The organism is Providencia sp. PROV080 (assembly GCF_033688105.1).
Classification (GTDB): Bacteria; Pseudomonadota; Gammaproteobacteria; order Enterobacterales; family Enterobacteriaceae; genus Providencia; species Providencia zhejiangensis.
Window position 1 is genome coordinate 865,072 of record NZ_CP096346.1, and the last position, 115,343, is coordinate 980,414.

A 115,343-nucleotide genomic window follows, 5' to 3' on the forward strand; every position below is an offset into this window, starting at 1 on the left:
TGATCAAATTTGGTTTGATCCCTGAGTTTATCGGTCGTTTGCCAGTGGTGGCAACTTTAACGGAATTGAGTGAAGAGGCGCTTATTCAGATCCTTCAAGAACCCAAAAATGCGCTAACTAAACAGTACCAAGCGCTATTTAGCCTTGAAGGGACAGAATTAGAGTTCCGTGAAGAAGCGTTAAAAGCGATTGCTAAAAAAGCAATGGCTCGTAAAACGGGGGCTCGTGGTTTACGTTCTATTGTTGAAGCGGCATTGCTAAATACAATGTATGACCTGCCTTCTATGGATAATGTAGAAAAAGTCGTTGTTGATGAAAATGTCATTAATGAACAATCAGAACCATTACTGATCTACAGCAAACCTGATGCTCAAGCCTCCGGTGATAATTAACGCCTAGGATTTAGCAACGACAAGTTATGAGTGAAATGAGGGTTCCTCCCTCATTTCATTTTTATCTTCAAGTACCCATTGAATGCTAAAATCTTATCCCCATATAGTTTATATTCTGAGTGTGGTTTCTTTGCTTTTTAAATACACTTTTTTAAGCAATAGTTGGAAACCCTTAAACTAGCGCAAGCTAAACGAAGAGAGAGCTTTATGAATCCTGAGCGTTCCGAACGCATTGAAATACCTGTATTGCCTCTGCGTGATGTAGTGGTGTACCCACATATGGTGATCCCACTGTTTGTTGGACGTGAAAAATCCATTCACAGTCTGGAAGCAGCGATGGATCATGACAAGCAAGTAATGCTGGTAGCCCAAAAAGAGGCCTCAACTGATGAGCCTGGGGTTAATGATTTATTTTCTGTTGGTACCGTAGCTTCAGTTATTCAAATGCTGAAATTGCCCGATGGGACAGTTAAAGTATTAGTTGAAGGCTTAAGAAGAGCGCGTATAAGCAGCTTAACTGACAATGGCGAGTATTTCTTAGCACAAGCAGAATATTTGCAGCCTGAAGCTGTGAAACAAGCTGAAGATGCAGATGATTTTTACAATGAAGATAGCGCTCAAGCTAAAGTCGCAGAACTTCTTGATGAAAAAGAGCAAGAGGTTCTTTATCGCACTATTGTCAATCAGTTCGAAAGCTATATTAAACTGAATAAAAAAATTCCACCTGAAGTTTTGACATCGCTGCATTCGATTGAACAAGATCAACTCGATAAATTAGCGGATACCATAGCGTCTCATATGCCACTTAAATTGGCCGATAAACAACGTGTGTTAGAGATGGCGAATGTTGCTGAGCGTGTTGAATTCCTGATGGCCATGATGGAATCTGAAACTGAGCTGTTGCAAGTTGAGAAACGCATCCGTAACCGTGTCAAAAAGCAGATGGAAAAAAGCCAACGCGAATATTATTTGAATGAGCAAATGAAAGCGATTCAAAAAGAGCTTGGTGAAATGGATGATGCGCCCGATGAATACGAAGCGCTGAAACGCAAAATTGAAGAAGCAAAAATGCCAAAAGAGGCTCATGAAAAAGCTGAAGCAGAATTGCAAAAGCTAAAAATGATGTCTCCAATGTCAGCAGAAGCCACAGTAGTGCGTAGCTACATTGATTGGATGGTTCAGGTACCATGGCATGCTCGTAGCAAAGTGAAAAAAGACCTTGTTAAGGCGCAAGAAGTACTAGATACAGACCATTATGGCCTAGAGCGTGTTAAGGAACGTATCCTAGAGTATCTGGCGGTACAAAGCCGTGTCAGTAAGATTAAAGGCCCAATCCTATGTTTGGTTGGACCACCAGGGGTAGGTAAAACCTCACTTGGTCAATCTATCGCAAAAGCAACAGGCCGTCAGTACACTCGCATGGCATTAGGTGGCGTACGTGATGAAGCGGAAATTCGTGGTCACCGCCGTACCTATATCGGTTCTATGCCGGGTAAACTGATCCAGAAAATGGCAAAAGTTGGAGTGAAAAACCCGCTGTTCCTGTTAGATGAGATTGATAAAATGTCTTCTGACATGCGAGGTGATCCTGCTTCTGCATTACTCGAGGTGTTAGATCCTGAGCAAAACGTCGCATTTAACGATCATTATTTGGAAGTTGATTACGATCTTTCTGATGTGATGTTTGTGGCTACGTCTAACTCGATGAATATTCCTGCGCCGTTGCTCGATCGTATGGAAGTTATTCGTCTGTCTGGCTATACAGAAGATGAGAAACTAAATATCGCTAAGCAGCATTTGCTGCCGAAGCAAATCCAACGCAACGCATTGAAAAAGAATGAGCTAACGATTGATGATAGTGCACTCATTGGCATTATCCGTTACTACACTCGTGAAGCAGGTGTCCGTGGTTTAGAGCGTGAAATTTCGAAACTGTGTCGTAAAGCGGTTAAGTCCTTATTAATGGATAAGAAGCTGAAACATATCGAAATTAATGCTGATAACCTGAAGGATTTCTTAGGTGTTCGTAAGTTTGATTATGGTCAAGCCGATACGGAAAACCGTGTAGGTCAAGTCACCGGATTGGCGTGGACCGAGGTCGGCGGTGACTTGTTAACGATTGAGACAGCTTGTGTACCTGGTAAAGGTAAGCTCACTTATACTGGTTCATTAGGTGAAGTGATGCAAGAATCTATTCAAGCTGCGTTGACTGTTGTTCGAGCTCGAGCAGAAAAACTGGGCATCAATAGCGATTTCTATGAGAAACGCGATATTCATGTTCACGTACCTGAAGGTGCGACACCGAAAGATGGCCCAAGTGCAGGTATTGCTATGTCAACGGCCTTAGTTTCCTGCTTAACAGGTAATCCTGTTAAAGCGGATGTCGCAATGACAGGTGAAATTACGCTAAGAGGTCTTGTATTACCAATTGGTGGACTGAAAGAAAAATTACTTGCAGCACATCGTGGTGGTATTAAAACGGTATTAATTCCATTTGAGAACAAACGTGATTTGGAAGAAATTCCAGAAAATGTGATTGCTGATTTGGAAATTCACCCTGTTAAAACTATTGAGGAAGTCCTCTCTTTGGCATTAGCGAACCCGCCATTTGGTGTGGAAATCGTAAAAAATAAGTCAAAAAGAGTGAGCTGAATCAAGAAGTTTGCATAAAAGTATGGCTGATAACCTATTTAGGGGTTGTCAGCCTTTTTTTTCGTCGCTAATTTAACGATGATTCTGATAATTATTTGGATGTAATCTGTTCTCTTGCCATTGGCATTCAGGATTGATATAACGGCTGCATCATTAATTAGCTTAATAGCCTAATTAAGATCATAGTCAAAACTAATATGGGGATGATAAGAGTGAATAAGTCTCAACTGATTGATCAAATCGCTTCTGAAGCGAATATTTCTAAAGCTGCAGCTGGCCGTGTTGTTGATGCGTTTGTTGCATCAGTCACTAGTTCACTGAGCAAAGGTGATGATGTTGCTTTAGTTGGCTTTGGTACATTCACCGTTCGTGAACGTGCCGCTCGCACAGGACGTAACCCACAAACAGGTAAAGAGATTAAGATCGCTGCGGCGAAAGTACCTGCTTTCCGTCCGGGTAAAGGTTTAAAAGACGCAGTTAATAGCTAATTCAGTTTTATTTTGGGATTGTTTTATTTTTTTTCAAAACACTCACTGACTGAAAATTATTAATCAGCTAATATAGAGGCGCATCATGGAAATGGTGCGCTTTTTTTTCAATCTGAGTTAAGATTAGCGTATTATTAGGAAATTGAATTTAACAAAGCGGAGTTAAGCCTTTTTATGATGGACAATCTACGCACGAAGGTGAACAGTCCTTTTATCAAACTGATACTGGCTATCATTATCCTGTCATTCGTGCTGACAGGGGTTGCTGGTTACATGATTGGCGGTACAAGTAATGATGCTGCTGAAGTAAATGGGCAGCCAATTAGCAGGGAGCAACTACAACAGGCTTTCGCACAAGAGCGTCAATCTTTACAAGAATATTTGGGAGATAAGTTTTCTGAAGTTGCGGGTAATGAAGAAAGCATGAAATTATTACGCCGACAAGCTTTGGATAACTTGATTAATAACGAATTAATCAATCAGTACGCTAATGAGTTAAATCTGTCAGCGAGTGATGCTCAGATAGAAAGAGCCATTTTTGCTATGTCGATTTTCCAAACGAATGGGAAATTTGATAGTGAAAAATACCGTAATATTTTAAGCCAGTACAATGTCAATGCGGATAATTTCGCGGCGCAAATTCGTACTGATTTAGTGCGTGCTCAATTGGCTAAGGCATTTACTGGTAGTGACTTTGCTTTACCTTCAGAAGTGAAAAATTACGCTGAATTATTTTTGCAAGAACGTGAAATTCGTACAGCGACCCTGTCATTAGCTGATATTGAAGCTAAACAGACTGCGCCTGAAGATGAATTAAAAGATTACTACAATGCGAATCAGAACAGTTTTATCTCTCCTGAAAAAGTTCAGGTCAGCTATGTTGAGATTGATGCCGCTTCTCTACCTGAACTGACCGTTTCTGATGCAGAAATAAAAACTTATTATGATCAAAATCTGAAAAATTATACTCAGGCTCAGCAAAACCACTACAGTATGATTCAGGTTGCTTCAGAGAAAGAAGCGAATGAAATCCTTGATCAGCTAAAAGCGGGGGCGCAATTCGACGTGTTAGCCTCTGAGAAATCAACGGATAAGTTTAGTGCCGGCAATAAAGGTGTGATCGGGTGGATGGAAGAAGCCTCAACACCCGCTGAGATTGCGAATGCGAAATTAACTGAGAAAGGGCAACTTTCTGCGCCGATCAAGTCTGGCTCAAACTTTGTTATCTTCCGTTTAGATGATATTAAGCCTGAAAGCACGAAACCTTTCGATGAAGTCAAAGATTCGATTAAGACGACGTTAACGCAAGATAAAAATGTTAAACAGTTTTATGACTTGCAACAAAAAGTCAGTGAAGCAGCGACGAATGACAATGAGTCTTTAGCGTCAGTAGAAGAGGTATCAGGCTTAAAAGTGGTAACCACCGACTGGTTTGATAAAAATAATCCACCGGCCGCTTTAAACTTCCCTAAAGTCATTAACGAAATATTTAGTGAGCGTTTAGTGGATAAAAATGGTTCAACGGGGATTAACTCGGATGTGATTAATGTTGAAGGTGACCGTGCGTTTGTCGTCCGTGTTACCCAATATAAGCCGGAACAAACTGAATCATTCGAAACCGTTAAATCTCAAATCGAAGCATTAGTTAAACGTAAAAAAGCAGATGCTGAGCTAAAAGCAGAAGGCGATAAATTAGTCGCTGCACTGAAAGAAGGTAAAGGCGAGGCTGCATTGAGCGCTGCTAATGTTAAGTTTACTGCTCCTGAAACCGTTTCTCGTATGATGCCTCAAACACCAATTATTGGTGCAGCAATGGCGATGGCGAAACCAAGCGAAGGTAAGGTGACTTATACGACGGCTCGAGATGCACAAGATAACTTAGTCATTATTCAGCTTGATAAAGTGATCCCAGGTAAAGCGTCTGATGAAGAGCTAGCCCAACTGACCAAAGAGTACCAAGGTATGATGGGCAGTGCGGTAAATGAAGCGTTGATGCTTAACTTGCGTGAGAAAGCCAAAGTTGAAGTATTGAACCTCGAGTAATTTGAGACGCTGTTCGCAATTACAATTGTAATTGAATTTATCTTAAGGCCACCTTTGGGTGGCCTTTCTTATTTCTGTTAAGCGAAAACAGCGTTTGTCTTTTGATTTTGGCATTGTGCTATCTCAATTTAAAACAGGAGAAAGCCAATGACATGGATGAAATCTATAAAGCAGTTACTAGGGAGTATCGTCGTCATTTCCTCGATGTTGATGTGTTCACACGCCGTATTAGCTAAAAAAATCGAGCCTGATAAGACGATGACAAACAAACATTTTCAAGAAGAAAAAACATTACCAGCGGGTGTCGATAACATCGCCCAAGTTAATATTAATCAGGCTAGTGCAGAAGAATTAGCAAAAAAGCTTCATGGTATTGGTATACAAAAGGCAAAGGCAATTGTTGAGTATAGAAATACATATGGGGCATTTAATACTATTGAAAATATTTTAGAGGTGCGTGGAATAGGGCCTGCATTTTTAGAAAAAAACCGAAGTAAATTGACCTTATAACAAGTGGGGTGCTCACATTAATATGTGAGCACTTCATACCGTGAAATGGGTGATATGAATCATGTTTATGAACAGGTTCTTTTTGTATTACTCATATTTTGTTAAATAAATAATTTGATGCGTATCACATAAAATAGATTATTTCAGCAAGAGTCATAATTATTTGTTATGTTTTTGTAAACAGAGACAACTGGTCGGAGTAGTTATGGCAACGCAAATTAAAGTTAGAGGTTACCACATTGATGTTTTCCAGCATGTTAATAATGCACGCTATCTTGAGTTCTATGAGTCAGATCGTTGGGCTTGGATGGAGCAACATGATTTCATTGGATGGGCCCTGAAGAAAAAGCTGACAATGGCTGCGGTTAATATCAATGTGAACTATTTTCATGGTGCAGTCATTGGTGATGAATTAGTCGTGACTACACGTATTGAGAAAATTGGTGCTAGAAGTGCGGTATGTTATCAGCAAATAATTCGTGAACGGCAAGGAAAGAAAGAGGTTGTTTCTGATGCAATGGTGACTTTTGTATTTATTGATTTATCGTTAAATAAAGCCATTAGTATTGATGGTGAGTTACTCGAAAAACTTGAATTGTTGTCACAAGCTAACGCTGAAGCGTTTGTTGACGCTTAACGCATTCAAGGGGGCCGGAAAGAGTTCTCTTTTCTAGCCCCCTTATATTCAGGTAACTAGATGAGTTTAGTCATTTTTTTGAGTGAAGATAACACAGTTTCTTTATCGCTCAAGTAGTCGTTTAAGCCCTTACTGCGAAGATGGCATGCAGCGCACTCTCCACAGCCGTCTCCTTGTATGCCGTTATAGCAAGTCAGAGTTTCTTGTCGTATTGTGTCTAAATGACCATAAAAATCAGCTAAAGCCCAAGTTTGCGCTTTATTTAGCCACATCAACGGTGTTTCAAAACGAATATCTTTCGCCAGTCCTAGATTGACGGCATGATTAAGTGCGGTGACAAATTCATCTCGACAGTCAGGGTAGCCCGAGAAGTCCGTTTCACAAACCCCGGTGATAACGGCTTCCGCTTGCACTTGGTAGGCATAGATGGCAGCTAGCGTTAAAAAAAGAATGTTTCGCCCCGGAACAAATGTACTGGGTAACCCGCTAGACTCACTTTCTTGATAGTCAGGCACTGGAATATTATCACGAGTTAGACTGCTCACTGCGAGTTCATTGAGGAGAGTGACATCAAGCACCTTGTGTGCAGTTGCTTCAAGTGAATGGCTGAGCTTTTGGGCCACTTCAATCTCAAAGCGATGACGTTGCCCATAATCAAAAGTGACACAATGGACTTCATCATAAGTTTTTAACGCTTGGATGAGGCAAGTCGTCGAGTCTTGACCACCACTGAAGACAACAACAGCGCGTTTCATAAATATTCCTCTTACTCCAACAAAAATGAATATACAGGTTGCTATAGCGCCATGTTAATGGTGCTAGCCTTTGATGGATAGCGGTATTTTTGTCTTTTAACACAGATTGATAAATTATTTATGCTGTTGTCAGTCTATTTAGGTAAAATAATTCTATTATATAGCCGTAACCGTGACATTTTTTTATAAATATTAAGAGAGCAAATATGTTAGATAAGATAGATAAAAAGTTACTTCGCTTGCTGCAAAATGACAGCAGTCTATCTTTGAATGCACTTGCAGAAGCGGTGAATTTAACATCAACACCTTGTTGGAAAAGGCTAAAACGCTTAGAAGATGAGGGATATATTCGGAGTAAAGTCACGTTACTCGACGGCGAAAAGTTAGGCTTGGGCCTAACCGTTATCGTGATGATTAAAACTCAGCATCACAACAGCGAGTGGTATGAGCAATTTGTTTCTTTTGTTAGTCAGCTTCCAGAGGTACTTATGTTTTATCGCATGGCTGGGGAGTATGACTATCTTATGCAAGTTGAAGTCAAAGATATGAAATCCTATGACTTATTTTATAAAAAGTTAGTTAATGGTGTTCATGGGCTTATTGATGTAACCTCTAGTTTTGCAATGGAAAAAATCAAGTATACTACGGTGTTACCTATCCCTGATTAATGGTATTACGCCTATTTTTCTTAAGCATTTGCACCATTAGGATGCCACACCATGGCAAATATTAAATCTTATTCAAGGCAGTAATTCAGTGCGATTATTTTCACAACTTGGCTGGTATTTTTTGAGTGAATGGCGACGCTATGTTGGTGCGGTTTGCTTTTTAATCATTATAGCTATCTTACAGCTTGTTCCACCGCGACTTGTGGGGATCGTTGTGGATGGGATTAGCAATCAAACCATGGCTACAACTCAGTTAGTGTCGTATGTGGCATTGATGTTATTCATTGCTGTTGTTGTATACGGTCTTCGTTATGTCTGGCGTATTTGGTTATTTGGTGCGTCTTATAAGCTAGCGGTGCAATTACGACAAAAATTTTACCGTCAATTAAGTCTACAAAATCAATCTTTCTATCAAAGATACCGAACAGGAGATTTGATTGCTCGAACCACTAATGATGTTGACCGAGTGGTATTTGCTGCGGGTGAAGGAGTGCTCACATTTGTTGACTCATTAGTTATGGGCTGTGCTGTATTGGTCATGATGAGCGTGGAAATTAGTTGGCAACTAACATTATTAGCATTGATTCCAATGCCTATTATGGCGTTAGTGATTAAACGTTATGGTGATCAATTACATCATCGATTTAAACATGCTCAAGGTGCATTCTCTTCATTAAATAATCATGCACAAGAGAGCTTAACCAGCATTCGCATGATAAAGGCTTTTGGCCTTGAGGATCATCAATCAAATCAGTTCGAACAAGTCGCGACTGAGGCGGGTCGACGCAATATGCATGTCGCTAGAGTTGATGCCCGTTTTGACCCGACGATTTTTATTGCTATCGGTATGGCAAACCTCTTGGCTATCGCTGGGGGGAGTTGGATGGTGCTGCATGACACGCTGACTCTCGGTGAACTCACTAGCTTTGTCATGTATTTGGGATTAATGATTTGGCCTATGCTAGCGTTGGCATGGATGTTTAACATCGTTGAACGTGGTAGCGCAGCCTATAGCCGTATCCGTGCTTTACTGGATGAACCTATAGACATTGAAGATGGTCAGCAATCTCTTCTAGGCGAAAGAGGAGAATTACAGGCGCATATTAAGGCGTTTTGTTATCCAGAAGCGGAACGGGTCGCGCTTCATGATATTCATTTCACACTCCCACCCGGTCAGTTTTTGGGAATTTGCGGACCAACAGGTTCAGGCAAATCAACACTACTTGCATTAATTCAGCGTCAATTCGATGTGACTGAAGGGGAAATCCACTACCAAGGTAAGCCGCTGCCTGAGATTCGCTTAAATGAATGGCGAAGTCGATTAGCTGTTGTGAATCAATCTCCTTTTTTATTTTCTGATACTGTGGCAGGGAATATCGCATTAGGTAGCCCACAAGCAACAATAGAGCAAATTGAGGAAGCGGCACGTATTGCTTGCGTGCATGATGATATCCTGAGGTTACCGGAAGGTTACCAAACACAGGTTGGTGAGCGAGGCGTTATGTTGTCTGGGGGACAAAAACAGCGGCTCTCGATTGCACGAGCTATTTTGCAAAATGCAGAAATTTTAATTTTAGATGATGCTCTCTCGGCTGTTGATGGGCAGACGGAACATGCTATTTTACAAAACTTGAGCCGTTGGCGTGAAGGCAAGACATTGATTATTACTGCACATCGCCTATCTGCATTAGTTGAGGCTGATAATATTTTAGTCTTGTCCCAAGGAAGTATTGTGTCTGAAGGTATTCACTCAACACTCACTGTTCAACCGGGTTGGTATAAAGATATGTATCATTATCAACAAATTGAAGCGGCTTTGGATGGTGATTTATGAGTCAGAAAAAACCACTATGGCCAGCCTTAAAACGTCTACTAAGCTATGGAAAAGCGCATCGTAGTACGATGACATTGGCTATTATCATGCTATGGGTTGCTGCGGCCGCCGAAGTGAGTGGACCTTTGTTGATTAGTTATTTCATTGACAACATGGTTGCCAAGAAACAAATCATTATGCCACTCACAATATATCTAGCAGTTGGCTTTGTGCTATTGCAGGTTATTGCAGCACTTCTTCATTATTATCAAACTATCTTATTCAATAAGTCAGCGGTAGGTGTTGTACAGACTTTACGTACCGATGTTATGAATTCGGCGTTAAGACAACCGTTGAGTGCTTTTGATAAACAGCCTGTAGGGCAAATTATTTCTCGCGTGACTAATGACACAGAGGTCATTAAAGATCTATTTGTGACCGTCGTACCCACTGTGTTTCGTAGCTTAGCGCTAATTTGTGCCATGTTAGTTGCTATGTTTACTCTGGAATGGCGTATGGCTTTGGTCGCCATTATGATCTTTCCTGCGGTAGTGGTCGTGATGCTTATCTATCAAAAATTGAGTACACCCATTGTCCGTCGAGTGCGTTCTTATCTTGCCGATATTAATAATGGATTTAATGAAGTGATTAATGGCATGACGGTTATTCAGCAATTTCGCCAACAAGCTCGATTTGGTGAGAAAATGCTTGAAGCAAGCCAAGATCACTATCTCGCGAGAATGAAAGCATTAAAACTCGATGGGGTGTTATTGCGTCCCCTATTAAGTTTAATTTCCGCGTCAGTGCTTTGCGGATTGCTACTTTTATTCGGTTTTGATGGTACAGCGACCATTGGGGTGGGGGTGCTCTATGCCTTTATCAACTACCTTGGCCGCTTAAATGAGCCATTAATTGAGCTGACTTCCCAGCAATCGATGTTGCAGCAAGCTGTGGTCTCAGGGGAACGCGTATTTGAGTTAATGGATAGCCCGAAACAAGGTTATGGCGAGAATGTACAGCCATTACAGGGAGGGGCTATCGATATTCAAGATTTATCATTTGCTTACCGCGAAGATAAAAAAGTCTTAACAGATATTAATCTTCATGTGCCTGAGAATAGCTTTGTTGCGCTTGTTGGGCATACAGGAAGCGGTAAAAGTACCATCGCAAACCTAATTATGGGGTATTACCCTTGGCAACAAGGTGAAATCCTACTCGATGGTAGACCGTTACACTCTCTATCTCACCAAGTTTTACGTAATGACATCGCAATGGTGCAACAAGATCCGGTCGTACTCGCGGCTTCCTTCTTTGATAATGTTGCGTTAGGGCGTGATGTAACACAAGAAAAAGTTTGGCAAGTATTAGAAACTGTACAGCTAGCTGAGCACGTTCGTTTACTTCCTGATGGCTTGGATTCATTATTGGGTGAACAAGGAAATACACTGTCAGTTGGGCAAAGACAGCTGTTAGCCATGGCGCGAGTATTAGTGGTAACACCGAAAATACTGATCCTTGATGAGGCAACAGCGAATATTGATTCAGGAACGGAGCAGTCGATCCAAAAAGCACTGCGTATTATTCGCCAGACAACTACGCTAGTTGTTATTGCCCATCGATTATCCACGATAGTCGATGCCGATCAAATTGTTGTGCTTCATCGTGGTGCAATTGTTGAAAAAGGAAAGCACACTCAATTACTGCAACAAAAAGGGCGCTATTACCAAATGTATCAACTTCAGCAGGTTGGTGAATCGCTCAATTTACATGATGATGTTGAGGCTGAAACAATATTGAACTGATTATTTTGCACACTTTTAATGCATAAAAAAAAAGCCACTCGAGAGAGTGGCTTTTTTTTTGCCATTACTGTTTGAATTATAAGCCTAATTAATTTTGGCATGTTATTTGCCTTAAGGTTTTTGCAATCAGTGATGTTGCTATCGCGCACCTTTAGCTGAATCGGCAGGGGATCATATTATCCGGAGGGAAAATGAAATATATCATCGCAATCATTAAGCCTTTTAAGTTGGATGAAGTAAGAGAAGCGCTTTCAGATATAGGTATACAAGGTCTGACTATTACTGAAGTCCGTGGTTTTGGTCGTCAAAAGGGGCATTCTGAGCTGTATCGTGGCGCAGAATATACGGTGGATTTCTTACCTAAGGTGCGACTCGAAGTCGCTGTTTCAGATGAATTTTCAGAACAGGTCATTGAATCGATAGAAAAAGCGGCGAATACAGGCCAGGTTGGCGATGGGAAGATATTTGTATTCGACCTTGAGCAAGCCATACGTATCCGCACGAGTGAGAAACAAGACGATGCACTATAGGAGAACAGCGATGAGTAAATTGTTTCAGGTTTTATGTTGGTTATTTATAGCGAGTTTTCCTGTGAATGTGTTTGCTGCTGAGGACGGTGTAGATAAAGCCGACAATGCATTTATGATGGTTTGTACTGCATTGGTCTTATTTATGATCATTCCTGGTATCGCTTTATTTTATGGCGGATTACTGAGAAGCAAAAACGTATTGTCACTTATGGCTCAAACGATGGTTATTTTTGCTCTCGTTTCGGTCATTTGGGTGATATATGGTTATAGCTTGTCCTTTAGTGAAGGAAATGATTTTTTCGGTGGATTAAGCCAATTTATGCTTAAAGGAATTAGCGTCGAAAGCTTAGCAGCAACGATCCCACAATTTGTTCATGTGGCATTCCAAGGGGCTTTTGCCAGTTTAACGGTTGCGCTGGTGGTTGGTGCTTTAGGCGAAAGGATTAAATTTTCAGCCATACTGATATTTGCTTTTATTTGGACAACTTTTGCTTATTTACCTATGGCTCATATGGTATGGGGCGGGGGATTACTTGCCCAAGATGGCGCACTGGATTTTGCGGGGGGAACGGTTGTTCATATTAATGCAGCAGTCGCTGGGCTTGTTGGTGCTTACTTACTTGGAAAAAGAACGGGTTTCGGAAAAGAAGCCATAAAACCCCATAATTTGCCGATGGTATTTATGGGAACCGCGATCTTATTTATTGGTTGGTTCGGTTTCAATGCTGGGTCTGCTGGAAGTGCGAATTCTATTGCAGCTTTGGCCTTTATTAATACCGTTGTAGCGGCATCCGGCGCAATTTTATCTTGGGTACTTGCGGAGTGGGTGTTTAGAGATAAACCGTCATTATTGGGGGCTTGTTCTGGCTGTTTAGCTGGATTAGTCGGCATCACACCGGCAGCCGGTACGGTTGGAATTGCTGGCGCATTGGTAATAGGCCTAATATCTGGGGTTGCTGGATTATGGGGGGTGGTCGTTTTAAAACGTTGGTTAAAAGTCGACGATGTATGTGATGTTTTTGGCGTACACGGTGTTTGTGGCGTAGTTGGTTGCTTATTAACAGGCGTATTTACCTCTGCAACATTAGGAGGGTTAGGTTATGCCGAGGGAGTGACAATGCTTAAACAAGTTGGTGTTCAGGCATTTAGCATACTAATCTGTGTGATTTGGACTGCAATTGTCGCTTATTTGGCATTTTTGATAGCGGATAAACTAACAGGTTTACGTGTTGAGGTTGAACAAGAAAGAGAGGGACTCGATATTACCTATCATGGTGAGAGTGCTTATAATTAACTTGTATTTATATGATGTTAGTTAGTACTCACATTATATATACCCAATAAGAATGGCAGATCAATAGATTCTGCCATTCAAACATGGAAAATACTCTTCTCACAATAATAATGAAGGGCTGTGACGCATGAATGAACAGGGTTTTAATATAAAAGGATAAGATAAGAGGTGAGCCTTCTATCTTACCCTATTTAGTTAGTGAGTACTTGCGTTGGTTTACCTGTCAATTAACGCGGCTTTCTTTTACGGATCACCCCTTCTTGGACCGCTGTTGCTACTAGCTCCCCACTTTGGTTATAAATTTGTCCTTTAACAAACCCACGGCCTCCAGAGGCTGAAGGACTCTCTATAGCATAGAGTAGCCAGTCATCAATTTTAAAGGGGCGGTGGTACCACATAGAATGGTCAATTGTGGCAACCTGTAAGTCTTTCTCCATAAAGCCACGGCCATGTGGTTGGAGCGTTGCAGGGAGAAAATTATAGTCAGACGCATAGCCCAATAAATAATTATGTAATGATGGAATATCAGGCAATTGCCCTTTCGCTTTAAACCAAATATAGCGAAACGGTTCCTGTGGGGGAGTGTCGAAAGGACTATAAAACTCGATTGGACGAAACTCAAAAGGGTTTGGGCGCAAAGCATACTTTTTAACAGATTCGGGTAACTGAGCAGCCAAACGCTGGATGATGTCATCTTGAGAGATTAATGTTTCTGGTGATGGGACTTCAGGCATTAAATTTTGATGGTTAAATCCATCCTCTTGGGATTGGAAAGATGCCGTCATAAAAAAGATAGGCTTACCATGTTGTATTGCACTGACTCGTCGTGTGCTAAAACTGCCGCCATCTCTTAATATCTCTACATCATAAACAATTGGGCGCTGGCTATCACCTGGGCGTAAGAAGTAGCTATGGAATGAATTAATTAAGCGATCTTCAGGAATGGTTTGTTCTGCCGCATACATGGCTTGGCCAACGACTTGCCCACCGAAAACTTGAGGTAGTCCGAGATCTTCACTTTGACCACGAAAAATACCTTCTTCAATCTTTTCCAATTCTAATAGGCTGATTAAATTTTGTAATTCTGGACTCATAGCAACCTTGAATATTGATTAATAAATATCAGATGATTGTATTTTCCCATTAATACATAAAAATAGGTAGACTGTTTTTGTGTTATCGATTTTACGTCGCAAAGTGATGAGGATAGCGGCTTGCGACTTGAAACACCTTATTGCCTAGGCTGAATATGACTTTTTTATGAAATTTATATCTTGATATGCGCAGTTACATTTTGAGATAGTATTTTATTGATGGTTATTTTTGGCTATAATCTGATCTTTGGTAGTTAAAAATTACAACTAAAATGAAATAATGTAAATATCCTCTGATAACAAATTGTTTTTTAGGCAATTATTATGAAATTAAACCTATTTATCATTAGCTTTATCGCGTTGGCTTTTTTAGGGGGGTGTGAAGGTAATAATAATAAAGCGAATGAGACAAAGTTAGGTCATCACAGCCATCCAACGAAAAAGAGTGTGGATGCGAAGGTTATCAAGGGGCAAATGGTTATCCCGCAACAAGCGGTATTGCCTGAAAATGCATTAATTACGGTGACCTTAGCTGATATTTCTATCGCTGAGTTACCTGATTTGATTTTGGCGCAAAAATATTATCAAGTAAAAGAGAAGCAATTTGTCTTTCCTTTTGAACTGAGCTACCAAAAGGATGAAGTACGTCAGAATGCACATCTTGCGCTAAGAGCTACGGTGTCTGTTGATGGTGATTTATGGTTTGTTTCAAAGGCTGAAAGTATAGTGATGAATGATGGCGTCACAAATAATATTCAATTAGTACTTGAGCCTACGAAATAATTGAGTCTATTTTTATCAAGCTTAATAGTGATTTGCTATTGTGTAATAAACCAGCACTTAACAGCGCTTTCCTTGCTATTTTAGTCATCATCAAGCATAATGCCACCTGCTTTTTAGGAAGCAATCAATGGGGGCTCTGTTGGTTCTCCCGCAACGCTAACTTGTTAACTAGGTCAGGTCCGGAAGGAAGCAGCCATGGCAGGGGATGTGTGTGCCGGGATGTCGCTGGCAGGGCTCCCACCCAATCATAAGCCGTTCACTCATCTTTCTTCCATTTATCCCTTATTATTTTTTAGTCTTATATACAACTAAAAATGATATTCATAATACAAGCGTAAGTTATGGATTATTCATTTTGGCGACGAATGGGATAGCTCGACCATTATTTATAGGGCGCTACAAATTTTTATGAATAAACATTGCACTATTGTTTAAGCATTAAAAGCTAAATCTATCTAGTGGGCAACGATTATGTTTAGATAAGTAAAGTCTATGTAGAATGGTGATATTTTTTTGTAATAATTAATAAATTAAAGTCAATACACACATTAAGCCGATAAAATAAATTACCGGCTATAACCAGTTATTATCTGAGCATATTAATAAGTAGTTATCTAACAAATTTCCAAACAGAGGCTGGAATTTTGTCATAAAGTTTATTCATAGTGAGTTCTGCAAGACGGTGATCTGCGGCTGAGTAAAATAGTTCCAGCTCGTCTTCAGAAAGCTCATACTTATTTTTTTCAATAACACGCTCAAGTGTATCGATGGTTGTGCATTTTCTTAAACGCATCAGATAATCAGTTTTGGTCATAATACCCTTTCTTTTATTGATAATTAAAAATCTTTATAACATGCTATGTTATAGTTTATTTAGTGGTGAATAATATCTTTAGGTCTTGCTTGCAGGGCATTTTAAATCATCATCAAGTACAGCGACAAGATTTTGATTCATACTCTGCCAGTCAATAATTTCACTTAACGTTATTACCGGACTACCGAATAAATCGTAAGTCTCGTCAAGATACTCTTCTACTAATGATATAACGAGATTATCTTTTGGATGTTTGATCTTATATTGCCATACAAAGGCGGCTATATGTTCAATAAGCTCATTGAGCCGTACACTTTGTGGTGAGCTTAAATCATTTATCCAATGTGTATTTGTTTTCTGTAAGCTTGAAATTGCTTCTCTATTCAAACTGTTACACAAGTATTTTAACTCTGATATATCATAATTTTTGGGTGAATATTCATCCATAATCACCTCCGCAGGCGAGACTAACCTTTGCTATGTGTATTTCTATATCAAAATAATCGAGTACAAACTAAATAACACACCTTGATAATTAACTTAAGTATTTATTAATCAATATCTTAGGTTATATAAAGTTGTAAAAAATAGGTGTAGTTTTTTAGAATTATCAATAATTATATCTGTAATATTCAAATACGGGCTAGCAGCGCTAACAGTTTTCGCTGTGCTAATAATATAGCACTTTTATTACATAAGTCACCACCTGACTGGTGTTTTTTTTCAAAAATAAAAGTATCCCTAGGCCTTTTTGTGCTATTTATATCGATTAAACACAATTCTGGGGGAGTTTTATATCAGATTAGCAGTACTTTTCGTTTGTTTACAAAAAATCACGATCAATTTAACTTAAAAAGCGATCTGCAAAATAATCTTAAAATATTTTTTTAACAATATAGGTTTGGTATTAACGGCTATTGAATATGATATCAATATTGATAAGTATAATTAATTTTTGGTACTAAATAAGTAATACCTACCGATTAATCGGTAGGTACATAAAGAAAAATTATTTTATAGGTAAAGATTCAATGTAACGCCTGGTTTTAGATCTGCCATTTTGACCCCAGAATTCCAACTCATTAAATCATTGAGCTTAATTCCATGTCTTTTGGCTATACTATAATAAGAATCGCCTTTCTTTACTTTATACGTTTTGGATTTACGCTTATTTGATGCAGGTGCACTGCCTTTTATCTTAAGGGTTTGTCCTGGATAGATATTCGCCGTTTTCATCCCATTAAGTTGTTTAATACTCTTACTAGTGGTATTGAACTTTTTAGCAATACTTGCGATCGATTCTCCTTTAACAACTTTATGAGTAAAGCCATTAGTTTGTGGTGCTGATCGTTTAAGTTGGTTTTGAGCAACAGCAGTACGAATATTATTTAAAACGGCTTGGTCAGAAAGCGATAATTTAAGCTGCTCTGCTTTTGCCGTAGGCAACATAATATAATGAGGGCCATTTGGTGATGTTACACCACGCTTATAACCTGAGTTATATGTTTTTAGTGATTCCTCTGAGATACCTGTTAATTCTGCTGCTTGGGTTAAGGTAATTTGTTGCCCTACATCAACCTGAGTTAATGCGCGACTTCTATTACTGCGTGGTAATTTGACTTGATATCTTTCAGGGTTTCTTAATACTTGGCTGAGCGCTAATATTTTAGGGACATACTGTTTAGTTTCTTTTGGTAAGGACAACGACCAAAAATCCGTCGGTAATCCAGCGGCTTGGTTCTTTTTGATCGCATTCAACACACATCCTTCACCACAGTTATAAGCAGCCAGTGTGAGTTCCCAATCATGGCCAAACATAATATTTAAATTTTCGAGCAAATCAAAAGCAGCCTTAGTCGATGTCACGAGATCACGACGCTCATCGACCCACTGGTCTTGTTTTAATCCGTAAGAGCGGGCAGTGATAGGAACAATTTGCCAAAGACCTGCTGCTTGTGCCGGAGAGGTTGCTTTTGGATTGAAGGAACTTTCTATAATAGGAATTAAGGCCAATTCCATTGGTAAGTTACGTGCATTGACTTCGTCTACGATCCAATACATATAAGGTTCTGCCCTTAATGTGACATCGTAGAGAAAACTTTGTTTTGTATAATAATTGCTGGCTTGTTCCCTGATGATTGAATTATCAGGTATATCCATCTTCAGCTCATCACTGATATAACCCCAAAGATCGCTATCTATTGTTGAGGTTTGTCTACTTGCTGCCTGATTATGTGGAGCAACGCTTTCTATAGTGTGGTTTGCTGAAGACTTGTTCTGCTTGGTTTTTTGTGGTGAAGCTTGGCATCCGGCCAGCAGAACAATGGCGATAATCGTCGCTATTGTCTTCATTGTGTCAATATTCTTTGTTTTATGTGTAAAAGTCGAACAATAATACTTATCCGACACAAAGAAGACAATAATTAAACGTTAATAATGATCTTTTAATTGACGTAAAACGGTAAAAACGGCCCTAAGTGGTGGGTTTGCTTGATTTATATTTAACTTGTTTTGCAGCTCGGCATTATCGCACTGTAGAAAAATATTTATTTTTCGTTCAGTTTTGAGTGTGGTTGGCACAGTAGCTTGCTGTTTACTGCGTTTAGCGGCGACTTCTTCTTGGTATTGGCTAATTTGTTGGTTTTCAGGCCAAATATGATGCGCAAACTTAAGGTTAGATTGGGTATATTCATGTGCACAACAGATGAGTGTTTCATCGGGCAGGGCGGCTATTTTTTGGATTGATTGATACATTTGCTCTGGTGTACCTTCAAATATTCTGCCACAGCCACCTGAGAACAAGGTATCCCCACAAAAGAGATAAGGAGCGTGATAAAAAGCAATATGACCAAGTGTATGTCCCGGTAGACCGATAATTTTAAAATCAAAATTATCGATTTTGACACTATCACCATCACTGACTAATTCTGTCGCTCCTTTTACTTGCGTTTCTTGGGGACCAAAAACAGGAAGGTCACGAAACACTTTCAGAATACCTTTTACACCGCCAGTATGGTCATTATGATGATGGGTGAGTAAGATAGCGATAGGAGTCAACTTTTTTGCTGACAATATTTCGAGGACGGGTTCTGACTCTGAGGGGTCAACAATGATACACTGTTGATTAGCATCCGTAAGAATCCAAATGTAGTTATCGTTTAAAGCAGGAACTCGTATTAACTCCATAATGACCTCTACTCTATATTGTGATTAAGGGGAATTTCGATGAAGCCAGCGCGTATTGAAAAAAAACGCCAGATGCCTGTAAGTTGGTCTGATATCCCATTCGGGAGGCAATACCGCCAAGCCCTACAATATCAGCTTCGTCCTTGGTGGCCAAAAATGTTTGGCTTTCATTTGCTTAAGTTAGGACATCTAAGCACTGAGATCGATACTGAAGAGTGCATGATATCGCATCAGTTTAGTGTAGGGAATGATGACCCTCGTTTCCATGTTCTTGCAGAATCCCAAGCTCTTCCTTTTATTAATAAATCTATTGATGCATGCTTAATGTCACATGTATTGGCCTATAGCCATGACCCTCACTGGATGCTACGTGAAGTGGATCGCCTATTAGTTGATGATGGTTGGTTAATTATTTCAGGCTTTAATCCATTTAGCTTATTAGGCCTTGGGAAAATGGTGCCATTTCTTCGTAAACAACAGCCTTATTGTAGTCGTCTATTTCCAACGTTAAGGGTATTCGATTGGCTTAGTCTATTAAATTATGAAGTGCTTTATCATTGTAATTGTCAGGTATTTCCGTGGCACAGCCCTAACAATTGGTTGAATCAACGTATTGGGGGGATTGGGACATTGAATGTGATTGTGGCACGAAAGCGTACTTATCCATTAACGCCAACATTACTAAAATTTAAACAGCCCAAAGTGAAAATAAGTACCGCATTAGGTGCCACAAAACGTATGTCGGATCGCTCAAAGAACTCATAGCATGCAAAAGAATATAATGTATGCGCTGAGCTGTATTTCGTCCAAATAATATAGGCGAGTTAACATTTAACTTTGAGCTGGTTGGTAACCTGTATCTTCTTGAGTTGGTGACTCTGCTGCTTGTCGAGCGAGCTCATCACATTTTTCATTTTCAGGATGGCCTGCATGGCCTTTTACCCAACGCCAGTCGATCTTATGGCGAGTGATAGCCGCATCCAGGCGTTTCCAAAGGTCTACATTGACGACAGGAGATTTATCTGCTTTACGCCATTGACGCCGTTTCCAATTATGTATCCACTGAGTAATCCCTTGGCGAACATATTGGCTATCGGTGGTTAAAATGATATCGCATGGGCGTTTTAAAGATTCGAGGGCGACAATAGCAGCCAGTAGCTCCATACGGTTATTCGTCGTTAAAAAAAAGCCTTCACTGAGCGTTTTTTCATGTTGTTGGTAACGAAGAAGAACACCATACCCCCCTGGGCCTGGATTACCCAGACAAGAACCATCCGTGAAAATTTCTACCTGCTTTGTCATTTCTGTTAAACTCTACCTTATTCATCAATCTCTAGTTTGACACAAAAACCCATTATGAGCACGGCGATAACAAGACAAATTGTCCTCGATACCGAAACCACCGGTATGAATAAGTTAGGCGTTCATTATGAAGGCCATAATATTATTGAAATTGGTGCGGTTGAGGTCATCAATCGTAGGCTGACTGGCCGTAATTTTCACGTCTACATTAAACCAAATCGGTTAGTGGATCCCGAAGCATTTGAAGTGCATGGTATCAGTGATGAATTTTTGCAGGATAAACCGACTTTTGCTGATATTGCTGATGAATTTCTTGAGTTTATTCGCGGTGCTGAACTCATTATCCATAACGCTCCCTTTGATATTGGTTTTATGGATTATGAATTTGCTAAATTAAATAGAGGCATACCACCTACCGCTGATTTTTGCCAGATAACCGATAGTTTAGTGCTTGCTCGACAAATATTTCCAGGTAAAAGAAATAATTTGGATGCTTTGTGTGATCGTTATTTGATTGATAATACTAAGCGTACACTGCATGGCGCTTTATTGGATGCTGAGATCCTTTCCGACGTGTATTTAGCGATGACGGGGGGACAGACATCTTTAGCTTTTTCTATGGAAGCAGACACATCGAATGAAAGCTATGTTGAAGAGGTACAACGCATCGAGCGTCCAACGAGTGGCTTAAAAGTGCTTTATGCGACCGATGAAGAGCTTATTGAGCATGAAAAACGACTTGATATCGTAGATAAGAAAGGGGGAAAACCTTGTCTTTGGCGACAATCTCCAGATGAGGAAGAGACTATTCATTAGTCTTTATTCGCTTTTGAGGCTAAAAACTGTTCAACTGTACGATTTTTCAAGAAAAAGTATTGACTGGCATGGTAAGTATTCGTAATATGCATCTCGTTCCCTAGAGGGACATTCGGAGCGGTAGTTCAGTTGGTTAGAATACCTGCCTGTCACGCAGGGGGTCGCGGGTTCGAGTCCCGTCCGTTCCGCCAGATATCGAAGCCCTGACTCTTAGAGTCAGGGCTTTTTGTTTTTATGCTTTTTAACCTTTTAAAAAAACACGTCAAAGAAAAATCCGTCATAAAAGTAGTGATAGGAGTGCTCTTGATATCTCAATCTGTGTTCATGACGATTTCTCAGCTAGTCAGTAATAAAGTTTATGAAACAGAGAACGAAGCCTTGAGATAAGACTGTTATTACGCGTAATCAATTTATAAATCTAAATAAACAGATGAAAGCTAATATGACATTAATAATAGCTGTTGAGGTATGACTATAACCAAATTGATTAGATAATTTTAATTCCCGTCCTTTTGTGTGGATCATTTGGCTTTACAATCTATGAGTACTTCCCATCCTGAATAGCTTAAATCGATTTAATTCTCTTTTTGTTGGCGATATAAACTATCTCGTTAAATAATCTATAAATCACTTACTCATCTCCTTATGACTTTAAGATTACTTTTTTGTTATTGATAATAATAATAGTTTGCAATTTAAATTATTTTTAAAATTCAAATTTTACTTTTCGTTTAATTTTGTCTATTTTTGATACTCGCTATGAGTATGTTTAATTTTCAAATAATAAATAAACACAATCAGGTATATTCACTTTTTTTGCATATTTATATTATTTAAATTAATAGTGATTTTTCAATATTTAGAAATTAACTAAAAATTAACACGTTTATTTTTAATTATGGTGATTGTTATTTTAAAAACGACGATGAAATCGTGGTGAGTATTATTAGTATAATCAAAAGATAAAGTTAACTATTGAAGGTGACTTATCTGATATTTGAAGATTTGTTATTATTTTTAAAAACAGATCTTGTTTTGTATCTATATGAAAAATATGTTGTTTTTGCTTTCCAGTTACTTTATTAGAGATATTTAATTAATTAATTAATTAATTTATATTTTTACTAAAAATTATGACTATTTGTTAAATTTAAAACTTTCATCTTTATTTGCATCTTAATTGGTGTTTTTGTGGTTAAAAAAACCATTTTATATGGATGCTCATAAAAAGGAATGCGGTTAAAGCCAGCTATATAGCTAGCTTTTATGATATTTAATTTACTCTCCAGCGGTGTATCTGGTGGTTGTTTGTACTGCTAGCTGGGATGGATTAGGTTTGATTTTGCGTGAATGCTCAAGTAAATTAATGGGCATTGATTCAGTGGTAACACATAATACAATATTATTTATTCATATATCCTTAAAGTTGCATAAAATGTGTAGAGAATAGGTTTTTTATTCGATTTTTAGTCGGTTTTTAAATGAATTGGTTTTCTAAGGGTATCAGTTTTTATTAGTTATCTTCGTTCGTTATATTTATTTTAATACTGTTTGAGTAGTAAGGTTAATTAATTTAATGCATGGAGAAAAATAGTGAGAGTAGGTGCGGTGCAAATGCCGAAAAATAAACTCAATGATTCAAAAACTGTTTTTACCAAAGCGATTGGAGAAGAAATACATAAATTACGTAAAGAACGTTTGATGACCGGAAAGGAGCTAGCTAAGGTAGTTAATGTCTCCCAACAACAAATATCACGCTATGAATGTGGGGTTTGTAATATAACAATAGATACATTGATTGTTATTTTAAACGCATTAAATGTTTCATTAACTGATTTCTTTAATCAGGTCTTTTTACGGGTATTCGAAAAGGAAAAGAAAATCAGTGTACAGTACCACAATGTATTTAGTTCTTCTGAGCAGTCTGAAGAATTAAAAAAACAGCTAGAAACTTTTTCTCGGTATGATCAAACTAACTTATGGGGTTAGTTATTTTCTATTAATTATTTTATATCACCATTCTTTTTTATTTAAAGTTTTTTAAATTATTTATCTTTAAATAATTAGGAATAAACACGTCTGAAGGATTGTGAATACATTCCTATTTTTTAAGTACGATATATTTATATTGCAGAGGCAATCATGAAAAAAATTATTTTAGCAACCTTAATTTCTGGCGCAATGAGTGCATCCGCTTTTGCTGTGGATGCAGGAAAAGGGACAGTAACTTTCACGGGGTCTATCATTGAAGCACCATGCTCAATCGCTCCAGGAGATGAAAGTCAAACTATTGATTTAGGACAGGTTTCTAATGTTACCCTACAGAAAGGTGGTATGTCCGCAGCTCAGCCTTTTGAGATCCATCTCGAAGGTTGCACGTTGAACGCAGAATATAAAGATAAAGATGGCGTTACCCAAAAATATAACAATATGGTTGAAGTGAAATTTGAAGGTACAGAGTGGGTAAACAATGGTAGCAATACTGGATTAATTCAAATTACAGGTGATGCGTCTGGTGCAGGTATTGTATTGATGAATAAATCAGGTGCAAAAATCAATATCAATGATTCAACCGTTGAGCGTGCTTATACCTCAGGTAATAACATTTTGAGTTTTCAAGCTGCGCTACAAGGTATGTCAGATGCGACTGTTGTTCCGGGTAGTTTCCAAGCTGTGACCAATTTTACATTGGCCTATAACTAATCGTTATTGTCAATGAAGTATTCCCCTAAGTCACTTCGTGATTAGGGGAAATATAAAAGAGGGGGGAACTCGGTTATGAAAGCTATTTTAGTCATGTTACTTGTTAGTCAATTTGCCACTTTACCGAGTGTACAAGCACAAGCTTCCACACTATGGGGAAGTGTCAACATGAATGGCAGTATTGTCGATTCTGCATGTGCTATTGATACCGGTTCTTATGAACAGGTTGTCGACATGGGAATATTACCCGTTGGAACAATACGCCAACAAGGACAAGGTCCTGTTCACCCTTTCTCTATTACGCTAATTGGTTGCACTTTAGTGCCATATACCGGTTCTCCTTGGCAAGCTTTTACGGTGACTTTTGACGGTCCTGCTTCTGGTAATTGGTTTACGGTGTCGGGAGATGCGCGTGGCGTTGCTCTGTTATTACAAGATGCAGATGGGAAGCCTATTTATCCAGGGAAGTCCACAGAGAAACAAACTATCGCACCGGGAAATACTGTACTGAATTATGGGTTAAGGCTAGTTGCCGATAAAGAGCCTTTACGTCCGGGGCAATATCAAAGCGCACTGCGTTTTAAGCTGGATTATTACTAATAATAAAAAGTCATTTTTTCTTTTTAGCTTACGTTTTTCCTGAACCTGATTTTTAGGGATGTTATTTATGTCTTCTTCACGACCTGTATTTTTTCGCCTTAGTCGCTTAGGCCTAGCCATTGTTTTTTCATTCTATGGTCTATCAACGCCATTGTGGGCAACTGAGACAATTGAATTCAATACGGATGTGCTAGATCTAGAAGATAAAAATAACATTGATCTAGAGCAGTTCTCTCGTGCGGGTTACATCATGCCGGGGACCTATTCTTTAACATTAAAGGTAAATGGCGAGCAGTTTTCAGAAGTGTCAGTGCCTTTTTATCCCCCTGAAGATGATCCACAAGGTAGTACAGCTTGTATATCGCCAGAGGTAGCGGATCAATTTGGATTGACTTCATCGGCAAAAAAAGAGTTGGCATGGTGGCATGACGGACAGTGTCTGACAGCAAGTAGTTTACCAGGGATGCAAATCCATGGTGATTTAGCTACCTCGTCATTATACGTGAGTATCCCACAAGCTTATCTCGAATTCACTGCGCCTAACTGGGATCCACCATCGCGTTGGGATGAGGGAATTGCTGCGTTGATGCTGGACTATAACATTAATGGTAATGCCAATAATTCATATAACGGTGGTCACGATAGTTATGCGTTAAATGGAAATGGTATTGTAGGGGTGAACTTAGGGGCTTGGCGCTTTCGCGCTGATTGGCAAGGTCGTTTAAATCATGCGACTGGTTCTGGTGATTCGGTTAATAAAGACTTTGACTGGAATCGGTTTTATGCCTATCGCGCATTGCCGTCACTCGCTGCTAAATTGGTATTAGGGGAGGATTACCTCGTTTCTAATATCTTTGATTCATTTCGTTTTATTGGCGCCAGTGTGCGTTCTGAATTGAATATGCTCCCGCCAAATTTGCGTGGTTATGCACCAGAAGTGACAGGTATCGCAAAAACAAATGCGACGGTAATAGTTAGCCAGCAAGGGCGAGTGTTGTACGAAACACAAGTCGCTCCTGGGCCGTTTCGTATTCAGGATTTGAGTGATGCTGTTAGTGGCAAACTCGATATCACAGTTAAAGAACAAGATGGTACAACTCAAGACTTTCAAATAGATACAGCTAGCTTGCCTTATTTAACGCGTCCGGGGCAAATACAATACAAATTAGCATTAGGCCAGCCAACTAATTATCAGCGTCACAGTGAAGGGGATTCTTTTGTCACGGGTGAATTTTCGTGGGGAGTCAACAATGGCTGGTCACTATTTGGCGGTAGCCTGAATAGTAAAAATTACAATGCCGTATCGCTGGGTATTGGGCGTGATTTATTGGCATTTGGAGCTTTATCTTTCGATGTTACTCAATCTTTTGCTCGATTACCAAATATGGGGAATTTAAGCGGAGGTTCTTACCGTATTAATTACTCTAAACGTTTTGAGGCGATTGATAGCACTATTCAATTTGCAGGTTATCGCTTTTCCGAGCGTGACTTTATGTCGATGTCTGATTTCTTAAATGCACTGAAAACCGGTGAGCGTTATGGAGGGAGTAAAGAGTTATATACGATATCGCTGAATAAAAATTTCGGCGAGTTAGGAATGTCGTTATACCTCAACTATAACCACCAAACTTATTGGGATCAGCCGGATAATGATTATTACAGCATTATGCTGTCGAAATATATGGATATTGGTTCACTTAAAAATATCAGTGTTAACTTATCGGCAAACCGCAGTGTTTATAACGGTGTCAAGGATGACAGTATATATCTATCGACCTCATTCCCCTTAAGTAACGGCGCCAACGTAGGGTATTCGCTGAATAGTAGTCGCTACGATACGACAAATCGGGCGACCTATTACGACCGAATCAATGATCGAACGACATACCAGTTGAGTGCCGGGAGTAGCAAAAAAGGAGGAACGGGGAGTGCATTTATCACCCATCAAGCTGATATCGCACGTTTAACGGCTAATGTGAGTTATATGCATAACCAATATAGTGCATTTGGTCTATCAATGAGCGGTGGAATGACTTTTACCCCAGAGGGAAGCGGACTTCATCGTGTTAATACATTAGGAGGAACGCGAATGTTAGTCGATACCGATGGTGTTTCGGATGTACCGATCAAAGGGATAGGTGCACCGATCACCTCGAATATGTTTGGTAAAGCCATTGTTGGTGATGTGAGTAGTTACTACCGTAGTAAGGCTCAAATTGATTTAAATGCATTACCAGACAATGTAGAAGCACAGCAGTCGGTAGTACAAGCTACGCTCACAGAAGGCGCTGTAGGTTATCGTCATTTTGCTGTGGTATCAGGACAAAAAGCGATGACTGTACTGCGATTGCCTGATGGTAGCCACCCGCCATTCGGCGCTCAAATACAAAACAGTAAAGCGCAAAACACAGGAATTGTGGGTGATTCTGGAAGTGCTTATATCAGTGGTATTAACCCTCAGAGTGTGATGACTGTGACATGGGGAGAAGATAAGGCTTGCCAGATCACTTTTCCTATTCAGTTAGGTTCTTTACAGGAAGCATTACTACTGCCGTGTATTCCGACAACGTTACCAGCATCAACAGTGATAGCGAAAAGATAGTTTTATTCAGCACAAGAATAGCCTAATTCACGAAAAGCATGGCTCAAGAGAGAACACAGAAATAAAAGGTAAATAACTATGCAATTAACGATTTCTTATCGTACAACCATGGGGTTAATTGGTTTGGCATTATTTAGCAGCACAGCTTATTCCGCGGTATCGATGGATAGGACTCGGGTTATTTTTGATGGTGGACAAAAGTCAATCTCACTCAATATTTCAAATAACAACAAACAGTTACCATATTTAGCGCAAGGGTGGATTGAAAATGCGGAAGGGCAGAAGATCCAATCGCCATTAGTTGTATTACCGCCCGTACAGCGTATAGAGCCAGGTAAATCAAGCCAAGTAAAAATTGAAGCATTACCTGCTATTAATTCGTTACCTCAAGATCGTGAGTCTTTATTTTATTTTAATTTACGAGAAATACCGCCAAAAAGCGATAAACCAAACACATTACAAATTGCTCTGCAAACACGAGTGAAGCTGTTTTATCGACCTAAAGCGATAATACCTGAAAAAAACGGTGCGCCATGGCAAGACAAATTAACCTTAGATAAACAAGGTGAACGTTATATCGTGAAAAATCCCACACCGTATTACGTCACGATTATTAATGCGACAACTAATGGCAAAGCATCGGATGGTAAAGATTTTACACCAGTCATGGTGCCACCGTTTGGACAGGATGATTTAGGCATCAGCGCTAATCAATTAGGAAATAATCCCGTACTGACTTACATCAATGATTATGGTGGACGCCCTAATTTGACCTTCCGCTGTCAGGTGTCGAGCTGTCAGGTTGTTCCAAATGGTAAAAGCGAATAATTCGAGTAAGCACCCGACTGACGGTGCCCATATTGAAGGAGTGCGCATGACAGACTTACAAAGAAAAAACGTTTTCCGATACGGCTTACTTCTAGCGATGTTTAGCAGCACCGTCAGTTTATCAGGCATGGCGGCGGATAATAATGGCAATCTCTATCGGCCAGTAGATAACTGGAATGTCGATGGACAGCATGGTGTGTTGTACGTGTTTGGTTCATTAACGGAAAGCCCATGTCGGCTAGCGATGACATCTAGTTACCAATCAGTTGAGATGGGGAATTTGGATACCAGTACCTTGCAGCATAATGGTAGAGGAGCACCCGTACCGTTTCAGATTGAGTTAGAGGACTGTTTAGAAACAGAGACTCGTTTAGATAATGTACAAACGGGAATGACAGCATGGAGCTCCAGTCAACCAGCAGTCAAAATTCGTTTTTTAGCAGATAGTGTGCCATCAATGCCGGATATCGCTCGTGTCAATGGGGTAAAAGGATTGGGGCTGGCTATCACGACACCAAATGGTTCACTGCTACCTTTGGGGTTAGAAAGTGAGCCACAGTTATTGCCTTCAGGGCAAAGTCAGTTGACCTATTACGTGACGCCGGTGAGAACGGGGCAGCTTGTGCCGGGGGCGTATTCGGCGCTGATTGCATTTGAAATGTTGTACGAGTAGGAGTGGTCATCATTATGACAATGAGACGATGTCGACTGCCGAAAGTGCTGGCAACCAGTCTGTTGATGAGCAGTTTGATGCTGTGTTCAGCGGCGACCCTTGCAGAAACCTATACCTTAACCGTGAAGGTCACGGTAGTTGAGAAGACCTGTGATATCTACGGGCCTGACGGGATTGGACAGCCCATCAATGTGGCGATGGGCGACCTGATCATAAAAAACATCGATGGGGTTAGCTACGGAAAAACTGACATTCCGTATACTCTAAGTTGCGACGATGCAGCAAGTAATCCAGCCTTAAAACTGAAATTTGATGGCCCCCGCATGAGTGGCCAAGCGGCGAATGTGTTGTCCACCTCGGACCAGAACTTAGGATTACGCCTTATGGCGGGTAACAGTAATCTGAATTTAGGCGTCTGGCGTCATTTTAATTATAGCACTCAGCCAACCCTTAGTGTGATACCGATTGGCAGTGGGACTGGGGGGATTAATGACGGTCAGATGACTGCATCCGCGACGTTGAGTGTGGAGTATCAATAATGATGAACCGACAAGCTAAGATATCTGCAATGGCATTATGGCTAAGCGGCTTGATGCCGCTGACGACGTATGCGGTAGATGTGAACTTTACCGCCAACTTAATCCAAAACCCGCCGTGTGATGTGGCGGGGCCGGACGGGGTTGACCAGCCGATCCGCGTGCCGTTTGGCGAGGTGGGGATCACCAAGATTAATGGCGAAAACTATCGCCAAGACTTTACCTTGACGCTGAGTTGCGGAACAGGGCTTGGGAATGCCGTGGCGTTATATCTTGAGTATCGCGGGATGGTCGCGGAGAGTTTTGATAATAAAGCCTTGCAAGCTAGTCAGACCGGGTTGGGGGTACGATTATACCATCAAGGGGTCGTCATACCACCTAACACAGGGACACCGATAACGATGTCGGATAATGGCGTTGCAACTTTACCCTTGTATGCGGTGCCAGTGAAGGATACTGACCCGTCTGCAATGTTATATGAAGGGAATTTTACCGCGACGGCTAGTGTGGAGATGAATTACCCATGAGGATATTCAATCACAAGAGAACTTTCTGGATGTCGATGAGTGCAATACTGTGGTGTTGCAGTTTTCTACCGTCAGTGGCTCAGGCGGCGAACAGTAATGATATTCAGTACAGTGGAACGTTGATTGCGTTGCCGTGCACGGTTGACCCGAATTATGAGAACTTCGGAGTTGACTTTGGGGGCAATATTAATTCAAAGGATTTGGTGGATGGGCAGCGTCGTTACAGCAAAGAAGATATTCTGTTTCATTTGACGGATTGTGATACTTCTTTGGGAAATAGTATTTCAGTGAAATTTAGCGGTGTTTCGACGACCGACAATGGATTACTGAATGTGGATGCTGGAAGTCAGGCTAGTGGGATTGCGATAGGTCTTGAAACCCCGAGTGGTGTAGCGTTACCCATTAATAACACTCAGGTAGAGCCTTTAATGCCGATAAAAAAAGGGGATATGACGATACGGTTACGGTCATATATACAGGCAGTGGAAGGCGCAACGGTAGAGAGCATTCAGCCAGGTTTTTTTACGGCGACGCTGACGTATATGTTGATATATCAGTGAAGCGATGCCCCATTTTACGGGGTAGAGACGGGTTGTTTTCTATCAGGCTAGTGCAAGACTATATACGCCAATGCTCGCTAAGGTTTAGTAGTGATTTATTTGCCATCTATTGCTTAGTATTTATCTCACAATAACAGTTTAAGCGGTGGCAAATTTCTTGGTATTCAATTTCAAAATAGATTTCGTTGATGAGTATTCATTATCAAGCGACACAAGGAATCCATAAATGCGCATTCAGTTAGCTCTTTTGCTATTCACTTTTCCATTAACTTCTATTGGGGCATCTTACTTCAATCAGGAAAATACTCCGAAAAGAGCAGTAGGAGATGGTCAGGGGTCTTTTTCAATATTCGGAACAGTATATAAAATCCAAGATAATATTGAACGGCGTCCTATAACCGATGGTTTTGGGTATGATAATGGAGTTATGTCCGCTGAAAGATATGGCTACTCCGGTGGAGCAGTGACTATTGATGCTAAATACAATACGCTTTCTGACGTATCAGGAGGATCATCATGTTATTTGTATGGAACTCTATACTTTACTGAGCCTGGCGGCTGGTATGATTTCAGTTACGGGCATCTGCGTTGGGATGTGTATGGTGATGTATTTTATGATCCCAATCTGTATATAAAGGTTGATAAACCATGTAATCAAGCTATTTTATCCGATTTACCGACAGTTAATATTCCATTACCAAGCATCAACGACTTTTATATTTGGCGGGCTATATCTGGTGGATGTGCCATTTCGGGTTGCTCAAATGGAGGTTATAATCATACTCGGGTTTTAGCTCGTAATGAGTCTATGACTGCTTTGGCAAATGTAATCGCTTGCACATCAAATACAGTCAATAGTTCTACTTGCCGGTCTTTATTTCATAATACTGTACGTGGCACCGATATTCCTTCCGGGTTAATTCCTGACATCCCAGCTGTATGTAATGTGAATTTACCTGATCTGAACTTTGGAACTGTAGGCATGAATGACTGGTCTGGAAACATGGCTCAATCTATAGGCTCAGTATCTTGTACAAAGGATGCATCTATTACCTTTACTGTGGTTGGTGGAGATTCAGTTAAACTGGGCCCTTTTAATGCTTCTATTGGTATAAATGGGAAATTAGGCGGGTCATCGATCGTTAATACGGGGATAGGGGAAGTGACATTTACAATTGATGGACAGCTAAAATCGTCTACAGGGAGTGTTACAGCAGGGGAATATCAAACAAGTGTTGTAGTAATAGGTACAATTAATTGAAATGCATCTTACAATAAATAATAAAGCGACATCAATTTCATTGCTATTTACAAATTGAGTGATGCCATTTGCTCTAATTTTGGATATGCAGGTGCTATCAACGGTATTTTTATTTAGAGAAATGAGTGCATATTAGGCTAATCTTATAAGTAATAGCTACAGAAAGTGAATATGTTCCCATTTCTCAGAAATTTACTGGACTTATGAAAATTTGGAGTAGTATAGTTAATTTGGTTACCAAGTCATAGGTGATATATTACCTCATAAAAAAACAGGTGACATTTATTGCAAAACGTATAAAACGATTTTTAAGTGCTGAACTTAAACTTGAAGCGACTCAATTTGTCATTGATTAAAATTGTTCCGCGGCCGAAGCTGCCAATGCCATGGGCGTGGGTAAATCAACCATTGGATAATGGGGGCGGCAACTCAAAAACGAGCGTAAAGGTATTTCGCCAAAAGCATCGGCAATGACACCAGAACAAGTTGAAATTCGTGCACTAAAAAAGAAAATTGCTCATCTCGAAAAGCATGACGAGCTCTTAAAGAAGGCTACTTTTCTGGTGATGTCAGACTCCCTGAACAACTTGCGATAATTAAAAAACTGAGCCAAAGCTACCGTATTCAAATATTATGTAGCGTGTTTAGTATTAAACTCTTTTCATATCACAATCCAGTGAATCGGTAAAAATACCCCCGGCGTAATTATTTTTAGCTTCCATAAAAGCGACAAAATATCATCGTGTACTTTTAATTAAACTAAAGTGATGGAAATATAATTTATATATTGGAAATTAGAATGATTATTTCACTTTGTTAATTATGTGAATTATTTAAAATTGTTTATTTTATGATGTTATTTTTATCGGTAATTTAATGAGCTAATAAATTATTAATGATTAATATAATTAAATATAAGTCAATGTAACTGAAATATGCCATGGTTATTTTAAAGGAAATGATTAATTTACTTTTATCTTGTTTGATAAAAAACGTATTCTTCCCTAAAAATAAACTTGGAGGTTGATGTATGTCATTGAATATAGGATTAAAAAACCAATTGGAATCATCTATACTTGATTTAAATCTGCCTGAAAATCCCTATTTTAAATCTCTGACTTCTGGTGAAATGACCCATGAACAATTTTTAAATAGCCAATTAGAATTTGCACCGATGGTTTATTTTTTCAGTAGGCCAATGGCACAAATTATAGCCAATATATCCGACCCTATTTCACGAATTGCCTTGGTGGGGAATCTTTGGGAAGAACACGGTCAAGGTGTTAAGGAAAATGTGCATGGAAATACAATCATAACTTTAATCGAACGTTTAGGTGGTGATATATCCAGTATTGATTTACAAAACCCCCCACCTAATGCTCGGATCTTTAATGAAGCATTACGTGGAGTTTCTTCTTTTTGTGATTTTCGTTTTGCTGCTTCTATGTATGCGGGTATTGAGAGAACATTTGTTGATGTATCGTGCATGATATTTGAAGCGATAGCTAAAGAGGGCTGGCTTCCAGAAGATAAGATCACCCATTATGGCTTACATCGAGAACTGGATATTGAACACTCGGAAGATTTTTTGAAAGTTGTCAATCAATATTGGGATGAACCAAAATATCAATTTATGATTAAAGAAGGTATCAAATTTGGCTGCCAATTATTTGCTAATGCGTATGTTGGTTTTTATCGGAGCATGAGTAAGTAGCTCCAAGGATATTTATTATTCTTAGTAATATAGGTTAAATGTAGAATCTGGCTATTTATGAGCATGGATATTTATTATCATAAATAGCCGATTTTGGTTTGTATATGGCTAACCACTAATATAGTGAGGTTCTGTGCTCATGATATTTCTCAATGAGAACTATATTGGTGGTATTTTGTTTTAAACTCCCCATATAACAATCCACTGAATCGGTAAAAAGATGGAATAAACACCCCACCGCAATTGCTTTTAATTTCCATGATGGCAGTAAAAATATCATCACATACGCGATAGCTGCCCAACCAGTATGTAACGGATGGAAACCAATACCGCAGCGATTAGGATCAAAAATCGGATCGGCCAGTAAATGATCTAAATCGATCGCCATGGTTGCTATCATCAACAATGCCGCTAATTTCCAATTTTTTCGCCAAAATAGATAGCCAAATAAGATTGGCACTAAAAAATGAAAACCGTAGTGCACGATATTGCGAAAAATTTCAAATGCCACAATTAAACCTCTAATGCATTATTTTATTTATTAGCAGATATCTCTTCTTCATGCTTATCTGCCTTGGATTATTCAGTGCGTTTGAGCTAAATGTACTCATTTTCTGGTGGCTAGTGGGCTGCTATTGTATCGAGATTATAACCAAGTCGTATAACGAAAGGGGATTTTTTGTTTCGATATGTAGAGCACATGTTTATCTCCTATCTAATCAGCCAATTTTTCATAGCAAAATTTGTCAATAATCACTATTGTTATCTCTAAATGCATAAGAAGCATAAATCACCTTGATCCCTGATGGTAAACTCAGGTTTAATAAGGGTAATGAATTGCGCAAAAAACTCATCTTTAAGTGATATTTTGCGCAATGGAAAGGATTCAGCTCTGAAATGGCTTAATTTATTGACGATTCGCGGGCACAAATGTAGCGAATAATTGCTGTATGGAGCAAATTGCGTTAGTTTCATAGTTTGCCTATGAAAAAGTGCAATAATTCCGTATTGCGTTGTGAAAATTGGTTTAAGTACGTTTTTATCCGACCTGGAGTATACTAATGACGACTCGTAAAACCCTTGCTAATGCTATCCGCTTTCTAAGTATGGATGCGGTTCAAAAAGCAAAATCAGGGCACCCTGGCGCGCCTATGGGCATGGCCGATATTGCTGAAGTTCTGTGGCGTGACTATATGAATCATAACCCAGCAGATCCACACTGGGCTAACCGTGACCGTTTTGTTCTCTCTAATGGCCATGGTTCAATGCTGATCTATAGCTTGCTGCATCTGACGGGTTATGACTTATCTATCGATGAGCTAAAAAACTTCCGTCAACTCCACTCTAAGACACCAGGCCACCCTGAATATGGCTATACTCCAGGCGTTGAAACCACCACAGGTCCATTAGGGCAAGGTATTGCAAACGCAGTCGGTTTTGCTATCGCTGAACGCACTTTAGCGGCGCAATTTAACCGCCCAGGCCATGACATCGTCGACCATCACACTTATGTGTTCATGGGGGATGGTTGTATGATGGAAGGTATCTCACACGAAGTGTGCTCTCTAGCAGGGACACTGAAATTAAATAAACTGATTGCGTTTTATGATGACAACGGTATCTCTATCGACGGTCATGTACAAGGTTGGTTTACTGATGATACCGCAGCACGTTTTGAAGCTTATGGCTGGCATGTTATTCGTGATATCGATGGTCACGATGCCGATCAAATTCATGCTGCTGTCACAGAAGCACAGCGCGAAACAGATAAACCAACGCTGATTATGTGTAAAACCGTGATCGGTTTTGGTTCCCCAAATAAAGCAGGTACAGAATCTGTTCACGGTGCACCATTAGGTGATGCCGAAATTGCGGCAACACGTAAAAATCTAGAGTGGCAGTATGGTCCATTCGAAATCCCACAAGATATCTATCAAGCATGGGATGCCCGTCAAGCTGGTAAAGAAAAACAAGCGGCTTGGAATGATAAGTTCGCCGCTTACGCAAAAGCCTTCCCTGAATTAGCTGAAGAATTTACTCGCCGTATGGCGGGTGAATTGCCTGCTAATTTTGATGCAGAAGCGAAGAAATTTATTGAAAATCTGCAAGCAAATCCTGCCAACATCGCTAGCCGTAAAGCGTCACAAAATGCTTTAGAAGCCTTTGGTAAAGTCTTGCCTGAGTTCTTAGGTGGTTCTGCTGACTTAGCACCAAGTAACTTGACTATGTGGTCTGGCTCTAAACCATTGAATGAAGACAAAGCGGGTAACTACATCCATTATGGTGTACGTGAATTCGGTATGTCAGCAATCATGAATGGTATTGCTTTACATGGTGGATTTGTTCCTTATGGTGCAACATTCCTCATGTTCGTTGAATATGCACGCAATGCTGTGCGTATGGCTGCATTGATGAAAGTGCGTAGTATCTTTGTTTATACTCACGACTCTATCGGTCTGGGTGAAGATGGCCCAACTCACCAACCTGTTGAGCAATTAGCTAGCTTACGTGTAACGCCTAATATGAATACATGGCGTCCATGTGACCAAGTTGAATCTGCTGTCGCATGGAAATACGCTATCGAGCGTAAAGATGGCCCAAGTGCGCTGATCTTCTCTCGCCAAAATCTGGAGCAGCAACCACGTACTGCTAAGCAATTAGCGGAGATCGAGAAAGGGGCTTATATCCTGAAAGATAGCGATGGTCAGCCGGAGCTTATCTTTATCGCGACAGGTTCAGAAGTTGAGTTAGCAGTGAAAGCCGCTGACCAACTGACTGGCGAAGGCCGTAAAGTACGTGTTGTTTCAATGCCTTCAACCGAGGTATTTGATAAACAAGACGCGGCATACCGTGAAGCCGTTCTACCATCAAGTGTGACTAAGCGTGTTGCTATTGAAGCAGGCATTGCAGATTACTGGTTCAAATATACAGGTCTCAATGGGGCTATCGTTGGTATGCATACATTTGGTGAATCAGCACCTGCTGAAGAACTATTCAAAGAGTTCGGTATCACTGTTGAAAGCGCAGTGAAAGCTGCTAAGTCATTGCTGAAGTAATTATTTTACGGCCTAATTACGGGTCGTAAGAAAGAGTGAAATACGCCCTTACATCAATTTTGCTGTAGGGGCGTTGTTTTTTTGTGCATTTCATGTGTTTTGACTATTGCGTTCTGTGTCTATATCCCTTAATCTAATTCTTAAATAGCTGAACCGTTTCAGTTGCTGTGGTCAATAAGCTAAAAAATTTCAAAAGTGTCGAGTGAAGCACATTTTTGATGTTTGACCGTTAAAATCAGCAGTAGAGTTTGTGTGAGTCAGTTATCCTTATCAGCCGTGTGATTTTGTTGAAATTCAAGGTGTAGGATGCCAATAAAAGTGGCGATTAACGGCTTCGGTCGGATCGGACGGAGTGTACTAAGGGCTTTATATGAGTCTGGGCGACGTGCTGAAATTACGGTTGTCGCGGTTAATGAGCTGGCAAGCCCTGAAGGGATTGCGCATTTGCTGAAGTATGACTCAAGCCATGGTCGCTTTGCTTGGGATGTCCGCCTTAGCGGTTCGCTGTTGCAGGTCGGCGATGACAATATTCGTCTCTTTCATCAACCTGATATCAGTTCGCTACCTTGGAAAGAACTTGGAGTTGATGTTGTGCTTGACTGTAGTGGGGCATTCGGTTCTCGCGCAGATGGCTTAGCTCACCTCGATGCGGGCGCTAAAAAAGTGCTCTTCTCCCATCCTGGCTCGGATGATCTTGATGCGACAGTTGTCTATGGCGTTAATCATGATAGTCTAACAATTGACGATAAAATTATTTCAAACGCATCTTGTACCACAAACTGTATTATTCCGATCATTAAACTGTTAGATGATGCGTTCGGTATTGAGTCAGGCACGGTAACAACAATCCATGCATCAATGAATGATCAGCCTGTTATCGATGCTTATCATCATGACCTAAGAAGAACGCGAGCTGCCAGCCAATCAATTATTCCGGTTGATACTAAGCTAGCAGCGGGTATTACGCGAATTTTTCCAAAATTTCAAAATCATTTTGAGGCGATATCGGTACGTGTACCGACAACCAATGTGACAGCCATTGATTTGAGTGTTACCGTGCACAGTGATGTTAGCGTAGCAACGGTAAACCAACTCTTGCGAAGCGCCGCGCATGGACATTTTCGTGGTATAGTAGACTATACTGAATTACCGTTAGTCTCGATGGATTTTAATCATGATCCGCACAGTGCGATTGTTGATGGCACACAAACGAGAGTGAGCGGTAAGCATTTAATTAAAACCCTTGTTTGGTGTGATAACGAATGGGGGTTTGCTAACCGGATGCTAGATACAACTTTAGCGATGGCAGCAACAGGTTTCAACTAATTAACGGCTGACAGACGGTAGGGTAGACTATGACCCACACAGCCATTAATGAAAACTTTATAGAGAATCAACAAGAGGATTCACCATGTCTGTAATTAAGATGACCGATTTGGACCTAGCGGGTAAACGCGTTTTCATCCGTTCTGACCTAAACGTTCCTGTAAAAGATGGCAAAGTTACTTCTGATGCACGTATCCGTGCTTCATTACCAACAATTGAAACTGCTCTCAAGCAAGGTGCTAAAGTCATGGTCACATCTCACCTCGGTCGTCCGACTGAAGGCGAGTATAATGAAGAATTTTCACTGCAACCTGTTGTTGACTATCTGGCTGAAAAGATTGATTACCCGGTTCGTTTAGTCAAAGACTATTTAGGTGGCGTGGATATCGCGGAAGGCGAGTTAGTCGTTTTGGAAAACGTTCGCTTCAATAAAGGCGAGAAAAAAGACGATGAAACGCTGTCAAAACAGTATGCTGCACTGTGTGATGTTTATGTCATGGATGCTTTTGGTACCGCTCACCGTGCTCAAGCGTCAACGCATGGCGTTGCTAAATTCTCGCCAGTTGCTTGTGCTGGTCCTCTACTCAGCGCTGAACTTGAAGCATTAGGTAAAGCACTGGATAACCCTGCTCGCCCAATGGTGGCGATTGTCGGTGGTTCAAAAGTATCGACAAAACTGACCGTTTTAGATTCACTCTCTAAAATTGCCGATCAATTAATTGTGGGTGGTGGTATTGCAAACACCTTTATTGCCGCTGAAGGTAATAATGTTGGTCGCTCTTTATATGAAGCGGATCTGATCCCAGAAGCGAAAAAATTATTGGCAAACTGCCATATTCCAGTACCGACTGATGTCCGTGTAGCAACGGAGTTCTCTGAAACTGCGGAAGCGACATTAAAATCAAGTACTAAAATTAAAGATGATGAGCAGATCCTCGACTTAGGTGACGAGTCTGCTGAGCGTCTGGCTGAAATTCTGAAAAATGCTAAAACCATTCTGTGGAATGGCCCAGTTGGTGTTTTTGAATTCCCTAACTTCCGTAAAGGAACCGAAATCGTTGCACGTGCAATCGCTGATAGTGAAGCTTTCTCTATCGCGGGTGGTGGTGACACATTAGCGGCTATCGATTTATTCGGTATTGCGGATAAGATTTCATACATTTCAACAGGCGGCGGTGCATTCCTTGAATTCGTTGAAGGTAAAAAACTGCCGGCGGTTGTGATGCTGGAAGAACGTGCTAAAGCGTAATTAATTTGTCATGAACAACAGGCTGCGTAGGCAGCCTGTTTAACACAGGACCTTTTCAAATGTCTAAAATTTTTGATTTTGTAAAACCGGGTGTTCTCACAGGTGATGATGTACAGAAAGTTTTCGCAGTTGCCAAAGAAAATAACTTCGCATTGCCAGCGGTGAACTGTGTCGGTACAGACTCAATTAATGCCGTACTTGAAGCGGCAGCGAAAGTACGTGCTCCAGTTATTGTTCAGTTTTCTAACGGCGGTGCGGCTTTTATCGCGGGTAAAGGCTTGAAAGCAGAAGGGCAACAAGCCGCTATTCTGGGTTCAATCTCTGGCGCACATCATGTTCATCAAATGGCTGAGCATTATGGTGTTCCTGTGATCCTACATACTGACCACTGCGCACGTAAATTGCTGCCATGGATTGATGGTTTGTTAGATGCAGGTGAAAAACATTACGCGAAAACCGGTAAGCCTCTGTTCTCTTCACATATGATCGACTTGTCTGAAGAAACTCTGGAAGAAAATATCGAGATCTGTGCTAAATATCTGGCTCGTATGGCGAAAATCGATATGACGCTGGAAATCGAACTCGGTTGTACTGGTGGTGAAGAAGACGGTGTTGATAACACCGGTATGGATAGCTCTGCGCTGTACACTCAACCAGAAGACGTTGCTTACGCGTATGAGAAACTGAGCGCAATCAGCCCACGTTTCACTATCGCGGCTTCTTTCGGTAACGTTCACGGTGTTTATAAGCCAGGTAACGTCCAGTTAACGCCAAAAATTCTACGTAACTCACAGGACTATGTTTCTGAGAAATTTAATCTGCCTCACAACAGCCTAGACTTCGTTTTCCACGGTGGTTCTGGCTCAAGCGCTGCTGAAATCAAAGAAGCGGTTAGCTACGGTGTTATCAAAATGAACATCGATACAGATACTCAGTGGGCAACTTGGGAAGGTATCCTGAACTACTACAAAAAGAACGAAGGTTATCTGCAAGGTCAGTTGGGTAACCCAGAAGGTGATGACAAGCCTAACAAAAAATACTATGACCCACGTGTATGGCTGCGTAAAGGTCAAGAATCCATGGTTGTTCGTTTAGAGCAAGCATTCAAAGAACTGAACTGTGTTGACGTTCTATAATTGTGCTTAGGCTTGGTTAACCAAGCTAATCGCTAAATCAATCCCCCAGTAGGGTTATCTTACTGGGGGATTTTTGTATTTTTGAGCACTAAAACTAAATGTATAACAAGCTAAGATGGAAGTTATTATTTTTTATTTGTTATAAAGGAGATATTTGAGTGAGTCGATGGAACCAGAATTTTTTAATCGCTATTGTTGGTGTCTTATCAATAGGTTGTTCAGTGGCAGGTAACAACGATAGGCTCGTCTATAAATTTGAAAATGATGAGTTTATTTTAGAAAAAGAGTGTGTTTCAGTACTTCAATTGGGACATTCAGAGTTAAAAAATGACTATGTTTTGAATATTGAGATCAATAGAACACCTAAATGTTCGGAAAGATTTAACTCTCTTCTGAGTAAAAATATTGGTAAAAAGGTATCCCTTTACTTCGGTGTAAATAAAATTTCTCAAACGTATATCGCAGGGGAAATACAATCTGAAAATGGATATAGACAGGCATTTTCGGATAAAAAAGTAATAAATAATATTTTAGAAAGCTATGGGCGAAATGCTAAAAACTAAAAGAAATCACGTTGTACTTCTTTTAGTTTTATATAGTTAGATAATGAATTATTTAGGGAAGCTTATACTGACCGTGATAGGTACTGAATGTGATTTTATGCGTATACTTGCAGTTCCACCACCAGTAGCGTCAATAAGATAAGCTCCTGGTCCCACTGTATTAACCGTTTTCATTCCACTAGATATTGGATATTTAATCCCCACATCAAATGATGACTCTAAGTTTGATGAATTATTAAAATTAACGGTATACGAATGGGGAGTATAAGTAATTTCATTTGGCATACTTGTGAGGAGATCTTTCCACGCACTCTATATCCCTGGCATTGCAATAATACCTGTTGACCGTATAGGCCCTGAATAACCACATGGACCTTGTCTTTCCCTTGCGACTCTGGCTCTATCTAAACTCGCCATAATCATACTTTTTTTCATATTCCTGAATTGCGCAAATCTTTGACTGTAAATTCTTAAAGCACCCGTCTTATCACCACTATTGATCGCTTTCATTCATTCTTGAAAATTTTTCTCTTTAAGGTACGGACAATTCTTTTCACCACAAACAAGATAAATATTGTTCTTTAATGCATCCTTGACTTCAGGCGGCCAGCTTGCTGGGATGAAGTCATGATTAACTTGTAGATCATTGAACTCCCATGCTTTTGAATGTGGATCCCAGTGTGTATCAGGTATATGAGGTATACCACTATTACAATTATAGGGGTCGTAGCTAGGTCGAATAGGGTGTCTTTTCATTTGAAATTCCTTTTATTTATTCCATTAACTATTTAAATTTATTAGATATTATTTTTAATAAACAAATAAAATAGTAGCCATGAAATTGCATAGAGTAAATAAACGAAATTTGTTTATATGTCATAGGAAAGCTGCATCGTAATGACGTTTACGATGCAGCAAAAAAGCATTTATAACGAACGTGGTGTTCCTTGGTGGAAACGGAGCTGCCATTGGTTGTGCTGATTTTTGCTCCAAATCGATGAGCGTAGTGTTTGTTTAATAGGTATCCCATTATCAAGTTGAAAACTTAAATAGGTGATGAGCACTGTATTCGCATCTATCTGTGCACATTGGAAATTTTCGGAGTGAATTTCCAATAAATTATTAGCTTGAGTGAGGGCTAAAAGTGTCTCTGTTTTATCGGTGCTCACACCAGAGCGGCAAAATTCTAAAAACGCTGGGTGCAGAATATTTTCAAGAAATTCTAAATTATCTCTATTTGAATAATGATGTAGCTTTTTTTCTAGTGTGATTAGGTGATCAAAGAGTTTCTGCATATCATGTTCTTTATCAAAGTTGTTCAAATTGTCGTGCTAGGCGTTCAGCTAGCGTTAAAACCACTTCTGAATTGCCATGGACATGCAGAGCAATTTCCATCTCCTCTGCATCTGGAAAGCCTTCTTGTGCAGTCAGTATACGATGCTGTGGTAGCTTAGCTCGCAGTGGTAATAAACTGATGCCAAGGCCATCGGTAATGGCGCTTTGAATACCAGCAAGGCTTGTGCAAGTATAGGTAATATGCCAAGGGCGCTGTTCAATATCCAGTAAGCGGAACATATCGTTACGATACAAGCCATTTTCAGGGAAAACAATCAAAGGCAAAGAATCGGCATTAACATGTTGATTATTAGTGCTTGTTAGCCAACATAAAGGTTCTGGCCAACGATAATGGCTCTTAAATTCACCTTTTCGTTGCTTCACTATAATTAAATCGAGTTCACCTTGCTGGTATCGTTGATGAAGTTGGCGGCTTAAACCACTGGTAACCTCTAAACGAATGTTCGGGTGGTCACGCATAAACGTCGCAAGGGTTGGTGTAACTTGCCCAGAAGCAAAATCTTCAGGGAAACCAAGACGTAACGTTTGGATCACCGCATTGCCCGTAATTTTCATAAAAAACATATCATTGAGTGCGATAATTTTTTTGGCATAACTGAACAGGATTTCACCTGTTTCAGTTAATGTGAGCATTCGATGGGCGCGTATCAATAAAGGCTGGCCCACTAAGGCTTCTAAGCGCTGGATCTGTTGGCTCAGAGTGGATTGAGTCGAGTTTAAATGTTGTGAAGCGACAGTGAAGCTGCCGGTCTCTGCCACCGCAATAAAAGTTTTAAGTAAGACCAAATTTAATAACGTATTCATTTTATAGATACCTAGAATTTGAATATTTAATTTTTAAATAGCATATATTTTCAGTAGATTAAATAGATTACAGAGGAGGGGTGCAATGAAAACACTATTTTTGCCAGCCAAATGGCTAGGCTATATGTTAGTTATTCTTAGTATATCATTGATATTTATTGTTAAATCATTTGCACAGGCAAATTCATCATCTCTAGTCGCTTTGGCTGAAAAAGGGGATTTGCCGGCGGTTACCCAAGCTATTCAACAAGGAGCAGATATTGAGCAACGCGACTTACGTTTGCGTACTCCCTTAATGGCGGCAACACATGCTAATCAAATCGAGGTGGCTCAATTTTTAATTGAACAAGGTGCCAATGTGAATGCACGCGATGCAATACAAGATTCCCCTTATTTATATGCAGGGGCTAGGGGATTACAGGAAATTTTAGAAATGACCCTAGCCCATGGCGCGGATTTGAAAAGCACTAACCGCTATGGTGGAACAGCATTAATTCCTGCCGCAGAGCGCGGGCATGTAAAAACGGTACAAACTTTAATTGATGCGGGAGTCGACGTTAATCATGTAAACAGATTAGGCTGGACGGCTCTGATAGAGGCAATCATACTGGGTGATGGTAGTGAAAAATATGCGGCTATTGTGACTCAATTGATCAAAGGTGGCGCCGATGTCAATTTAGCGGACGCTTCAGGGAAATCTCCGTTAGCGTTGGCCAAGCAAAAGGGTTATGACAATCTAGTTGAAATTCTTGAAAATTCAGGAGCTAAGTAATGTTAGATAAACAGTTTTTGCGACAAGCAATTTCACTGGCTAAAGAAAATGTTAAAACGGGTGGCCGTCCCTTCGGAGCCGTGATTGTTTGTGATGGTAAAGTCATTGCAACAGGGGTTAATCAGATGCTTGAATTGTGTGATCCCACAGCGCATGCAGAGCTAATGGCTTTAAGACAAGCAGGGGAGATCCTTCAGCGCACTCGATTAGAGGATTGTGTGGTCTATGCGAGCGGACAACCATGCCCAATGTGTTTAGCGGCAATGCGTATGGCAGGGATTTCACGAATTATTTACGCTTATTCAAATCAAGATGCAGAGCCATTTGGCTTATCAACAGAAGCAATTGCACAGGCACTTAGAGTGGAGCCACAACAGCAAAGCGGACTGACTTTTGTACAATTAAAGCCAGAAAATGAAACGCAATCAGCACTTTATACTTTTTGGCGGGAACAACAACATTAATGAGTGAACGTCAAACAGCATCGCTGGGTTTAGTACTGACAATCGTATTGGTCGGGATTAATTTAAGGCCGTTTATGACCGGCCCCGGCCCACTGATTGATGGCATTATGCAAACGACGGGGATGACTTATCAAGGTATTTCATTACTCACCTTATTGCCTATGCTATTAATGGGAATAGGAGCCTTAATTGTTCCTGCGCTTAACCAAAGGTTGGGAGAGCGCTTAGGTATTAGTCTGGCAATGTTATTGTTGTTCATCGGTTCCTTATGCCGCTTATTTGTTGCTGACAGTGCGCAATTGCTCATAACGGCTTTTATTTGTGGTGTCGGAGCTGCTTATATTCAAGCCGTTTTTCCTGGATTAATTAAATTACGTTTTCCACAAAAAATGGCCGCAATGACAGGGCTTTATTCGGCGATGTTGATGGCAGGGGGAGCAATAGGTGCACAATTAACGCCCCTTATTGCTAATTTCTCATGTCATGAAGCGATACCATCTTGCACTCATGAGTCTGGTCATTGGCAAGCCGCTTTAGCGTGGATGGCATTACCCGCTTTATTTGCTTTATTCGCCATTATTGCCAATATACGCTCTTCAGCTTCTCATCAACATGCTGGAAAAGGGGCAGTTTTGCAGTTTTTAACAAAACCAAGAGCATGGTTGCTTATGGTTGGCTTTGGTCTTGTTAATGCGGGATATGGTTCAGTCGTAACATGGTTAGCCCCCTTTTTTATTGAACAAGGTATGAGTAGTGCAAAAAGTGGTTCACTTGTCGCTTTATTGAGTGTATTTCAAGCATTATCGGCTTTGTTAATCCCTGTTTTAGCTTCCCATAATATTGATCGTCGATTTTGGTTGGTGGTAACGCTATGTAGCCAAGCAATTGGTTTTGCTGGTTTAGTGGTATTTCCTCATTCAGTGCCTTTTTTATGGGTTTGTTTAATCGGTATAGGGCTGGGTGGGTGTTTTGCACTAAGTATTATTACGTCTCTTGATCATTTGCCTCATCCTGCAAGCGCTGGCGCGTTAACCTCTCTGATGCAAGCTGGTGGATTTATTATTGCGGCCTTTGGTCCTTTCTTTGCGGCATGGCTACATGAAATCAGCCAAAGTTTCGCTTGGGTATGGGGCGCACATATCTTAATGATATTAATAACATTATTTCTTTTTTTGCGTCTTAATCCAAAACATTACGCTAAGCTATTCAGTATCAAATAGGTTTTAATGCACAAATTGCAAATGATAATGATTGTTATTTTCTTGTTTCTTTGACAAGATAGCAGGCACATAGCCTTTGTTTCGAAAAAGATCATGCAGCAGTGTTCTGAAGACAAACTTAATCAAGCTCATTCCCATCGTGAAGATTACTCGATTGGTGCTTTTATCAGGATCAGTCGTGGTGAGTTTGTGATCCCGCATGATCTTGGGATTGATGAAGAACAACAGGCAGGCCTGAAGTTAGTGGCCATACATCAAGGCGCAATGGGTTGTCGTAGCAGCTCTGGACATAATGTCGAAGTGAATTCACCCTCATTGATACTCTCTGGCAGCCAGAAAAGCTATCAGTTATGCAACCTGTTTCGCGCCTGCCAACCAATGAAATATACAATGATTGATATTTCACCTGAGTGGCTTGAACAGCATCAATTAGTTTTGCCTGATAGCTGCTATCCCTCTCATAAAGCTCAACTACGCCATTTCGCGATCCCTGCGAGTGTATTAGCGATGACGCAGCAGTTATTTACTTGTCCAACCCATCCTTCGTTACACCAACTTTATTTAGGTGCCAAGGTAACTGAAATTACTGCGCTGTGTTTACATCATTTTTTACATGAACCAGTACAAACAGCCCCAAAATTACGCCAACGTGAGATTGATAATCTACACATGGCAAAAGCTATTTTGATGCAAGAGTTAGAATCCCCTCCAAGTTTGGATGTATTAGCTAAGCGTGTTGGCATGAATACGCGTAAGTTGACCCAAGGCTTCCGCCAGTTATTTGGTAATAGTATTTATGGTTGGTTACAGGAGTATCGTTTAGATACCGCGTATCAATTGTTAACGGTGCATGACGCCAACATTTCGACCATCGCCTATCAGGTTGGTTATACCCCAGCCCATTTCTCTGTTGCATTTCGTAAGCGTTTTGGTCTCTCGCCAAATCAACTCAAAAAACGTTAGTTGTTGCCGGATAGCGATAGACAAAATCCGGCATTCGAAAGTAACCAATCCCATAAATTGCTAAATTGATAACAATTATCATTTAACTTTTTTAGGGTAGAAAATGTTGTCTGTTCATCACTCTCAGCGCTTATCAGGGCTCAAATTAGCGCCCTGTGCATTGTTTTTGGCAACTGCACCGTGGGCCTTTTCAGTCGGGGCAGAAGAAAGCTCTCAATCTAAACATGATGTTATGCAAGTCACTACCCTATCGAGTGTTGATGATGACTATGTTGAGCCGGGTGTCACTACATTAGGAAAAATAGCCTTAAAGCCAAGAGAAGTAGCGCAATCGGTCAGTGTGATTGATCGTGAACAAATCGAAAAACAAAACTTACAAACGCTTGATGACGTTATGCAAAGGGCGACAGGGGTGACAAGTGCCCCTTATGTGAAGTTGACTACCGCTTATTATGTGCGCGGCTTTCAGATTGACTCTTTTGAAATTGATGGTGTTCCGGCATTGCTCGGTAATATGGCCAGCTCTCCACAGGATATGGCGGTCTATGAGCGTGTTGAGATTTTACGTGGCTCCAATGGGTTGCTTCACGGTATGGGCAATCCTGCTGCGACAGTCAATATGGTACGTAAGCATGCGCCAAAAGAGGACATGGCAAAACTCAGTTTAACAGCCGGGAGTTGGAATCGTTATCGGGGTGAGGCCGATGTAGGTGGCTTGCTTAATGAGTCGGGGAGTGTTCGCGGACGCTTTGTTATGGCATGGGAAGATAAAGATTTCTTCTATGATGTTTCCGATCAGAAGACGCGTTTAATGTATGCCACTGTTGATGCCGACCTAACGCCGGACACGTTGCTGCGGGTAGGAGCGCAATATCAAACAATCGATTCAGTAACCAATATGGCAGGTGTGCCGATGGGGAAAGATGGTAGCGATTTACATCTACCTCGTAAAACCTATCTTGATGTGGATTGGGATCGTTTTAAATGGGATACCACCCGTACTTTTGCCGCCATTGAACACCAAATCAACGATGATTGGCAGTATAAGCTCAATACCGAATATCAGCACGTTAATGCAAGGCTTATTTATGCGGGGGCATGGGGAAATATCGACCCTGAAACAGGGGATGGAGCCATGCTAATGGGAGGCGCGTATAAATTCCGCAACGAACAAATCAGCCTGGATACAAGCTTAAATGGCAAGGTTGAAGGTTGGGGGCAAAAACATGATGTGATCATGGGCGTGAATTATTCTCATGCGAGTGAAAAACAGTATAGCGCTGAGTTTGACCCTGCACTGAATGTTCCGGTGAATGTTTATCGTTGGGATCCCCATAGTGTGCCTAAGCCTAAAATAGGCCAATACAGTTCACCCGGAGCAACCAAGACGACCCAAAAAGGCGTATATGGGATGGGCAGAATTAAGGTTGTGGAGCCTGTAACGGTGATTATTGGTGCCCGTGATAGTTGGTGGGAACTGAAATCACCAAGCGCTAAATTCACGGAAAATGGCCGTATCACGCCATACGGTGGTGTGATTTGGGATTTTGCAAAAGATTGGTCTTGGTATAGCAGTTATTCAACCGTGTACCAGCCACAAACGGCGAAAACGTGGAGTGGCAAAATGCTTAAGCCTGTGGAAGGGCAAACGTTGGAAACAGGGATTAAGGCAGGGTTGCTTAATGGCAGCGTAAACTTATCTGGTGCGGTGTATCAAATAGATATTAAAAATAACCCTCAAATAGATCCGGATCATCCAACTGGTGGTTTCGATAACTACTTTATCAGCGGTGGAAAGGTTCGTAGTCAGGGTTTTGAATTAGAAGGTGTTGGCTACATTACCCCATTTTGGGATGTCTCTGTTGGTTATACTTACACCGATACCAAGTATCGTGATGATAGCCAAAATAAAGGGAATGCTTATAACACCTTAACCCCACGTCATATGCTACGGGTTTGGACAAATTATGACCTTCCTTGGGATGAGCGTAAATGGAGCGTTGGTGGTGGTATGCAAGCACAAAGTGCCTATAGCACGACCAACGGCAATGTCACCTTACGCCAAGGGGGCTATGCGCTGTTTAATGCACGTTTAGGTTATCAAATTGATGAAACGTGGACAGCAGCCGTTAACCTAAATAACATATTTGATCGTCGCTACTATTCCGGGTTGTTCTCACCGCAATGGAATAACCGTTATGGCGACCCTCGCAATGTGATGTTGACGGTAAAGGCTGATTTTTAATGAAATTAGTCAGTGTCATCGCAGTCATTGGTACTTTGATTGGGGGAGTGGTGCTCTCCCTATCATTAGCCCAGCTATACCCTTCCGTTGATCCATTAAACCGCCTTTATGGCGCTGTTTTCCTTTCGGTTTTTATCACTATAGGCATGTTTGTCTACAGTTTAACGGCCCAAGGGTGGCAGCAAATGTTATTGCGCAGTTATGGATGGTGGCCAATTCCATTGTTAATACTGTTTTGGCAGGGGGGATTATGACGGTACCTCTTATACGCCGGATGTCTAATTTGCATCGTAGTGCGGGGGCATTTTTAGGTGTTTTTTTATTTGTGATCATGTTGAGTGGTACTTGGAGCTTAGGCAGCGACGCCTTGCGTCTTTGGTGGAATAAAGCCCCGCTTTCGGGCGAGCACTTACCATTATCGCAATTATTAGCACGACAGCCTGACTCAACATTAGTGCAGCTACCTCAACCTGCTAATCCGACGATCACGTTTTGCCTTGGAATAGGGCAATGTGATAACAGCTATAGCGCAATATCTGGCCAGCCTTTAGTGCAAAATACACCCGCAATGTGGTTGGTAACTTTGCATAAGAGCCTCTTTATGGATTTTCCCGGACGCATTTTTATCAGCCTATTTGGTTTTGCACTAGCAGTACTCTTAATCAGTGGCTTTATTATTAACCGACGTAAGCTAGCTTCCATGATGCAGATACCTCGTTGGCGAAATTTACGTTTATTGATCCATGATCTCCATAATGGGTTGGGGTTATGGTGTTACCCATGGCTAATTCTGTTTGCTGTCACGGGAGCATTATCAGGGGTAGGCGCTTTAGGTACCGTTGGGCTGGCAAGCAGTGTCAATCCTGATCATCCTCAATTAGTGATGCAACAATTGATGGGGGATTTTCGAGAGATAGCCAGCCAGCCGCCTACACAAGGCCGCTACCAACCCGAGCAAGTTCTCACATTGCTTGAACAATCCTATCCATCATTCACACCTCAAATATTAATGCGCCGCGATAACGTGTTGATTGTGGGGGGCGTGCGGGCAGGGCAACCCAGTAGTGCGAATTTTGAACAATACCGTTTCGATTTGCATAAAGGGCAGCTAACGGGCATTCGAGACTCTTCTGAGCAGGCATTTTGGACTCGTGCTTTTATCAGTATCCAGCCACTGCATTATGGTCAATATCAATGGCTACCGAAACTCGACATGGTGTTGAGCGTTTTACATTTTATTGCTGGCTTTAGCGGCTGTGTATTGGTCGCAAGTGGGTTGGCAATGTGGTGCTGGCGGCACTCAGATTCACCTATTTCAGGGGTAATAGTGGGATGTTGTGGCGGATTGTTGTTGTCAACGAGCGGATTACTTGTCGTGATGTCCTTGTCATTCTCATTGCCAATGCGTGTATTTTTTCTATTTTGGGGCGCCATTTGGGTCATGTGTATGGTGGTTAAGCATAGACGCCAGATGTTGATTCTGATTGCCTCATTATCTGCTTTGCTATTTTTCATCGCGTTAGCTTGTTCCCTATGGCAACAGCCGGCCTACTTGACTCGAATTAATTTTATCTTGCTGTTTTGTGGCGTATTTTTGTTATTAGCACTTGTATGTGTTGCGAAATTGTCCGCACCACAAAAAAGTGATCGGAGTGGATATGAAAGATCTATTACAGAATAAACAGTTAGTCGTGACCTTAGGGTTATTATATCTTGCACAAGGCATTCCAATGGGCGTTGCAATGGATGCGTTGCCGACATTTTTACGCCATGATGGCAGTGAGCTGAGTGTATTAGCTTTTTTACCCTTAGTTGGACTACCTTGGGTGATTAAATTCCTCTGGGCACCTTTTGTTGATAACCATTGGGGAAAGACATTAGGACGTCGTAAAAGTTGGATCATTCCAATGCAAGTGGTGGTCACTGTGAGCATGTTTTCACTCAGTGTGATTGGGTTTTCTGTGGAAAATGCTATCGCGTGTGTAGCATTACTTTGTCTTTCCTCTTTAGCGAGTGCAACCCAAGATATTGCCACAGATGGAATGGCGGCAGAGCAAGTCAATAGCGCAATGCTATCTAAAATTAATGCGATACAGATAGCGGGGGTGATGGCTGGCTTTTTTATTGGCGGCGCAGGCTTGATGATGATGAGCGACTCTTTAGGCCAACATATGTCATTGGCAATTTTGGCGTGCGTACCATTATTGAGCTTATTGTTTATTGCGGTATGCCCACTGAAAAAAACACAGACAAGCGTTGTCGCTGAAAAAGCAAGTCTGTTAAACACCTTTAAACGGCGTGGTGCTACTCGATTATTATTATTAACACTGTTATCCGCTGTCACTGCTGTTTCAGGGTTTGGATTGGCTAAACTATTCCTCAATGATGCAGGCTGGTCTTTAGCGGAGATCGGCAAAATGGGGATGGCTGGTGGAATGGTAACCTTGATATTAGGATGCGGCGGTGGCGCATGGCTGATTGGTAAGATAGGTGTTTGGCGGGCCTTTTCATTCGGTTTACTGTTTGCACTGCTATCCTCTTTACTTTGGATGGTGCAATCAGTGAATGGTGTGATAATGGGGTTAGTGGCGACATGTATCGTTCTTGGTTCCTTGTCAGCAGGTATTACCTCTGTTGCTATCATGACCGCAGGCATGCAGTTTGCATCACGTTACCATCAAGCAGGCACAGATATGACCGCAGTGCAAAGCACTCGTGATATTGGTGAATTAGCGAGTTCAATGATGCTCGTGGGATTGACCGCTGCAATAGGGTATTCAGGCGGCTTTATGTTGGGGGCTGGTATCGCTTTTGTCGCATTGCTGGTTACCTTTTCACATTACCGTTATATGCAACGATTGAAAACAGAAGAAGCCGCTTAAGTCAGGCTTAAAACTCTCCTGCCTATAAAGGCAGGAGAGGGACATTAAAATCGATAAGTAAAATCCACCGTGAAGGTTCGTCCAGGAGCAGGCATTAAACTCAATGCCATTGGATCAACATAATATTCGTTGGTTAAGTTAGTTACCGTTAAATTAATATCTGCATTTGGATTAAACTGATAGTTCGCATAGGCATCGTAGGTGACTGTCGACAAATAAATTAATTGTGTTCCTGTCATACCCACTGTATGCCAATTCTGGTTCAATTTATGCGTTGGTCCACTATTATAAATACGGCGCACGCCAATATCTAAGTTACGCTCCTCTAATAATCTTACGCCAAGTGTAGTGTTAATCGTGTATTTGGGGGGATTAGTCAAATTAACTAATGAAGTACCAAAGCCACCATTGACGCAATTAGGTGTGTTTGGATCACCATAGGCATAACCACGAATACGACTCGCGGTTGTGGCGTCACAAGTCTTTGCTTCTAAGTAGTAGTTTCCAGAGACATCCGCATAGAAGCGTCCCTGATCGTAAGAGAGGTGATATTCGATCCCTGAAGTTTTATACAGGTCGACGTTTTCAATAAGCCATGATGAATTATTTGGATGGTAACCACGCGTGATCATATTGTGCAAATCACTTTTAAACCAAGCAACTTTCGCAGCCATCTTATCATCACTTGTTAGCATTGAATGTTGGACGGTGGAAGCCCCGATCTCCAAAACTTTATTTTTTTCGGGTTTTAAATCAGCCGCAGGAACAGAAGTCCAATTGCCAAGAGTTGATTCAAAAATACTTGGATTTTTAACGGCCTCGCTATATTTCACATATAATTGGCTAGTGTCATCTAAATGAAATGCAATACCGACTTGTGGGCTAAAGTCGCGTCCATGACGTTCCATGGGTTTGGTATAAGCGTATTCGGTTGTGACTTCTTTTTTCAAGATAGCTTGCTCTGGTGGACGAGGATCGCGCTCAAAGTCATCGAAATCATATTTATCGCCTAGGGTACTATTGGCATAAGGTGTATTTTTTAATGAGTCCAAGGTGTAATGACCTTGTTCATCAGGCCACCATTCCATATACCAACTTTCGGGCCATTTTTGGAAAAATTCCCCATTCTTTTTCAGGCGAGCAAACGTATATTCTTGAGTACGTGATTTTGCCGCGTAAGCGGTACTATTTCTATCTCGCACATTATATTCGGTATAGCGACCACCAACTTGAAGTGTTAGCCAGTTTACGGGTTTATATTCCAACGAACTGGAAAGACTGTACTCTTTGCGAACGCCGCTACGTAAGAAACGGTTTTTCTGCAAATTTTCTTTTAAAATAGGGGAGTTAGGTCCTGTATCTTCATGTTGAAAAGAACCGCCAAGGGTTAAATTAAATTCACCAAAACGGCTTTCAAACGTAGAGCGATTGGTTAAGTTAACGCCATAGCGATCAGCTCGAATATCCGATAATAAGCCTTGTTTGTACTCTTCATTTTGTGGATCAGGTAGCTGTTCTGTTGATAAATCAAACACAGGAACATTACCGATGTTGGCATTGTACATACGGCTCACTGAGCGCGTATACCAAAACTCCGATGTGAGGTTGAGCCAGTCATTATCAGGGTTAAAATTGTGTTTTGCCGATAAAGCATCAATGGTTATTTTACTAGGAACAAACTGTGTTGATTCACCTTTGCTGTTCGGGGCCATAATCATTGAAGGCATAATTTCCCCCCAACTTGCGTCATAACGGCGATAAATCAGCTCCAGTTTTTGATTTTCAGTTAGCTCCCCCATCCCTTTGAGCAGCCAAGACTCACTTCGGCTATGTGTATCAAGTACCTCTTTACCAGCAGGAAACGCTTCGATCACTGCGGCTGTCGTCATTCCTGTGCCGCCAGTTGTCGAATAATGTGCTTTTTCGTAGCGATCAGCACCATGCTTACCAGCAAAGTAGTTACCCTGTTTACGATAAGCGTAAGCTGCAAGGAGTTGGTAGCGATCTTGGTCAGTTGCCATCGCTACACTGCCGAATCGACTGTTCATATTCGGCCATTGATTTGCATCGTCGCTATCTTTGATTTTTGTATAAAACCCTGAGCGTTCTGAAACGGTATTATTTGCCATCCCACCTCTTAAACGAACACCAAACGTTTCGCCTTTAGGGATCACGTCAGCGGGTTGTAATGTGGTTACACGCACTGCTCCACCAATAGCGCCAGCCCCATCAGTGGCAAGCGTAGGGCCTTTGTCGATGCTAACTTGACTAATCAAATCGGGGTCTAAATAACTCCGCTGCTGTACACCCGCATAGCCTCGATAAACATCGATTGATTGTTGTGTTCCATCAACAATAATAGGCACGCGGCTTTGACCTTGTAGACCCCGAATATTAACATCAAGGGCGCCACCGTTACGAATATCACCTAGATGCACCCCACTGACGCCACGTAAGAAATCAGCGGAGGAATTCCCTCGAAATCTTTCAACTGTTTTTCCATCGATATAAGAGGAAGAGCCGAGCTGTAAATAAGGGAACTCGGCATCCAACTCTTTTTGTGATTTTGCTGAAACTTTTAGTGGGCCTAATTGCGTTATGTCTTGAGTTGAGACTTGGGTTTCAGCGTAAGCAACCATCATTCCGCTTGCCATAAACGGACTAACACCAATAATTAATTTAAGAAGCCGAGAAACAGGCCTCATGGAATGTTTATTCATGACGATTATTATTTAAAGTTAATTGGTAATACGATTGTAAATAATAATTATTATCATTCAATTAGTTAACTAATCATTAACATTAAAAGGCGAGTTTGTACTAACATATTGATTATAAAAAATTATAAACATAGGTAATTTACATTTAGGCAGGCGATATAATTACATAATTTTTGTTGGGATATTAAAAATATAGCTAGGCACAATGAATAATGGACGAATTGATTGCGAATTAGCGTGTATCCCCGACCGATAGAGGGGTGACAGCATTAATTCAGAGGTAAGGAACTCGCATAGGTATGGTTAAATGCGTAAGGCAGAGGCGAGGGAGGGGGGAATGTGAATCATATAAAAAAGGCACCGTGCTATACGGTGCCTCATTGATTCATTATTGTAATAAAGGTTATGCAGTGACTGCTAGTACTTGGTGCATAACAGGGTGGAATTTACGTTTGAAGTAAATTAACCCATGACCTTCTTCTCTTACAATAATCTGCTTTATCTCAACCAAGTAAACAGAATGCGTACCAATATCTTGCACTTGGGTAATTTCGCCTTCTAGATTCGCTAGAGCATCTTTCAAGAGTGGTTGCTGCAAAATACCTCTATCCCAGACACTCCAAGCAAAACGCTCTTCCATCGTCGAGCCTTTCATTCCAGCGAAGTGGCAAGCCATTTCTTCTTGTTCATGGTTAAGCACGTTGACACACAGGCGGCCATTTTCTTGAAAGACCGCATTCATAGCACTGTTGCGGTTAACGCATACCATCAAAGTGGGTGGCGTGTCCGTGACGGAACAGACTGCTGTTGCCGTAATACCGCAACAACCGGCAGTACCATCCGTGGTGACAATGTTAACGGCTGCACCAAGACTTGCCATCGCATCTCTGAAACGCAGGCGATGTTCATTTTCTAAAGACATATTGACCTCCTGCTGCCGATTACTTCAGCAGCGAATCTAACTGATTAATATCATTGTTGTTATGTAAATGTGGGCGTTTCCAGCCATGCTGATCGTAATCAGACAGACAGCGGTCAACCATATCGGTCATTGCCTTCATGTTACCTGAACCATATGCATGTCGTAGACATTGCAGACGAATTTCGTCTTGGCTACCTGCATAGTTAATTTCGTACAGTTCATGACGTCCACCGAACTCACTACCAATCGCATCCCACATGAGTTTTAAGATCTTGATACGTTCTACATGATCCATGCCGTTAGAGCCACGCACATATTTTGCCAGATACTTATCAATTTCTGGATTGTTCATGTCTTTCACGCTAGAAGGTAGATATATCAAACCACTCGTTACGTTACTTTCGATGATATTCTTAATTTTTGTATAGGCCATTGGTGCCATTACTCGATACGTTTGAATCGCTTGAGTATCTGGTAAATATGCACCGCCTTCCCACGCTTTTGCTTCTGAAGTCATTGCATCGGTCAGTGACCAGAATAAATTACGCCATGCAACCACTTCACCTAAGTCTGCTTGTACGCCTCGGAAATCGATAACGCCTGTACATTCAAGGCTTTTTTGTAATAAACCAGTGATAAAATCTAGTTTGACAGCTAAACGTACACAAGCTTGTAATGGGAATAAACGTGCAAAACCACCTTGTACAGCCCAATTACGTGCACGATCGAAATCACGATAAATTAAGACGTTTTCCCAAGGGATCAGAACATGATCCATCACTAATATCGCATCATTTTCATCAAAACGACTTGATAATGGGTAGTCAAAAGGTGCGCCTGTTGCACCTGCAACTAATTCATAGGATGCGCGTGAAATGAGTTTCACTCCATCGGCATCCATTGGCGCGACAAACATCAATGCAAAATCAGGGTTATCTCCCATAACTTGTGCGGAACCAAAACCGATGAAGTTATAGTGAGTCAAAGCCGAGTTGGTCGCGACCACTTTTGCGCCGCTGACGATGATACCTGCATCAGTTTCTTTTTCCAGTTTGATGTAGACATCTTTTACTTCATCGGCGGGTTTATGGCGGTCGATAGGTGGATTTACGATCGCATGGTTAAAATACAGCCCACTTTCTTGAATACGTTTGTACCAATGACGCGCATTGTCAGCAAATTGGCCGTAATACTCAGGGTTAGCGCCTAAACAACTGGCGAATGCCGCCTTATAGTCTGGAGTGCGTCCCATCCATCCATAGCTTTGGCGTGACCAATCGGCAATTGCATCGCGTTGTTGGCGTAATTCATCGGCACTTTTGGCGAAGCGGAAGAATTTGTGGGTATAGCCGCCGTTTCCGGTGTCGGTTCCCCAGCAAAGCTGGTCATGAGTTGCTTTATCATGGAGTGCATCATATAACTGTCCTATCGAAGCGGCTGAATTACGAAATGCAGGATGAGTGGTGACATCTTTTACACGCTCACCATAAATATAAATCTCGCGGCCATCTTGCAGGCTTTTTAGGTATTCTTGGCCAGTGAATGGACGTTTGGCATCTGAGCGAAAATCTTCTGGTTTCATGTCTACCTCGTTATCTCACAAAGAGCGCCGGCGTATAATTGGGTACATAGGTTCGCTGGCATCTAAGTTATGTTAATTTTATGTTTATTTTGTGTTTCTTAATTGAAGCCTGTTCTTTGAAGATAGGAAAGAGATTTTAGAAAGAATCACTGGTACTTTTCGTTGAAACTGAAGATTTATGATAATAATGTGATCATTGTAGTGTTTTTTATCTTAATGAAATAAGCTTTATTTTTATAATTATCTTTATATTCATGTAGTTAAAATTCATTAATTGTTTAATAAATTTAAAAATTACATTAATTTTTGATAAAATTTTATACTACTTAGATTCCTTTTTATCCCATAAAATAGATATAAAAGTACTTTTCCTATATTTCAAATAGGCTTGTTTGTTGAATAGTGGGTAAGTGAGAATAACGAAATAGGTTAACAAAAAGTTGCTAATGTGTGGTTAAAAATTATTCGAATATTTTCAGTTAAAGCGTACTTAATATCGAAATGTCATGTTCGATATTAAGTACGCTTCTTTTAAATAAAAGGGGTTAGGCGATATGATTCTTTTTCGATAAAGCGTCTATAGATTCATTGATTAAGTTGCCAATGTGTAAGTAATTATCCATATTTTTATCTCCATTTCTAAAACAAATTTTAGATTTGATTTCCGAGTATGAGCCTAGAATGCTTGTTGGCTGTTCATTATTTGCTTTAAGAATTGCCATTTGATGGCTCACGGGAAAATTAATCAATGAAGCTGAGATAAAGTTATCAGGGCATTTTGTTGATGAAACAATCAGTAAATTTAAAGACATAGATTCCAATTGTGAAAAAAGTACTTCAGATTTATCAATAGTTAAGTTTAAGTTGATGCTAGGATCACGACTTAAGACAGCTTCGGTAATATAAGAAATAAAATACTCTGGTAATGAATCAGAAATACCAACATGGAATATTTTTACATTATTGTTTGTTGATTGTTGAGCGATTTTTTTAATTTCCTCTATTTCTTTTAAAATAATTTTACTGTGCTCTAAAATTTGTAGTCCTAATGGTGTGAAATTAACTCGACGTGTTGTTCTTTCTAATAAAAAACACCCTAGATAATGTTCAAGCTTTCCGATTTGAATACTTAGTGTTGGTTGAGCAACATTGCAGTATTGTGCGGCCTTTTTAAAGTTAAGAAACTTTCCTAATGCATCTAAATATTCAAGATCTCTAATGTTCATTTTTTGCCTCTGCTGTCATTTAAAATAAAATATGATTTGTTATTTTATGAATTTTTTAAAATAGTCCATTAATAACATTAAATGAAAAGTTGTTAACTTAACGACACAATGAGATAACCACTTTTATGAATTATTGTTGACTTAACTGATAACTGAACTTATTCATTATGAAATCTCAAGCTAGTCTATTTACTTTATAATAAACAAGATCTTCACTCATTGGCGTGCTTATTTATCTGGTAACAAAACATATCTCTTATAATTAGCAATAGTTTGCACTAATAGAAAAAATAAACTCTATTATTAATAAGTTAGCTATTCTTTTATGATGAAAATCCAATCCTGATTTTATGAAAATATAGTTTTTAAATTAACTATCAAAAAAATAGAAAGTAATATCTATACTCGCACGTTAAATTGAAAATCAGACTGCTGATTGGATTTAGTTGATTCATAAAAGAGTTATCGTATGAATATATTCATATAACTAGATAACTTCCACATGATCTTTTATCCAACGATGAAACTGATAACCAAAAGTTTGATGCTGTCGACTATATTCAAAGAATGCTTTCATATACCCCATTTTGTCACCACAATCATGAGAACGTCCTTTTATATGATAACCTTCAATCGCGTGTGTTTTCAGTAACATTGAAAGTGCATCTGTTAACTGGATCTCACCGCTTACCCCAATAGGTGTTTTTTCTAATAATGGCCAAATATGTTTACTTAAAATATAACGACCAACAATAGCGAGATTTGATGGAGCATTATCTTTTTTCGGTTTTTCTATAATTGCGGAGATATCATGAAAGCGGTCACTCTCGTCACCGTTTCGGTGACAATCGACAATACCATAACTTTCCACATGCTCTATATTGACTCGCTCAATTAATATCTGACTTTTGCCTGTTGAGTAAAAACGGTCAATCATTTCAGGTAAATTATCAGATTCATAATTACAGTCATATTCATTAATAATGACATCGGGCAATACAACGATAAAGTCGTTATCACCAATCAATGGCTTTGCGCATAATATTGCATGCCCTAAGCCACTTGAACAGCCTTGTCTCACATGCATTATCTTTATACTTTTGGGGCAAATGCCCTCGATTTCATTTAATAATTGCTGCTTTCCTTTTTGTTCTAACAATGATTTCAACTCAAAACAAGTATCAAAATGATTCTCAATGGAATGTTTAGATGAATGAGTAACAAAGATAATTTCATTGATACCGGCCATATAACATTCTTTTATTATGTACTGTATAATAGGTTTATCTACAAGGGGTAACATCTCTTTAGGTATTGCTTTTGTTGCAGGCAGCATGCGAGTACCTAAACCCGCAACAGGTATTACTGCTTTTAACATAAATAATCCTTAGTAAATAAAATATTTATTATAATTTGTTCTGGTTGAAATGGTTCTCAACGAGCACAGTTTTTTAGCTTTCTAATAGCGCTAATTAGATAGCGGGTTTAACGATATTTTTTTGTTTGATTGCCTCCTAGTTTTTTGGCTTGATATAAAGCAATATCAGCATTTTTCAATAATACCTTTAAATGGGACCCATGTAGTGGATATTGGGCAACACCGATACTAATACTTATATTGGATATCTTTATGGCTAAGTAACGGTATGAATAGCAACTCATACGATTAACTAGGTTTAAAAAGATGTAATCGGCATTTTGATGACTATTAATCATTAATGCAAATTCATCCCCACCAAGCCGAGCTAAAATGGCGTCGCTAGGCAAAAGTTTTTTAATATTTGTGGCCATTTTCTTTAATAAGTAATCACCGTACTGATGACCTAATGTATCATTTACGCGCTTAAAGCCATCAATATCAATAATTGCTAAGTAAAAACTTTCTATGTTATTTTTTATTGATTTTATCTTTTCATTTGCCTTTTTATAAAATCCATATCTATTGAGTACCTTTGTTAAAGAATCATGATTAACTTGGAAAAGTAATTTATTGTTGTTCGCTATTAATCTAGTCACTTCAACGAATGTTATGCAATATCTAAATTGGCTATCTCCCTTTATATTTGTTTTTATTAATTTCGTGATAAACACTAGCTTTTTATTGTTTTTGTTTATAAAAAACAGTTCCTTTTCAAAGTCGTTATAACGGAAAATATCATGACTATTATTCTTTTCTAATATAAGATGGTCCGTTTTTATTTTTATTTTATATCCCATGATTTCATCATGGGTATAGTGGTTATGCGTTAAAAAAAGTTCACTAGCGTAAACTATTTCTCCATATTTATTAATCAGCAGCATCATGACTGCTTGATTTGTGATTGAATTTAATGGAATAGCTTTGTTTTTAACTAATAGGTTTTTTTTAATGTCAAACATAACGATGAGCGTTTTTCTTTATTTAAATAAAGCATAACGAAATATAAATATATCCTCAGTGGCATTTTCATTCCATAAAACGGGAACTGATTTATTACCACCTTGGGTTATTAACCACTGAGTATAAAGCCCTTCTAAAATGCTAGCACTAGCTCTTCGCCATTTTTTATTTACAGATGTTGGTGCATGAGGCCATGCGCAATGCATAATTAATAACTCGCTATTTGCGGGGGCCATCTTCACAAAGCCCCAATTAAACATCTCTAAAACAGTATTAATGTTTTTCTCAAGCTGACTTAATGTATTTGAGTTTTCAATAGTATGTAACTCACCAAGTTGTTGTCCTATTTTTCTTAATGTTTTACAACCTTCATTGGTTTCGCCAGATGAAAATTCAATAAATAAAAAATTAATTAAATCATGCCAGCCTGTCTTATAACCGCGCTGTAGATAACTATCTTGGTCAAAGATCATTTTTATTTTCCTAGTATATCGTTGTCGAATAAATATTTAAAGTAAATATTTGCTTTTGTTTCGTTGTAATTACCAAAAGTATTGTAGCTTACATTAGCGCCGATAAATGACGATGGTGAAAATTTATAATTAGTGTCAAAGTTAATGGAGTAACTGAACCCTTTTTCACTGGATTTTTCATATACGTAATCTATATATTCATCATTCTGAGAATAATTTTTTAATTCTGCCTGATATCGCTTATCAGTGGGATAATAATCCGCGCTATTAGAAGAATATGATTGATAGCCTAATGTAGAGTTTAATTTTAATGATAATTTATCTATCGTTTGTTCATAAGAAACGGGTAAAGAAATCGCAATATATCTTTGAGGACTAAAGTAACCTGCTTGCCCTAAGGTATAGTGATTTAGGTTTTTATCAAATCCCATATAATGAACGTTCGCGCCAAACTTTAATGATTTATCCTTTTTATTTATACCATAAATGTAAGTGCCCGTATTTAAATCAATGGATTGGTTATTAGGCACTTGTGTACCAATATATTTATTAATGGCCACTTTTGCATATGCACCATATTGGCTGTCATCCCAAGCATATTGCGTTGAAACGGCGTTACGGGTGACTGCTCCCCACTTTCTCCCTGTTGTGCTATCTATGAGTCCACTATAGGAAAGGAGACTGTCTGTAACGGCTCTTCGCTCTGCACCAAAAGTTAACCGACTGTTTGGTGACGTTTTGAGCATCCATTCTGCCCCTCCCACCAAAGAAACAATCACGCCATCGCTATTGGTATGCCCGAAATCGAATTGGAAGTTATCACCTTTGAGCATCATGCTTGATTCTAAGCCTTGTATTGCACGCTCATTAATCTCATCGGCATGTAAATCATTTCGCAAATCACTTTCTACCAAGCTACGTCTATTCGCACGCGTCAAAGCACCACTCCCCACTAGGCTGGCATTTTCTGCGGGGGTTTTACCTGAGCTCATCATCGAGGGCGAAACATTTAGCGCTAATTTCACATCATCAAATAATGGTAGTGAGAGTGTGACTGTTTCTTTGAGCTCAGTTAATTGACTTAGCCCCGACTCCCCTGAATGACGGGTAAACTGTACTTCACTATTTATCGATACAGATGTTTTTTGCCGCAAATCTGCCAACAATGTTTCGATGTGATTGAGTTGCTCTTTTTGCCGATTATTTTGATAGCGATAAGTCTGCATTTCCCCAGATAAGGGATGATTGATAGGCAAATAAGTGAGATTTTTTTGTGGTTGAACTAATCCCCATTGTGCGGTTTTTAATAATTTTATAGCTTGGTTATTATCCCCTGCAAGTTGCGCGAGACGTGCAGATAGAACGATATAATCGGTATGGTCCGTCGGCTTGATATCAGCAAAGTATTTCTTCGCTTCTGTAATGTTTTTATTGCTAATTGCTAAGTTGACTAAACCAATTAATGCTTCTTGGTTTTTGGGGGAAATGGACAAAATATAGCGATAAATATCGGTTGCTTGGTCTGATTGGCCATTGGCTTGATAAATACGCGCTGTACTTAGGAGTAACTTGCTGTTATTAGGGTCATTTTTTATTTCTGGTGCTAATATTTGCCAAGCTTCATTCAAATAGCCATTTTCACGAAATGAGTCCGCTTGTTCACTGAGATAGCTTATTCTGATATTGCTGATTTCTTTTTCACTCATCGCGCTCAGTAAAGCAGGGGTATTCATTAAGCTTTCTGCTTCAGAGTAGTAACCTAAGCGACGTAAAATAAGAATCTGCTGTGTATAATCTTTTAAGTTTCCCTGGGGGGTTGCTGATAAATTTTGACGGATAATATTAACGGCTTGTTGGCTGTCGCCGGCATCCATATATAGCTGAGCAAGACGGCCAATATCACTGGGATTATCTGGTAATGTGTTGATATTATGTCTCAATGTATTTAAAGCGGCATTATAGTTGCCATTATCAATGTAATGTTGAGCAATATCGATTTGCTTATTTAATGTAGCCCGTTTTTTGAGTGTGATGATTTCATCGCTCTGAAATTCAGTCGGAATTTTATTAATTAAAATGAGTACGTTATTCCACTGGTTCTGTTCAGATTCCCAAATGAGAGCGCTATGCCAAGTTGCTGCTGACGGATAGTTAGCAACTAGATTATTCATCATGGCATTGGCTTTTTCGAGCTCACCTTTTTTCATTAACACTCGAGCATAGTCTAAGGTTAGCCAAGCATTTTGAGGTGCTTTCACAAGGGCGTTCTTAAGAATATGTTCCGCCTCACTGATTAAACCGTTATCGAGCGCCTTTGCCGCACTTTGTCGGTGTTGTTCACTGGTATCTATTTTTTGTTGGTAAGCATGACGCTCAGCAGGCGGTAATGACTGTAGTAATTGTTCAAATTCAGCATATTTTTTTTGCTCTGCAAACACCCAAATTAACTGCTCTTTTATTAATTTGTTATTAGGGTATTTTTTATCAAGCTGCTGATACAGTGATTCTGCACTGGAATAATCTTTTTTTGCTCGATAAAGTTGTCCGCGAAATAAATCAAGGGTGATGAGTTGTTGTGTATCACTGGCATGAGTTTCATTGATTAATATCAATGCCTTATCATACTGCTTACTGCGTATTAATTGTTTCACAGTATCGATTGCTGAATAATAGCCCATATTTTGAGCATCTTTTAGCCATTGTGTTTTCTTATGTTCTTTTGTGTTATTTGCCGCTTCAGTCAGTAGTTTTTCTGCTTGTTGGTAATCTTTTTGATGTAATGCCACGTAACCAAGTCCTGCGATAGCATCAACTTTTTTAGGATCCTTCATCAAAACAGCGGTAAACTTCTGTTTAGCTTGAGCAATGTGCCCTTTATTTAGTAGGGAAAATCCTGAAAGGGTCTCGTTATTTCCAACACGGCTGTGATAATACTCCATTACGCTATCATCCTTTGGCGATAAACTAATAAAATTCTGATACAGGGGTAAATCCTGTTCATTAGGTTGCAGCCAAAGTAGAGCCTGCTTAAGTGAATGAATCACAACTTCATTTTTATTTTCAATTTGAAAGAGTTTTTGTATTCCTTCGCGTCGTGTTTTTTCCTGATAGGTTAATACAGTCGCTAGAATACGTTGCGCTTTAAAATCAGAAGGGGAGTGCTGTACTCTTTCGGTTAATGCTAAAATCGCTTTATCTAAATGCGCTTTACTGCCAGCGAGTGTTTCATAGTATTCTAATGCAAGATCACCAGTAGGTGGATGATTGGCAAATAGCTTATCGTAAGCTTGTATAGCTTGCTTGATATGACCATTTTTCGCCCATTCACGAGCCTGTTGTAAGGATTCAGGCGAGATATCTTTATGGGGATCGAGGCGCATGAGCTTGACTATTCTCTGATCATTCGGAGAATATTTTTTTAATTTATTGATCCAGAGGATAGCTTCTTGTTTTTTTCCCTGTTGAATTTTGTAATGGGACATTAAATATAATGCCTCGATGTTATATTGTTCAATGGCAAAAACTTTGTATAAAGCATCGTAAGCAAGAGGATAATTCGATTTGCTATGCCAATAATTTGCTTTTTCTAAAAGCATTTTGATGGCGACTTCATTTTCTAATGAATTAGCCAATATTGATAATGAATATGTTCCACATAACAAAGTGATAAGTGTGTTTATTAATAAATTAACTTTCATATTCCCTTTTCACCTTTGTCAGACGTTTGGATTCATGTTGTTTAAATTTATTATATAAATAGAAGCTAATGAATAATAATGAACTAAACAATATAACCATTAATAAGAATAAATGTTGGCTAAAAAACCATAGAACTAATCTATGCGGAGGAAGTTCTCCAGATAAAAATGAAGGATTAATGCTTACGTTTTTAATACTATCAGCGTCACTGAATAAGAGAATGTCACCCGCATCGAGCGGCTGTCTTTCCGATTTTTTGATATCATTATAAAGCTTATTTAACTGTTCTGTATTTGTTGCAGTCAAAATTGTCACAACTTTATTTGAAGACCATGGGGATTGAAAACTGAGTATGCCTCGCCACTGATGAGTATTTGATAGAAAATCACTCACTATTTCGAATTGATTTTTCCACTCACCTAAAAGCAGTAGTTTTACTTTTTTGAATAACGAAGGTGAAATAATATTTAGATTTCCATTGCTATAGTGATAGGAGGTTCCTTTCATGAGCGATGTTACTGCTGGAATGTCTTTTATTTTAGCAATAACAATGATATTTGAATTTTTTAATTTACTATGTGATTTTTGAGTATCACTCAGTATAGTTAAATGACTAACGGGAAAACCAGTAATACGACCTGATTTCTCCATGAGTTGTAACATTAAAACAATATCTTCTTTTTCCGGTTGTCTGTTCAATAACAGAACGGTATCTGAGAGATCTGCATATTTAGTGTATGGAAATAATCCATTTAAAAACCAATGTGTATTAGGTAACTCGCCAAAATGAGATGCATCGCTAAGATCAATAGTTGAGTTTGTGAGTATTTGATTAACAAAACTCGCATTATTGATAATGTCACAAGCGATATTTTCATCGGTCTTAATATTAAAGTAAAAGCTGAGTTTATTTTCACCAATCAAACCTGAGTTATCAAGGTAGAGCATAGTACTGTTTTTTTGATTATGACCGAAGAAATCAGTAATTGCAGTAATGACACTGTTTTTATGAGCAGAAATATTTTTTAAAAATTGATAGTTTAGGGCAATTGTTAATATCGAATTATTCATATCTACCCAATTTTTTTTATCGAAAGAATAATTGATTTGTACTGGGATTTTATTCCCCGTTAACATGAAAGTATCAGGAGGAACTTGAAAAGTAATATTCTTTTCCTCCAGTAAAAACAGCCGAGATTGTAACGCATCATTCGTTTTCATTATTTGGCTAAAAGGAATAGATTTTTTGAGTGGGAGCCAATTAGGGGCATCATAAGCTAATCGATTTTTAGAACGATAAGCGGGAACGTGTAAATGGTCGCTATCGCCATCGGGTAAATCCTCAGTAAAAAGCTGGTAAGCTGCTTGTCGTAACTCTTCTGCATTACGCCCACTTACGACTAAAATTTTATATTTTTGATTGATAGGATTATCAATAATTTTTAAATGCGGACCATCGGAATGCGCAAAGGATAAACCCGCAATCATTTCATTGGTTGTTGTAAATAAAACAGCATGCTTTTCAGGGATTTGGTCCAAATAAACATGAAAGTGATTCTCTTTTTCTTCGCTTTTGATCCCAAAAATAGAAGCAACGATTGCTGAGGCGGCTAAAATATCTGGATTAGGCGAGGCGGAATAAACAAACGCAAGTTCGTTTTTATTAATTTTTAGCGGATCTAAAAAGGGTCGAGGGAAGTCCATTAGGGATTTTCGTGTATTCATGAGTATCCCTTGCATCGCCATAATGCTTGAAGGTGATATTTTGAGAGTTACATTTTTTAGATCTGGGCGCTGACATGTCCATTCGTTGTTAATAATGTCATCATTACTAATGATTTGAAAATTAAGGTTATTTTTTGAGGATAAAACCGTGTTTGCTATTTTAAAAGTAAAAATAGCCTCATCTTTGCCAATTTGAGATAGCGGTATTGCACCTAACGATTGATCATTTAAAGTGACCTGTAAGTTATCTTTTTCAATATTCTCAGCGCTATCGATGGAAAGGACGAGCTGCATTTCTGCATGAGTTGCAATAAAATCATAAGGGAGTGTGAAACTGATCCCTGATTGCAGAGTATCGCCATTTAAAGTGACACCATGCGTTAATCCCATTTTTTTTAATGAAATTTCTTCTGCTGTAGTCTCAATCGCCTCTGTGTTATTCGCTAAATTATCATCTAATAAAAATGCTAATTGAGAAGGCAATTTATTATTTTCATCACTAAGTTCTACAGCAAAAATAGCCGTAGTATGGGTCAGTAATGTATAGGCGATAAGCAAAAGCTTAAGATAGTTAAACATGTTGCCGCTCTTCATTATTCTGTTTTGAAAGAAGAATCGAGTTATCCAGTATTTTTTTATTTCTGCGGATAATAAATAATTCAAATGCGCATTGCAGGACATCTATAAACGATCTTAATGGCTTATCAGTAGGACTAAGAGGGGAAAACCAAGCATCTGCACGAGTTAAAACAACACGTACAACATCTCGCCGGACCGTATTGGTTAAATGATCAAATTCTAGACGTAGTTTTTGCTCGTCAACCCAAGCTTTTTTAATGGGAATTAATGCACTTTCCTTACCGATTCCAATTGCAATTTGTGTGATAACCCCTCGTTTATGGTGATGCTCAAGGGGTAAATGAAGTCTTGCGCCACTCATGGATAAATCTATTGAGTGAGTTTCGATATGACTGCCATCAGCAAAGCATACAGTAACAGGAATTGATGCTGGAACCCGAGTAGCACGACGTAATTGTTTCGTTTCTTTTGCCACAGAGATGGATGCTAAAACAATCAGCAAACTATAAATAGCCCAGGTAAGATTGATAATGATGACGCCATCGTCAATGTCTTTATAGATACCTACAATCCATTTAAAGGAGGCAATGCTAATTCCAGATAATAGGAGTAAAGCGACAATAATCAGTGGGCGGACAGCACGATGATCAAAGTAATTTTTATCTGTCAGGTCGCCTTTATCTGTGACGTTAAATTTGCCCAGTTTAGGGGATATTAAACTCATTAAGGTTGGTGGTATTAAATGAAATGCCATGACTGTTTCATAAATTTCTCCCCAAAATGAATAACGATAGTGACCAACCAGTTTTGAATTCACGTAGTTTGAAGTGATCAAATGAGGTAAGGCGTAGGAAAATATTAAAGTAGCCGATGATGAAATGATATTTAGGCTAAATAAAATGAAAACGAGTGGCGATAAGAGGAAGATAGCTCTAGGTAATCCATATTGGAAATGTAGCATTGCGTTTAAATAACAAATGCGTTGTACAAATGTTAGTCCTCTGCCAAGCAATGGATTATCAATACGAAATATTTGTGTCATTCCTCTAGCCCAGCGGATACGTTGATTAATATGTAAAGTTAATCTTTCAGTCGCTAAGCCAGCAGAAAGTGGAATATTTAAAAATGCCGTATTCCAGCCTTTACGCTGTAATTTAAGGGCGGTATGAGCATCTTCAGTAACCGTTTCAACTGCAAATCCGTTTGTCTCTTTGAGTGCACTACGGCGAATAACTGCACATGAACCACAAAAGAACGCAGCATTCCAATTATCATTACCCTGTTGTACTGGCCCATAAAAAAGGGCACCTTCATGTGGGACTCTTTTGGCTGCTGTTAAATTACGCTCAAAAGGATCTTTAGAATAAAAATAATGCGGGGTCTGTATTAGAGCGAGTTTTTCATCTGCTAAGAAGGCACCTACAGTTGCTTGTAAAAACACCCGAGTTGCAACATGGTCGCAGTCAAAAATACAGATCAGTTCACCGCTGGTTTTTGTTAATGCGTGGTTTAGGTTTCCTGCTTTTGCATGGCTATTATCAGGACGGATGATATAACCAACATTAATATCCTCTGCGAGTTGGCGGAATTCACTTCGTTTTCCATCATCTAATATATAAATATTTAATTTGTCTTTAGGGTATTCGATGCATTGAGCAGCAAGTGCCGTATCTTTAACAATATCAATGTGTTCATTATAGGTAGGGATAAACAAATCAACAGTTGGCCATAATGAAGTATCCTTTGGCAATGGCTCTATTTTTCTTTGTAATGGCCAATATGTTTGAATATAACCGAATAATAAAATGGTGAGTGAATAAAGCTCCGCGATAAATAGCAATGAACCTAAAAATAATTCTAGATATGAATCAAAATAGAGTGTTGTTGTCGCTCTCCACCAAACATAACGTGAAGTGCAAAGTAATGAAACTAAGATCATCATGAGTTGCGTTTTTTTGTTTTTAATTCTGCCAATACAAAATATAAATGCAACCAAAACTCCACCTAATATAAATTGCTTATCACTATCTAGAGGGATAATGATTAATAGAAAAAATAAAACTATAAAAAATGCAGATATTAAGAGGTTGCGTATTTTTTGCATATAGCTAACTCATAATGAAGTTATATTATATTTAATGTCTTTTATTTCTTGCTAATGCTTGAAAAAAGGTCACTAAGAATAACTATTCGCTCAAGGTGTGGCTCTGATGCTACAGGATTATGATAATAGTTATGCTTATAATCCATAAAATGATCAAGTTCAGGTTGTGCGGACTGATTGCTATCTGTTTTTTCTTGAGTGAGAGATGTGGCTTCCTCTTTTATATTCTCAGATAATACAGGTTCTTTTTTTGTTGTTATATTTGATAATGTTTTCTCATTGTTGGAATGATTTTTCTCCTCTATTTCAAGAAAGGCGAAATTATCCATTTTAAGTTGGCGGCTTAATGAATTTAGATCATCGTACATAGTTAACCTTACCCTAAAAATAACCAAAGCAATTACTCATTTAATGGATGATTTTTACCATGGTCTTTTAGGTAAATCATCTTATTTTGATATAATATTTAGTTATAATATTGGATAAATTGCTTTGATTGATAATATGTAAACAATCTATAGAGATACATTATAGAATTCGGAGACTTGATTTTTAAATATGATGTAATTGTGAAATTTGGATAAATAGTATTTATTGGTTCTTTTAAAATCAATAGCTATTTTGAATAAATAAAATAGCTGAAAATATATATTGAAAAAATCTAAATTATGATTTATATACGACAATAATTGATAATTTAATATTAGATTAATTATTAATCATCTTTGATTGTTTTTATGACGATATATATAAAATGAAAATATCAAGATTTTTTTGTTATAGACAATCTATCTTTCTCGTTTGTTAAGTCATGGATTGGCTAATGAATGTTTTTATCACGCCATTGGCTTGGTGAATCACCCACTAAGCGATTAAAGAAACGCGCAAAGTAGGCGGGATCTTTAAAGCCTAATTGGTAAGCAATTTCTGATACAGGACTGTCACAAAACAATAGCATGCGTTTCGCTTCTCGTAATATGCGGTCAAAAATTAATCGCTTAGGCGGTCGGTTAGCGAATCGCCGACACATATCTTTGAGTCGAGACTCGGTAACACCGAGTTTATTTGCGTATTCAGGAATAGAAAGATGCTCATGGTAGTGTGAGTCAATGAGTTGATTGAAACGTTGAAAGAGATGATGCTCTCCTCTCACTCCACTGATAGGGTGATCGTCAAGTGGGATCGAACGTAAGAGAAAAGTAAATAAAGCTTGTGCTAAAGAGGATAAGACTTGGTCTCGGCCTGCGTAACTATTTGCGGATTCGCGAGCCATCAATGCCCAGTAATGACGAAAAGTTTCTAGATCATCCGGTTTATCAGCAACAGATAAACAAATCGCTGGTATTGCAACGATATCTGGATTTGCGGGGTAGAGGGACTCTAATAATGGCGTTATTAGATCTTGCCTAACTGTGAGCACATGTCCGTCAGTATCTTCTTGAGTAAAAAAAGCGTGGGGTACAGAAGGGGGCGTGAGAATAAATAATGGCGCTTGAACAGAATAACGTTGTTCATCAAGCTGTAATGTAATATGACCTGTTTCCAGATAATGGAGTTGGAAAAAGCCATCATGTCGGTGAGCTTGCATATCGCGGCCAAAAAACGCCGCCATATTACCGAATGTTTGGTAATGAACATCATCATTCCCTTGTGTCTCATCATAATCTTTGCTGATATCGATATTAGTTATTAATGATGACACGACCATGTTCTCCCATTGTTCTGTTCAACTAGAGCCGCACGGTATCATCGCGCGGCTCTAATCTTTTTCATTATCTTAAATATTAAGGTGTTGCTCTAGGGCGTGAATTTTTCATTGGTATCAATACTACCAGTATAGCTCCGATTACCAGTAAACCCGCGACAAAATAGAGTCCGGAGTTGAAGCTACCTGTTTGATCCTTCAACCAACCGATTAAGAGTGGGCTAACCGCGGAACCAATATTACCTGTCGCGTTAATAACGGCAATACCAACAGCACGCGCGCGTAAACTAATAGATTGATCTGGGGTTGTCCAGAATACCGCCATAGCTGTAAATGACCCCGTCGATGCCATGATGATACCAATAAGTTGAATGACGGGATGATGTGTTAAGGCTGCCAATACCCAACCTGCTGCGGCAAATAGGTAAGGAAGTGCCGTGTGCATTTTACGCTCTTGTAACCTATCAGAGCGCCGACTCCAATAAATCATTCCCAATATGGTACAGAACTGAGGAATCGCAGTAAGTAAGCCGATCATGGCATTACTACTACCTTCGTTAAAGCTCTGCATAATTTGTGGTGTCCAGATATTAATTGCGCTGAGTGTATTCGTCAGGCAGAAATAAGCCACAGTGTACATCAGAACGACAGGCGTAAAAATCTCTCTCCATAAGCTTTTATTTTGCAATGCAGTATGGCTTTTTGAACCATGTGGTTGGATAAGCTCTAACTTATCTTGTTCCATCATCTCTTGGAGGCTTTCTTTGTCTTCTTTGGTCAACCATTTGGCTTTTTCTGGTGAATCATCCAGATAGAACCAAACAAGTACACCTAAGATGACAGATGGGAAACCTTCTAGTAGGAACAGCCACTGCCAGCCTTTGAGGTCAAAGATGCCATCCATTTCGAGAATATAGCCAGATGCAAGGGAGCCAAATGCCATTGTGACAGGCATTGCGACCATGAATAAAGCGTTCGCTCGCGCACGGAAGTAAGCAGGGAACCAGTAGGTTAGATAGACCAGAATACCCGGTAAGAAGCCTGCTTCCGCCACCCCTACTAGCATTCGTAGGATATAGAGACTTGTCGGTCCGGTTGCAAACATGGTGGCTGTTGATGCGATCCCCCACAGCACCATAATGGTTGCGATCCAACGACGTGCACCGACAATACCCAACATAATATTACTTGGGATGCCAAATATGACATAGGTTGCATAAAACAGTGTGGCTGCAAGACCAAACATGGTGGATGTTAGGCCAATATCTTTCCCCATGGTTAAGCCAGCAAAACCAATATTAATACGATCGAGGAAAGAGAAAACAAAGAGTACGAATAAAAATACAATCAATCGACGGAATAACTTTTTAATAACGCGTTGTTGTGGCTCAGTCAAATTCTTATGCTGCTCAGCAGGGTTTGGTTCAGCAACGTTGGATAATTTGCTCATTTGTAAATCCCTCATTTATATGCATTTTATGCTGTTATGGGTACAAAAGGCTCTGAGGCAGCCATTAAATATGTCTGCCCTGTCGGCACATTGGTTGTTAATGTTGTTTTTCTTATGCCATTTATTGTGTATTTGTAGGGTAATAAAAATTACATCAATAAAATGACATAAGAAGTCTTTACTACTGTATTAGCACTCATTAATACACGCTTGGTGTATTGGATGTAACCTCAGTAACGGTATTGCCAAAGCGAGCTGCGAGTGCTTCTGCACCACGAGCTAACAATGTTGTATCAACACCCACCGCAACAAATAGTGCACCTAATTTTAAATAATGTTCAGCAACATCAGGTGCTGCCATTAAAATACCGGGTGCAATGCCCGCTGCGCGAATTTGTACGATCGCTTTTTCGATCACAGCTTTAACATCAGGGTGGTTTGGATTACCGGAATAGCCCATATCAGCGCTAAGATCAGCAGGGCCGATAAAGACACCATCAATGCCTTCAACTTGCAAAATTTCTGACAGGTTATTGATCGCTTCACGAGTTTCAACCTGTACAATGACGCACATCTCATCATTGGCACGTTGCAGGTAATCAGGAATACGATTCCAGCGAGATGCCCGTGCTAAAGCACTGCCAACGCCACGGATCCCAGCAGGCGGGTAGCGTGTTGCACGCACAGCTTGCTTGGCTTGCTCCGCATTCTGTACCATTGGCAGTAATAACGTCTGTGCACCAATATCTAATAGCTGTTTAATGATCACCGGATCATTCCAAGGCGGACGAACGACCGGTTGTGATGGATAAGGGGCAATCGCTTGTAACTGAGTTAAGATGGTTTGCACATTATTAGGTGCGTGTTCACCATCAATCAGCAGCCAGTCGAAGCCAGCTCCCGCAACAAGCTCTGCACTGTATGAACTGCATAATCCCAGCCATAAGCCAATTTGTGGTCGACCTTCTTTTAGGGCATGTTTAAATGAATTTTGTAGGATATCCACGGTATCTCCTTAGACAAATCGGCAACTAACAGAACCCATCACACCATAATCCACATGAAATACATCCCCTTTACGAGCAGGCACTGGGCGAGTAAATGAACCACCTAGAATGATTTGTCCTGCTTCAAGTTGCACATTATGCGGAGCCAATTTATTCGCCAGCCAAGCCACACCATTTGCTGGATGGTTCAGTACTGCGGCAGCGACACCGGATTCTTCAATGACACCGTTACGATAGAGTAACGCGCTGATCCAACGTAAATCGAGATCACGTGGTTTGATCGGTCTGCCCCCTAAGATGACCGCGGCATTTGCTGCGTTATCTGAGATCGTATCAAACACTTTGCGTGGGCGTTTTGTTTCAGGGTCAATACCATGGCAGCGAGCATCAATCAGCTCCAGAGCTGGTATGACATAGTCTGTGGCGTTATAAACATCAAACAGCGTACAATTGGGTCCACTTAATGGTTTCGCTAAAACGAAAGCTAATTCAACCTCAATACGTGGAACAATAAAGCGATCGGTTGGAATTTCACAGCCATCGTCAAAAAACATATCATCAAGAAGTGCACCGTAGTCTGGCTCATCAATCTGAGAGCTAGCTTGCATCGCTTTAGATGTTAAGCCGATTTTATGGCCTTTTAGAGAACGTCCTTCAGCGATTTTTAAGCCAACCCACTCACGTTGAATCGCATAAGCATCTTCAATCGTTATTTGTGGGTGATCCAATGATATCTGACGGATCTGTTCACGTGTTTTCTCAGCCTGATTAAGTCGCTGTGCAACTTGCGATATGATATCTTTTTGTAACATGCGAGTATTGCTCCTGTTGAACTCTGCTTACCACGCAAGCAATGTAGGGCGCTTTCTAACCCGCACTGCCCTTATGGCAGTGCGGTAATCTGTCAAAATTCAATTAGTTAGTCGACAGCCCACCAAAGCAGAGATATTTCACTTCCAGATAGTCTTCAATTCCGTAACGTGAACCTTCACGCCCCAGTCCTGACTGCTTAATGCCACCAAATGGGGCAACTTCATTTGAAATAATGCCTTCATTAATACCGACCATGCCGCTTTCCAGAGCTTCTGCAACACGGTAGATACGGCCGATATCTCTAGAATAGAAATAAGAGGCTAGGCCAAATTCGGTATCATTTGCTAAATCAATAGCGTCTTGCTCATCGCGGAACTTAAACAATGGTGCTAAAGGCCCAAAAGTTTCTTCTTTGGCGACGACCATGGCTTCAGTGACATCAGCTAATACAGTGGGTTCAAAGAATAAACCGCCTAGTGATGCCGGTTTTCCGCCTGTGAGTACACGAGCACCTTTCGAGACCGCATCGGCAATGTGTTCAGTCACCTTATCGACAGCCGCTTGATTAATCAGAGGGCCTTGCTGTGAATCGGCTTGAGTGGCTGGGCCTATTTTCAGCTCATTGACAGCTTTTGCGAGGCGTTTGGCAAACTCATCATAAATGCCTTCTTGGACTAAGATACGGTTAGCACAGACACAAGTTTGTCCACTATTACGGAATTTAGCGGCTAACGCGCCTTGTACAGCGGCATCTAGATCAGCGTCATCAAAGACAATGAAAGGCGCATTTCCACCGAGTTCTAATGAAAGTTTTTTGACGGTATCGGCACATTGTGCCATCAACAACTTACCTACGCGGGTTGAACCCGTGAACGTTAATTTGCGAACGATTGGACTGGATGTCAAAACCCCACCAATGGCTTTTGCATCAGTACCAGGAACAATATTAAACACCCCAGCAGGGATACCGGCTTCCTCACCGAGTGCAGCTAGCGCTAATGCAGATAACGGTGTTTCAGCGGCAGGTTTAAGTACCATAGTACAACCCGCTGCCAGTGCTGGGCCGACTTTACGAGTGATCATGGCATTTGGGAAGTTCCATGGCGTTATCGCGGCGACCACACCAACGGGTTGTTTAATCGTGACTAAACGGCGACCGGGTAGTGGTGATGGAATGGTTTCACCATAAACGCGTTTACCTTCCTCAGCGAACCATTCAATAAAGCTTGCACCATAGGCAATTTCACCCATTGATTCAGTGAGGGATTTGCCTTGCTCCCAGCTAAGTAATTCAGCAAGTTCTTTTTGATTATCCATCATCAATTGGAACCATTTATTCAGAATTTGGCTACGTTCTTTGGCGCTTTTAGCTCGCCATGCTGGCAGGGCTTTTTCAGCGGCATCAATGGCTTGTTGGGTTTCCGCTGCGCCTACATTACTGACTTTTGCAATGATTTCACCGTTTGCTGGGTTAGTGACATCGAATTGGCTATTATCGTTGGCATTAACCCATTGACCGTTGATGTAAGCCTGCTGGCGGAATAAGGTAGAATTGACATTAATACTCATTTTTCTTTTTTCTCCGAAGGCACTGATATTAACTGTGAGCGGACATTTTTGGCCGAAAAACGTTGGCTTGTGAAACTTAATCCGGCACAGACAGCCATAACCAGCGCCATAGCAAATGGGGATTCATCCTGTAGAACAGAAACAGCAACACTCGCTAGCGCCGCCAATGCAAATTGTATTGAAATAGCAAGAGCACTGGCGCTGCCAGCAATCTTTCCTCGATGCTGCAATAACAGTGACAAACTGTTTGTACCGATAGCATTCACCATCGATAAGAACAGCACGACCAGAATAACAATAATAGGCAGGCTTTGCTGGTAGAAAATGAGTAGAAATAACCCAAACAGCAATTGAGCTCCACTTTGTAGACAGAGTATGCGAGTTAAACTGTAAACCTTGAGTAATCTTACATTCAGCAGTAATACCGCTATCATGCCGAGAATATTACAGCCAAATAATAAGCCGTAATGCTGTTCCGAGACCCCGAAATAATTAATATAGACAAAAGGGGATCCACTAATAAAAGCGAACATGCCTGCAAAAGAGAAAGCCATAGTGCCAATAATGCTTAGCGCTTCTCTGTCACTCAGCACTTGGGCATAATTATGGAATGCAACGCGGAGTAAGTTTTGAGATGCCTCTTGATGCGGCAGTGTTTCAGGGAGTAAGAAAAAAATACAACAAGTGGAACAAAGTCCTATCAGCGCAAGAAGATAGAAGATCACTTGCCATTGATAGTGAATTAATAAAAAACCACCGAGTAGCGGCGCTAGCAGCGGGGCGATCATGGTGACTAGCGTCATCAGCGACAAGACTTTAGGGAGTTCAGCCGTAGGATAAACATCTCTTGCGATCGCTCGAGCCATGACAATGGCGGCTCCACTTCCAAAGGCTTGTAATGCACGGAATGCAATTAAGGTATTAGCCGATGAAGCTTGCGCACAGAGTAAACTCGCGAGTGTAAAAATAATGAGGCCACTTAACAGCATCTTACGACGACCGAGAAGATCACTGAGTGGCCCATAAAACAGCATACCAATACAGAAGCCTGCAAAAAAAGCGCCGAGCGTATATTGCATCTGTCCTTGAGTCGCATGGAGATCATTCCCCATTTGCGGTAATGCGGGCAGATACATATCTATCGATAATGGTCCAAATGCTACTAATGAACCTAATAATGGAATTAAGTAGCGAGGAATCTGTCTATCGAACGCAGCTGGCATCATGCTTCCTTATTTAAAGAGAGCGTGAACATTGTTTTGTTTGTAATTCAAAACAGGATCAAGCTCTTCCATAGTCAATGACAAAGCAAGATATCTCTCATTCATAAGCTGAGCGAAGTGCTCTTTGATGAGTGAAAATAACATCTGGCCTGTTTTCTCTCGATCTTCAAGTGAACGTCCAGCGCCAATCTTGAGTGTCATATGGACGAAAGCGTAGTCATGCTGACCATCGGCCATCTGCCAAGTATCTAACCAAATAGCACGGCTACGGATCCCGCCTAAAGGGAAAATACCTGTTCCAGCTAATGCACTGTTTACCTTAGCAAATAGCTCAGGTAGATTGGCTTGATCACGAATATTGTCTGTACATTCAGCAATAAAATGCGGCATGATCACTCCTTACGCATTCGCTTCTTGTTTATCAGTGATATAACTTGGCAGAGGGAATATGGCATTGATTTGCCCAGTTCCTGAACTTGCAAACAAATCAGTTAACACTTCCACTTTTTCAGCGTATTTATCCCAGCCCAGCATGCCCAACAGCATTACAGTATCGTGCATATGGCCTTCGCCATAACAGTAGTCGGCATATTCAGGCAACATTTTGCAGAACTCTTCAAAACGGCCTTCACGCCATAATTTGACAACGCGCTTATCCATCTGCTCATCAAATTCACGGGTATAATTATTCATGCCTTCTTCTGCACGATGGTCATCAATAAAACGATGGGATAGTGAACCACTCGCAAATACTGCAACAGTACCATCATATTTTTCGATGGCAGTGAGTACCGCTTCACCTAACTTACGGCTGGATTCAAAACTATGGGAGGTACAAAAGGCAGAAATAGAGATCACTTTAAAATGACGATCGCTATTCATATAACGCATAGGAACTAACGTTGCATATTCCAATGTTAAGCTTGGAATTTCATGTGATTGAGCACGAACACCTAATTTACGCGCCTCTTCACCGATCATACGTCCGAGCTCTGAGTTACCATCGTACTCATATTCCATATCGCGAATGAAATGAGGGAGCTCATTACTGGTGTAAATCCCTTTAAAGTGATCAGCACAGTTAATATGGTAAGCGCTGTTTACTAACCAGTGAGTATCAAAAACAATAATAGTATCAACACCAAGTTCGCGGCAACGACGGCTGATTTCTTTGTGACCATCAATAGCGGATTGACGGCAGCCGTGGTGTTTGCCGGGTAATTCTGACAAGTACATGGATGGAACATGTGTTATTTTTGCCGCAAGTGCTAATTTACCCATAAGTTTTTACCTCCCCCGTCGTATTTCGAGCTGTAGCAAAAAAATGAATTTGCATAACTACAGCTCGAACTATTTAGGGCACAAGTTAAATTAAATATTTATTATTGAATTACCAATAATTTAATTATCTCAATGAATTAAACACCCCAACGAGGAATATTATGATCCCCGAAGGAAATACAAACGTTCTTCATTTCTGCAAAAACTTCAAAGCTATATTCACCGCCTTCACGGCCTACACCTGAGGCTTTAACGCCACCAAATGGTTGACGCAGGTCACGTACGTTTTGGGTATTAACAAACACCATACCGGCTTCAATGCTGCGAGATAAACGTAAGATCTTGCTGACATCTTGTGTCCAAATATAAGAGGCTAAGCCATACTCAACATCATTAGCCATGCGTAAACCGTCTTCTTCTGACTTGAATGGAATTAAGCAAGCGACAGGGCCAAATATTTCTTCTTGAGCAACACGCATACGGTTATCGACATCGGCCAATACAGTAGGTCGTAAGAAATTCCCATTTTTCAGATGAGCAGGTAGATCGGTTGGCTTATCTGGGCCTCCTGCTAATAAGGTTGCACCTTCTTCCACGCCAAGACGGATATAGCCAGAAACCTTGTTCCAATGCTGTTCGCTGATCAGTGCACCCACTTGAGTTTTGGGATCGGTAGGGTCACCAACGATAAGGCGGTTAGCGCGCTCTGCAAAACGTTTAACAAATTCTGGATAGATACTTTCTTGGATAAAGATACGTGAGCCAGCAGTACAGCGTTCACCATTAATTGAGAAAATGGTAAATAGGGCAGCATCGAGTGCACGTTCGATATCAGCATCTTCAAATACGAGAACAGGAGATTTACCACCCAGTTCCATGGAGTATTTTTTCAGACCCGCATTTTGCATAATTAAACGGCCTGTCGCTGTGCCACCAGTGAAGGAAACAGCACGAACATCATGGTGTTTGACCAACGCATCACCGGCAGTGCTGCCATAGCCTTGTACCACGTTAAGTACGCCAGCAGGAATACCCGCTTCTAGTGCTAATTCACCCAAACGGTTTGCAGATAAAGGTGATAGCTCCGACATTTTCAGAACGGCGGTATTCCCTAAAGCTAAGCAAGGTGCGGTTTTCCATGTGGCCGTCATAAATGGCACGTTCCATGGTGAAATTAATGCACATACACCGACAGGTTGAATCAGCGTGTAGTTCATCATTTTATCGTCAACAGGATAGGTGCGACCGTTCATCTGTTGGCAAACTTCAGCAAAAAATTCAAAGTTATGTGAAGCTCGTGGGATCAATACGTTCTTAGTCTGATGAATTGGTAGACCTGTATCCTGTGTTTCCATTTCTGCAATTTCAGGCACGTTTTGATCGATTAATTCACCTAAGCGGCGCATTAAGCGAGCGCGCTCTTTCATCGGCGTATTAGCCCATTTAGGGAATGCTTCTTTGGCGGCAGCAACGGCTTGATTGATTTCATCTTGTCCACCTGAAGCAACTTCTGCTAGTACTTCACCTGTTGCTGGGTTGGTGGTTTCGAAATAGTCTTTGCTGGCAACATTTTTGCCATTAATCCAATGATTAATCTTAGTCATTACAACGTTCCTCATATTCTTTCTCGCTGACAATATAATTAATCAGCCGGCCTACACCCTCAACTTCAACGATCACTTCATCACCAGGCACAACATCGGAAAGTCCTTTTGGCGTTCCTGTTGCTATCATGTCACCCGGTTGCAGTGTCATAAAATCACTTAGGTAGGAAATTAAAAATGGAATATTGAAAATGAGATCAGCCGTCGTCCCTTTTTGACGCAGTTCTCCATTAACATAGGTATAAAGCGCAAGATTGTGCGGATCTTTAATCTGATCTTTGTCGATAACCCATGGTCCAATTGGCGTTAAAGTGTCACGGCTCTTGACGCGAAGATTTGGACGGTAGTAGTTTTCTAAATAGTCACGGATCGCATAGTCGTTACACACGGTATAGCCTGCAACATAATCCATCGCGTCTTCTTGCGATACTTTATGTGCCGCTTTGCCAATCACGACAACGAGTTCTGATTCGTAGTGCATGTATTCGACATTATCAGGGCGAACTGAGACTTGACGGTGACCTGTTAACGTATTGTCTGCTTTGATAAAAATGAGTGGCTCTTCAGGTGGCTTAAAGTCTAATTCAGTCGCATGGTCAGCATAATTCAGGCCAAGGGCGAACAGTGTTCCTCTGACCGGTGGTAGCCATTCAACATGTGCGTCATCACCTGCAATGACTTGGCCATTGGGTAATGTGATCTCTTCATTATCGCCAACAGTGACTGAATACTCAGTACCTTGATAACGGATTTTAGCATGCTTCATTATTGTCCTCCCGCCGCGACAACTTTATTGCGTAAGCTTGGAAAGCCCTCTGCTTGAACAGTAACTTCATCACCTGGTTGGATAGTGATACGTTGATGAGGGGTTCCCATCAGAATCACATCACCTTCTTTTAAAGTTGCAAATTCGCTGAGTGCGGCAACTAATTCACTGGCATCGCGAACGAGATCTTTGGTTGACCAACGATCGGCTTCTTTACCATTGATAAGCGTGATGATGTCTATTGGTGCTGCTAAAGCGGTTTGAATCATTTCCCCAATAGGGCAGAAACTATCACAGCATTTTGCTTTGATAGCTGGACGATAAAATGACTCCTCTGGGAGACTAACTTCGTTCGCTAGCGCAAAGCCTGCAATATAATTTTTGGCTTCAGATTGACTGACTTTACGTGCATTTTTACCAATAATGAGTGCCAGTGTTGCACCACTTTGCACCACTTCACCCGCAGGATGTAAAATATTATCCCCTGAGTTAATTCGAGTATTACGCGGTTTTATAAACCACACCGGTGTTTTTGGTGGGGTTTTATAAGGGGCTTGCCCGAATGCCTCATGCCAGTGTTCCACTTGGCTTTGATGATTGAGGGCAACGGCAAAAACGGTGCCTTTCATTGACAACTCCTTATTAGAAAAACAAAGATTTTGAATGATTGTTAATATATTAATAATGTATTAATTTGGAATTGGCAATAGGTGAACTGAATTGTTAATTTTAATTGTGATCTCTTTAACATATTCGGTTTTTTTTCATGTAACCCTTTAATATTCAGGGTTTTGATATTTTTTTTGATTTTTTATTGTAACTTTTTATTAACTTTTTGTGAGTGAGGTGGATTATTTACTCATTAATATTTTAGGGTTTTTCTTTGTGATTGTTATTTTACCGTGCTAACCTTGGTTCTAAGTAGATAGAATAGGCTATCACTGAAAAAATTTGCGGTGTTAAGGCGCAATATCTAGTCCAATACCAACCTATTGGTATTAAATAAACATTTTAGAGTGGTGAGTTTTAGACTTATGCATGAATCATTGACAATTGCATTATTACAGGCAAGAGAGACCGCGATGGGGTTCTTTCGACCTATTTTAAAGTCATATAATTTGACTGAACAGCAATGGCGTATTATCCGAGTACTTGCTGATAAACGCTCTATCGATTTCCATGAGTTATCAGTTAAAACCTGCATTCTGCGTCCTAGTTTGACGGGTATTTTGACTCGTATGGAGCGAGAAGGCTTAATTTTTCGCTTAAAACCACTCAATGATCAGCGCAAACTCTATGTTTCTCTGACGCCTGGTGGTCAGACGCTATATGACAAAGCACGGCAAGAAGTGGAAGAAGGTTATCAAAAAATTGAGCAGGCATTTTCTCATGAAAAAATGCAGCAATTAACGGCCCTGTTAGATGAATTAATTGCTTTAGAAAGCCCTGATTACAGTAATATGGCTGATAAAAAAGAGAGTGCCTAAAATCGTCGTGTCGCTCTACTTATGGTAGCGTGTAAAAATCACTAGCCCCTTAAATCAAGTTATGCTCGATTAAGGGGCTATTTTTAGTTATCTAACGGACGTAGCGATTATTTACCTAATAAATGCAAGAAGTGAATGTGTTTTTCGTACTGGTCGAGAATATCATGAATAACCTGTTCTTTGGTCCAGCCCATCACATCATAATCCTGCCCACCTTCTTTAAGGTGAACTTCAGCGCGGTAATATTTTTGCTCTTCGCTTTTCTCATCATCACTATCTGTTCCCATGCCAGAAAGCGCAAAAGAAGGTTGGACATAGTAGCGCAAGCGAACTTCATATAGGAAATTCATGTCTTCGCCTAAATCAACTTCAAAGCCAATTCTGTCATCTTTATCATCATAGATATGACAAGTTGTATTCTGTTTCGCAAGCTCTTCAGAAACCATCTCCATTGAAGGATGAACGACCTCACCAAGGAAACGTTTAACCTGATTACGTTTTGGGAAATAAGCGATATTACGCAAACGGCGTTGCCATGGAATAGGGTTACGGCTTGCGGTTGGTGCGATTGTCGCAAGTTGCTGGCTATCACGCTTATAAGCATCAACACGTAATGCTTTGAATAGACCATAGATTGCCACTAAAAGTACCATCGCGAAAGGCAAGGCACTTGCAATGGTTAAGGTTTGTAAGGCTTGTAAACCACCTGCGAGTAATAACGTAATGGCCACGACGCCCATTAACCCAGCCCAGAAGATCCTCTGCCAAACCGGTGTATTTGAATCACCACCTGACGCTAAAGTATCGACAACCATTGCACCTGAGTCTGCGGATGTGACGAAAAACACAATGACCATCAGCATGGCAAAAAATGATAATACGGTAGAGAATGGGAAGTAAGTTAAAAACTCAAATAGTGCGAGGGATACATCCGACTGCACGGTTTCTGCTAATTTAACCGCATCTTGGTTTTTGATTAGATTGATCGCAGAGTTACCAAAGAATGTCATCCACATCAATGTAAAACCAGCAGGAACGAATAAGACGCCGGTGACGAATTCACGGATAGTACGTCCACGTGAAATTCGAGCAATAAACATCCCAACAAATGGAGACCAAGATAACCACCATCCCCAATAAAGTAATGTCCAGCCACCAAGCCAATCGCTCGATTTAGGTTCATAGGCATATAAATTAAAGGTTTTATTCACAATTTCGGATAGATAGCCACCCGTATTTTCTACAAATGATTTAAGTAATAAAACCGTTGGTCCCAGAGAGAGTACCAGTAGCATCAATATAAAGGCTAAACCTAAGTTTAATTCAGAGAGAATACGGATCCCTTTATCAAGACCAGAGACTACTGAAAGTGTTGCAAGACCAGTAAAAAGAACAATTAAAACAACTTGTACTGTCGGATTAACAGGTAAACCAAACAAATGATTCATACCCGCATTAACCTGCAACACACCAAATCCTAGTGATGTTGCGACGCCGAAAACGGTCCCCACGACAGCAAAAATATCAACAAAATGGCCGATCGGTCCATAGATACGCTCACCGATAATTGGATATAACGCAGAGCGTAATGTTAGCGGTAGCCCATGGCGGTAACTAAAAAAGGCTAAGATCAGCGCAACAATGGCATAGATTGCCCATGCATGTAGACCCCAGTGGAAGAAGGTCAAGCGCATGGCTTCTTTTGCGGCTTCGACGGTTTGAGGGTCACCAACAGGCGGATTGAGATAGTGCATTACAGGTTCTGCAACGCCAAAGAACATCAATCCAATCCCCATCCCCGCAGAAAAAAGCATAGCAAACCATGAAACATAGCTAAAATTGGGCTGCGCATGATCAGGTCCCAGTTTTATCTGTCCATAACGAGAGAGTCCCAGATAAGTCACACTCAAAAGAACGATAGCTACGGCTAAAATATAGAACCAGCTAGCATTATTGAAGAGGTTTTGTTGAAGATGACTTAGATGAGATTCTGCTATTTCAGGCATGAGGGCAGCAAAGCCGACAATCACCAAAATAACGAAAGCAGAGGTATAAAACACGGGAGGACTAATTTTTGAGCGAAATTTTTTCGAATCAGTACTATTTTGACTCATAACGACCTTCTTTGATTTTATTTTTGGCATACCAATAAATGAGCTGAGTATGCGGTGAGCTGTCCTTCTTAATGAACCAATGAAATTACGAAAGGGTCCCAATTGGGAAACGATAGAAAGAACAATAATGAAACAGTTTATAGAGATAGCGAAATGACAGATAGTTGACTGAGTTTGCTATCGATATTTTTTGACAGTTAATACCCCATTTGCAAAAAAACAGGCAGATATACTGCCATATGCCAAGATTAATTTCAAATAAACAGAAAATAGTGCTATTTTTCATGACAAATATAGTCTTATAAATCACATTATTAACTGTAATCATTGTTATGTTTTTGACTATTTAACAAAAAGTTAGATAAAACCCTCAGAAACGTTAATTAAGTTAACGTTGTTCATCCGATAATATGCAAAAAACAGCAAGATGAGCGAATATTGCGACCCTTTATAGGGAATAGGGAGCAAACGTTTTTAACGTAACTGGCTATCTTTACTCCCTCGACGATTATATCCGCTAAACGTTGCAGTTTTATTATCGAATATATTTTGGCAGGTTATACACAATTGAACGCCAGGAAGAGCCTGACGACGTGCAATAGGGATAGGTTCCCCGCATTCTAGGCAAAACTTAGCGCTTTCCCCTGTATGAAGTTGATTTCGTGCCTTAGTAATAGCGTCATTCAGTGTTGCGTCGATTTGTTCTTGAACCGCATTTTCATTAGCCCAACCATTAGCCATAATCGCCTCGTACAAAAAAGCATCACTTCAACTAATCATAGAGGCGAAAATAGAAAATTCAAGGGAGTAGAAGCTATGTTAATGATAAAACCATATAGATATGTGCCATTCCGTCCTCATCATAGCTATCTCCCTGAGTGTGGTAGCCTAAGGCCTCATAAAAAGCGATCGCAGTGTGCTGTGCGGATAACTCAATAGATTGGAACTGGTGCTCTTTGGCATATTGCTCAACAAACGTCATGAGCTTACGACCAAGGCCTTTACCTCTATGTTGCTTGAGAACAGCGACTCTACCCACTTTGATGACCTTATGGGGGTGTAAAATACAGCGCAGCACTGCAACGGGAGTATGGTCTATATAGAGTACGACGTGTAGCGCGTTGTCATCACATTCATCAACATCAATGTCAGCTGGGAAACCTTGTTCATGAGTAAACACCTGTTGGCGTAGCTGAAACGCATGATTGACAAGTTCGGGATAGGCATAGCCAACGCTATATTTTACTTGCATATTGTCCTCTATTGCTAAATGAGTCGTTTATATTATCGAGATTTGAAGCGTTATAGCGGTATGGAGATAGAATACATACGATTTTTGTGCTCTCTATATTACAAGACTAGAGCACATAAAAAGCAGGCCGATGGAGGCCTGCTTTGAGGAAATAGAGTCAATGAGTAGATGATTACTTATTTTCTGATTTTAACTCTTCAGTCTTACTTTTAGCATCAGTGGCTAGCTCATCGGCTTTATTAATTGCATCGGTTTTCAGTTGTTGACTTTTTTCGGTGATTTTATCATTTGTTTCTGAAATTTTGTCTTTTGTTGACTCAGTGATTTCATCTGCTTTTTTGTCGGCAGCTTCTTTTAGCTCTTTGGTCTTATCTGACAATTCATTTGCTTTTTCTGTCGCTTGTTTTTCAAGTTCATCGGCTTTCTGTGTAGCGCTATCTTTGAGGTCAGCGGCTTTTTGTTCACCTGACTCTTTTAGTTCTTTCGCTTTGTCGGACAGCTCATTCGCTTTTTCTGACGCTTGTTTTTCAAGTTCATCGGCTTTTTCTGTTGCCTTTTCTTTGATTTCAGCGGCTTTCTGTTCACCTGACTCTTTTATCTGCTCTACTTTTTCTTCAGCTTGCTTCATCGTTTGGTCTTTTTTTGATGAATCATCACAACCCGCTGCCATAGTGATAATACCTGCTAGAATAAGAGAGCCAAGCATTTTCTTTTTCATAAACATTTCCTTTAGCATGTGTGAGTGGATACGGACTGACTATAAGTAGCATGATATAAATATAACTCATATTTTTAAAAATTAAAAATCAGTTGGTTCTGAATGTTTAAATTAAAGAATTAAAAGAAAAAATTATAACGAAAAATAAAATGAAAGCTTTAATGTCTCATATCAATATTTTTCTTAATATTAGAAATGCGATTGGTGATTTAGCTATAATTGAACTCTAGTATTAATCGGCAGTTAGAGAGTTATCTTTTTATTAAACGAAAATTAAGACAACCATAGGAATGCTAAAGGAAGTATTATATGAGTTATTACTATATGCTTGTTATTGTTAAGTTTATGATTGGTTTTGCTATTGTTCTTACTCATATGAATTTGTCGGGGAAAACCCAACTCTCTCAAATGACACCGATCGATTTTATTGGGAACTTTGTTTTAGGTGGGATCATCGGCGGTGTGATTTATAGCGATACGATCCCACTGTATCAGTATATTATTATACTGCTTATCGGCGTTTCATTTATTTCAGGGCTAAATTATTTAACCAAAAAATTTAACTTTATTCGTAATGTGACTATAGGTAATCCGATTCCCATTATTAGCAAGGGAAATTTCATCATGGAAAATATATTAGAAAAGGGAAATAAAATTGATATCTTGAATATATCATCAAAAATTCATGCACAAGGTGTGCACTCATTTCAAGAAATCTATTATGCACAGATTGAACCGGATGGGCAGTTAACCGTCATTTGTGACCCTACCAATATGCCATCTGTTATTGTTATGAAAGACGGTATCGCCAGAATCAATGAATTGAAGTCAGTAGAGAAAGATGAAGATTGGTTAGCCCAGCAAATGGCTAAGCGGGGAATTGATCATCCAGAATCGGTATTTCTTGCTGAATTTTGGCAAGGGGAAGTGAAATTCATCTTACAAGATGGAAAAATAAAGTAATCAGAAGAAACGCAAACATAAACATGAAGAGCCTTATGGCTCTTCATGTTGTGTACGGCTATTTTTTCAAATCATCATACAACATTAAAGATGACTTTTGCTCTGGATCGCCAATGTAGCGTGGCTGTGGTACAAACTCATGACTAAATAGACTTCTTTGCGGTATATAACCCTGATAGTTAAAACCAGCAAGATCAGACCATGAATAAATAAAATCCATAGTACTATAAGGCCTATCGGTTTTATCGTTTAAATTAAATTGATGATTTTGTAACCATTCTGGTGATTGCCATACTAGGAAAGGCACATTATAGATAACACGAGTTGGCTTACCTTCACTGCGTCCTAAAGTTTCATGAGGCGGTGTATCAAATACATCTTCACCATGATCAGAGAAAAAGACTAAAAACCCATTTTCTTTTGATGAGTCGAAATCCTTAATTAAAGATGAAACAATGTAGTCATTATAATGCTGTGCATTATCATAAGCATTGTAATCGGCAACCTCATTCTCTTTTAGATTACTAGGAACTAGATTATCTCTATCTTTAAATACTGCTTTATCTTCAGGGTAACGGAATTCATAACGCATATGAGTGCCGAGCAAGTGAACAACGATAAATTTCTTTTCTGCGGGATCTGCCAGCGCTTCTTTAAATGGCGCTAGCACCACTTCATCATAAATACGTGAGCTTTGAGCCATATCGTTATTCAAATAATATTGCTTATCGGTTTGGCGAGAAAAGGCGGTTAGTAACGTATTTCGCTCAGTCATCGTTTGCTGGTTAGTAATCCAGAATGTTTTAAACCCTGCTTGTTTCATCATATTTATGATTGAAGGGCGTGAATTAAACAGTTCAGGTTCAGTCTGAGAAGCAAAGGTCAAAATTTGTTGTAGAGCTTCAATAGTATAAGGGCGAGAACTCACAACATCTGTAAAGACAGATAAATTATCTGGATAATGTTGTTTTAATTGTTCTAGCTCTGGGGTTGTTTGGCGTGGGTAGCCATATAAACTCATCCTATCACGGCTTGTTGATTCGCCAATAACGAGAACAAACGTTCTTGGGGTATTTCCGTTAGCATCGATGAAGTTTTCCAATGGTGGGATTTTGCTATTATCACGAATCAGCTCTTCCATATTGGCTAATTGGTTTTTATAGAGGAAATAACCACTAACAAACTGCCAAGGTGCAGCATAAGCAAGTTTGCTATTGACATAAGACATCACATTTGCGATTGGCCTATCTTGCTTAATTCCTTTGTTATAATAAGGAATTGCAAATAAGACTGTCAGCACCAATAACGAAACTAATAATCTCGCCGGTACAGGCATTGAGACTGGTTTAAGTCTCGTCCATAAGAAAATAGCCACAAGAGTGTAGAGAAGAATAGCGGCAATAACTTTAAAGCTAATGTACTGTTGTAAAAATTCACCGGCTTCGTTGGTATTTGTTTCAAACATAACGAACATCACGCTTTGTGATATTTGATGTCCATATACAACAAAATACGCCAGTGCGACGACAGATGAAAGCCAAAGAATAATACCGATAAGACCAGCAACTAATTTGATGCGTTGTGGAAAGAACAGGGCGGGCACTAACCAAAGCGTACTGTACAGTAAAGAATCTCTTAATCCGATGGTATTGCTTTGTCCGGTGATAACAACATAAATTTGCAATAAAGAGGAGAAGTACCAAAAATAAATAAGCAGCCAGAACAAGGCTGACCAACTAAATTTTTTCGTGTGCGTAGAATTAACCATATTTAATTGAACTCTTATACTCGTTATGCTGGGCGATTGAGAAGAAATGTCAAAAATCGTTTTTTAGATATTATCTTCGAATTTAAGTTCAATAAAATAATTAGCTAATAATTGATTTAGACTTGGTTGATGTTTGGTTATCAATCATCCAAAAAACACTATCAAAAAAAGAATAGCTTCATCGATTACGCTTATGTTTAACGGGGTGTTGATTGATGATTTCGTTTAAGAGGGGGATAGGTGCGGGTACAAGGAAGAATAAAAATGAATAGATTGAGCTAAAAGTTAAATGAAGCACGCCATTCAAACTAACATCATTGACCAACATGTGATATATAGGAGTTTATGTAATTCTAGGTGATCAGAGGGTGAAGGAAAAATGTCAGATAACGCATTTATTGTTTTTCTGAAATCATCCTTATTTATTCGATTAGTCATATCAATACTCATCATTGTTGATGGGTATATGATCATTAAGCCTGTGTTAGGTGCCTATACATACTATATTGATTGGCGAACCAATGGCTTCACTGAGTGGCTTAAATCTCTCGGCTTTATGAAATTGTTGGATATTCCCCGCTTTCTATTAGGAATATCTTTAGTCTTTTTATCATTTTTTATGATCAACGGTGCGCGAATAGCCTGGGTTTTTTCACTGTTGCTATTAGCCATTATTTCATTTGTTGATTTAAAAATTGCAACGGAAAATGTGCATCAAGGCTACTTCTCATTAGCGCTATTTATCGCTCTTAGTGTATTTTGGAAACGCTATCATCATCACAGCTTAACGAGTGCAGGCTTTGTCGCAATAACCTGTATTATCGCTTTGTTGCTCTATTCTATTTTTGGCACGCTTTATATTGGTGATGAATTTTTGCCTGTGGTTAAAGATGGATCGACCGCATTTTATTTTGCTTTAGTCTGTATGACGACGGTTGGTTTTGGCGATATTGTTCCTGTTTCAACAGATGCTCGGGTATTTACGGTCACTGTTATTATTCTTGGTATTACCATTTTTACAACATCAGTGGTTTATGTGGTTGGGTTACTCGCTAAGGGAACAAAGGAAATTGTTCGTAAGAGGTTTTCTTATATGAAAAATCATTATGTTGTTATCGGTAGTACACCGATGGCGGTAAGTGTTTATCAAGGACTCAAAAGCCGAGAACTGCCTGTTGCGGTTATTTGTCAAGAGAGCCATCGAACACACTATCCTGAGAAGGATAATATTGTGACGGGGGATCCGACAAGCACTGAGCTATTAGCTGAATCCAATGTTAAACAGGCTAAATACGTTTTAATCATGACGGATAGTGATGCTTTGAGTACTTTCGCTTTATTAGGTGTGAAACAGCTAGCGAAGGAAGGGGTAAAAACCATTGTATTGGTTAACCAAGAAAGCAATATGGATAAAATTCGTCTACTTAACCCTGATATGCTGTTTTCATTATCTTCACTCGGGGGAGAAGTTTTGATGAAGGTGCTTTGCGGTGAAACAATATCGAATGAAAGTATTAGTGATATTCTGTTAAATAAAGTGGTGAAAAGCCAATAGCACCGAGCAACTAACAGGAACAATATACTATGCTAACTGCCGAGAAAATCAGTTGTCAGCGGCAAGATAGAGTGCTTTTTCAGCAGCTTAATTTTACTGTGCAACCAGGGCAAATTCTCCAAGTCGAAGGACCGAATGGCGCAGGAAAAACGACGTTATTACGCATGATAGCTGGACTTTTAAAGCCCGATGAAGGTGACATCTTATGGGAAAAGCAATCTATTCATCAGTTAAAAGAAGATTTTACTCGTCAATTACTCTATTTAGGGCATAAACCCGCCGTCAAATCATTACTCACTCCTTATGAAAACCTTCAGTTTTACTATCAAATGCATCATAAACATGCAGCGGGAGAGGGTTTATGGTCTGCTTTAGAAGAAGTGTCTCTGATAGGCTATGAAGATATTCCTGTCGGTCAATTATCTGCTGGGCAACAGCGTCGAGTTAATTTAGCAAGACTATGGCTAAGTGAATCCCCTTTATGGGTATTAGATGAACCTTTTACAGCGATTGATGTGGCGGGAGTAAAACGCTTAACGGAACGCTTTCATCAACATGCAGAGCAGGGGGGAATAATTCTATTCACTTCCCATCAAGCGATGTCGGGACACTTTGGAACGTTAAAACTGACAGGCGGGTATGAATAATGTTTTGGTTAGTCTTCAGAAGAGAGCTAAAAATAGCGTTTAGAAGTTTTTCGGAATTAGTGAACCCTCTATGGTTTTTCCTTATTGTGATTACATTATTTCCTTTAAGTATTGGGCCTGAGCCTCAGTTACTTTCACGTATTGCCGTAGGGATCTTTTGGGTCGCAGCCATCCTTTCCTCATTACTTTCACTTGAGCGTCTATTTAAGGATGACTATTTGGATGGTTCATTAGAGCAACTATTGTTAGCCCCCCATCCACTTTTTATAACGGTACTCGCGAAAGTGATTGCACACTGGTGTGTAACGGGGGTTCCCTTAATTTTATTATCACCTATTGCTGCATTGATGCTCTCTTTTGATGCGAGCACGCTATTAGTACTCGCAGGAACCTTATTACTTGGTACGCCTATTTTGAGTTTTATTGGGGCGATCGGTGCCGCCTTAACGGTATCTCTGAAAAAGGGCGGGGTGCTTGTCAGTTTACTTGTGTTGCCTTTATATATTCCCGTGCTTATTTATGCAACCGGAACAATGGAAGCTTATAGTTTTAATATGCCACTAAATAGCTATTTAGCTATTTTGGCTGCTTTGTTAGCCGCGAGTGTCACCCTTTCTCCCATCGCAATTGCCGCGGCATTAAAGCTTAATGTGAGTAATAGCTAATAGCCCAGTTAATATATCAAGTCGCCAACATATGCTAGGTCATTGGAATGTTTTTATTTACCTAGCATGTGTTGTTATATCTAATTTGTAATAAGTTGTGTCTTTTATATATATTCTTAAGTTAACGTTAACATTTGCAGTGCGTTATTTTTTATCTAATTGAATATTAATATATTTTCATTGTTTTATCTCATTGTGCTCGCTTGTGAAAAAGACTTTAAATATTGCGGGTTAGATGTATAATTTAAAGTGTGTTAAAAATATAAAGGATATATCAATGGATAATAGAGAACTAAATAGTATTGTTTCGTTATATTTTAAAAATTTGAGGAAAAAAAATGGAATGACTGGCTACCAATTAGCGAAAAAGCTTGGTTTGAGCCAGCAGCAACTTTCTCGTTATGAAACGGGTAAAGTGAATTATAATATCACGTTGATTAATCAATTAATGATAGAGTTAAACGGTGATTGGGCTGATTTTATAGCTAAAACTGTTAACGTTAACAATCAGATTGTGACTGAAAAAACGATAGAAGAGAATAATATATATCTGAAGGTTCTTAATAAAACACCGAAATACTATTGGTCATAACGTTATATCATTAACTAATTTTATCTTTGCTTGTCTTCTTAAATGGGTAATACTTTGAATGCAGTTTTCAGTACCGCATTATGGCGATAATTTATCGGATTCTATCGGGCATTAATTTTAATCTAGAGTGCATAATCACATGGATTAAAATACGTTATTTACGTGAGATGTATAAATACTGTTGAATTTCACATTACCCAACAGCTCATTCATTACAACAAAGTAAGAGTGGTTTCTTATTCGTTACATAATGGATGAGCTGAAATTTTTTATAGAACAGTTAATCTAATCTCATTTCTCTTTGATGCACATCAAGCTAAACCTTTCTTATAAAAAGCAAACATAAAGTAATCTTAACTAATCAAAAGAAATGATAAGCACATAGCTCAAATGTAACGGCTATAAACTAATTTTGATTTATGCCGCCATTGTATTATTAAAAGGAAGCGAGTATTTCGCCATTCAAACATTTTTATCTTATCTTTCTTTTGCACACGTCACGCTTTTCAAACCTTATTTATAAAAATTAAGCCAATCAGTCTCTGTTCTTCCTGAGTGCTCATCTGCTCTATTGGACTTTCCGTGCTCTATCTTTTTAGTAAGCAAGTATTAGCCATGAATTATGGCTAATATATTGTTGTAGGGGATCGAGGGAAAACTTAACGCGCTTTCCGTTGTACATAGGTTATGGTCAGAAAAATCCTAAAAAAATGTTTGAATATGAGTAATAACACCTATAAAGAGTACTTTTACTGAGCAAATAGATAATTACTAGGTTTATTTTTGAACAAACTAATCATTATCGGAGTAATTTTTCTGTTTGAATATTGTTGTTTATGTCTAAATGTAAATATAAAACCTTATTTTTAAAAAGGTTATACATATATCTTCTTGTTAATGTTGATTTTTTTGCTTTTTTGTCTTCTGTCTTTGTTAAGAATACTTATTTTAATAGCTTTCCACTTTCTATTTATGGGTTTTGATTATCGAAATCGATTATACAAATTTACATGTTAGTTTTACTATCTCCCCACAATAAATTTTGAGCGTGAATTTGATTTATCCATTAAAGTATTTCAAAAATCATATTTATTCTTATATAGGGTAAGGTTTATGGATTATCTGGCAGATGAAATAAATAAAAAAATCGGGGCGTATATAAGAAGAATAAGGAAAGAAAAAAACTATTCGGGTTACCAGCTAGCTACAATGTTAAATGTTAGTCAACAGCAAGTTTCTCGTTATGAAACCGGCCAGACAAAACTTACTTTTGAAATGGTAGATGGCATACTGCTGGCATTAAATAAAACATGGAAAGATTTGTTTAATGCAGTAATGGATGAGCATGATAACGAAAGAATTAAAGATGCGATAAAAAAAGATAGGGTTTACTATCATATCTTAAATAATGTCTCCAATAAAATTTGGAACTGATTATAACTATTAGGTTTTTCATATCATATATTTTTTAATAATGACCTTAGGGTAGATGCTTATTTTTATATCCTATGTGTTTTGATCCATTAATCGTTTAGTAAATAGAATGATTATCATGGTTTTTTATTGTATTTAATAAAGAATCCTGATGACAGTATTCTTTATGCTATGCAATTAATTTTTTTGTGTAATAGATAAAAATAGAGAGAATAATATGTTTAATAAAAAAGTGACGTCAATCGTGCTTTCATCATTAATTGCAGCTTCTTTTGCCACAGTGGCGAATGCTGAGACTCGTACTGCTCAAGCAACTGCAACTTGGCAAGCAACAGCGATTAAAGATACAACGAGCATGTTAGTTGTAACTCCATTAAAAAGCCTAACCTTTAATTATGCTGAAGGTCAAAAAAGCTTTAACCAACAAAATGGTGCGTTCGACATTGCTATTCAAGGGCAAGCAGGCGCAACAGATTTTAAATTAGCATCAAAGATTGTTGCTAATACATTAGCAAGAACGACGGATGATTCTAAACTCACTGTTGGTGTTAAATGGAATGGTGAAGACCTCAGTAAAACAACAGACACAGTATTGATTGATACTTCAAAAAATCTGACATCTGGATTAGATAACTTAGCTGCTGATGGTATTTTCAATGGCTCTGAGCGTGCAACTGACCGTGGTGAATTTACATTCGTTATCGCGGGTGCTGAATCAGAAGGTGCAGCAGCTGACTTTAATTCACTCACTGATGGTACTTGGGATGGCGATGTAAAAGTTCAATTTACTGCTACGTGGGATGGTGATTTTTCTCCTGTTGAGCCGGCTCCAGAAGCATAATTGTTGATTCGCTTAGTCTATTAATTAACTGACACGATAAAGATAATATAAGGATATAGTATCTTTATCGTCTTTCTTTTTAAATTATTTATTATGATAAAGAAAACAACTGTAGCCGCAATATTATTATCATTATTACCATTGAAAAATAGTTTGGCTGTTAATGTCGGTAATATTACTGAAATTATTGACTCAAGCCAAGATACATTAGCCAAAGAAGTCGAAAATACAGTTAATACAGCAAGATTAGTGAATTTAACTATCGAAAAAATAGATTCGCCTTTAGATAATGGAAAAGTAGTATCAGTAACTGATCCTAATGAAATATTATCAACACCTGCTAATTTAATTTTGCCAGGAAATGCTAAAGATGTATTTAAAATTATTTATCAAGGGCCAAAAGACGATAAAGAACGTTATTATCGCTTAAATTGGAAAGACGATCCTATTGGAGAAAGCACGGCAACAAAAAGCGCGAAATCTGCATCGGCGACGACTTCAGCAACAATTAGTACCATACTTGTCGTATCGCCTAGAATAGAAAAATTCAATTATAAATATGCAAACTCACAGATTTCTAATACAGGAAATAGTACGTTTCGAGTTGTTGCATCTGGTCCTTGTTTAGCATCAAAACAAAAAAGTGGTGTAGATGGGATATGTCGAGAGCGTTATTACTTGATGCCTAATTTAGCGGTGAAATTACAATTTGTCGATCTCACAAATAAGAAATCTAGTGTAGGTATTTGGCACAAAGGAGAGTTCATTGTTGTCAAATAATGAATAATAGGCTTTAATCATGCGTAAGAGTGTTCTTGCTATATCAATAATGAGTATTATTTTTTCCAATTCTATTAATGCTAATGACATAAAAAGCATTAAAATTGGCGGGTATATTATTCCTCCTGCATTTGTTATGGCCTTAGAGGAAGGCATGTCTGTGCCAGTATTCTTACGATTAAACGATGCGGCTAGTAGCAATCAAAGCGAAGATAAAATTGCCGATGCAGTTATTGTTATTGAACATGATAAAATAAAATTAGCAAGTATTCATCTTATTGATTCAACACAAGGACCACAATTAAATAGCTTACTTATCGAAACATTAGAAAAGAAGAATAATGTGTTTTTTGACGAAAACAGTGATATTTCTATTGATAGTAATGCGACTTTGAAATTGAATATATCTTCATTTAACTTATCTCTAGATGTAGATAAAGCAGCATTCTCCCCTAAAGAACGCGTTAGACGATTTTCACTTGGTGATTCGTCAGTAAATAGGTTTTCAGCCGTTGCCAATTATGATTTGGGGGTTTTCCAAAGCCATGTAAAGAACGCAAAAAACTCATCCAGTAGCTATTTCAATTTAGATACGTTATTTGCCGCTGCCGAGCATCATATAAATATTAATGCTTCAGCTTATAGTATTGGCAAATCAAATTCTAACGTTGAGCTTTATCGGGCTATGTATGAGCGTGATTTTAATGGTCTTCGCTTTGCATTAGGTCTGATGAGTACATGGAATTTACAGTCTATTGCCAGTTTAACAACGCTAAGTAGTAGTAAAATTTATGCGGCATCAATTGGTAATCACTCATCAAGTGTTGTGGCAAATAAACAGCAATCGCTAACACCGATATATGCGTTTTTAAATAGTCCTGGTGAGGTTCGAATTTATCGGCAGGGCAAGTTATTAAATATCCAAAATTTCCCGATGGGTAACTATGAGGTTGATACGAGTGTATTACCTTATGGTATTTATGATGTCACCATTGAAACGGTTGTAGATGGCAAAGTGGTAACGACACAGAACCAAACGATTAATAAGTCATTCGGAGCGATAGGACGAAATTTCGATAAAACAAACTGGGAATTATACGGCGGCTATGTTGATTTTGATAAAAAATTGTAATCCCCCCACTTTTCACAGTAACTATTTATAGAGTTTAAGCTACCTGTAATCGCTGTCTCGGGGGTATTCCTCCAATCGCCGTATTCGGCCGCTCATTGTTATAAGTCCAAAGCCACTGTGTGGCAAGTTCTTGAGCGTGCTCAACGCTCTCAAATATATTTAAATCAAGCCATTCATGACGAGCTGTTCGGTTAAAGCGTTCAATGTAAGCATTTTGTGTAGGCTTGCCAGGCTGAATATAAAGTAAGGTAATTTGCTGCCGTGTTGCCCAGTTTATTAGCTCTCCTGAAATATATTCTGGTCCGTTGTCGCATCGTATCGCTTTGGGTTTACCGCGCCACTCGATGACTTGTTCTAACGACCGAATAACTCGTGCGCTAGGCAACGATAAATCAACATCAATCGCTAAGCATTCACGATTAAAATCATCAATGACATTAAAGGTTCGAATGCTGCGGCCACTGGCTAAGCTGTCTGACATAAAATCCATAGACCATACTTGGTTAATGGCTACAGGCACACTGAGGGCATCAGGCTTATCGCGTTTTAAGCGTTTGCGAGGCCTAATTCTAAGATTAAGCTCCAACTCACAATAAATTCGATAAACGCGCTTGTGGTTCCATGCGAAGCCCTTTACGTTGCGTAAATACAAGAAACATAGACCAAACCCCCAACGTTTTTTGTTTTCGGTTAGGCGTATTAGCCAGTCAGCAATCTGATCGTTTTCAGCATTAAGTTTACTTTGATAGTAAAAGCAGCTTTCGCTCACATTCATGCACAAGCAAGCAAAGCGAATGCTTATGTCATACTTAATTGCGGCAGCCTTAGCCATCTCCTTACGATGAGATGGCTTTATAACTTTCCCTCAAGCGCCTCCAAACGAATCTCAGCTTTGAGACGTTCTTCCGCATACATTTTTTTGAGCCGACGGTTTTCGTCTTCGAGTTCTTTCATTCGCTTCATCAACGAAGCATCCATACCGCCGAATTTAGCTCGCCACTTATAAAATGTTGCAGAGCTAACACCATGTTCTCGGCAGAGTTCTGGAACGGGCATACCACTTTCATTTTGTTTAATGATTGCCAATATCTGGCTATCAGTGAATTTTGATTTACGCATAGAAAACTCCTTGAGTTTATTTTAATAGAATTTTCTATAAATAACTGCTGCGATTTTTCGGGGGGATTACAAAATATTATGTCAGAAATGAAAATTCCCATAGCCAATCACCAGAAAAGAGTTATTTATTAGGTATCTCTATTGCTAGAAGTTTTCCGGTACTGTCCGGTTTAAGCTTAACGATGTCTAATTATGGTTTTGACAAATTTTTTGTTAATGAAACCAGTATCAATGTGGCTTTAAATGAGTACATCTCTCTTTCATGGCAAGGCATGATGGAAAATCATGGTAGCCATAGAAATATTGGAACTGTTTCTCTGACGATACCTGAAGGATACGGTTCTCTGTGGGCATCAAGAGAAAAAACAGTTATTAAAGGCGATTTACCCCTTTATGACGCGGATAGCTATTCCTATGGTGGTACTTTCAATTTTGACAAAATTATTGATCGAGCAGGGACTTTTACTATCAGTAATACCAAAGACCGTCGTGTAGGCAGCGATTCAATTAACTATGAATATGGCAATACATTATTTTCTGGTCGTTATGGTACGGTTGGATTAAGAGCTGGCGTTCAACGTTATCATTATGATAACCAAAGCAGTACAAACGAAAAATACATTAATCTCGATTTCTCATTGCCCCTATCGACTTGGTTAAGCACGGGGGTTTCATCGACCAATGGTAATATCAAAGCTAATATTTATGCGAATAAGAACTTTGAAGATTCACCAATTACAAATGCAGGGCTTTCTGTTTCGAAGTTAGTCCGTGACAAGAATAATGGCGAGTCTGATTTTTCTACATTAGCTTATGCTTCTTACGATATGAAATATAACTCAGGAACGATCACAGTTAATCGTCCTGATGGTGATAGGCTAAATGGTAATTTAACGTCTAGAGGTTCTATTGCTTATAGTGATGGCACGATCATGCCTAGTGGTCAACAAGGTAAATCAGGGATCATTATAAATTCAGCGATCACGGGTAATGGCAGCATGGTTGCAAAAGTTAACGGTCAAAATTATCCAATTAGTGGGAAAAATACGTTTATTCCGCTCTCGCCATATTCAGATTATGAGATTCAATTAATGAATGATGGGAAATCTAAAGATAGTTTTGACATTATTTCAGGAAGAAATAAGTCTGTGACATTATATCCGGGTAACGTCGCTTTCTATCAACCCGAAGTTAGGCAACTCGTCACCGTCTTTGGTCGACTCAAATCACCTGACGGTGAATTTATTAAATATGCTTCAATTCGTAATCATATTGGTAGAACAAGAACCGATAAGAACGGTGAATTTTCAATGGATGTCGATGTTCGTTATCCTGTCATTTCTCTCTTACAAGATGATGAAAAAACAATTTGTGAGGCAGATTTAAATTTAGAAGGTGCACGCGGTGCTTTGTGGGTTGGTGATGTCACCTGCGAACCTCAATCATCTCTTGCAAAAAGATAGTGAGAATTTTAAATGAATAAAAATATACTTTTTATATTTTTCATTTGCTCCATATTAAATGGTTTAACAAGTGTGACTGCTATTGGGGCGAATGTGTCTAATAGCTATGTTTTTATAGAAAACAACGTTGACAATGAATTTTTTATTACCCCAAGAACAACAGACCCGCGTTTCTCGGGATCGAATAAATATACTCGATATTCTGGTGATTCACAGCGAAGTTTAGGGTATATGGGATATGTGAATACTGGAATTGTCGCGAATCGTAATATTGATATTTGGTTAGAAAACTCGCAAATAGATAGACCTTTTACGGGAAACCGATGTATGCGGGGTTATTGCAATGATAATAGCGGGTATTGGCCAGCTCAGTATCTTGGTAAAGATGGCGCGTATAAAATCGTACAGAGTAATACGAATGGCCAGTCCAATTATGCTCGAGGCATATTCAGTGATTCTGCATATCAATATTTTCTCACATTACCTGTTGGTTCAGCAGAGACATACAGTTATCGAGCTTGTATGACCACGACAGATTACGATCCAAGTAAGGGGGAGTCTTGTCGAAGTGTTGGGGGGAACATTATTGCTTCTCATGAATTTAATATTACGAAATCAGGTCATATCAAATTAACGTCAACGGGGGCGTTACAAGAAATTTTTATTGATAGTAATGGTAACCCAAGCATTGGTCTTGGTTCTCAATTTTGCCGTATAGGTATTATTGGTAATCAAAATGGGATTATCTGCCAAGTTATAGATCATGAAACAAAAGGCGATATATTTAATAATATTCGTCTGAGTTTAAAAATAAATTCAACACTAATACCGTTTACACCAGCCGCAAACAGTATTCTGATAGGCCCTGATGATGGGACAAATCGATGGTATAATTATAATACAACATATCAAGCAAACTATTATTTTCAAAATAGTAATAAGCATGTATCTATTTTTTTATCGAACACTTTTTTGAAATTACTAATATCTAGAGGTATTGATTTTACTAATAGCCAAGAGTTTTTTACCTTTTCATTTACAAATACTGCGGTACCTGAATCAGGCTATTATGAATTTACACCTTCCAATATGCTAATTATTAAACCTAGAGATTATGGAATTAGCATTATACCAACAGATTTTAACCCGAAGCAGTCTAAAACAGGAAAGGTTGGAAATGATGAACCTCCTATTGAATTTAATTACATTGTGACGACAAGTGGCCCAAGACAGGCGGATTCAATTACAGCAAAAGTCGATGGTCCAACGATAACCTTAAAAGGACGGACATATTGCCTTTTCTCTTCGGATGATGACAAATTCAAAGTGCCTTTTTCTGCTTATTTATCATTTAAAAATGAAAATGGCTCACAGTCTTCTTATCGAGCAAATTGCGATAGTAATGAAATATCACTGAAAAATGCATTTTGGGAAGAAACGCCATGGGATAAACCTAATCAAGATTTAGGCTCTTTTTATAGAACTCACTTAGATCTATCGTTTCCCATGAATGATTCCAACTCATTTTTTACATTAGATGGTATTGATTGGCTCGGAACAGTGTCTGCTAGCGGAACGGTAGTCGTGAAAGCCATTTGGACAGGTCCAGATATTCAATAGTACTGTTCGAGAATCGTGTTATCTCTTATGTTTGAATAAATACACTGACTTTAATTTAGTGTGGTCAATGATATGCTTAAAAACAATGGTCATTCTTTACTGGGCAGCCTATTTTTTATGGCGTTACTCTTATTCTATAAGCAGGCTTATGGGCTATACATTGATGCTGATATTTCCTCTATAGAATCAGGTGAGACGTTTTTGTCGAAGTCATATGTTAATGATACAAAAACAACTAACTTATACAGCTTTAGTGCATATAAGATTGATAAACCAGGGAACGATGAAGTTGGAGAAGAAATCAGTAATGGAGAGATTATTTTTACACCCTTAAAGAAAATTTTACTACCGGGAGAACGGGAGTTTTTTAAAATATTTTATCGTGGAAAAGAAGATGACCAAGAACGTTATTACAAAATTATTATCAGTGAAACGCCATTTGAAGTAAAAAATTCTGGGGCACAAAAAAAGCAGCCATTATTCTATCCAACGATAAGCTTAGAAACCTATCTAGTAGTAAGGCCTAAAAATCCTAATTTCAAATATGACTTTAGGCAAAATGAAGGTGTGTTAAAAAATACGGGTAATACCTATTTTAGAGTCATTTTACATGATAATTGTGAATCTAATGAAGATGATATTCCTTATGTACTCTACTTGTTACCCCAACAGGCGTATCGGGACGCAAGATTAAAAAAGAAAAGCCATAAATACATTGTTGCTTTTGATAAATATTATCCAATAGGCAATTGTGATTAATATTAAACTCACCCAAACATTGCAATTTATGGGAAAGTTAGTTTGGAGATCGCCATATATTAAAACAAATAATACATGGCGTTCATACTCACTCACTTTCATTTGTTCGATAACTAGGCGCCAAAATTGGGAGTAATGATATCAATCGCGTCTGTACAGATAGCATCGACACCCCATGCTAAAAGCTGAGAGGCACGAACAGGAGAGTTAACCGTATATACTAAAATATATAATCCAAAGTCTTTTAGTTGCTTAATGCGTTTTTCATCGAGTAATTCGTGATTTAAATGGATTGATAGACAATCAAGGTGTGTTATTAGCGCTTGCCAATCTTCTCGCCATTCATCTAATAACAATCCTCTTGGTAGTTCAGGTGCTGCTTGCTGAGCGGCTTCTAATGCTTCAATGGAAAAAGAGGAAAGTAAAGGCGCTGTTTGTTTTTGCCATAATTGACGTGCGGCTAGTGCAACAACTCTTCCTGTTTCTGATTCTAAATTTTCGGTTGGTTTTATTTCGATATTTGCCATCATTCCATATTGCTGGCAACGTGCTGCAACCTGAGAGAGTAATGGTAATGGCTCACCTGCAAATATTTGACCAAACCAACTTCCTGCATCAATTTTTGACAGTTGTTCCCAATCTAATTCACCCGCGATACCTTGGCCATTGCTTGTACGTTCAAGCGTATCATCATGGAGTAAAAATATTTGTTTGTCTTGAGATAGTTTTGCATCAAATTCAATCATTGTATGACCGAAACTAGCACCAACATCAATAGCTGCAAGGGTATTCTCTGGTGCTAGCATACCACCACCACGGTGAGCGACAATTTTAGGATAGGGCCAAGATTTCATATATTTTGTCCATCGGCTATTAAAGGTGAAAAAGAGAATTGCTTTTCAGGTAAGTATAATCATAACGTTTAGTTTATTAACTAACGAACAATCTTTTAGACTCGATATATGATATTCATGAAAAGCACAGATGAATAGTGCATCTTTTTGCGAGTGTATTCAAAGGCGAATGAGTATATTTTGGTTAAAAATAGCTAAAAATAAGGTCGTTGCCATCATCCGCGTGTCGCGTTATTTTAAGTGCTCATTTATATTTGTCTAAGTTGGAAAATTAGATGCATTTACTATCAAGTCACTTCAAGTATTCATTATTGCCCTCTGATTTCCTTTTGCCAAATGAGCATGTGTACTGTAGGCAGATAAGTTTCGAGATAACCGACATTGATGAAACAGATTTTACTTTTCATCAAGTCGCATTTCCATTAGCCTTCAATAATATGGTTCCTAAACGCAGGTGTGAGTATTTAGCAGGGCGGATCTGTGCAAAAATGGCATTAAAGCAGTATAAAACGGAAGAGCATTACGAAATTATCAGCAATCCTGATAGAAGTCCTTGTTGGCCAAATGGGATCATTGGTTCAATTACCCATACAGAATCGATAGCAGCTGCCTGTATAGCGAGTGAGTCTACACATACCAATATTGGTATTGATTGTGAGAAAGTTATAAGTTCTGATTTATGTAAAGAAATTGAGCATCAAGTTTTGGTCGCTCATGAATTCGATATCTATAGAAAAATAAAATTTTCAAAGGAATTATTTGTTACATTAATTTTTTCTGCAAAAGAGTCAATATTTAAATCTCTTTATAAAGACGTTAGGGAGGTTTTTGATTTTAATACAGCAATGTTGATTGAATTGACCCATGATAATTTGAAATTTGTTTTAACAAAAAAGCTTGCTAAGAGATGGAATGTGGGAGATAAAATAAATATTCAATATAGAGTTATCGATAATCATGTTTTTACATCGAATAATATCAAAATGGTAGAGTAGCTAGAGTAATAAAAAGATAAATGAAAGAGATAATTCGAGCCTATGATAACCTAATAGCTGTAATTAATAAGGTTTATTATTTTTGTTGATAAACTGTTTCTTTAACGAAAATTTTCCTGCCTAAGAATAGATAAACATTTAAAATTAACGCTTAAGAAATCCCACACAAACATAAAGTATATTTTATGTTCTTATCTACACCACTTTTATTTTATCAGATCTAGATCTGATTTTTTTCACTCTAAGATAATTCCTAAACAAATCCTCGTCAAACCTTCAATCTAAATTAAAATTATAAATCAACAAGTTGTAATGATGATGCTTAAAGATAATACGCACTTATTGCTAATTTGACATAAGTTTACAAGCATGCTAAAAGAAATGTGTTCTGGTCTAATTCAAATAGACACTTCAATTTGAGACACTAGAAGTTGTCTGACTTGGAGTGATTATGAATCAGAAACGTAAATATAATAGCTACACCAAAGAATTCAAACAAGAAGCTGTTGCCTTGGTGACGGAGCAAGGTTACAGCGTGGTTGAAGCGGCTCAGGCCGTAGGTGTTAATCCCAACCAAATTTATGCTTGGAAAAAGCATTTTGAAGACCAAGCCAGCGGTGTTGCTCTATCTGATGATGAGCGTGCTGAGCTACGCAAACTACGCGCTGAAAACAAGCGTTTGCGCATGGAGAAAGAAATATTAAAAAAGGCTTCGGCCTTCTTCGCCAAGGAAATGAAATAAACTTTAAGTTTATTCACCAAGCACGGCAAGAAGGCTACCCAGTAGGCTTAAGTTGTAAGACGCTTGGGCTTAGTCGTTCAGGCTACTATGCATGGGATAAACGCCCAGCACAGCTCATTACTGAGGATACACTGATGTTGTATCGCACAGCTAAGCAACTTTTTAAAGACAGCCGTGAAAGCTTGGGTAGCCGTGAATTAATGAAAAAACTGAATCAGCATGGCTTCGCTATTGGTCGTTATAAAACGCGTTCCATCATGCAAAGGCTTAACCTTGTCGTTAGGCAGCGCGTAGCTTACAAGGTAACAACACAGCGCGATAAACGTCATTTGGCTGCGCCGAATTTAGTCAGTATGGACTTTAACCCAGAACGGCCCAACCAAGTATGGGCGGGTGATATTACCTACTTAAAAACGGCACAGGGCTGGATGTATTTAAGCGTGGTCATGGATCTTTATTCGCGGCGTATTGTTGGCTGGTCGATCAGTAAACGCATGACGACAGACTTAGTTTTAAAGTCATTGCAACAAGCTTATTGGCTAAGAAAGCACCCTAAGGGAGTTATCTTCCATAGCGACCGCGGTTCGCAATACACCAGTAAAAAGCTAAGGAAAGCCTTAGTCAGAATGGGTATAAAGCAATCAATGGGCGACACAGGCGCTTGCTGGGATAATGCAGTAGTTGAACGCTTCTTTGGAAGCTTAAAGCATGACTGGATATTAAAAGTCCATCACGCAACTTACGAAGAAATGGTTGCGGATGTTACGGCTTACATGAAGTATTATAACGTAAAAAGGCTTCATACAGCTAACGGGGATGTGAGCCCTGTTGAGTATGAAAATTATCAATTAAAAGTGTCCACTTGGACTTGACCAGTACAGCTATTGCAGGTGCAATAGTGATGCAAAGTAAAGATCCGATAAATGAATATGAAAGTGCGGTAAAAGTAGATTATGGAAATCAGCATCGTCGACAATATGCTGCCATGGTCTCTGGGCCTGTTGTTGATGAAGAGTTATTATTCCGTCTAAGTGTTGATAGGCAAGAGAGAAAATCATATGAAAAATTGGCTGATTACTATCCTGCTGGTGATTCGAGTAAATTCGAAGCGACAACGACTCGAGCTAAATTGGTATGGTTACCTTCAGCATTACCTGATTTCTACACTTCTTACACTTTTTCCCATATTGACTCTCGGGCACCGCAAGGCGAATTTAAATCTAATACGGTAGCGGATACATACCGTGCTGTATTCCAAATTAGATCGGCTACAAACATTTGGGATATGGGATACCAAATAAACGATAACTGGAAATTTGAAAATAAAGCAATTTATACAAATTATATTCAGGACCGTTATTCACTACCCACAGGGGGACCTGCAAGGGTTGAAGGCCATGAAACACAAATTGAGCCGATATTAAAATTTGATAATGGAAGCTATAGAGGGCTGCTTGGGCTATTTTATTTTAATGCGCCTCAGGATGAGCGAGTATTACTCGTGGTTCCAAATTCATATAAAGATAAGACGACGACAAAGGCAGTTTATGGTGAGCTAACATTTGAGCCAGTACAAAATATTGAAGTAAACATATCTACACGTTATGAGCAAGAAGAACACTCACGAACTGGGGGAAGTCTTTTTGCCGTGAACTACAAAGATAAAGAAAATATCTTCTTACCAAAATTTGATGTTGCATATTTAATCAGTAATGATCAACGTGTCGGGGCTAAGGTTGCAAGGGGATATAATCCTGGGGGAGCCGGCATTTCATTTCAACCTCCATTTGCAACATATGAATATGATGCTGAATATGTATGGAACTACGAGCTCTACCATAGATGGATCTCTGACGATAAGCGCCTTAGTGTCAATACCAATATATTCTATAATGATTATAAAGACTTACAAGTGCCATACTATAATATTTCAGGCAATACGGTCGTTGATAATGCGAATAAAGCGATAACATATGGAGCAGAACTAAATGTTAATTGGTTAGCTACCGATGAACTAAATTTATACGCAGGTCTTGGGTTACTCAAAACTAAGATCAAAGAATATAAAGAAAATGAAAGTTATGAAAATAATAAATTAAGTCGCTCACCAAGTTATACATTAAATGTAGGGGGGAGTTATGAACTACCAAGGGGATTTGAGGTGGGGGCTAACGTAAATTACACAGGCGATTATTATTCCTCTGTATCAAATAGTAAAGAGTCAAAAATTAATGCCTATTCACAAGCTAATGTATATTTAGCTTATAATTTTAAATATGGAAGAGTAGCACTTTACGCTGATAATACTTTTGATTCAGATAAAAAAGTGAAAGTTATTACAGGTGGATATACAACATATCAACAGCCGCGAGTCGTAGGTATTACGGCTGAACTAAAATTCTAACTCATTAAGAAAAATGGTGTGATTTAAAATCACACCATAAAATAAATTCTTATTTTCATAAATCACACACTACTGTCAACTCTATAAGGTTAATATAGATGGATTACCGTTCAGATTCTAGGGATACCTTTCCTATGTCTGATATGCAAACAGCATATTGGATGAGTATAACTGATTATACACAAACGAATAATTCAAGAATCCAATACTATTGTGAGTATAATCTAACAGAATTGAATTTAGAAAAATTTAAGCAGTCATGGGACAAGGTGTTAGAAAGGCATGACATGCTTAGTGCTGTAGCACTAAATAATGGACAGCAAACAATAATAAAATACCCTAAAGAAATTCACTATATTGATATTAGAGATTTAAAAAAGGATGAGAAAATAAATTATTATATATCATTAAGAAATGAAGTTTCACATAAGAAATTTAATTGTTGTGAAGGCCCACAGTATAATATTTATTTAATTGAGGATGATGAGTTCACAAAATTCATACTGCATTTAAATATGTGGGCTATAGATGCTTACAGTGTAAATATTATACTTTCAGATTTGGCTAGGTTTTATTTTTCAGAAGAGAACATGGCTAATATTAGCTATAACTATAAAAGTTATCTACAAGACTTTTATTCTAAAAAAGAAGGTGTTGTTGATAACGAGATTTTAGATTACTGGTATAGCCGCCTAGGTCACACAAGTTCCCCTCCTAACTTACCTATCAAATCCATTCAAAATAATAAAGGTCAAATTAATAACTTTTCACAATTAGAAAAAAAACTTAGTAATAAAGATGTCGATGTTCTAAAAAAAAGAGCACGCGAGCTTAATACCAATATAGACATTTTGTTACTAAGTATTTTTTGTGAAGTCATTAATTATTGGAATGACTCAAATAAATTTTGTATAAATATACCCACATTTTCACGGCCATTTTATAATAAAGAAATAAATGATATAGCTGGAGAGTTCTCATCATATCTAATATTAAATCTAGACCTTCCTACAGGAACAACCTTTAAAGATAGAGTTAATTATATACATAAACAGTATATTGATGACTTAAATTTTTCCCAAGTGTCGAGTAATAAAATATTAAGACATATATCACAAAGAAATAATCAGTCATCTATCAACATATATCCCGTCGTATTTACATTGAGTCATGGGCTAGATAAATTAAGAGATGATATTAAATACAAGTTATTTGGTGATTTAAAATATGATATATCACATACACCAAATGTAAAGTTAGACTGTCGGCATGAGTTTTATCAAGGTGCATTGACCATTAAATGGGATTACGATAAAAATCATTATGCCGATAATTGCATAGAGAGCATGTTCGAAATATTTATTAATCTAGTCACTGCTATTATTAGTGATACTTATGAAGAATATATCCATAAAGAAAATGTTGTCGGTCTCCCGATTAAACAAAAAGAAAAAAGATATGAAATAAATAATAATAGAGTAGGCTATTCAAGTAATTCTATTTTTAGACAATTTTCAGAAATGATGGAAAGCTCATCATGTCAAGATGAGGATGCACTTATTTGTGAAACAAAAAAAATCACCTACCAAGAAATGTACAAACAAGTATGTGTATTAGGTGGACATTTAAGTAAACTGATTAATAAGAACAAAAATAGTAAAAAGATAATTGCAATATTATTACCAAAAAGTTGCGAGCAGATAATTTGTGTTTGGGGAATATTAGCTTCAGGGTGTACATATCTACCATTAGATCTTGAGCAGCCTAAAAGTCGAGTTTTTGATATCTTAGAAGATGCAAAACCAGACCTCATTATTATAAATAATGAAACAGAAAACTTAATAAGTCAGAGTATAAATATAAAAACTTTCAATATCGAAAAAAATAAAATGGTTATTGAAAGTGAGTATATGCCATTGGCAGAAACACTACCGGGCTATTCTGTATCAGAAGAAGATCTTATTTATATCATGTATACATCTGGTACTACAGGTGTGCCCAAAGGGGTAATGGTAAATAATAAAGGCGTTAATAATGCTATTGATTACTCTATAAAAAAACTAATAAATTTTTCTGAAAGGCCGATCGTATTAGGGGTATCAGCATTACATCACGATATGTCAGTATTTGATACATTGGCAACTTTTATACAAAAAGGTGTACTAATACTACCTAAAGAAAATAAAAGAAAAGACCCTGAAGAGTGGTCTAATATTATAAAAAAATATAACGTTAACTATATTGTTTCCGTTCCCGCGATTATTGATATGCTATTTACCTGGTGTGAATTTAAAGGATATACATTAGATAGCATAAAAAATATTATAATGGGAGGGGATTGGATACCGACTAACATTCTAAAAAGAATAGAGAAATATTGCTCAACTAATGTTGTTGCATATAGTGTAGGTGGTCCTACAGAAACAACTATGTGGAATATCACAAACAGAATTAAAGATGAAGAGAGCTGGTTAAGTGTACCATACGGATATCCAATTCAAAACTGCTCATATTATATATTAAATGAGCAATTGATAGAAGTTCCTGATTGGGTTATCGGTGAAATGTATTGTGGAGGAGTGTCATTGGCACAAGGCTACATGAATGATCCCAAACGTACAGCAGAAAAGTTTATTATTCACCCAATAACGAAAGAACGACTATACAATACCGGTGACCTCGGGCTATATCATCCTGATGGCAGAATAGAATTTATAGGAAGAAAGGATGGGCAGGTAAAAATAAAAGGAGTCAGAGTTGAATGTGGTGAAGTACAGAAAAAACTAGAAGAGTTTATCGAAGTTAGCCGAGCTATTGTCTATTTATATAAAGGAAGTTTGACGGCGGCATTAGTATTGCGTCCTAATATCCCGAAAATCAATGATAATGAACTATATCAACGTAGCAAAGAAGTATTGCCAGTAAGTATGTTACCTTCATTATGGATTCAGTTGTATGAGTTGCCGTTAACTAAGAATCAAAAAGTAGATTATCAAAAGTTAACTCTCATCACCGAAGATTATTTAAAGTCAGCGAAGGGGAAGTTAAAAAATAAAGATGAAAGCATGAAAACAAAACAAGAAGTCATGCTCTGTGAGATTTGGGAAGGATTGTTAAATAAAAAAATAGAAAATAAAAATGATAGTTTCTTTTCACTTGGTGGAGATTCGTTATTATTAATAAGTCTTTCAACAGAAATATTTAATCACTTCTCTGTCCAAATACCTTTCGCTAAATTATTAATGAACCTAAAAATAGATGAACAAATTCATTTAATCAAAGAATTGCAAAGCAAAACGAATGATAAAAATAAAATAGCACATATAGATTTAAGTGAATATCCATTACTTCCCAACCAAGAAGACATATGGTTGGCAGAAAAATTGTCATCGGGAAAAATCAAGTTCAGAATTGTTTTTGGGTTAAAATCTAATAAAAAACTAGAAGAAAATAAACTTAAAAATGCGTTAGAATACTTAAGAAGTCATCATATTGCGCTTTCACTACTCTTTTCTCTAACGTCTAAGGGATTGAGCCAATATGTTGATAAAAACAAACCTTTACCAATTTATTATGAGAAGGTTATTGATGAATCATCTTTAATAAGTAAAATTCGAGAAATTGAAAATAGTGAATTCGATTTGTTTAATGAATATGCTTGGCGAGTACACCTGATTCCTTTATCTAATGGAAAACAAATTTATCTTTTTAATTTCCATCATATTATTTTTGATGGATGGTCTGTAAAACTGTTTTTTAATCAACTTGAAAATGTCTACAATAATATTAACAAAGTGATAAAGCTTGATATAAATTATGTTGATTACGTTTATTGGAAGAAAAATAAGCTATTAAAAGAAGAGAATGAAAATATTAAATATTGGGAAGGTGTCATTAAGGATGGTGTGCACTTAATTGAGGTGAACAATCAGGATAAACCTGAGTCAATGATAGAGGAATCAACAATACCCAAAGATATTTCTGAGTTATTAAATAAGTTTTGCCACCAGAAAAATACGACTCCATTTATTGTGTTATTTAGTATCTTTCAATTAACTCTTGCTAGCATATACCAAAAAGAAAATTTCTTTGTAGGCATTTCTGATTCGGGAAGGGACCATCCGGATACAGAGTCTATGTTAGGACTTTTTATACATAATCCTATATTTAAAGTGAGTGGAGTCTCAAGAATATCCCTTAATGATATGGTTAAAAAAGTACAAGAAGACTATTCAGATGTCATTAAGTATCCAATGCCATCACTTTCTAAGATTATAAAAACATTAGGGGGGATAGGAAGAAGAAATGGATTCAATGATTTCTGTCAAGCATGCTTTATCATGCAACCAAATTATAGTGACGAACTGTTTTTTGGTGATGCTAAAATGGAAAAAATAAATATCGTGAGTAATGAAGTAAGATTAATTTATGAAATGTCGTGTTGGCAGGGTAAAAGCAATGAACTTACTGTAATGTTAAATTACGATAAAACAAAATCAACCTCCCATGAAGCAAAAAAATTATTAGCTACCTATGTATTAAATATCCAAAAGCTACTTGTAAATCCTGATAGTACTACTGTGTGGATTAAATAAATATTAACTCATCAAATTGTGTTACTCCATAAAGGGGATAAACGGATGTCATACTTATATACTAAAACAGAAAAAATAATATCAGAATTGTGGGAAGAATTAGAGGTAGCGAATAATGATAGAGAAAACAACTTTTTTGCCAGCGGTGGTGATTCAATTTCACTCATCAGATTAAGCATTCTCATAAAAGAGAGATTTGGTGTTGATGTTGGAATTAGTGAGTTATTACAGTATCCATTATTGCATGAAATGGCTAATTATATAGATTCACAGATAAAAACAATTATACCCGAATGTCATAAGCAAATATTCAATAAAGATTCTGTAATACCATTAAGCTCATCACAAAGAGGTATTTGGTACCAAATGGAATTAGATTCAGAGAAAGAAAATAAACATTTTAATATTCCATTAGTGTTTAGAGTTTTAGGAAGAGTAGACATCACTAGATTGAACTATAGCTTTAAAGAAATAATTAAAAGGCATAGAGTAATAAACTCATCTATTAGCGATACTAATGGCTATCCAGGTATCGTACTGAAAGAGAATGAGATAAAAATAAGCGTTATTGATGTTTCCGAACTTAGTAATAATGAAAAAGAAGAAAAGTTCAGTGAAATAAAAATCAAAGAGCAAAATAAAGTCATAGACATAAAGTCTGCTCCTCTATTTTTTGTGTCAATAATGAAGTATTCTGAAGAACTTTATTATATGTTTATAACAAGCCATCATATGATATTTGATGGTGTTTCATATGATATTTTATTAAAAGAATTAATTGAGGTTTATCAAGGAAATCAATTAGAAGATCTAAAGTTAGATTATTTAGACTATGTTACCTGGGAAAATAGTGATGAATATCAATCTTACTTAGAGGATGGATTAACTTACTGGCAGTTAAGACTAGATAGCTTTAGGCCAATGGAGTTACCATATAAATATATAACATCATCAACTGAAAAAGATAATTCATCACTATTTTTTGACTTAACGGCTGAGCAAGTGAGTGAATTAAACGTGTTAGCTAGAAAGCATAACACAACATTATATACAGTATTTGTAGTCGCATTGCAGATTGTTTTAAATGAATTTAAAACAACAGGTGATATCGCTTTTGGTACCTATGTTTCCAATCGTCATTTAGCTGAATTTAACAGTGTCATTGGTAACTTTGTAAATCCTTTATTATTAAGATTTGATTATAATGAAGAACACACTATCTCTAATGCGTTAATAGCAACTCATGAACAAATAACACAGGACTTTATCAGACAACATATTCCATTTGAATCAATAGTGAAAAAAATGAATCCTGACAGAAAAAAAGGTGAACACTCACTATTTGAGTTTACTTTTATTTATAATAATTCTATTTTTGAAGGTAAATATGAAAATGAATACTTATCAATTGAGTCTTGTAACCATCAACTTGAAGAGCTTGAAACGAATAGAACAGATATCGAGTTTTGGGTAAGGCCCAACTTAAAATCTGGAGGCTTTCAGTGTGAATTAAATATACAGGTTAATAAAGTTAATAAACGATTTGCAAAAATACTCTTAGACAGTATAAATCATATTTTAATTAATTTTATAGAGCAACACAGTGACACTACTTTAAATGAGTTAGCACTTTTTCCTAGCTCATATGAATATTCTGAATTACATAGTGCTGCCTATGAATTTAATAACTATCCATTAACTCAGTTAATTAGAGATAATGCAAGTAAAAGCCCCAACAAGATAGCTATTGTTGATGGTGATATCGAGTATAGTTACGCTTACCTTGAGGAGAAAAGTAATTGTATTGCGAGAGGTTTAAATGAATTGAAATCTACGCCTTCTCCTATCATTGGTGTACTTTTACCTTATGGGATAGATTTAGTCATCAGTTGTTTATCGATATTAAAATGTGGTGGTATTATATTTTTATTAGATATTAATGAATCGTCGGAGAGAATTGAAAGTATATTAGATGAATCTGAGTGTAAATTTATTATTACCAATAGTGAGTTATTAGACGATATTAATAATGATACACCTTACTTATTAATCAATGAGTTGCTTTCAAGTTGTAATAGAAATTCAGAAGAAGCCTTTAATATTAAAGAAACATTGGTTACATATATGATACATACATCAGGCTCTTCAGGTAACGCTAAATTATTATTAAACAAACGCTATGGTTTGCTTAATAGAATATATTGGTTTAATGAACTTAACCCATTTTATGATGATGATAAGTTTTTATTGAAAACATCGGTTAGTTTCGTTGATTTTTATGCTGAACTCTTTTTGCCTTTAGTCTTGGGGAAAATTCTATATATTGCTAATGATGATATAAGAAGACACCCAGAAGATTTAATTGCTTATATCATTAAGAATAACATTAATAATATTACATTAACGCCGTCAGTTATTTTGGAAATGTATAGAGTACTGCAAGAAAACAATATTTATATAATGGCAATAAGGAAACTTATTTCTAGTGGTGAAGTACTTAGCTTAAATGTTGTAAATAAAATTAAAAAATACATTCCTAAAGCTAAGGTTTTTAATATATACGGTTCTTCAGAAATGAGTGCCGATTTAACCTGCTATAATGTTATTGAGAATGAAAAAAATGAAATTATTCCGGCAGGTAAGCTTGTTTTTAATAGTAAAGCTATGATTGTTAATAAAAAAGAAAAGCCTATAGCTAAAGGGTTAGTTGGAGAATTGTGGGTAACAGGCAGTATTTTATGTGACGGATACTTAAAAGCTAATGCTAAACAAAGAGATAATTTTTTTTATAATAATGATGAGTTATGGTATAAAACGGGGGATTACGCATATTTGAATAGTAAAAATGAACTCGTTGTTATAGGCCGCAAAGATGATAGGAAGAAAGTTCGTGGTATTTTGATTGATTTAAAAGAAATTGATAGTGTTCTATTATCATGTGATGGTGTTAGGCAATGTTTATCTTCAATAGTAACAGATTCTAACGATGAAAAAATATTAGCTGTTTTACTGGAATTATCAGATGGACGGGATAAAGAATATGTTTACGCTCAATTAAATAAAAAACTACCAAAAACACATATTCCTAGTTTAATGGTATCAATAAATAAAATTCCCACTTTACTAGGCGGCAAGATAGATAAAATAGCATGCACCACAATATTACAAGATTCACGTTACAAAAATGAGTTAACAGCAAAAGATATTATTCCTGAAACTCTAATAGAACAAGAATTAGAGCAGATATGGAAAGCGCTATTAGGATTTGATGGCAGAATAAGTATAGATCAGAACTTTTTTAGATTAGGCGGTCATTCATTATTAGCAAGTAGATTGTTAAGTATTGTTAGAACAAAATTCAGTATAGATATAAATTTATCAGATATATTTGATTTTCCGACAATAAAAGGGATAGCAAGCTTAATATCTGAAAGCGAAAAGGATAGTGTCAATATCGATAAGATTCACTCTGAAAATAATCTATATGACTTATCATTTAATCAGCAAAGGCTATTCTACTTGCAAAGTATAGAACCTAAATCTATTAGCTATAATATGACTTTTTCATTAACTATGATAGGCCATGTTGATTTATCAAAATTGACTTTCTCATTAAATGAGCTAATTAATAGGCACGATGCGTTGAGAAGTCGTTTTATTGAAGTTATTGATGATAAAGGTATTAGTGAATTTAAAGTTTTCGTTAATGACTCTGGATATATTTTTCCTATTTATAAAGTTGTAGGACAGCGTGATTTTGAGCAGGCAATAAAAGATGAACTGTATGAACAGCATCATATTCCTTTTGATTTATCACAATCACCATTAATGCGAGTCACGTTAATAGACACTAAACAGGAAAAAAGTGCAATTGTCATTTGTATACACCATATTATAGCAGATGGATGGTCTATCGCTATTTTATTTAAGGAGCTAAGTGAGTTATATAATGGAAAAATCTTAAAATCATTACCTTACCGTCATGTTGATTATGCTAATTGGTTAAATAATAGGATTAGCGAGGATAGTCGAAAATCAACTTTAAAAAAATTCTGGAAAAATTACCTTCAGAATGATAAAGGCGGCAAGATTTTTAATAAAGATATAAGTAGTGACCGTAATATCTCTAAAGTAGTTAGAAGACGTTGTTCATTAAATATTAATGAAATAATAGATTCGAATTATAAAAATTTAAATATTGATCCTTATGATATTATACTGACGACTTTTGCTTGTGTACTGGCAGTCTGGAAAAACGTTAATCATTATTTTATTGGTACGGTTTCCGCTGGGCGACACCTACATTCAGAAAGCGAAAATATTCTTGGTTTTTTAGCTAATACTATTCCAGTTAAAATTGATATAGATCCGAATCTAGGATTTAATGAGATATTATT

94 protein-coding genes, 1 tRNA gene, 1 other RNA gene and 4 pseudogenes (2 of these 100 only partly in view) are annotated in these 115,343 nt (G+C 38.6%); 59 read left to right on the forward strand and 41 right to left on the reverse strand.

The window, feature by feature from the left end:
- The 6 genes from clpX to M1F03_RS03715 all read left to right on the forward strand — a co-directional run.
- Positions 1-392: the final stretch of an ATP-dependent protease ATP-binding subunit ClpX gene (gene clpX, locus M1F03_RS03690; protein ID WP_154622406.1), read on the forward strand. It extends 886 nt beyond the left edge of the window; 392 of the gene's 1,278 nt are visible here — the last part of the coding sequence; its start codon lies beyond the left edge, outside the window; its stop codon occupies positions 390-392.
- A gap of 207 nt (positions 393-599) precedes the next feature.
- On the forward strand, positions 600-3,044 hold the full coding sequence (gene lon, locus M1F03_RS03695) for an endopeptidase La (protein WP_154622405.1): 2,445 nt from the start codon (positions 600-602) through the stop codon (positions 3,042-3,044).
- Between the two features lie 212 nt (positions 3,045-3,256).
- Positions 3,257-3,532, forward strand: coding sequence for a nucleoid-associated protein HU-beta (gene hupB, locus M1F03_RS03700; RefSeq protein ID WP_196713809.1), 276 nt, complete (start codon positions 3,257-3,259; stop codon positions 3,530-3,532).
- A 174-nt stretch (positions 3,533-3,706) separates the two neighbouring features.
- On the forward strand, positions 3,707-5,575 hold the full coding sequence (gene ppiD / locus M1F03_RS03705) for a peptidylprolyl isomerase (RefSeq protein WP_318840082.1): 1,869 nt from the start codon (positions 3,707-3,709) through the stop codon (positions 5,573-5,575).
- Positions 5,576-5,722: 147 nt separating this feature from the next.
- A complete protein-coding gene (locus M1F03_RS03710) occupies positions 5,723-6,085 on the forward strand; it encodes a ComEA family DNA-binding protein (protein ID WP_163860716.1) in 363 nt (120 codons plus the stop codon).
- A gap of 205 nt (positions 6,086-6,290) precedes the next feature.
- The gene (locus M1F03_RS03715; RefSeq protein WP_154622401.1) at positions 6,291-6,722 is read left to right on the forward strand and encodes an acyl-CoA thioesterase; all 432 of its coding nucleotides are present in this window, start codon (positions 6,291-6,293) and stop codon (positions 6,720-6,722) included.
- Between the two features lie 56 nt (positions 6,723-6,778).
- Here the strand turns inward: M1F03_RS03715 and queC are convergent, their stop codons facing one another.
- Complete coding sequence (queC, locus tag M1F03_RS03720; protein ID WP_251465114.1) at positions 6,779-7,477, reverse strand: 7-cyano-7-deazaguanine synthase QueC; 699 nt, start codon at positions 7,475-7,477, stop codon at positions 6,779-6,781.
- A 206-nt stretch (positions 7,478-7,683) separates the two neighbouring features.
- On the opposite strand from queC, the gene M1F03_RS03725 reads away from it, so the two are divergent.
- The 5 genes from M1F03_RS03725 to amtB all read left to right on the forward strand — a co-directional run bounded on the left by M1F03_RS03725 (position 7,684) and on the right by amtB (position 13,584).
- On the forward strand, positions 7,684-8,145 hold the full coding sequence (locus M1F03_RS03725) for an Lrp/AsnC family transcriptional regulator (RefSeq protein ID WP_163860717.1): 462 nt from the start codon (positions 7,684-7,686) through the stop codon (positions 8,143-8,145).
- Between the two features lie 88 nt (positions 8,146-8,233).
- A complete protein-coding gene (locus M1F03_RS03730; RefSeq protein ID WP_196713814.1) occupies positions 8,234-9,979 on the forward strand; it encodes a SmdA family multidrug ABC transporter permease/ATP-binding protein in 1,746 nt (581 codons plus the stop codon).
- Entirely contained in the window at positions 9,976-11,760 is a 1,785-nt protein-coding gene (locus M1F03_RS03735) for a SmdB family multidrug efflux ABC transporter permease/ATP-binding protein (RefSeq protein WP_251465116.1), read from the forward strand. Before M1F03_RS03730 ends, M1F03_RS03735 begins: the two co-directional genes overlap by 4 nt.
- 191 nt (positions 11,761-11,951) lie before the next feature.
- Positions 11,952-12,290 (forward strand): P-II family nitrogen regulator, encoded by a 339-nt coding sequence (locus M1F03_RS03740; RefSeq protein ID WP_154622397.1) that lies wholly within the window; start codon positions 11,952-11,954, stop codon positions 12,288-12,290.
- A 10-nt stretch (positions 12,291-12,300) separates the two neighbouring features.
- Complete coding sequence (amtB, locus tag M1F03_RS03745; protein WP_154622396.1) at positions 12,301-13,584, forward strand: ammonium transporter AmtB; 1,284 nt, start codon at positions 12,301-12,303, stop codon at positions 13,582-13,584.
- 227 nt (positions 13,585-13,811) lie between these two features.
- Here amtB and tesB read toward each other — a convergent pair whose 3' ends face one another.
- Positions 13,812-14,678 (reverse strand): acyl-CoA thioesterase II, encoded by an 867-nt coding sequence (gene tesB, locus M1F03_RS03750; protein WP_251465121.1) that lies wholly within the window; start codon positions 14,676-14,678, stop codon positions 13,812-13,814.
- Between the two features lie 324 nt (positions 14,679-15,002).
- On the opposite strand from tesB, the gene M1F03_RS03755 reads away from it, so the two are divergent.
- Positions 15,003-15,461, forward strand: coding sequence for a YbaY family lipoprotein (locus M1F03_RS03755; protein ID WP_251465123.1), 459 nt, complete (start codon positions 15,003-15,005; stop codon positions 15,459-15,461).
- Positions 15,462-15,598: 137 nt separating this feature from the next.
- Positions 15,599-15,695, forward strand: an RNA gene (gene ffs, locus M1F03_RS03760) — signal recognition particle sRNA small type.
- A 376-nt stretch (positions 15,696-16,071) separates the two neighbouring features.
- Here the strand turns inward: ffs and M1F03_RS03765 are convergent.
- The 4 genes from M1F03_RS03765 to gloB all read right to left on the reverse strand — a co-directional run bounded on the left by M1F03_RS03765 (position 16,072) and on the right by gloB (position 19,461).
- Positions 16,072-16,275: an HHA domain-containing protein gene (locus M1F03_RS03765; protein ID WP_004927064.1), complete on the reverse strand. Its 204-nt coding sequence runs from the start codon at positions 16,273-16,275 to the stop codon at positions 16,072-16,074.
- A gap of 78 nt (positions 16,276-16,353) precedes the next feature.
- Positions 16,354-16,722, reverse strand: coding sequence for an Hha toxicity modulator TomB (tomB, locus tag M1F03_RS03770; protein WP_154635730.1), 369 nt, complete (start codon positions 16,720-16,722; stop codon positions 16,354-16,356).
- Positions 16,723-17,289: 567 nt separating this feature from the next.
- Complete coding sequence (mltD, locus tag M1F03_RS03775; protein ID WP_154624041.1) at positions 17,290-18,627, reverse strand: murein transglycosylase D; 1,338 nt, start codon at positions 18,625-18,627, stop codon at positions 17,290-17,292.
- A 78-nt stretch (positions 18,628-18,705) separates the two neighbouring features.
- Positions 18,706-19,461 (reverse strand): hydroxyacylglutathione hydrolase, encoded by a 756-nt coding sequence (gene gloB, locus M1F03_RS03780; protein ID WP_154624042.1) that lies wholly within the window; start codon positions 19,459-19,461, stop codon positions 18,706-18,708.
- Positions 19,462-19,500: 39 nt separating this feature from the next.
- Between gloB and M1F03_RS03785 the strand changes: the two genes are divergently transcribed.
- On the forward strand, positions 19,501-20,226 hold the full coding sequence (locus tag M1F03_RS03785; RefSeq protein WP_154624043.1) for a class I SAM-dependent methyltransferase: 726 nt from the start codon (positions 19,501-19,503) through the stop codon (positions 20,224-20,226).
- Between the two features lie 66 nt (positions 20,227-20,292).
- On the opposite strand, the gene rnhA is transcribed toward M1F03_RS03785, so the two are convergent.
- Positions 20,293-20,763: a ribonuclease HI gene (gene rnhA / locus M1F03_RS03790; protein WP_154624044.1), complete on the reverse strand. Its 471-nt coding sequence runs from the start codon at positions 20,761-20,763 to the stop codon at positions 20,293-20,295.
- 54 nt (positions 20,764-20,817) lie between these two features.
- On the opposite strand from rnhA, the gene dnaQ reads away from it, so the two are divergent.
- The 14 genes and pseudogenes from dnaQ to M1F03_RS03860 all read left to right on the forward strand — a co-directional run bounded on the left by dnaQ (position 20,818) and on the right by M1F03_RS03860 (position 33,583).
- Positions 20,818-21,579 carry a DNA polymerase III subunit epsilon gene (dnaQ, locus tag M1F03_RS03795; RefSeq protein ID WP_154624045.1) on the forward strand — a complete coding sequence of 254 codons (762 nt, stop codon included), beginning with the start codon at positions 20,818-20,820 and terminating at the stop codon, positions 21,577-21,579.
- 114 nt (positions 21,580-21,693) lie between these two features.
- Positions 21,694-21,770: transfer RNA gene (locus M1F03_RS03800), tRNA-Asp, on the forward strand.
- A gap of 1,402 nt (positions 21,771-23,172) precedes the next feature.
- Entirely contained in the window at positions 23,173-23,568 is a 396-nt protein-coding gene (locus tag M1F03_RS03805) for a helix-turn-helix domain-containing protein (RefSeq protein ID WP_163860720.1), read from the forward strand.
- Between the two features lie 153 nt (positions 23,569-23,721).
- Complete coding sequence (locus M1F03_RS03810; protein WP_004927218.1) at positions 23,722-24,282, forward strand: fimbrial protein; 561 nt, start codon at positions 23,722-23,724, stop codon at positions 24,280-24,282.
- Positions 24,283-24,357: 75 nt separating this feature from the next.
- The gene (locus M1F03_RS03815; protein WP_004927221.1) at positions 24,358-24,882 is read left to right on the forward strand and encodes a fimbrial protein; all 525 of its coding nucleotides are present in this window, start codon (positions 24,358-24,360) and stop codon (positions 24,880-24,882) included.
- Between the two features lie 67 nt (positions 24,883-24,949).
- The gene (locus M1F03_RS03820) at positions 24,950-27,484 is read left to right on the forward strand and encodes an outer membrane usher protein (RefSeq protein WP_251465124.1); all 2,535 of its coding nucleotides are present in this window, start codon (positions 24,950-24,952) and stop codon (positions 27,482-27,484) included.
- A 78-nt stretch (positions 27,485-27,562) separates the two neighbouring features.
- On the forward strand, positions 27,563-28,312 hold the full coding sequence (locus M1F03_RS03825; RefSeq protein WP_042117401.1) for a fimbria/pilus periplasmic chaperone: 750 nt from the start codon (positions 27,563-27,565) through the stop codon (positions 28,310-28,312).
- Positions 28,296-28,985 (forward strand): fimbrial protein, encoded by a 690-nt coding sequence (locus M1F03_RS03830; RefSeq protein ID WP_272661181.1) that lies wholly within the window; start codon positions 28,296-28,298, stop codon positions 28,983-28,985. The genes M1F03_RS03825 and M1F03_RS03830 overlap by 17 nt, the downstream gene beginning before the upstream one ends.
- A 14-nt stretch (positions 28,986-28,999) precedes the next feature.
- Entirely contained in the window at positions 29,000-29,524 is a 525-nt protein-coding gene (locus M1F03_RS03835; protein WP_223854850.1) for a fimbrial protein, read from the forward strand.
- Positions 29,524-30,048: a fimbrial protein gene (locus tag M1F03_RS03840; protein WP_014656757.1), complete on the forward strand. Its 525-nt coding sequence runs from the start codon at positions 29,524-29,526 to the stop codon at positions 30,046-30,048. Before M1F03_RS03835 ends, M1F03_RS03840 begins: the two co-directional genes overlap by 1 nt.
- A gap of 35 nt (positions 30,049-30,083) precedes the next feature.
- Positions 30,084-30,608 carry a fimbrial protein gene (locus tag M1F03_RS03845; RefSeq protein WP_251465128.1) on the forward strand — a complete coding sequence of 175 codons (525 nt, stop codon included), beginning with the start codon at positions 30,084-30,086 and terminating at the stop codon, positions 30,606-30,608.
- A gap of 226 nt (positions 30,609-30,834) precedes the next feature.
- Entirely contained in the window at positions 30,835-31,869 is a 1,035-nt protein-coding gene (locus M1F03_RS03850; protein WP_318840083.1) for a hypothetical protein, read from the forward strand.
- A 284-nt stretch (positions 31,870-32,153) separates the two neighbouring features.
- A pseudogene (locus M1F03_RS03855) lies at positions 32,154-32,536 on the forward strand (transposase); the annotation flags it as partial.
- A 363-nt stretch (positions 32,537-32,899) separates the two neighbouring features.
- Positions 32,900-33,583, forward strand: a complete 684-nt coding sequence (locus M1F03_RS03860) for a TenA family transcriptional regulator (RefSeq protein WP_154635649.1) — start codon at positions 32,900-32,902, stop codon at positions 33,581-33,583.
- Positions 33,584-33,698: 115 nt separating this feature from the next.
- On the opposite strand, the gene M1F03_RS03865 is transcribed toward M1F03_RS03860, so the two are convergent.
- A complete protein-coding gene (locus M1F03_RS03865) occupies positions 33,699-34,094 on the reverse strand; it encodes a DUF6122 family protein (RefSeq protein WP_163860724.1) in 396 nt (131 codons plus the stop codon).
- Between the two features lie 550 nt (positions 34,095-34,644).
- On the opposite strand from M1F03_RS03865, the gene tkt reads away from it, so the two are divergent.
- From tkt to M1F03_RS03890, 5 genes are all read left to right on the forward strand, one after another.
- Complete coding sequence (gene tkt, locus M1F03_RS03870) at positions 34,645-36,639, forward strand: transketolase (protein WP_251465131.1); 1,995 nt, start codon at positions 34,645-34,647, stop codon at positions 36,637-36,639.
- 306 nt (positions 36,640-36,945) lie between these two features.
- Entirely contained in the window at positions 36,946-37,965 is a 1,020-nt protein-coding gene (gene epd / locus M1F03_RS03875) for an erythrose-4-phosphate dehydrogenase (RefSeq protein WP_154623658.1), read from the forward strand.
- A gap of 85 nt (positions 37,966-38,050) precedes the next feature.
- Positions 38,051-39,214 (forward strand): phosphoglycerate kinase, encoded by a 1,164-nt coding sequence (gene pgk / locus M1F03_RS03880; protein WP_154623657.1) that lies wholly within the window; start codon positions 38,051-38,053, stop codon positions 39,212-39,214.
- A gap of 59 nt (positions 39,215-39,273) precedes the next feature.
- Positions 39,274-40,350: a class II fructose-bisphosphate aldolase gene (gene fbaA / locus M1F03_RS03885; RefSeq protein WP_154623656.1), complete on the forward strand. Its 1,077-nt coding sequence runs from the start codon at positions 39,274-39,276 to the stop codon at positions 40,348-40,350.
- A 158-nt stretch (positions 40,351-40,508) separates the two neighbouring features.
- The gene (locus tag M1F03_RS03890; protein ID WP_251465133.1) at positions 40,509-40,913 is read left to right on the forward strand and encodes a hypothetical protein; all 405 of its coding nucleotides are present in this window, start codon (positions 40,509-40,511) and stop codon (positions 40,911-40,913) included.
- A gap of 48 nt (positions 40,914-40,961) precedes the next feature.
- On the opposite strand, the pseudogene M1F03_RS03895 reads toward M1F03_RS03890, so the two are convergent.
- From M1F03_RS03895 to M1F03_RS03910, 4 genes and pseudogenes are all read right to left on the reverse strand, one after another.
- Positions 40,962-41,213: pseudogene (locus M1F03_RS03895) on the reverse strand (colicin Z C-terminal domain-related protein); the annotation flags it as partial.
- Positions 41,214-41,423: 210 nt separating this feature from the next.
- Positions 41,424-41,669 carry a hypothetical protein gene (locus M1F03_RS03900; protein WP_251465135.1) on the reverse strand — a complete coding sequence of 82 codons (246 nt, stop codon included), beginning with the start codon at positions 41,667-41,669 and terminating at the stop codon, positions 41,424-41,426.
- A gap of 170 nt (positions 41,670-41,839) precedes the next feature.
- A complete protein-coding gene (locus M1F03_RS03905; RefSeq protein WP_251465137.1) occupies positions 41,840-42,208 on the reverse strand; it encodes a DUF4440 domain-containing protein in 369 nt (122 codons plus the stop codon).
- A 13-nt stretch (positions 42,209-42,221) separates the two neighbouring features.
- Entirely contained in the window at positions 42,222-43,073 is an 852-nt protein-coding gene (locus M1F03_RS03910) for a LysR substrate-binding domain-containing protein (protein WP_154622646.1), read from the reverse strand.
- Between the two features lie 85 nt (positions 43,074-43,158).
- On the opposite strand from M1F03_RS03910, the gene M1F03_RS03915 reads away from it, so the two are divergent.
- From M1F03_RS03915 to M1F03_RS03950, 8 genes are all read left to right on the forward strand, one after another.
- A complete protein-coding gene (locus M1F03_RS03915; protein ID WP_154622647.1) occupies positions 43,159-43,845 on the forward strand; it encodes an ankyrin repeat domain-containing protein in 687 nt (228 codons plus the stop codon).
- Positions 43,845-44,309: a nucleoside deaminase gene (locus M1F03_RS03920; RefSeq protein WP_154622648.1), complete on the forward strand. Its 465-nt coding sequence runs from the start codon at positions 43,845-43,847 to the stop codon at positions 44,307-44,309. The genes M1F03_RS03915 and M1F03_RS03920 overlap by 1 nt, the downstream gene beginning before the upstream one ends.
- Positions 44,309-45,529, forward strand: a complete 1,221-nt coding sequence (locus M1F03_RS03925) for a cyanate transporter (protein ID WP_251465144.1) — start codon at positions 44,309-44,311, stop codon at positions 45,527-45,529. The genes M1F03_RS03920 and M1F03_RS03925 overlap by 1 nt, the downstream gene beginning before the upstream one ends.
- A gap of 93 nt (positions 45,530-45,622) precedes the next feature.
- Positions 45,623-46,492 (forward strand): helix-turn-helix domain-containing protein, encoded by an 870-nt coding sequence (locus tag M1F03_RS03930; protein WP_154622650.1) that lies wholly within the window; start codon positions 45,623-45,625, stop codon positions 46,490-46,492.
- Positions 46,493-46,595: 103 nt separating this feature from the next.
- Positions 46,596-48,737: a TonB-dependent siderophore receptor gene (locus M1F03_RS03935; RefSeq protein ID WP_154622651.1), complete on the forward strand. Its 2,142-nt coding sequence runs from the start codon at positions 46,596-46,598 to the stop codon at positions 48,735-48,737.
- Complete coding sequence (locus tag M1F03_RS03940) at positions 48,737-48,991, forward strand: hypothetical protein (RefSeq protein WP_154622652.1); 255 nt, start codon at positions 48,737-48,739, stop codon at positions 48,989-48,991. The genes M1F03_RS03935 and M1F03_RS03940 overlap by 1 nt, the downstream gene beginning before the upstream one ends.
- On the forward strand, positions 48,988-50,418 hold the full coding sequence (locus M1F03_RS03945; RefSeq protein WP_251465145.1) for a PepSY-associated TM helix domain-containing protein: 1,431 nt from the start codon (positions 48,988-48,990) through the stop codon (positions 50,416-50,418). Before M1F03_RS03940 ends, M1F03_RS03945 begins: the two co-directional genes overlap by 4 nt.
- The gene (locus M1F03_RS03950; protein ID WP_251465146.1) at positions 50,396-51,619 is read left to right on the forward strand and encodes a RhtX/FptX family siderophore transporter; all 1,224 of its coding nucleotides are present in this window, start codon (positions 50,396-50,398) and stop codon (positions 51,617-51,619) included. Before M1F03_RS03945 ends, M1F03_RS03950 begins: the two co-directional genes overlap by 23 nt.
- Positions 51,620-51,663: 44 nt before the next feature.
- On the opposite strand, the gene M1F03_RS03955 is transcribed toward M1F03_RS03950, so the two are convergent.
- From M1F03_RS03955 to M1F03_RS04060, 22 genes are all read right to left on the reverse strand, one after another.
- On the reverse strand, positions 51,664-54,339 hold the full coding sequence (locus M1F03_RS03955) for a TonB-dependent receptor domain-containing protein (protein WP_154622655.1): 2,676 nt from the start codon (positions 54,337-54,339) through the stop codon (positions 51,664-51,666).
- Positions 54,340-54,742: 403 nt separating this feature from the next.
- Positions 54,743-55,261, reverse strand: a complete 519-nt coding sequence (hpaC, locus tag M1F03_RS03960; RefSeq protein ID WP_154622656.1) for a 4-hydroxyphenylacetate 3-monooxygenase, reductase component — start codon at positions 55,259-55,261, stop codon at positions 54,743-54,745.
- A 19-nt stretch (positions 55,262-55,280) separates the two neighbouring features.
- Positions 55,281-56,843, reverse strand: coding sequence for a 4-hydroxyphenylacetate 3-monooxygenase, oxygenase component (gene hpaB, locus M1F03_RS03965; RefSeq protein ID WP_154622657.1), 1,563 nt, complete (start codon positions 56,841-56,843; stop codon positions 55,281-55,283).
- A gap of 545 nt (positions 56,844-57,388) precedes the next feature.
- Entirely contained in the window at positions 57,389-58,069 is a 681-nt protein-coding gene (locus tag M1F03_RS03970; protein ID WP_251465147.1) for a LysR family transcriptional regulator, read from the reverse strand.
- A gap of 487 nt (positions 58,070-58,556) precedes the next feature.
- Entirely contained in the window at positions 58,557-59,447 is an 891-nt protein-coding gene (galU, locus tag M1F03_RS03975; RefSeq protein WP_154635623.1) for a UTP--glucose-1-phosphate uridylyltransferase GalU, read from the reverse strand.
- Positions 59,448-59,554: 107 nt separating this feature from the next.
- Positions 59,555-60,448 carry a GGDEF domain-containing protein gene (locus tag M1F03_RS03980; protein WP_318840084.1) on the reverse strand — a complete coding sequence of 298 codons (894 nt, stop codon included), beginning with the start codon at positions 60,446-60,448 and terminating at the stop codon, positions 59,555-59,557.
- 18 nt (positions 60,449-60,466) lie between these two features.
- Positions 60,467-60,922 (reverse strand): cellulose biosynthesis protein BcsD, encoded by a 456-nt coding sequence (gene bcsD, locus M1F03_RS03985; RefSeq protein WP_154622188.1) that lies wholly within the window; start codon positions 60,920-60,922, stop codon positions 60,467-60,469.
- A gap of 2 nt (positions 60,923-60,924) precedes the next feature.
- A complete protein-coding gene (locus M1F03_RS03990; protein ID WP_251465149.1) occupies positions 60,925-64,620 on the reverse strand; it encodes a cellulose synthase subunit BcsC-related outer membrane protein in 3,696 nt (1,231 codons plus the stop codon).
- Positions 64,610-66,925 carry a cellulose biosynthesis cyclic di-GMP-binding regulatory protein BcsB gene (locus M1F03_RS03995; protein WP_251465150.1) on the reverse strand — a complete coding sequence of 772 codons (2,316 nt, stop codon included), beginning with the start codon at positions 66,923-66,925 and terminating at the stop codon, positions 64,610-64,612. Before M1F03_RS03995 ends, M1F03_RS03990 begins: the two co-directional genes overlap by 11 nt.
- Positions 66,918-69,029 carry a UDP-forming cellulose synthase catalytic subunit gene (bcsA, locus tag M1F03_RS04000; RefSeq protein ID WP_269723346.1) on the reverse strand — a complete coding sequence of 704 codons (2,112 nt, stop codon included), beginning with the start codon at positions 69,027-69,029 and terminating at the stop codon, positions 66,918-66,920. Before bcsA ends, M1F03_RS03995 begins: the two co-directional genes overlap by 8 nt.
- 41 nt (positions 69,030-69,070) lie before the next feature.
- Positions 69,071-69,397 carry a hypothetical protein gene (locus M1F03_RS04005; RefSeq protein WP_154635628.1) on the reverse strand — a complete coding sequence of 109 codons (327 nt, stop codon included), beginning with the start codon at positions 69,395-69,397 and terminating at the stop codon, positions 69,071-69,073.
- 452 nt (positions 69,398-69,849) lie between these two features.
- Positions 69,850-70,737 carry a 4-hydroxyphenylacetate catabolism regulatory protein HpaA gene (gene hpaA, locus M1F03_RS04010; protein ID WP_154623382.1) on the reverse strand — a complete coding sequence of 296 codons (888 nt, stop codon included), beginning with the start codon at positions 70,735-70,737 and terminating at the stop codon, positions 69,850-69,852.
- 76 nt (positions 70,738-70,813) lie between these two features.
- Positions 70,814-72,184 carry a 4-hydroxyphenylacetate permease gene (hpaX, locus tag M1F03_RS04015; RefSeq protein WP_154623383.1) on the reverse strand — a complete coding sequence of 457 codons (1,371 nt, stop codon included), beginning with the start codon at positions 72,182-72,184 and terminating at the stop codon, positions 70,814-70,816.
- 199 nt (positions 72,185-72,383) lie between these two features.
- Positions 72,384-73,190, reverse strand: a complete 807-nt coding sequence (gene hpaI, locus M1F03_RS04020; protein WP_163860738.1) for a 4-hydroxy-2-oxoheptanedioate aldolase — start codon at positions 73,188-73,190, stop codon at positions 72,384-72,386.
- A gap of 9 nt (positions 73,191-73,199) precedes the next feature.
- Positions 73,200-74,003, reverse strand: coding sequence for a 2-oxo-hept-4-ene-1,7-dioate hydratase (gene hpaH, locus M1F03_RS04025; RefSeq protein ID WP_154623384.1), 804 nt, complete (start codon positions 74,001-74,003; stop codon positions 73,200-73,202).
- A gap of 103 nt (positions 74,004-74,106) precedes the next feature.
- Complete coding sequence (locus tag M1F03_RS04030) at positions 74,107-75,573, reverse strand: NAD-dependent succinate-semialdehyde dehydrogenase (protein ID WP_154623385.1); 1,467 nt, start codon at positions 75,571-75,573, stop codon at positions 74,107-74,109.
- On the reverse strand, positions 75,570-76,796 hold the full coding sequence (locus tag M1F03_RS04035; RefSeq protein WP_154623386.1) for a Bcr/CflA family multidrug efflux MFS transporter: 1,227 nt from the start codon (positions 76,794-76,796) through the stop codon (positions 75,570-75,572). Before M1F03_RS04035 ends, M1F03_RS04030 begins: the two co-directional genes overlap by 4 nt.
- A 9-nt stretch (positions 76,797-76,805) precedes the next feature.
- Positions 76,806-77,186, reverse strand: coding sequence for a 5-carboxymethyl-2-hydroxymuconate Delta-isomerase (locus M1F03_RS04040; protein ID WP_154623387.1), 381 nt, complete (start codon positions 77,184-77,186; stop codon positions 76,806-76,808).
- A 9-nt stretch (positions 77,187-77,195) separates the two neighbouring features.
- Entirely contained in the window at positions 77,196-78,077 is an 882-nt protein-coding gene (gene hpaD, locus M1F03_RS04045; protein ID WP_154623388.1) for a 3,4-dihydroxyphenylacetate 2,3-dioxygenase, read from the reverse strand.
- A 137-nt stretch (positions 78,078-78,214) separates the two neighbouring features.
- Positions 78,215-79,681, reverse strand: coding sequence for a 5-carboxymethyl-2-hydroxymuconate semialdehyde dehydrogenase (hpaE, locus tag M1F03_RS04050; RefSeq protein ID WP_154623389.1), 1,467 nt, complete (start codon positions 79,679-79,681; stop codon positions 78,215-78,217).
- A complete protein-coding gene (locus tag M1F03_RS04055; RefSeq protein WP_154623390.1) occupies positions 79,674-80,447 on the reverse strand; it encodes a fumarylacetoacetate hydrolase family protein in 774 nt (257 codons plus the stop codon). Before M1F03_RS04055 ends, hpaE begins: the two co-directional genes overlap by 8 nt.
- Positions 80,447-81,076: a fumarylacetoacetate hydrolase family protein gene (locus M1F03_RS04060; protein ID WP_154623391.1), complete on the reverse strand. Its 630-nt coding sequence runs from the start codon at positions 81,074-81,076 to the stop codon at positions 80,447-80,449. The genes M1F03_RS04055 and M1F03_RS04060 overlap by 1 nt, the downstream gene beginning before the upstream one ends.
- A 405-nt stretch (positions 81,077-81,481) precedes the next feature.
- Here M1F03_RS04060 and hpaR point away from each other — a divergent pair, with 405 nt between their 5' ends.
- Positions 81,482-81,934: a homoprotocatechuate degradation operon regulator HpaR gene (hpaR, locus tag M1F03_RS04065; RefSeq protein ID WP_154623326.1), complete on the forward strand. Its 453-nt coding sequence runs from the start codon at positions 81,482-81,484 to the stop codon at positions 81,932-81,934.
- A 107-nt stretch (positions 81,935-82,041) separates the two neighbouring features.
- Here hpaR and M1F03_RS04070 read toward each other — a convergent pair whose 3' ends face one another.
- The 4 genes from M1F03_RS04070 to M1F03_RS04085 all read right to left on the reverse strand — a co-directional run bounded on the left by M1F03_RS04070 (position 82,042) and on the right by M1F03_RS04085 (position 86,018).
- Positions 82,042-84,048, reverse strand: a complete 2,007-nt coding sequence (locus tag M1F03_RS04070; RefSeq protein ID WP_154623327.1) for a BCCT family transporter — start codon at positions 84,046-84,048, stop codon at positions 82,042-82,044.
- A gap of 474 nt (positions 84,049-84,522) precedes the next feature.
- On the reverse strand, positions 84,523-84,789 hold the full coding sequence (locus M1F03_RS04075) for a DksA/TraR family C4-type zinc finger protein (RefSeq protein WP_154623328.1): 267 nt from the start codon (positions 84,787-84,789) through the stop codon (positions 84,523-84,525).
- 73 nt (positions 84,790-84,862) lie between these two features.
- Positions 84,863-85,300, reverse strand: a complete 438-nt coding sequence (locus M1F03_RS04080; protein ID WP_251465151.1) for a GNAT family N-acetyltransferase — start codon at positions 85,298-85,300, stop codon at positions 84,863-84,865.
- 172 nt (positions 85,301-85,472) lie between these two features.
- Positions 85,473-86,018 carry a hypothetical protein gene (locus tag M1F03_RS04085; protein WP_154623330.1) on the reverse strand — a complete coding sequence of 182 codons (546 nt, stop codon included), beginning with the start codon at positions 86,016-86,018 and terminating at the stop codon, positions 85,473-85,475.
- A 309-nt stretch (positions 86,019-86,327) separates the two neighbouring features.
- Between M1F03_RS04085 and M1F03_RS04090 the strand changes: the two genes are divergently transcribed.
- Positions 86,328-86,981 (forward strand): DUF421 domain-containing protein, encoded by a 654-nt coding sequence (locus M1F03_RS04090; RefSeq protein WP_251465153.1) that lies wholly within the window; start codon positions 86,328-86,330, stop codon positions 86,979-86,981.
- 58 nt (positions 86,982-87,039) lie between these two features.
- Here the strand turns inward: M1F03_RS04090 and cptA are convergent, their stop codons facing one another.
- Positions 87,040-88,749, reverse strand: a complete 1,710-nt coding sequence (cptA, locus tag M1F03_RS04095) for a phosphoethanolamine transferase CptA (RefSeq protein WP_154621790.1) — start codon at positions 88,747-88,749, stop codon at positions 87,040-87,042.
- Between the two features lie 379 nt (positions 88,750-89,128).
- Between cptA and M1F03_RS04100 the strand changes: the two genes are divergently transcribed.
- From M1F03_RS04100 to M1F03_RS04135, 8 genes and pseudogenes are all read left to right on the forward strand, one after another.
- Positions 89,129-90,304 (forward strand): ion channel, encoded by a 1,176-nt coding sequence (locus tag M1F03_RS04100; RefSeq protein ID WP_154621791.1) that lies wholly within the window; start codon positions 89,129-89,131, stop codon positions 90,302-90,304.
- Between the two features lie 29 nt (positions 90,305-90,333).
- Positions 90,334-90,951: a cytochrome c biogenesis heme-transporting ATPase CcmA gene (gene ccmA / locus M1F03_RS04105; RefSeq protein ID WP_154621792.1), complete on the forward strand. Its 618-nt coding sequence runs from the start codon at positions 90,334-90,336 to the stop codon at positions 90,949-90,951.
- A complete protein-coding gene (gene ccmB, locus M1F03_RS04110; RefSeq protein WP_154621793.1) occupies positions 90,951-91,616 on the forward strand; it encodes a heme exporter protein CcmB in 666 nt (221 codons plus the stop codon). The genes ccmA and ccmB overlap by 1 nt, the downstream gene beginning before the upstream one ends.
- A 277-nt stretch (positions 91,617-91,893) precedes the next feature.
- Complete coding sequence (locus M1F03_RS04115; RefSeq protein ID WP_154635646.1) at positions 91,894-92,208, forward strand: helix-turn-helix domain-containing protein; 315 nt, start codon at positions 91,894-91,896, stop codon at positions 92,206-92,208.
- A 1,113-nt stretch (positions 92,209-93,321) separates the two neighbouring features.
- Complete coding sequence (locus M1F03_RS04120; protein ID WP_154635647.1) at positions 93,322-93,642, forward strand: helix-turn-helix domain-containing protein; 321 nt, start codon at positions 93,322-93,324, stop codon at positions 93,640-93,642.
- 217 nt (positions 93,643-93,859) lie between these two features.
- The gene (gene ecpA / locus M1F03_RS04125; RefSeq protein WP_154623300.1) at positions 93,860-94,483 is read left to right on the forward strand and encodes a common pilus major fimbrillin subunit EcpA; all 624 of its coding nucleotides are present in this window, start codon (positions 93,860-93,862) and stop codon (positions 94,481-94,483) included.
- 93 nt (positions 94,484-94,576) lie between these two features.
- Positions 94,577-95,263, forward strand: a complete 687-nt coding sequence (locus M1F03_RS04130; protein ID WP_154623299.1) for a hypothetical protein — start codon at positions 94,577-94,579, stop codon at positions 95,261-95,263.
- 19 nt (positions 95,264-95,282) lie between these two features.
- A pseudogene (locus M1F03_RS04135) lies at positions 95,283-96,389 on the forward strand (TcfC E-set like domain-containing protein); the annotation flags it as partial.
- 40 nt (positions 96,390-96,429) lie between these two features.
- Here M1F03_RS04135 and M1F03_RS04140 read toward each other — a convergent pair.
- Positions 96,430-97,514 (reverse strand): IS3 family transposase gene (locus M1F03_RS04140; protein WP_374195714.1). Its coding sequence is split into 2 segments (ribosomal slippage): positions 96,430-97,253 and positions 97,253-97,514, totalling 1,086 coding nucleotides; the frame shifts between segments, so codons are not numbered across the junction.
- A 104-nt stretch (positions 97,515-97,618) separates the two neighbouring features.
- Here M1F03_RS04140 and M1F03_RS04145 point away from each other — a divergent pair.
- The 3 genes and pseudogenes from M1F03_RS04145 to M1F03_RS04155 all read left to right on the forward strand — a co-directional run.
- Positions 97,619-98,977: pseudogene (locus tag M1F03_RS04145) on the forward strand (CS1-pili formation C-terminal domain-containing protein); the annotation flags it as partial.
- 12 nt (positions 98,978-98,989) lie between these two features.
- Positions 98,990-100,597: a fimbrial protein gene (locus M1F03_RS04150; RefSeq protein ID WP_230085829.1), complete on the forward strand. Its 1,608-nt coding sequence runs from the start codon at positions 98,990-98,992 to the stop codon at positions 100,595-100,597.
- A 72-nt stretch (positions 100,598-100,669) separates the two neighbouring features.
- Positions 100,670-101,356, forward strand: a complete 687-nt coding sequence (locus tag M1F03_RS04155; protein ID WP_195848161.1) for a fimbrial protein — start codon at positions 100,670-100,672, stop codon at positions 101,354-101,356.
- A gap of 113 nt (positions 101,357-101,469) precedes the next feature.
- Here the strand turns inward: M1F03_RS04155 and ugpQ are convergent, their stop codons facing one another.
- On the reverse strand, positions 101,470-102,210 hold the full coding sequence (ugpQ, locus tag M1F03_RS04160) for a glycerophosphodiester phosphodiesterase (protein ID WP_154623297.1): 741 nt from the start codon (positions 102,208-102,210) through the stop codon (positions 101,470-101,472).
- A 275-nt stretch (positions 102,211-102,485) separates the two neighbouring features.
- Here ugpQ and M1F03_RS04165 point away from each other — a divergent pair, with 275 nt between their 5' ends.
- The 5 genes from M1F03_RS04165 to M1F03_RS04185 all read left to right on the forward strand — a co-directional run.
- On the forward strand, positions 102,486-103,205 hold the full coding sequence (locus M1F03_RS04165; protein WP_318840085.1) for a 4'-phosphopantetheinyl transferase family protein: 720 nt from the start codon (positions 102,486-102,488) through the stop codon (positions 103,203-103,205).
- A gap of 451 nt (positions 103,206-103,656) precedes the next feature.
- Positions 103,657-104,819 (forward strand): IS3 family transposase gene (locus M1F03_RS04170; RefSeq protein WP_130574490.1). Its coding sequence is split into 2 segments (ribosomal slippage): positions 103,657-103,921 and positions 103,921-104,819, totalling 1,164 coding nucleotides; the frame shifts between segments, so codons are not numbered across the junction.
- A gap of 29 nt (positions 104,820-104,848) precedes the next feature.
- Complete coding sequence (locus M1F03_RS04175) at positions 104,849-106,351, forward strand: TonB-dependent receptor (RefSeq protein ID WP_318840086.1); 1,503 nt, start codon at positions 104,849-104,851, stop codon at positions 106,349-106,351.
- A gap of 98 nt (positions 106,352-106,449) precedes the next feature.
- Complete coding sequence (locus tag M1F03_RS04180; RefSeq protein ID WP_251465164.1) at positions 106,450-110,946, forward strand: amino acid adenylation domain-containing protein; 4,497 nt, start codon at positions 106,450-106,452, stop codon at positions 110,944-110,946.
- Between the two features lie 45 nt (positions 110,947-110,991).
- On the forward strand, positions 110,992-115,343 hold the 5' portion of the coding sequence (locus M1F03_RS04185; RefSeq protein ID WP_318840087.1) for a condensation domain-containing protein. 3,535 nt of this gene lie beyond the right edge of the window; 4,352 of the gene's 7,887 nt are visible here — the first part of the coding sequence; the start codon lies at positions 110,992-110,994; its stop codon lies beyond the right edge, outside the window.

What these genes read in the sequence shown, in the direction of transcription:
- bcsD (WP_154622188.1), bottom strand. Translation starts at nt 60,922, where the DNA reads ATGATCTTTGACCAAGATAGTTATCTACAGCGCGGTTATAAGACAGGC.
- tkt (WP_251465131.1), top strand. Translation starts at nt 34,645, where the DNA reads ATGACGACTCGTAAAACCCTTGCTAATGCTATCCGCTTTCTAAGTATG.
- M1F03_RS03970 (WP_251465147.1), bottom strand. Translation starts at nt 58,069, where the DNA reads ATGAACATTAGAGATCTTGAATATTTAGATGCATTAGGAAAGTTTCTT.
- M1F03_RS03840 (WP_014656757.1), top strand. Translation starts at nt 29,524, where the DNA reads ATGATGAACCGACAAGCTAAGATATCTGCAATGGCATTATGGCTAAGC.
- M1F03_RS04150 (WP_230085829.1), top strand. Translation starts at nt 98,990, where the DNA reads ATGAATAAAAATATACTTTTTATATTTTTCATTTGCTCCATATTAAAT.
- M1F03_RS03940 (WP_154622652.1), top strand. Translation starts at nt 48,737, where the DNA reads ATGAAATTAGTCAGTGTCATCGCAGTCATTGGTACTTTGATTGGGGGA.
- M1F03_RS03910 (WP_154622646.1), bottom strand. Translation starts at nt 43,073, where the DNA reads ATGAATACGTTATTAAATTTGGTCTTACTTAAAACTTTTATTGCGGTG.
- M1F03_RS03955 (WP_154622655.1), bottom strand. Translation starts at nt 54,339, where the DNA reads ATGAATAAACATTCCATGAGGCCTGTTTCTCGGCTTCTTAAATTAATT.
- ppiD (WP_318840082.1), top strand. Translation starts at nt 3,707, where the DNA reads ATGATGGACAATCTACGCACGAAGGTGAACAGTCCTTTTATCAAACTG.
- ccmA (WP_154621792.1), top strand. Translation starts at nt 90,334, where the DNA reads ATGCTAACTGCCGAGAAAATCAGTTGTCAGCGGCAAGATAGAGTGCTT.
- M1F03_RS03815 (WP_004927221.1), top strand. Translation starts at nt 24,358, where the DNA reads ATGAAAGCTATTTTAGTCATGTTACTTGTTAGTCAATTTGCCACTTTA.
- M1F03_RS03925 (WP_251465144.1), top strand. Translation starts at nt 44,309, where the DNA reads ATGAGTGAACGTCAAACAGCATCGCTGGGTTTAGTACTGACAATCGTA.
- M1F03_RS03735 (WP_251465116.1), top strand. Translation starts at nt 9,976, where the DNA reads ATGAGTCAGAAAAAACCACTATGGCCAGCCTTAAAACGTCTACTAAGC.
- M1F03_RS03915 (WP_154622647.1), top strand. Translation starts at nt 43,159, where the DNA reads ATGAAAACACTATTTTTGCCAGCCAAATGGCTAGGCTATATGTTAGTT.
- lon (WP_154622405.1), top strand. Translation starts at nt 600, where the DNA reads ATGAATCCTGAGCGTTCCGAACGCATTGAAATACCTGTATTGCCTCTG.
- hpaB (WP_154622657.1), bottom strand. Translation starts at nt 56,843, where the DNA reads ATGAAACCAGAAGATTTTCGCTCAGATGCCAAACGTCCATTCACTGGC.
- M1F03_RS04005 (WP_154635628.1), bottom strand. Translation starts at nt 69,397, where the DNA reads ATGTACGATGATCTAAATTCATTAAGCCGCCAACTTAAAATGGATAAT.
- M1F03_RS03980 (WP_318840084.1), bottom strand. Translation starts at nt 60,448, where the DNA reads ATGTTTGACATTAAAAAAAACCTATTAGTTAAAAACAAAGCTATTCCA.
- M1F03_RS03900 (WP_251465135.1), bottom strand. Translation starts at nt 41,669, where the DNA reads ATGAAAAGACACCCTATTCGACCTAGCTACGACCCCTATAATTGTAAT.
- hpaR (WP_154623326.1), top strand. Translation starts at nt 81,482, where the DNA reads ATGCATGAATCATTGACAATTGCATTATTACAGGCAAGAGAGACCGCG.
- M1F03_RS03820 (WP_251465124.1), top strand. Translation starts at nt 24,950, where the DNA reads ATGTCTTCTTCACGACCTGTATTTTTTCGCCTTAGTCGCTTAGGCCTA.
- bcsA (WP_269723346.1), bottom strand. Translation starts at nt 69,029, where the DNA reads ATGCAAAAAATACGCAACCTCTTAATATCTGCATTTTTTATAGTTTTA.
- pgk (WP_154623657.1), top strand. Translation starts at nt 38,051, where the DNA reads ATGTCTGTAATTAAGATGACCGATTTGGACCTAGCGGGTAAACGCGTT.
- M1F03_RS03850 (WP_318840083.1), top strand. Translation starts at nt 30,835, where the DNA reads ATGCGCATTCAGTTAGCTCTTTTGCTATTCACTTTTCCATTAACTTCT.
- M1F03_RS03935 (WP_154622651.1), top strand. Translation starts at nt 46,596, where the DNA reads ATGTTGTCTGTTCATCACTCTCAGCGCTTATCAGGGCTCAAATTAGCG.
- M1F03_RS03765 (WP_004927064.1), bottom strand. Translation starts at nt 16,275, where the DNA reads ATGACCAAAACTGATTATCTGATGCGTTTAAGAAAATGCACAACCATC.
- dnaQ (WP_154624045.1), top strand. Translation starts at nt 20,818, where the DNA reads ATGAGCACGGCGATAACAAGACAAATTGTCCTCGATACCGAAACCACC.
- M1F03_RS03830 (WP_272661181.1), top strand. Translation starts at nt 28,296, where the DNA reads ATGGTAAAAGCGAATAATTCGAGTAAGCACCCGACTGACGGTGCCCAT.
- M1F03_RS04180 (WP_251465164.1), top strand. Translation starts at nt 106,450, where the DNA reads ATGGATTACCGTTCAGATTCTAGGGATACCTTTCCTATGTCTGATATG.
- M1F03_RS03995 (WP_251465150.1), bottom strand. Translation starts at nt 66,925, where the DNA reads ATGTTTAACTATCTTAAGCTTTTGCTTATCGCCTATACATTACTGACC.
- M1F03_RS04130 (WP_154623299.1), top strand. Translation starts at nt 94,577, where the DNA reads ATGATAAAGAAAACAACTGTAGCCGCAATATTATTATCATTATTACCA.
- M1F03_RS04030 (WP_154623385.1), bottom strand. Translation starts at nt 75,573, where the DNA reads ATGAGTATTAATGTCAATTCTACCTTATTCCGCCAGCAGGCTTACATC.
- M1F03_RS04085 (WP_154623330.1), bottom strand. Translation starts at nt 86,018, where the DNA reads ATGAAAAAGAAAATGCTTGGCTCTCTTATTCTAGCAGGTATTATCACT.
- M1F03_RS04155 (WP_195848161.1), top strand. Translation starts at nt 100,670, where the DNA reads ATGCTTAAAAACAATGGTCATTCTTTACTGGGCAGCCTATTTTTTATG.
- M1F03_RS04115 (WP_154635646.1), top strand. Translation starts at nt 91,894, where the DNA reads ATGGATAATAGAGAACTAAATAGTATTGTTTCGTTATATTTTAAAAAT.
- hpaE (WP_154623389.1), bottom strand. Translation starts at nt 79,681, where the DNA reads ATGACTAAGATTAATCATTGGATTAATGGCAAAAATGTTGCCAGCAAA.
- M1F03_RS04120 (WP_154635647.1), top strand. Translation starts at nt 93,322, where the DNA reads ATGGATTATCTGGCAGATGAAATAAATAAAAAAATCGGGGCGTATATA.
- M1F03_RS04175 (WP_318840086.1), top strand. Translation starts at nt 104,849, where the DNA reads ATGCAAAGTAAAGATCCGATAAATGAATATGAAAGTGCGGTAAAAGTA.
- M1F03_RS04100 (WP_154621791.1), top strand. Translation starts at nt 89,129, where the DNA reads ATGTCAGATAACGCATTTATTGTTTTTCTGAAATCATCCTTATTTATT.
- fbaA (WP_154623656.1), top strand. Translation starts at nt 39,274, where the DNA reads ATGTCTAAAATTTTTGATTTTGTAAAACCGGGTGTTCTCACAGGTGAT.
- M1F03_RS03905 (WP_251465137.1), bottom strand. Translation starts at nt 42,208, where the DNA reads ATGCAGAAACTCTTTGATCACCTAATCACACTAGAAAAAAAGCTACAT.
- gloB (WP_154624042.1), bottom strand. Translation starts at nt 19,461, where the DNA reads ATGGAGTTAATACGAGTTCCTGCTTTAAACGATAACTACATTTGGATT.
- M1F03_RS03725 (WP_163860717.1), top strand. Translation starts at nt 7,684, where the DNA reads ATGTTAGATAAGATAGATAAAAAGTTACTTCGCTTGCTGCAAAATGAC.
- M1F03_RS03950 (WP_251465146.1), top strand. Translation starts at nt 50,396, where the DNA reads ATGAAAGATCTATTACAGAATAAACAGTTAGTCGTGACCTTAGGGTTA.
- M1F03_RS04075 (WP_154623328.1), bottom strand. Translation starts at nt 84,789, where the DNA reads ATGGCTAATGGTTGGGCTAATGAAAATGCGGTTCAAGAACAAATCGAC.
- M1F03_RS04070 (WP_154623327.1), bottom strand. Translation starts at nt 84,048, where the DNA reads ATGAGTCAAAATAGTACTGATTCGAAAAAATTTCGCTCAAAAATTAGT.
- M1F03_RS03755 (WP_251465123.1), top strand. Translation starts at nt 15,003, where the DNA reads ATGAAATTAAACCTATTTATCATTAGCTTTATCGCGTTGGCTTTTTTA.
- hpaC (WP_154622656.1), bottom strand. Translation starts at nt 55,261, where the DNA reads ATGTCTTTAGAAAATGAACATCGCCTGCGTTTCAGAGATGCGATGGCA.
- M1F03_RS04165 (WP_318840085.1), top strand. Translation starts at nt 102,486, where the DNA reads ATGCATTTACTATCAAGTCACTTCAAGTATTCATTATTGCCCTCTGAT.
- M1F03_RS03990 (WP_251465149.1), bottom strand. Translation starts at nt 64,620, where the DNA reads ATGAAAGTTAATTTATTAATAAACACACTTATCACTTTGTTATGTGGA.
- rnhA (WP_154624044.1), bottom strand. Translation starts at nt 20,763, where the DNA reads ATGACAAAGCAGGTAGAAATTTTCACGGATGGTTCTTGTCTGGGTAAT.
- tesB (WP_251465121.1), bottom strand. Translation starts at nt 14,678, where the DNA reads ATGAGTCCAGAATTACAAAATTTAATCAGCCTATTAGAATTGGAAAAG.
- mltD (WP_154624041.1), bottom strand. Translation starts at nt 18,627, where the DNA reads ATGAAGACAATAGCGACGATTATCGCCATTGTTCTGCTGGCCGGATGC.
- M1F03_RS03710 (WP_163860716.1), top strand. Translation starts at nt 5,723, where the DNA reads ATGACATGGATGAAATCTATAAAGCAGTTACTAGGGAGTATCGTCGTC.
- M1F03_RS04090 (WP_251465153.1), top strand. Translation starts at nt 86,328, where the DNA reads ATGAGTTATTACTATATGCTTGTTATTGTTAAGTTTATGATTGGTTTT.
- M1F03_RS03825 (WP_042117401.1), top strand. Translation starts at nt 27,563, where the DNA reads ATGCAATTAACGATTTCTTATCGTACAACCATGGGGTTAATTGGTTTG.
- hpaA (WP_154623382.1), bottom strand. Translation starts at nt 70,737, where the DNA reads ATGGTCGTGTCATCATTAATAACTAATATCGATATCAGCAAAGATTAT.
- M1F03_RS04040 (WP_154623387.1), bottom strand. Translation starts at nt 77,186, where the DNA reads ATGCCGCATTTTATTGCTGAATGTACAGACAATATTCGTGATCAAGCC.
- M1F03_RS03845 (WP_251465128.1), top strand. Translation starts at nt 30,084, where the DNA reads ATGAGTGCAATACTGTGGTGTTGCAGTTTTCTACCGTCAGTGGCTCAG.
- ccmB (WP_154621793.1), top strand. Translation starts at nt 90,951, where the DNA reads ATGTTTTGGTTAGTCTTCAGAAGAGAGCTAAAAATAGCGTTTAGAAGT.
- hpaX (WP_154623383.1), bottom strand. Translation starts at nt 72,184, where the DNA reads ATGAGCAAATTATCCAACGTTGCTGAACCAAACCCTGCTGAGCAGCAT.
- ugpQ (WP_154623297.1), bottom strand. Translation starts at nt 102,210, where the DNA reads ATGAAATCTTGGCCCTATCCTAAAATTGTCGCTCACCGTGGTGGTGGT.
- M1F03_RS03785 (WP_154624043.1), top strand. Translation starts at nt 19,501, where the DNA reads ATGAAGCCAGCGCGTATTGAAAAAAAACGCCAGATGCCTGTAAGTTGG.
- M1F03_RS03810 (WP_004927218.1), top strand. Translation starts at nt 23,722, where the DNA reads ATGAAAAAAATTATTTTAGCAACCTTAATTTCTGGCGCAATGAGTGCA.
- M1F03_RS03715 (WP_154622401.1), top strand. Translation starts at nt 6,291, where the DNA reads ATGGCAACGCAAATTAAAGTTAGAGGTTACCACATTGATGTTTTCCAG.
- M1F03_RS04060 (WP_154623391.1), bottom strand. Translation starts at nt 81,076, where the DNA reads ATGAAAGGCACCGTTTTTGCCGTTGCCCTCAATCATCAAAGCCAAGTG.
- amtB (WP_154622396.1), top strand. Translation starts at nt 12,301, where the DNA reads ATGAGTAAATTGTTTCAGGTTTTATGTTGGTTATTTATAGCGAGTTTT.
- M1F03_RS04080 (WP_251465151.1), bottom strand. Translation starts at nt 85,300, where the DNA reads ATGCAAGTAAAATATAGCGTTGGCTATGCCTATCCCGAACTTGTCAAT.
- epd (WP_154623658.1), top strand. Translation starts at nt 36,946, where the DNA reads ATGCCAATAAAAGTGGCGATTAACGGCTTCGGTCGGATCGGACGGAGT.
- M1F03_RS03930 (WP_154622650.1), top strand. Translation starts at nt 45,623, where the DNA reads ATGCAGCAGTGTTCTGAAGACAAACTTAATCAAGCTCATTCCCATCGT.
- M1F03_RS04055 (WP_154623390.1), bottom strand. Translation starts at nt 80,447, where the DNA reads ATGAAGCATGCTAAAATCCGTTATCAAGGTACTGAGTATTCAGTCACT.
- hpaH (WP_154623384.1), bottom strand. Translation starts at nt 74,003, where the DNA reads ATGTTACAAAAAGATATCATATCGCAAGTTGCACAGCGACTTAATCAG.
- M1F03_RS03945 (WP_251465145.1), top strand. Translation starts at nt 48,988, where the DNA reads ATGACGGTACCTCTTATACGCCGGATGTCTAATTTGCATCGTAGTGCG.
- cptA (WP_154621790.1), bottom strand. Translation starts at nt 88,749, where the DNA reads ATGGTTAATTCTACGCACACGAAAAAATTTAGTTGGTCAGCCTTGTTC.
- M1F03_RS03740 (WP_154622397.1), top strand. Translation starts at nt 11,952, where the DNA reads ATGAAATATATCATCGCAATCATTAAGCCTTTTAAGTTGGATGAAGTA.
- M1F03_RS03835 (WP_223854850.1), top strand. Translation starts at nt 29,000, where the DNA reads ATGACAATGAGACGATGTCGACTGCCGAAAGTGCTGGCAACCAGTCTG.
- queC (WP_251465114.1), bottom strand. Translation starts at nt 7,477, where the DNA reads ATGAAACGCGCTGTTGTTGTCTTCAGTGGTGGTCAAGACTCGACGACT.
- M1F03_RS03860 (WP_154635649.1), top strand. Translation starts at nt 32,900, where the DNA reads ATGTCATTGAATATAGGATTAAAAAACCAATTGGAATCATCTATACTT.
- M1F03_RS04035 (WP_154623386.1), bottom strand. Translation starts at nt 76,796, where the DNA reads ATGCCAGCTGCGTTCGATAGACAGATTCCTCGCTACTTAATTCCATTA.
- galU (WP_154635623.1), bottom strand. Translation starts at nt 59,447, where the DNA reads ATGTTAAAAGCAGTAATACCTGTTGCGGGTTTAGGTACTCGCATGCTG.
- tomB (WP_154635730.1), bottom strand. Translation starts at nt 16,722, where the DNA reads ATGGATGAATATTCACCCAAAAATTATGATATATCAGAGTTAAAATAC.
- ecpA (WP_154623300.1), top strand. Translation starts at nt 93,860, where the DNA reads ATGTTTAATAAAAAAGTGACGTCAATCGTGCTTTCATCATTAATTGCA.
- hpaD (WP_154623388.1), bottom strand. Translation starts at nt 78,077, where the DNA reads ATGGGTAAATTAGCACTTGCGGCAAAAATAACACATGTTCCATCCATG.
- M1F03_RS03920 (WP_154622648.1), top strand. Translation starts at nt 43,845, where the DNA reads ATGTTAGATAAACAGTTTTTGCGACAAGCAATTTCACTGGCTAAAGAA.